Source organism: Helicobacter jaachi (genome assembly GCF_000763135.2).
Classification (GTDB): domain Bacteria; phylum Campylobacterota; class Campylobacteria; order Campylobacterales; family Helicobacteraceae; genus Helicobacter_C; species Helicobacter_C jaachi.
This window is the reverse complement of the sequence record NZ_JRPR02000001.1, coordinates 519045-634387: the sequence shown is the minus strand read 5'-3', so window position 1 is coordinate 634387 and position 115343 is coordinate 519045. Positions and strand designations below refer to the sequence as shown.

At 41.3% G+C, this 115343-nt stretch carries 118 protein-coding genes, 5 tRNA genes and 1 pseudogene (2 of these 124 cut by a window edge); 56 read left to right on the top strand and 68 right to left on the bottom strand.

The genetic code is table 11. From position 1 onward, the window contains the following. The 4 genes from LS71_RS03260 to LS71_RS03245 form a co-directional block, all read right to left on the bottom strand. Nucleotides 1-175 carry the beginning of a sensor histidine kinase gene (locus LS71_RS03260; protein ID WP_034354333.1) on the bottom strand. The gene continues 1007 nt to the left of window position 1, outside the view, so the window shows 175 of its 1182 coding nt (coding positions 1-175); its start codon is at nt 173-175; its stop codon lies off the left edge, out of view. Further along, nucleotides 168-860, bottom strand: coding sequence for a response regulator transcription factor (locus LS71_RS03255; protein WP_034354336.1), 693 nt, complete (start codon nt 858-860; stop codon nt 168-170). The genes LS71_RS03260 and LS71_RS03255 overlap by 8 nt, the downstream gene beginning before the upstream one ends. A gap of 61 nt (nt 861-921) precedes the next feature. Beyond that, nucleotides 922-1362: a DUF1104 domain-containing protein gene (locus LS71_RS03250; RefSeq protein ID WP_052057983.1), complete on the bottom strand. Its 441-nt coding sequence runs from the start codon at nt 1360-1362 to the stop codon at nt 922-924. Nucleotides 1363-1424: 62 nt separating this feature from the next. Continuing rightward, entirely contained in the window at nt 1425-2216 is a 792-nt protein-coding gene (locus tag LS71_RS03245; RefSeq protein WP_052057985.1) for a TSUP family transporter, read from the bottom strand. 93 nt (nt 2217-2309) lie between these two features. On the opposite strand from LS71_RS03245, the gene LS71_RS03240 reads away from it, so the two are divergent. Then, complete coding sequence (locus LS71_RS03240) at nt 2310-2825, top strand: DinB family protein (protein ID WP_034354339.1); 516 nt, start codon at nt 2310-2312, stop codon at nt 2823-2825. A 76-nt stretch (nt 2826-2901) separates the two neighbouring features. After that, nucleotides 2902-3498, top strand: a complete 597-nt coding sequence (locus LS71_RS03235; RefSeq protein WP_034354342.1) for an FAD-dependent oxidoreductase — start codon at nt 2902-2904, stop codon at nt 3496-3498. A gap of 195 nt (nt 3499-3693) precedes the next feature. On the opposite strand, the gene LS71_RS03230 is transcribed toward LS71_RS03235, so the two are convergent. Both LS71_RS03230 and LS71_RS09790 read right to left on the bottom strand, forming a co-directional pair. Then, the gene (locus tag LS71_RS03230; protein ID WP_052057987.1) at nt 3694-5091 is read right to left on the bottom strand and encodes an NTP/NDP exchange transporter; all 1398 of its coding nucleotides are present in this window, start codon (nt 5089-5091) and stop codon (nt 3694-3696) included. 32 nt (nt 5092-5123) lie between these two features. Next, entirely contained in the window at nt 5124-5255 is a 132-nt protein-coding gene (locus LS71_RS09790; protein WP_275050980.1) for a hypothetical protein, read from the bottom strand. 93 nt (nt 5256-5348) lie between these two features. Between LS71_RS09790 and LS71_RS03225 the strand changes: the two genes are divergently transcribed. The 9 genes from LS71_RS03225 to LS71_RS03185 all read left to right on the top strand — a co-directional run bounded on the left by LS71_RS03225 (nt 5349) and on the right by LS71_RS03185 (nt 15337). Beyond that, nucleotides 5349-7430: a TonB-dependent receptor plug domain-containing protein gene (locus LS71_RS03225; RefSeq protein ID WP_034354345.1), complete on the top strand. Its 2082-nt coding sequence runs from the start codon at nt 5349-5351 to the stop codon at nt 7428-7430. 15 nt (nt 7431-7445) lie between these two features. Beyond that, nucleotides 7446-8576, top strand: coding sequence for an ABC transporter substrate-binding protein (locus tag LS71_RS03220; RefSeq protein ID WP_034354348.1), 1131 nt, complete (start codon nt 7446-7448; stop codon nt 8574-8576). Nucleotides 8577-8585: 9 nt separating this feature from the next. Then, on the top strand, nt 8586-9347 hold the full coding sequence (locus LS71_RS03215; RefSeq protein WP_034354350.1) for a class I SAM-dependent methyltransferase: 762 nt from the start codon (nt 8586-8588) through the stop codon (nt 9345-9347). Then, a complete protein-coding gene (locus LS71_RS03210; protein WP_052057990.1) occupies nt 9331-10335 on the top strand; it encodes a FecCD family ABC transporter permease in 1005 nt (334 codons plus the stop codon). Before LS71_RS03215 ends, LS71_RS03210 begins: the two co-directional genes overlap by 17 nt. Continuing rightward, on the top strand, nt 10325-11086 hold the full coding sequence (locus LS71_RS03205; RefSeq protein ID WP_052057992.1) for an ABC transporter ATP-binding protein: 762 nt from the start codon (nt 10325-10327) through the stop codon (nt 11084-11086). The genes LS71_RS03210 and LS71_RS03205 overlap by 11 nt, the downstream gene beginning before the upstream one ends. Further along, complete coding sequence (locus tag LS71_RS03200) at nt 11074-11838, top strand: energy transducer TonB (RefSeq protein ID WP_034354354.1); 765 nt, start codon at nt 11074-11076, stop codon at nt 11836-11838. The genes LS71_RS03205 and LS71_RS03200 overlap by 13 nt, the downstream gene beginning before the upstream one ends. Before the next feature lie 79 nt (nt 11839-11917). Continuing rightward, on the top strand, nt 11918-13354 hold the full coding sequence (locus LS71_RS03195) for a hypothetical protein (protein ID WP_034354356.1): 1437 nt from the start codon (nt 11918-11920) through the stop codon (nt 13352-13354). Then, nucleotides 13354-14292, top strand: coding sequence for a Dam family site-specific DNA-(adenine-N6)-methyltransferase (locus tag LS71_RS03190; protein ID WP_034354359.1), 939 nt, complete (start codon nt 13354-13356; stop codon nt 14290-14292). Before LS71_RS03195 ends, LS71_RS03190 begins: the two co-directional genes overlap by 1 nt. Beyond that, on the top strand, nt 14273-15337 hold the full coding sequence (locus tag LS71_RS03185; protein ID WP_034354361.1) for a DNA adenine methylase: 1065 nt from the start codon (nt 14273-14275) through the stop codon (nt 15335-15337). Before LS71_RS03190 ends, LS71_RS03185 begins: the two co-directional genes overlap by 20 nt. An 86-nt stretch (nt 15338-15423) precedes the next feature. Here LS71_RS03185 and LS71_RS03180 read toward each other — a convergent pair whose 3' ends face one another. From LS71_RS03180 to LS71_RS03170, 3 genes are read right to left on the bottom strand one after another with little or no spacing between them, the layout of a single operon-like run. Then, nucleotides 15424-16164, bottom strand: a complete 741-nt coding sequence (locus LS71_RS03180; protein WP_034354394.1) for an amino acid ABC transporter ATP-binding protein — start codon at nt 16162-16164, stop codon at nt 15424-15426. Next, nucleotides 16161-16817 (bottom strand): amino acid ABC transporter permease, encoded by a 657-nt coding sequence (locus LS71_RS03175; RefSeq protein WP_034354363.1) that lies wholly within the window; start codon nt 16815-16817, stop codon nt 16161-16163. Before LS71_RS03175 ends, LS71_RS03180 begins: the two co-directional genes overlap by 4 nt. Further along, a complete protein-coding gene (locus LS71_RS03170; RefSeq protein ID WP_034354366.1) occupies nt 16817-17476 on the bottom strand; it encodes an amino acid ABC transporter permease in 660 nt (219 codons plus the stop codon). The genes LS71_RS03175 and LS71_RS03170 overlap by 1 nt, the downstream gene beginning before the upstream one ends. Nucleotides 17477-17695: 219 nt before the next feature. Between LS71_RS03170 and neuC (LS71_RS03165) the strand changes: the two genes are divergently transcribed. The 15 genes from neuC (LS71_RS03165) to neuC (LS71_RS03100) all read left to right on the top strand — a co-directional run bounded on the left by neuC (LS71_RS03165) (nt 17696) and on the right by neuC (LS71_RS03100) (nt 30470). Next, nucleotides 17696-18853, top strand: a complete 1158-nt coding sequence (gene neuC / locus LS71_RS03165) for a UDP-N-acetylglucosamine 2-epimerase (protein ID WP_034354369.1) — start codon at nt 17696-17698, stop codon at nt 18851-18853. A 54-nt stretch (nt 18854-18907) separates the two neighbouring features. Beyond that, nucleotides 18908-19915, top strand: a complete 1008-nt coding sequence (locus LS71_RS03160) for a formyltransferase family protein (RefSeq protein WP_138109808.1) — start codon at nt 18908-18910, stop codon at nt 19913-19915. Between the two features lie 73 nt (nt 19916-19988). Then, entirely contained in the window at nt 19989-20720 is a 732-nt protein-coding gene (locus LS71_RS03155) for a TylF/MycF/NovP-related O-methyltransferase (protein ID WP_138109807.1), read from the top strand. Continuing rightward, entirely contained in the window at nt 20710-20841 is a 132-nt protein-coding gene (locus LS71_RS09785) for a hypothetical protein (protein WP_275050979.1), read from the top strand. The genes LS71_RS03155 and LS71_RS09785 overlap by 11 nt, the downstream gene beginning before the upstream one ends. Before the next feature lie 80 nt (nt 20842-20921). Beyond that, nucleotides 20922-21227 (top strand): hypothetical protein, encoded by a 306-nt coding sequence (locus LS71_RS03150; RefSeq protein WP_034353952.1) that lies wholly within the window; start codon nt 20922-20924, stop codon nt 21225-21227. 34 nt (nt 21228-21261) lie between these two features. Then, complete coding sequence (locus LS71_RS03145; RefSeq protein ID WP_081946251.1) at nt 21262-21942, top strand: class I SAM-dependent methyltransferase; 681 nt, start codon at nt 21262-21264, stop codon at nt 21940-21942. After that, nucleotides 21942-22460: an ATP-grasp domain-containing protein gene (locus LS71_RS03140; RefSeq protein WP_034353950.1), complete on the top strand. Its 519-nt coding sequence runs from the start codon at nt 21942-21944 to the stop codon at nt 22458-22460. Before LS71_RS03145 ends, LS71_RS03140 begins: the two co-directional genes overlap by 1 nt. A gap of 58 nt (nt 22461-22518) precedes the next feature. Beyond that, the gene (locus LS71_RS03135; protein WP_052057936.1) at nt 22519-22956 is read left to right on the top strand and encodes an ATP-grasp domain-containing protein; all 438 of its coding nucleotides are present in this window, start codon (nt 22519-22521) and stop codon (nt 22954-22956) included. 27 nt (nt 22957-22983) lie between these two features. After that, nucleotides 22984-24057: an NAD-dependent epimerase/dehydratase family protein gene (locus LS71_RS03130; RefSeq protein WP_034353947.1), complete on the top strand. Its 1074-nt coding sequence runs from the start codon at nt 22984-22986 to the stop codon at nt 24055-24057. After that, nucleotides 24054-25418 carry a DegT/DnrJ/EryC1/StrS family aminotransferase gene (locus LS71_RS03125; RefSeq protein ID WP_052057934.1) on the top strand — a complete coding sequence of 455 codons (1365 nt, stop codon included), beginning with the start codon at nt 24054-24056 and terminating at the stop codon, nt 25416-25418. Before LS71_RS03130 ends, LS71_RS03125 begins: the two co-directional genes overlap by 4 nt. Beyond that, nucleotides 25405-26442, top strand: coding sequence for an ATP-grasp domain-containing protein (locus LS71_RS03120; protein ID WP_034353943.1), 1038 nt, complete (start codon nt 25405-25407; stop codon nt 26440-26442). Before LS71_RS03125 ends, LS71_RS03120 begins: the two co-directional genes overlap by 14 nt. A 40-nt stretch (nt 26443-26482) precedes the next feature. Continuing rightward, nucleotides 26483-27136, top strand: coding sequence for an HAD family hydrolase (locus LS71_RS03115; protein ID WP_034353941.1), 654 nt, complete (start codon nt 26483-26485; stop codon nt 27134-27136). Between the two features lie 37 nt (nt 27137-27173). Continuing rightward, nucleotides 27174-28337, top strand: a complete 1164-nt coding sequence (gene neuC / locus LS71_RS03110) for a UDP-N-acetylglucosamine 2-epimerase (RefSeq protein WP_034353938.1) — start codon at nt 27174-27176, stop codon at nt 28335-28337. Beyond that, the gene (locus LS71_RS03105) at nt 28315-29052 is read left to right on the top strand and encodes a PIG-L deacetylase family protein (RefSeq protein WP_194145648.1); all 738 of its coding nucleotides are present in this window, start codon (nt 28315-28317) and stop codon (nt 29050-29052) included. The genes neuC (LS71_RS03110) and LS71_RS03105 overlap by 23 nt, the downstream gene beginning before the upstream one ends. After that, entirely contained in the window at nt 29049-30470 is a 1422-nt protein-coding gene (gene neuC, locus LS71_RS03100; RefSeq protein WP_081946250.1) for a UDP-N-acetylglucosamine 2-epimerase, read from the top strand. Before LS71_RS03105 ends, neuC (LS71_RS03100) begins: the two co-directional genes overlap by 4 nt. Nucleotides 30471-30493: 23 nt before the next feature. Here the strand turns inward: neuC (LS71_RS03100) and LS71_RS03095 are convergent, their stop codons facing one another. Then, the gene (locus LS71_RS03095) at nt 30494-31156 is read right to left on the bottom strand and encodes a Crp/Fnr family transcriptional regulator (protein WP_034353935.1); all 663 of its coding nucleotides are present in this window, start codon (nt 31154-31156) and stop codon (nt 30494-30496) included. Between the two features lie 142 nt (nt 31157-31298). Here LS71_RS03095 and mnmG point away from each other — a divergent pair, with 142 nt between their 5' ends. From mnmG to LS71_RS03080, 3 genes are all read left to right on the top strand, one after another. Then, a complete protein-coding gene (mnmG, locus tag LS71_RS03090) occupies nt 31299-33203 on the top strand; it encodes a tRNA uridine-5-carboxymethylaminomethyl(34) synthesis enzyme MnmG (RefSeq protein ID WP_194145658.1) in 1905 nt (634 codons plus the stop codon). Nucleotides 33204-33233: 30 nt separating this feature from the next. Then, nucleotides 33234-33845 carry a UPF0323 family lipoprotein gene (locus LS71_RS03085; protein ID WP_034353932.1) on the top strand — a complete coding sequence of 204 codons (612 nt, stop codon included), beginning with the start codon at nt 33234-33236 and terminating at the stop codon, nt 33843-33845. A 72-nt stretch (nt 33846-33917) separates the two neighbouring features. Continuing rightward, on the top strand, nt 33918-35105 hold the full coding sequence (locus LS71_RS03080; protein ID WP_034353929.1) for a glutathionylspermidine synthase family protein: 1188 nt from the start codon (nt 33918-33920) through the stop codon (nt 35103-35105). A 9-nt stretch (nt 35106-35114) separates the two neighbouring features. On the opposite strand, the gene nadB is transcribed toward LS71_RS03080, so the two are convergent. Both nadB and LS71_RS03070 read right to left on the bottom strand, forming a co-directional pair. Next, entirely contained in the window at nt 35115-36557 is a 1443-nt protein-coding gene (nadB, locus tag LS71_RS03075) for an L-aspartate oxidase (RefSeq protein ID WP_034353928.1), read from the bottom strand. A gap of 4 nt (nt 36558-36561) precedes the next feature. Then, nucleotides 36562-36768, bottom strand: a complete 207-nt coding sequence (locus tag LS71_RS03070) for a hypothetical protein (protein ID WP_034353925.1) — start codon at nt 36766-36768, stop codon at nt 36562-36564. On the opposite strand from LS71_RS03070, the gene LS71_RS03065 reads away from it, so the two are divergent. The 10 genes and pseudogenes from LS71_RS03065 (at nt 36760) to LS71_RS03020 (ending at nt 46996) form a co-directional block, all read left to right on the top strand. Continuing rightward, nucleotides 36760-37215 (top strand): hypothetical protein, encoded by a 456-nt coding sequence (locus tag LS71_RS03065; protein ID WP_194145647.1) that lies wholly within the window; start codon nt 36760-36762, stop codon nt 37213-37215. The two genes, LS71_RS03070 and LS71_RS03065, sit on opposite strands and share 9 nt — an antisense overlap. Next, on the top strand, nt 37205-39076 hold the full coding sequence (gene uvrC / locus LS71_RS03060) for an excinuclease ABC subunit UvrC (RefSeq protein ID WP_034353919.1): 1872 nt from the start codon (nt 37205-37207) through the stop codon (nt 39074-39076). Before LS71_RS03065 ends, uvrC begins: the two co-directional genes overlap by 11 nt. Continuing rightward, nucleotides 39076-40530, top strand: a complete 1455-nt coding sequence (locus LS71_RS03055; protein WP_034353917.1) for a hypothetical protein — start codon at nt 39076-39078, stop codon at nt 40528-40530. Before uvrC ends, LS71_RS03055 begins: the two co-directional genes overlap by 1 nt. 53 nt (nt 40531-40583) lie before the next feature. After that, on the top strand, nt 40584-42032 hold the full coding sequence (locus LS71_RS03050; RefSeq protein ID WP_034353915.1) for a sensor histidine kinase: 1449 nt from the start codon (nt 40584-40586) through the stop codon (nt 42030-42032). A 2-nt stretch (nt 42033-42034) separates the two neighbouring features. Beyond that, complete coding sequence (locus LS71_RS03045; RefSeq protein ID WP_034353914.1) at nt 42035-42709, top strand: response regulator; 675 nt, start codon at nt 42035-42037, stop codon at nt 42707-42709. A gap of 166 nt (nt 42710-42875) precedes the next feature. Then, nucleotides 42876-44168 carry a transcription termination factor Rho gene (rho, locus tag LS71_RS03040; protein ID WP_034353911.1) on the top strand — a complete coding sequence of 431 codons (1293 nt, stop codon included), beginning with the start codon at nt 42876-42878 and terminating at the stop codon, nt 44166-44168. 19 nt (nt 44169-44187) lie between these two features. Further along, a complete protein-coding gene (gene murI, locus LS71_RS03035) occupies nt 44188-44940 on the top strand; it encodes a glutamate racemase (RefSeq protein ID WP_034353910.1) in 753 nt (250 codons plus the stop codon). Nucleotides 44941-44950: 10 nt separating this feature from the next. Beyond that, nucleotides 44951-45206: pseudogene (locus LS71_RS09865) on the top strand (glycosyltransferase family 2 protein); the annotation flags it as partial. A gap of 156 nt (nt 45207-45362) precedes the next feature. After that, on the top strand, nt 45363-46385 hold the full coding sequence (locus tag LS71_RS03025) for a glycosyl transferase (RefSeq protein WP_238700284.1): 1023 nt from the start codon (nt 45363-45365) through the stop codon (nt 46383-46385). A 53-nt stretch (nt 46386-46438) separates the two neighbouring features. After that, a complete protein-coding gene (locus LS71_RS03020; RefSeq protein WP_052057930.1) occupies nt 46439-46996 on the top strand; it encodes an ATPase in 558 nt (185 codons plus the stop codon). Between the two features lie 37 nt (nt 46997-47033). On the opposite strand, the gene LS71_RS03015 is transcribed toward LS71_RS03020, so the two are convergent. Genes LS71_RS03015 through pheS form a run of 4 tightly spaced genes read right to left on the bottom strand, consistent with a single transcriptional unit; the run spans nt 47034 to nt 54676 of the window. Then, nucleotides 47034-49301, bottom strand: coding sequence for a PD-(D/E)XK nuclease family protein (locus tag LS71_RS03015; protein ID WP_034353905.1), 2268 nt, complete (start codon nt 49299-49301; stop codon nt 47034-47036). A gap of 15 nt (nt 49302-49316) precedes the next feature. Beyond that, entirely contained in the window at nt 49317-51260 is a 1944-nt protein-coding gene (gene tkt / locus LS71_RS03010; protein ID WP_034353902.1) for a transketolase, read from the bottom strand. A 24-nt stretch (nt 51261-51284) separates the two neighbouring features. Then, complete coding sequence (pheT, locus tag LS71_RS03005) at nt 51285-53687, bottom strand: phenylalanine--tRNA ligase subunit beta (protein WP_034353900.1); 2403 nt, start codon at nt 53685-53687, stop codon at nt 51285-51287. Continuing rightward, nucleotides 53687-54676: a phenylalanine--tRNA ligase subunit alpha gene (pheS, locus tag LS71_RS03000; protein WP_034353970.1), complete on the bottom strand. Its 990-nt coding sequence runs from the start codon at nt 54674-54676 to the stop codon at nt 53687-53689. Before pheS ends, pheT begins: the two co-directional genes overlap by 1 nt. A gap of 142 nt (nt 54677-54818) precedes the next feature. On the opposite strand from pheS, the gene LS71_RS02995 reads away from it, so the two are divergent. From LS71_RS02995 to LS71_RS02965, 7 genes are all read left to right on the top strand, one after another. After that, entirely contained in the window at nt 54819-55160 is a 342-nt protein-coding gene (locus tag LS71_RS02995; RefSeq protein WP_034353967.1) for a histidine triad nucleotide-binding protein, read from the top strand. A 24-nt stretch (nt 55161-55184) separates the two neighbouring features. Beyond that, a complete protein-coding gene (locus tag LS71_RS02990) occupies nt 55185-55865 on the top strand; it encodes a class I SAM-dependent methyltransferase (RefSeq protein WP_034353897.1) in 681 nt (226 codons plus the stop codon). Beyond that, nucleotides 55862-57217 (top strand): MATE family efflux transporter, encoded by a 1356-nt coding sequence (locus LS71_RS02985; RefSeq protein WP_034353894.1) that lies wholly within the window; start codon nt 55862-55864, stop codon nt 57215-57217. Before LS71_RS02990 ends, LS71_RS02985 begins: the two co-directional genes overlap by 4 nt. 215 nt (nt 57218-57432) lie before the next feature. Further along, nucleotides 57433-58239, top strand: a complete 807-nt coding sequence (locus LS71_RS02980) for an oxidoreductase (protein WP_194145657.1) — start codon at nt 57433-57435, stop codon at nt 58237-58239. A gap of 43 nt (nt 58240-58282) precedes the next feature. Further along, entirely contained in the window at nt 58283-59005 is a 723-nt protein-coding gene (locus tag LS71_RS02975) for an FkbM family methyltransferase (RefSeq protein ID WP_034353888.1), read from the top strand. After that, nucleotides 58998-60623: a hypothetical protein gene (locus tag LS71_RS02970; RefSeq protein WP_069723503.1), complete on the top strand. Its 1626-nt coding sequence runs from the start codon at nt 58998-59000 to the stop codon at nt 60621-60623. Before LS71_RS02975 ends, LS71_RS02970 begins: the two co-directional genes overlap by 8 nt. Further along, nucleotides 60620-62002, top strand: a complete 1383-nt coding sequence (locus LS71_RS02965; RefSeq protein WP_034353885.1) for a hypothetical protein — start codon at nt 60620-60622, stop codon at nt 62000-62002. The genes LS71_RS02970 and LS71_RS02965 overlap by 4 nt, the downstream gene beginning before the upstream one ends. A gap of 7 nt (nt 62003-62009) precedes the next feature. Here LS71_RS02965 and LS71_RS02960 read toward each other — a convergent pair whose 3' ends face one another. Then, nucleotides 62010-63053, bottom strand: a complete 1044-nt coding sequence (locus tag LS71_RS02960) for an ABC transporter substrate-binding protein (RefSeq protein WP_052057928.1) — start codon at nt 63051-63053, stop codon at nt 62010-62012. Between the two features lie 139 nt (nt 63054-63192). Continuing rightward, nucleotides 63193-64662 carry a hypothetical protein gene (locus tag LS71_RS02955; protein WP_238700283.1) on the bottom strand — a complete coding sequence of 490 codons (1470 nt, stop codon included), beginning with the start codon at nt 64660-64662 and terminating at the stop codon, nt 63193-63195. A gap of 131 nt (nt 64663-64793) precedes the next feature. Here LS71_RS02955 and LS71_RS09640 point away from each other — a divergent pair, with 131 nt between their 5' ends. The 6 genes from LS71_RS09640 (at nt 64794) to LS71_RS02930 (ending at nt 73354) form a co-directional block, all read left to right on the top strand. Further along, nucleotides 64794-65621 (top strand): TonB-dependent receptor plug domain-containing protein, encoded by an 828-nt coding sequence (locus LS71_RS09640; RefSeq protein WP_238700282.1) that lies wholly within the window; start codon nt 64794-64796, stop codon nt 65619-65621. Beyond that, nucleotides 65618-66991 carry a TonB-dependent receptor domain-containing protein gene (locus tag LS71_RS09635; RefSeq protein ID WP_052058224.1) on the top strand — a complete coding sequence of 458 codons (1374 nt, stop codon included), beginning with the start codon at nt 65618-65620 and terminating at the stop codon, nt 66989-66991. Before LS71_RS09640 ends, LS71_RS09635 begins: the two co-directional genes overlap by 4 nt. A gap of 113 nt (nt 66992-67104) precedes the next feature. Beyond that, the gene (locus tag LS71_RS02945) at nt 67105-69189 is read left to right on the top strand and encodes a TonB-dependent receptor (RefSeq protein WP_034356913.1); all 2085 of its coding nucleotides are present in this window, start codon (nt 67105-67107) and stop codon (nt 69187-69189) included. Nucleotides 69190-69244: 55 nt separating this feature from the next. Then, nucleotides 69245-71473, top strand: coding sequence for a TonB-dependent receptor (locus LS71_RS02940; RefSeq protein ID WP_138109803.1), 2229 nt, complete (start codon nt 69245-69247; stop codon nt 71471-71473). Continuing rightward, a complete protein-coding gene (locus LS71_RS02935) occupies nt 71473-72462 on the top strand; it encodes a FecCD family ABC transporter permease (RefSeq protein ID WP_034356712.1) in 990 nt (329 codons plus the stop codon). The genes LS71_RS02940 and LS71_RS02935 overlap by 1 nt, the downstream gene beginning before the upstream one ends. Nucleotide 72463: 1 nt before the next feature. Then, nucleotides 72464-73354 (top strand): ABC transporter ATP-binding protein, encoded by an 891-nt coding sequence (locus tag LS71_RS02930; protein WP_034356716.1) that lies wholly within the window; start codon nt 72464-72466, stop codon nt 73352-73354. Nucleotides 73355-73426: 72 nt separating this feature from the next. Here the strand turns inward: LS71_RS02930 and rsfS are convergent, their stop codons facing one another. The 3 genes from rsfS to nikR are packed head-to-tail and all read right to left on the bottom strand — an operon-like array spanning nt 73427 to nt 74970. Then, entirely contained in the window at nt 73427-73822 is a 396-nt protein-coding gene (gene rsfS, locus LS71_RS02925) for a ribosome silencing factor (protein ID WP_069723524.1), read from the bottom strand. Nucleotides 73823-73852: 30 nt separating this feature from the next. Further along, nucleotides 73853-74539 (bottom strand): nicotinate-nicotinamide nucleotide adenylyltransferase, encoded by a 687-nt coding sequence (locus LS71_RS02920; RefSeq protein ID WP_034356720.1) that lies wholly within the window; start codon nt 74537-74539, stop codon nt 73853-73855. Then, on the bottom strand, nt 74539-74970 hold the full coding sequence (gene nikR, locus LS71_RS02915) for a nickel-responsive transcriptional regulator NikR (protein ID WP_034356723.1): 432 nt from the start codon (nt 74968-74970) through the stop codon (nt 74539-74541). The genes LS71_RS02920 and nikR overlap by 1 nt, the downstream gene beginning before the upstream one ends. 176 nt (nt 74971-75146) lie before the next feature. Between nikR and exbB the strand changes: the two genes are divergently transcribed. Genes exbB through LS71_RS02900 form a run of 3 tightly spaced genes read left to right on the top strand, consistent with a single transcriptional unit; the run spans nt 75147 to nt 76662 of the window. Continuing rightward, nucleotides 75147-75581 (top strand): TonB-system energizer ExbB, encoded by a 435-nt coding sequence (gene exbB, locus LS71_RS02910; RefSeq protein ID WP_034356726.1) that lies wholly within the window; start codon nt 75147-75149, stop codon nt 75579-75581. 15 nt (nt 75582-75596) lie between these two features. After that, the gene (gene exbD / locus LS71_RS02905; RefSeq protein WP_034356729.1) at nt 75597-75977 is read left to right on the top strand and encodes a TonB system transport protein ExbD; all 381 of its coding nucleotides are present in this window, start codon (nt 75597-75599) and stop codon (nt 75975-75977) included. Beyond that, on the top strand, nt 75943-76662 hold the full coding sequence (locus tag LS71_RS02900; RefSeq protein WP_034356733.1) for an energy transducer TonB: 720 nt from the start codon (nt 75943-75945) through the stop codon (nt 76660-76662). Before exbD ends, LS71_RS02900 begins: the two co-directional genes overlap by 35 nt. Before the next feature lie 211 nt (nt 76663-76873). Here the strand turns inward: LS71_RS02900 and LS71_RS02895 are convergent, their stop codons facing one another. The 25 genes from LS71_RS02895 to LS71_RS02775 form a co-directional block, all read right to left on the bottom strand. Continuing rightward, nucleotides 76874-77269, bottom strand: coding sequence for a c-type cytochrome (locus tag LS71_RS02895; protein WP_081946292.1), 396 nt, complete (start codon nt 77267-77269; stop codon nt 76874-76876). Between the two features lie 312 nt (nt 77270-77581). Continuing rightward, nucleotides 77582-79660, bottom strand: a complete 2079-nt coding sequence (gene fusA, locus LS71_RS02890) for an elongation factor G (protein WP_034356106.1) — start codon at nt 79658-79660, stop codon at nt 77582-77584. Nucleotides 79661-79675: 15 nt separating this feature from the next. Beyond that, complete coding sequence (rpsG, locus tag LS71_RS02885) at nt 79676-80143, bottom strand: 30S ribosomal protein S7 (RefSeq protein WP_034356103.1); 468 nt, start codon at nt 80141-80143, stop codon at nt 79676-79678. A gap of 23 nt (nt 80144-80166) precedes the next feature. Further along, complete coding sequence (gene rpsL / locus LS71_RS02880) at nt 80167-80556, bottom strand: 30S ribosomal protein S12 (RefSeq protein ID WP_034356100.1); 390 nt, start codon at nt 80554-80556, stop codon at nt 80167-80169. 91 nt (nt 80557-80647) lie between these two features. Beyond that, nucleotides 80648-89332 carry a DNA-directed RNA polymerase subunit beta/beta' gene (locus LS71_RS02875; RefSeq protein WP_034356097.1) on the bottom strand — a complete coding sequence of 2895 codons (8685 nt, stop codon included), beginning with the start codon at nt 89330-89332 and terminating at the stop codon, nt 80648-80650. 175 nt (nt 89333-89507) lie between these two features. After that, on the bottom strand, nt 89508-89888 hold the full coding sequence (gene rplL / locus LS71_RS02870) for a 50S ribosomal protein L7/L12 (RefSeq protein ID WP_034356094.1): 381 nt from the start codon (nt 89886-89888) through the stop codon (nt 89508-89510). Between the two features lie 23 nt (nt 89889-89911). Then, nucleotides 89912-90394: a 50S ribosomal protein L10 gene (gene rplJ / locus LS71_RS02865; protein ID WP_034356093.1), complete on the bottom strand. Its 483-nt coding sequence runs from the start codon at nt 90392-90394 to the stop codon at nt 89912-89914. Nucleotides 90395-90484: 90 nt separating this feature from the next. Then, nucleotides 90485-91189 (bottom strand): 50S ribosomal protein L1, encoded by a 705-nt coding sequence (gene rplA, locus LS71_RS02860; protein ID WP_034356091.1) that lies wholly within the window; start codon nt 91187-91189, stop codon nt 90485-90487. Nucleotides 91190-91209: 20 nt separating this feature from the next. Further along, nucleotides 91210-91635, bottom strand: coding sequence for a 50S ribosomal protein L11 (gene rplK / locus LS71_RS02855; protein WP_034356089.1), 426 nt, complete (start codon nt 91633-91635; stop codon nt 91210-91212). A gap of 25 nt (nt 91636-91660) precedes the next feature. Continuing rightward, nucleotides 91661-92176, bottom strand: a complete 516-nt coding sequence (gene nusG, locus LS71_RS02850) for a transcription termination/antitermination protein NusG (RefSeq protein ID WP_034356087.1) — start codon at nt 92174-92176, stop codon at nt 91661-91663. A 21-nt stretch (nt 92177-92197) separates the two neighbouring features. After that, nucleotides 92198-92377, bottom strand: a complete 180-nt coding sequence (secE, locus tag LS71_RS02845; RefSeq protein WP_034356109.1) for a preprotein translocase subunit SecE — start codon at nt 92375-92377, stop codon at nt 92198-92200. A 47-nt stretch (nt 92378-92424) separates the two neighbouring features. Beyond that, a tRNA-Trp gene (locus LS71_RS02840) sits at nt 92425-92500 on the bottom strand. Between the two features lie 17 nt (nt 92501-92517). Continuing rightward, nucleotides 92518-92688: a 50S ribosomal protein L33 gene (gene rpmG / locus LS71_RS02835; protein WP_034356085.1), complete on the bottom strand. Its 171-nt coding sequence runs from the start codon at nt 92686-92688 to the stop codon at nt 92518-92520. 11 nt (nt 92689-92699) lie between these two features. Next, the gene (gene tuf / locus LS71_RS02830; RefSeq protein ID WP_034356082.1) at nt 92700-93899 is read right to left on the bottom strand and encodes an elongation factor Tu; all 1200 of its coding nucleotides are present in this window, start codon (nt 93897-93899) and stop codon (nt 92700-92702) included. A gap of 83 nt (nt 93900-93982) precedes the next feature. Then, nucleotides 93983-94057 (bottom strand) — tRNA-Thr (locus LS71_RS02825). Between the two features lie 74 nt (nt 94058-94131). Continuing rightward, nucleotides 94132-94208: transfer RNA gene (locus LS71_RS02820), tRNA-Gly, on the bottom strand. A gap of 56 nt (nt 94209-94264) precedes the next feature. Next, nucleotides 94265-94349, bottom strand: a tRNA-Tyr gene (locus LS71_RS02815). A 53-nt stretch (nt 94350-94402) separates the two neighbouring features. After that, a tRNA-Thr gene (locus LS71_RS02810) sits at nt 94403-94478 on the bottom strand. A gap of 537 nt (nt 94479-95015) precedes the next feature. Next, complete coding sequence (locus tag LS71_RS02805) at nt 95016-95222, bottom strand: BrnA antitoxin family protein (RefSeq protein WP_034354740.1); 207 nt, start codon at nt 95220-95222, stop codon at nt 95016-95018. Continuing rightward, nucleotides 95219-95503: a BrnT family toxin gene (locus LS71_RS02800; RefSeq protein WP_034354743.1), complete on the bottom strand. Its 285-nt coding sequence runs from the start codon at nt 95501-95503 to the stop codon at nt 95219-95221. Before LS71_RS02800 ends, LS71_RS02805 begins: the two co-directional genes overlap by 4 nt. Before the next feature lie 67 nt (nt 95504-95570). Next, a complete protein-coding gene (locus LS71_RS02795; protein ID WP_034354746.1) occupies nt 95571-96488 on the bottom strand; it encodes a phage late control D family protein in 918 nt (305 codons plus the stop codon). Then, entirely contained in the window at nt 96479-96718 is a 240-nt protein-coding gene (locus LS71_RS02790) for a tail protein X (protein ID WP_034354749.1), read from the bottom strand. The genes LS71_RS02795 and LS71_RS02790 overlap by 10 nt, the downstream gene beginning before the upstream one ends. A 46-nt stretch (nt 96719-96764) precedes the next feature. Next, the gene (locus tag LS71_RS02785) at nt 96765-97316 is read right to left on the bottom strand and encodes a hypothetical protein (RefSeq protein ID WP_034354752.1); all 552 of its coding nucleotides are present in this window, start codon (nt 97314-97316) and stop codon (nt 96765-96767) included. Beyond that, entirely contained in the window at nt 97313-97804 is a 492-nt protein-coding gene (locus tag LS71_RS02780; RefSeq protein ID WP_238700281.1) for a hypothetical protein, read from the bottom strand. Before LS71_RS02780 ends, LS71_RS02785 begins: the two co-directional genes overlap by 4 nt. Nucleotides 97805-97851: 47 nt before the next feature. After that, nucleotides 97852-99885: a phage tail tape measure protein gene (locus LS71_RS02775; protein ID WP_034354755.1), complete on the bottom strand. Its 2034-nt coding sequence runs from the start codon at nt 99883-99885 to the stop codon at nt 97852-97854. Nucleotides 99886-99950: 65 nt separating this feature from the next. Between LS71_RS02775 and LS71_RS02770 the strand changes: the two genes are divergently transcribed. Then, nucleotides 99951-100271, top strand: coding sequence for a hypothetical protein (locus LS71_RS02770; RefSeq protein WP_034354758.1), 321 nt, complete (start codon nt 99951-99953; stop codon nt 100269-100271). 147 nt (nt 100272-100418) lie between these two features. Here the strand turns inward: LS71_RS02770 and LS71_RS02765 are convergent, their stop codons facing one another. The 22 genes from LS71_RS02765 to LS71_RS02660 form a co-directional block, all read right to left on the bottom strand. Continuing rightward, a complete protein-coding gene (locus tag LS71_RS02765) occupies nt 100419-100676 on the bottom strand; it encodes a phage tail assembly protein (protein WP_034354760.1) in 258 nt (85 codons plus the stop codon). Nucleotides 100677-100685: 9 nt separating this feature from the next. Next, on the bottom strand, nt 100686-101189 hold the full coding sequence (locus LS71_RS02760) for a phage major tail tube protein (RefSeq protein ID WP_034354764.1): 504 nt from the start codon (nt 101187-101189) through the stop codon (nt 100686-100688). A gap of 9 nt (nt 101190-101198) precedes the next feature. Beyond that, a complete protein-coding gene (locus LS71_RS02755; RefSeq protein WP_034354766.1) occupies nt 101199-102308 on the bottom strand; it encodes a phage tail sheath protein in 1110 nt (369 codons plus the stop codon). A gap of 47 nt (nt 102309-102355) precedes the next feature. After that, nucleotides 102356-102841 (bottom strand): hypothetical protein, encoded by a 486-nt coding sequence (locus tag LS71_RS02750; RefSeq protein WP_034354770.1) that lies wholly within the window; start codon nt 102839-102841, stop codon nt 102356-102358. Then, a complete protein-coding gene (locus LS71_RS02745) occupies nt 102838-103395 on the bottom strand; it encodes a hypothetical protein (RefSeq protein ID WP_034354773.1) in 558 nt (185 codons plus the stop codon). The genes LS71_RS02750 and LS71_RS02745 overlap by 4 nt, the downstream gene beginning before the upstream one ends. Further along, on the bottom strand, nt 103385-103612 hold the full coding sequence (locus LS71_RS02740; protein ID WP_034354776.1) for a hypothetical protein: 228 nt from the start codon (nt 103610-103612) through the stop codon (nt 103385-103387). Before LS71_RS02740 ends, LS71_RS02745 begins: the two co-directional genes overlap by 11 nt. After that, a complete protein-coding gene (locus LS71_RS02735; RefSeq protein ID WP_034354778.1) occupies nt 103602-103907 on the bottom strand; it encodes a hypothetical protein in 306 nt (101 codons plus the stop codon). Before LS71_RS02735 ends, LS71_RS02740 begins: the two co-directional genes overlap by 11 nt. 9 nt (nt 103908-103916) lie before the next feature. Beyond that, nucleotides 103917-104468, bottom strand: a complete 552-nt coding sequence (locus LS71_RS02730) for a DUF5675 family protein (RefSeq protein WP_052058017.1) — start codon at nt 104466-104468, stop codon at nt 103917-103919. Next, nucleotides 104469-105029 carry a hypothetical protein gene (locus tag LS71_RS02725; RefSeq protein ID WP_034354781.1) on the bottom strand — a complete coding sequence of 187 codons (561 nt, stop codon included), beginning with the start codon at nt 105027-105029 and terminating at the stop codon, nt 104469-104471. Between the two features lie 11 nt (nt 105030-105040). After that, a complete protein-coding gene (locus tag LS71_RS02720; protein WP_034354784.1) occupies nt 105041-106549 on the bottom strand; it encodes an RCC1 domain-containing protein in 1509 nt (502 codons plus the stop codon). A 66-nt stretch (nt 106550-106615) separates the two neighbouring features. After that, nucleotides 106616-107677 (bottom strand): hypothetical protein, encoded by a 1062-nt coding sequence (locus tag LS71_RS02715; protein WP_034354787.1) that lies wholly within the window; start codon nt 107675-107677, stop codon nt 106616-106618. A gap of 16 nt (nt 107678-107693) precedes the next feature. Further along, entirely contained in the window at nt 107694-108281 is a 588-nt protein-coding gene (locus LS71_RS02710; RefSeq protein WP_034354791.1) for a phage tail protein, read from the bottom strand. Further along, nucleotides 108278-109297 (bottom strand): baseplate J/gp47 family protein, encoded by a 1020-nt coding sequence (locus tag LS71_RS02705; RefSeq protein ID WP_034354794.1) that lies wholly within the window; start codon nt 109295-109297, stop codon nt 108278-108280. The genes LS71_RS02710 and LS71_RS02705 overlap by 4 nt, the downstream gene beginning before the upstream one ends. A gap of 9 nt (nt 109298-109306) precedes the next feature. Then, nucleotides 109307-109582 carry a GPW/gp25 family protein gene (locus tag LS71_RS02700; protein ID WP_034354796.1) on the bottom strand — a complete coding sequence of 92 codons (276 nt, stop codon included), beginning with the start codon at nt 109580-109582 and terminating at the stop codon, nt 109307-109309. A 1-nt stretch (nt 109583) separates the two neighbouring features. Further along, nucleotides 109584-109970 carry a hypothetical protein gene (locus tag LS71_RS02695; protein ID WP_034354798.1) on the bottom strand — a complete coding sequence of 129 codons (387 nt, stop codon included), beginning with the start codon at nt 109968-109970 and terminating at the stop codon, nt 109584-109586. Next, a complete protein-coding gene (locus LS71_RS02690; protein WP_034354801.1) occupies nt 109961-110245 on the bottom strand; it encodes a hypothetical protein in 285 nt (94 codons plus the stop codon). The genes LS71_RS02695 and LS71_RS02690 overlap by 10 nt, the downstream gene beginning before the upstream one ends. Then, complete coding sequence (locus LS71_RS02685; RefSeq protein ID WP_034354804.1) at nt 110245-110448, bottom strand: hypothetical protein; 204 nt, start codon at nt 110446-110448, stop codon at nt 110245-110247. Before LS71_RS02685 ends, LS71_RS02690 begins: the two co-directional genes overlap by 1 nt. 11 nt (nt 110449-110459) lie before the next feature. Beyond that, nucleotides 110460-112130, bottom strand: a complete 1671-nt coding sequence (locus tag LS71_RS02680) for a phage major capsid protein (protein WP_034354807.1) — start codon at nt 112128-112130, stop codon at nt 110460-110462. Next, the gene (locus LS71_RS02675) at nt 112127-113515 is read right to left on the bottom strand and encodes a phage portal protein (protein WP_238700280.1); all 1389 of its coding nucleotides are present in this window, start codon (nt 113513-113515) and stop codon (nt 112127-112129) included. Before LS71_RS02675 ends, LS71_RS02680 begins: the two co-directional genes overlap by 4 nt. A gap of 2 nt (nt 113516-113517) precedes the next feature. Beyond that, entirely contained in the window at nt 113518-113733 is a 216-nt protein-coding gene (locus LS71_RS02670; RefSeq protein WP_138109802.1) for a hypothetical protein, read from the bottom strand. 214 nt (nt 113734-113947) lie between these two features. After that, a complete protein-coding gene (locus LS71_RS02665; RefSeq protein WP_034354813.1) occupies nt 113948-114265 on the bottom strand; it encodes a CCDC90 family protein in 318 nt (105 codons plus the stop codon). 376 nt (nt 114266-114641) lie between these two features. After that, nucleotides 114642-115343: the 3' end of a phage terminase large subunit family protein gene (locus LS71_RS02660; RefSeq protein WP_052058019.1), read on the bottom strand. It continues 1014 nt past the right edge of the window; only the last 702 of its 1716 coding nucleotides appear in the window; its start codon lies off the right edge, out of view — the gene reads right to left on this strand; it ends in the stop codon at nt 114642-114644.

Here is a 115343-nt window from a genome sequence, read left to right as displayed (position 1 = left end):
ATAAAATTTCATAAATCTCCACACTCTTTTCGCGCAAGCTATGAAACTGCTGCGAGATGAGATAGCGCTCCTCTTTAGCATAAAGTGAAAAAAATAGCACCGCTAAAAATATGCCCGTCGTGCCAAGATACAAACATAGAATCTGAATAATTGCCCGCTTTGTATTATCACGCATAATCTGTCTTTGTATCCTCGATGTAGCAATACCCACGCCCGCGCTGGTTTAAAATGCTATCTTTACCCAAAATCTTGCGCAGATTTTTCACATACGCGCGCAGGCTCATCTCGCTTGGCTCTTGCTCATACGCCCATAGCGTGCTAAAAATCATCTCTTGAGAGACATAGCTCCCCCTGTGCTGCAGCAAAAGTGACAAAAGCAAAATTTCTTTTTGCGTTAAGGGGATAACCGTGCCATTTTTATCATACAGCAGCTGGCTTACAATCCCAAATCGCAAGCCATTATGCAGCAAAATACAATCATTAGAAGTGTGCGAAAAAGAACGTTTAAGCAGCGTGCTTATGCGATATTGTAATTCTAAAAGCTCAAAGGGTTTTTTGAGATAATCATCACAGCCCGCTTGATAGCCATCTTGCAAATCATCAATCCTATCAAGTGAAGTGATAAAAATCGCAGGCGTTTCCCTGCCATACGCCCTGAGCTGCTTTAATACATCAAATCCGCTGCCTTGCGGCACTTTCACATCTAGCACCCACAAATCAAAATGCTGCTCATACGCGCATTCTAACGCATCTTGTGCATTATCGCAAAGCCGCACGCTATATCCTTGCTCCTGCAAAAATTCTAGCAGGATTTCAGATAGCACGAAGTCATCTTCAAGCAATAAAATTTTTGCCGACATACTTTTCCCCTAGCACAGCTTATGCCTTTAATGTATAGAATCTACTTTTATAGAATCTGCACTATTTTTTGGCATCTTTATGGCTGCCGCATTGGCAAGATTTCTCTTTATCTTTGCCCTCCTTGTCTTTTTTGCAGTCCTTGCAACCTCTAGCATGCAATCCACTCTCTTTTAGCTCTTTAGCGCTCATTTTCTCAATATGCTTTTGCATGGCTTCACGCGTGGCTTTTCTATACTCTCTAAGCTGCTTTACGGTGAGATTTTCTGTCGCTTTTTCAAATTGAGTTTTAAGCTTTTCTTTAAATGCTTGCGCGTCTTTCTCACTCTTTGCTTTTAAGCGCTTTGCTACTTCGAGTTCATAATCCACAAACTCCTCTACTTTTACCACGCCAGAGAGTTTGACCAAATCATCATCACTTTTTTTACTAAAATCCGCTGCATTCACGCCCACGCCACAAAATAACGCCGCTATTACACAAACCTTTACGCCCAAATACTTCATACAAACTCCTTAATCTTGCTTAAAATCTAAAAACTTAAGGATTCTATAATAATAAGGTGAAATCAAAGTGAATTAACATATTCCTTGCATAAGAGATATGCGCACGCAGCAAGCGATACGCACACCACTAATGGCTTAATAACCCTCACCCCATATCCCATAGCCACGCGTGAGCCTAAATGCGCGCCCACAAACTGCCCAAATGCCATAGTTAGCCCTACTCCCCATAGTATTTTTCCCCCATAGGCAAACATAATAACCGATGCGAGATTAGTTGCAAAATTAAATAATTTTGCATAAGCAAGCGCTTCTAACAAGCCAAATCCACCTAGCACCATCATAGCCAGCATAAAAAATGAGCCAGTCCCCGGACCAAAAAACCCATCATAAAAGCCAATACCGCCAAGCACACAGCCTAAAGCAAAACTCCCTATAAGCGCGTGGGAGGCTCTCTCACTCACCTTTGGCGAAAAAAGAAAATAGCAGGCAAAAATGATAAGCAAAAAAGGAATACCCTTGCGCAAGAAATCCGCGCTAAAAGCCTGCACGCAGAGTGTGCCAAGTATAGAGCTAGCAAACACAACTATCACATAAGGTAAATGCGCCCTTAAAGTGATATAGCCTCTTTTATAGAATGTAACGCTCGCGCTAAAGCTCCCAAAAGTGCTTTGCAGCTTATTTGTCCCAAGCGCGTGCAAGGGCGGTATGCCCACAAAAAGCAATGCAGGGATAGTAATCATACCTCCGCCCCCTGCTATAGAATCTATAAAGCCCGCCACAAACGCCGCACACGCCAAAAACACCATAGCCCCAGCGCCTATATCAAAGCCCTCAAACGCTAGTGTAAAATCCATAGTCTCCCCCCTTTAACATTCTTTTGATATTCTTTAAGACAAATCATTTTAGTGCTACAATAATAGCTCAATTTCAACAAAAAAGGAGCGAAAATGAAAGCGTTGTTTGAGCTTATGAGCCATTATAATAAAACAGCAAATGCGCAAATGATAAGCGTGCTTGATAGGTTAGATGAGGATATTTTATTTAAAGATGTAGGCTTGCACGATAAATCTATTGCCGGCACTATCGTGCATTACACCACTGGCGATATTTTGTTTTTCAAAAACTACTTTGCCCCGCTTTGCACTACGCATATTCAAAGTGAAAGTAAAATCGAGGCTATGCTCGAGCAGCCCTTTAAGCTAAAGCCAGAAATAACAGAAAATCTCAACAATCTTTTTTCAGCGCGTGGCGAGCTTGATGAGTATATTATCAATGTAGTGAGTGCTATAGCAGACTTTAGCCCTACTAAAACCTTTGATTTTCCTTGGGCGAGTATGACTAAGCCACTCTATCAATTTGTATGGGCAGCGTTCAATCACGCCACACACCACCGCGGTATGATAGCTGGTGCGCTAGATGCACTCAAAGTCGAAAATGACTTTAATGGCGCACTTGGCATATAAATCTTGAGTTTTTCTTTGATTTATCTATCCTTGCTAGAATCTAATCCATTTTAATTTTGACTTAAAAGGATAAAGTATGAAAAAATCAGTTGTTATCGTAGGTGGTAGTATTGCGGGGCTTACAGCTGCGCTTGTCTTGGCGTCGGCGAAAGGCAGTGAGCTTGACTTTGACATCACAATCATTGATGAGGGCAAGGCGGATTTGAAAAATGTGGCGATTTACAATGTGGCGATGTTCCCGCGTGGCGTGGAGTATAAGGAGATTATCGAGCATACTAAAAAGCAAATTGATTCGCTTTTGCATGTGAAGTATCTTGATGGCGTGGTAGAGGAGATTAGCGGCCAAAAGGGCAGTCTGCATACCAAAGGCAGCGGCATTGATTTTAAGAGTGACTATGTCGTGCTGGCTACTGGCGCTGGGCATTTTAATATCAAGGGCTTTGGCGACATCGTAAAGCCGCATAATCTAATGAATAAGCCAAACAAAATCCGCCTAGAGTGGAGCGGCAGGCAAAAGGTAAAAGATGGCGTGTATGTGGCGGGGCTTGCAAGTGGCGTGACTACGATGGTGGGCGCTGCGATTGGTAGTGCGACAGAGGCGGCGTGTGCGATACTTAGCGATATTAAAGGCGAAGTGACAATCGTGCATGATACGCCCACAACAAGAAAATAAAATTGCTACACAATTATAGAATCTAGCCTCAAAAAACAAGTTGATAGATGCTTTAAGCAGCTATAACTTTATACTTTAGGCGTTGCAGGGCAATTCATTTGCCCGAAAACAAGACCGCGCGGCTTTTTATAAAAAGCAATAGCGCGGAATTATAGAAATCTAGATTCTATAATCTCTCCTTTATAATTATCTCCCTTATTTAAAATCATTTTTATCATATTTTTTGCTTAAATACAATCCTACAAGTCCGAAAAGTAGCGATAATGCCGCGCCACAAAGCAGTGTGACAGATAGGCTTATTTTCATTAGTCCAGATTCTACTTGTGATGAAAGCGAATCACCGCCGCGATAGACCACAGTATCAAGGAAATTTTTGACCTTATATTTAGATTCTGAATCTAGTGGGACAAATAGCATTTCGCGTCCGGGTTTGACTAGTGCGTATTCGCCCACACGCCGTATGCTCATCACTATGGCAATAGGCAAAAGTGCTACGCCTAGGCTATTATGCAGTATCAGAAGTGTGACAAATCCCACGCTTAAGGCAAATCCTAAAAGTGCCAAAAGCCATTTTAGCCCTAAAAATTTAGCGATTTTAGCGGTAAAAAATATTTGAATGACAAAACTTAGAATCTGCACTACCAAGTCAATCTTAGCAAATGCCGCTATGCGCGCCTCTCTAGCGCCCTCCACGCCGCGAGGGTAAAGCTCTGCAATCACTCTTGCTTGCTCCATATAAAGAAAAGTAGAAATGCTAGTAAGCAGCAAAATAAAGCCGGTTAAAGCCAGCAAGAAGCGTGATTTTATAATGATTTTAAAGCCAGAAAAAATATTTTTGCTTTTTAGCGGAGTATTAAAGCGCGCGATGTAGTCTTGCTGCTTTTGCGATAGATTTTTAGAATCTAGATTCTCTAAATTTTTAGAATCTAAAATCCTAAATCCCTCCTTTAATAAAAAAAACTTTATCACTAATGAGAGGGCTAAAAGCAGCATTGAAAGTAGCAAAAAATTCTGCACGGCTAAAATTTTGGCTAATAGGCTAACGCTACTTGCCCCAAGAATGCTGCCTAGACTTGCCCCAGCAGTGATTATCCCAAAAAGGCGAAGGCTTCTTTCTTTATCAAAAATATCTGCTAGCAAACTCCACGCACTAGAGATAATAAACATATTAAACACGCTAACCCACACATAAAAAATGCGCGCTAGCCACACAAATGCGCTGCTTTTTGAGTTAGATTCTATAAAAAATAGGGCGATATAAAATATAAGCAAATTTAGCCCAAAAAATATAAAAATCGCATTCACATACACCTTGCGTTTTACCACGCTGCTAAGCCACATAGATAGACTTGAGACAAAAATGCAGACAATAAAAGTGGCTAAAAATAGCCATTTTAGCTCTTCTGTCCCGCCCTCTAGTCCCAGTGCATCGCGCAAAGGGCGCAAAATCGCATAGCTTGCAAAGATTAGAAAAATAAAAAGTAAGCTTAGAGTTAAGATTAAAACCTCGCTTTTTTGCACGCTAAAAATTTTGGAAAGCACATCACCTGCGCTACTTAAAATACGCCCAAAGCCGCTATTTGCTCTATACATCACAAAATCCTTTATAAAAAATAAGCGCAATGCTACATAAGCAAGGCAAATGAATATCTGCTGCGCAAGGTGCTTGTGGGTTTAGATTCTATAAAATTTATAGAATCTGCTCGATTTTGTTTTCTAGATTCTATAACTTTCACATTATGTAAAAACACACTCACATTTCAGTAAAACTTATATAAATTTAAATATAAGTTTAAGTTTTATCGCTCTACAATGTGCGCTCTATAATTTTAAACATAAGGAGCGAATGTATGCAGCCAAGCAACACACAAAACCACACCGCGCAATCACACAAGGCGCAATCACACAAAGCAAGCTTTAAAAAAAGTATGCTTATGCTCACTTGGGGGGCAATGATAAGCGCGCTTTGCGCTAATGCCCTAGCCGCTCAAGAGGATAAAGATAATAGAATCTACGACTTAGGGCGCATTGAGCAAGTGAGCAAAAGCTCGCCCGGAGCCAATACGACGGTAAGCACTATCACTGAAGCAGATATAAGCAAAACTATGTCAAATGATGTCGCGCAAGCTCTGCGCTACACACCTGGCGTATTTTATGCGCCTGCTGGCTATGGACAAGGCGCGCAAAGAGGCGAGCCGGGCATTCAAATACGCGGCTTTGGGCGCACATCTATCGGATTATTTTTAGATGGCGTGCCTGTGCATTCAATCTATGATAATAACACAGACTTTGCGCAGTTTAATACCTTTGGCATTAGTGAAATTGCTGTATCTAAGGGATATACAAGCCCGCTTTATGGTATGAATACACTAGGGGGCGCAATAAATGTCATCACCTCTAAACCAAAAGATAAGCTAGAAGTTATGGGCAGAGTTGGCTTTGTGAGCAATAATGAAAAGCAAATCGCCCTGAGTGTAGGCTCAAATATGGGCAAATACTATATGCAGGCAAGCTATGCCTTTACTGATAGGGATTCGCTTAATTTCTCACGCAATTTTACAGAAACTATCAATGAACCTGATAGAGATAAAAAGCGCAATAGTTATTACAAAAATCACACTATGCGCGCGAAAGTGGGCTATCAAGCTGATGAAAATAATGAATATTCACTCAATTTTATCTATCAAAAAGGTGAAAAGGGAGGCTTAGTTAATGTTAATAGCGTGGGTCCCGTGTGGGATTGGCCCAACTATGATAAAATCACAGCCTACTATCTAGGGCAGACACAAATAAGTGATAAACTCTCTTTAAACTCCAAAGTGTATTATGATAGTTTCTATAATGATTTGCGTATGGTGCGCCGTGGCAATGGTAGCGCATGGGGCGATAGGAGCGTGTATGATGACTATAGCATAGGTGGTATTTTCACGCTAGGCTATGATTTTGATGCGGATAAGCGCTTTAATATGGGGGTCAATCTACGCAATGACAATCACAAAAATAACGACTATGGCGCTAATAGCGAAGCCGCAGGCAGCACGGACTTAAGTGATTTTAGCACCTCTATCTTTGCTGAATACGCCCAAAGGCTAAATAGTATATTCCGCTTTGCACTCAATGGCAGCTATGATAGAAATGATGTGCTAAGTGTAAGCATTGCTGATGAGCCAAATGCAGGCAAACCTGTGCAGCAAGGCTGGACATTGCAAGGTATTATGTATGCAAATGCAGGGGATTACTCTACTTTCCACCTAACCATTGGCAAAAAAAGCAAGCTTATTAATTTGCGCAACCGCTATTCAACTATATGGGGTAGCACTGTGCGCAATCCAAACTTGCAGCCAGAATCTGGCATTAACTACGAAGTGGGCTATGACCTTGACTATCAAAGCACCAAATTCACACTCGCAGCCTTTTATAATGATATGAATAATATGTTTGGCACAAAGCAAGTAGATGGCTCTTTGTGTAGTAATCCCACCACACAAAATGGCGTAACATACTGCAGCCAATATGTAAATATCGCGCAGGGCTACTCCTATGGTAGCGAAGTGAGCTTCCAACAAGGGCTTTTTGATGAAAGGCTAAGCTTTGGTGCGAACTATACTTTCACTAAAAGAGTGGCTGAAAGTGGCGAAACGCGCGCGCAGTTAGGTTACCCTAGCCATATTGTCAATGGTAATATTACACTTGCACCCCTTAAGCAGTTTGATATAAGCGCGCTTGCTACATACCAAGATAAAATGTGGATTACACAAAGCACGCAGAATAAGGACATTTTCCTAGTGGATATTAAGGCAAATTATCGCCCAATCGATAGCTTGCAGTTAAGCGTAGGAGCGTATAATTTGCTTGATAGAAACTACTACTATTATGCAGGATACTATCAAGCAGGACGCAGAATCTACGCTAGCATCGAGTATAGATTCTAAAAATTAAGGAGAATTATGAAAAAGTATATTTTTGCCTGTGTGTTTATAAGCCTTATATTTGCAGGCTGCGGAGATAAAGAGCAAAATACAGAATCTAGCATAGAATCTAGCGCGCCAGATTCTATACAGCAGAGCCAAAATGCGCCAGATGTTACAAGCGGCGCATTGCCCACTTTAAGCGCTGAAGAGAGGGCAAGCTGCAAGAGGGCTTTAGGCACGGTACCTCCGCTCACAGTGCTTTTAGAGCTGCTCTATCCAGAGGGTATGATAGGGCTAAACTATCAACCCTACCCAGAGGATATACCCTTTATGCCTGAGGGCGTGAGCGAGCTGCCTGTGCTTGGCGTGCTCTCCAAAGGCACGCTCTCTTTTGAGGAGATAGCTAAACATAAGCCTGATGTGGTGTTCTTTGGTGAGGGTACTTTAGAATCTATCACGGAGCCATACCAAAAGGCAGGCATTGAGGTGGTGAAAGTCCCTGCGTTTAGCTATAAAGATTTAAGCAGTGTCGTGCAATCTTACGCCGATGCGCTCTCCCAAAACAATGGCATAAATAATATTTGCGGACAGAAAGTAGCGCAAAAGGCAGAATTACTGCTACAAACGCTTAAAAGTAACCAAGACTTGCTCGCCCAGCTCAATGCGCAGGTGCAAAATCGCCCAAGTGTATATTTCGCAGCGGATATGAATGGGCTAAAGTCGGTGTGCTTAAAAGAAAGTGGAGATTTAGATTCTGTAATCCCTATATCACTTTTTGGCGGCACAAATGCCCTGCCTTGCAGTATGCTAAGCGAAAGTGGGCAGTTTGCGTATATTGATTTTGAGCTATTAGCTAAGATTAATCCGCAAGTGATTTTTGTGCGTGAGCTGCCTTTGTATAAGGAGCTAAAGGAAAATCCTAGCGCTAATTGGGCAAATCTAGATGCGATTAAAAATAAGCGATTTTATTACGCGCCTTCAACGCCTAGCAACTGGCTCACGCTCCCGCCTAGTGTAATGCAAAATATAGGCTTTTTGTGGGCGTTTTCTAAGCTGCACCCCGATTTACTCGATGATGCGCAGGTAAAAAGCATAGCCAAAGCCTTTTTTGCTACATTCTTGCGTGAGTTGAGCGATGAGGACTATGCGAGCCTGCAAGGACTCTAAGGACATACAATGAGGCAGCTATGGAACCAAAAGGCAAAAAGCTTTCCGCGCTTTAAAAAAGACACAGCTGATACGCTAGAGATTTTAGATTTTTTTGCCTCTTGTGGAGTTAGCTTTAAAGATAAAACTATACTTGATATTGGCTGTGGGAATGGGCGATTTACCCTGCAGCTCGCCTTTTTAGCAAAGCGCATATATGGGAGTGATATTTCAGAATCTATGCTAGCAAATTTAGAAAATGACGCTAAGGATTTGGGCTTAGCAAATGTAATCGCCCTGCATAGCGCATGGGATAGCCTAGATTTAAGTAAACTTGAGCCTATTGAGCTTACCTTTGCTTCAATGACGCCCGCACTTAATAATAAAAAAAGCTTTGAAAAAGCACTGCATAGCTATACACAAGGATTTTGCTATGTGGGTTGGGGGCGCAGGAGGGCTAGCTCATTTTTAGAGCCTATTTTTAAGGAGCATAATTTAACATTTTTGCTGCCTGTGGGCTTACCTGATGTCTTAAAATGGCTTAAAGAATTAGGCTATCCTAAGCCAAAACATTGCTACAAGAATGCTAATTATATCTTTGATGCCTCGCGTGAAGAGGCGATTGAACATGTGGTGTGGAATATCCGCGTGCATGATGGTGAGCCTGATATGGAGAAAATCACGCGCTATGTGGATTCTCAACTTATCAATAATCGCATTGTATATGAGCATGAACGCGAAATTGGCGTGTGCTTTATCCCCTTTAGGCAGGAAAATGAGCAACAAAACTAAAATTTTGCTTATTTGTCTAGCGCTCATTGTGCTAGCGCTAGGCTTTATCATAGCTATTGGCATTGGGCGATATGAGATTTCACTCACACATATTTATAGTCTTTTGCGCTCCTATGGGAATGGCGAGTATAGTTTGGAGAGCGTTATTTTATTTGAAAATCGCTTGCCACGCATTTGTGCAGCTATTCTCGTGGGTGCTTCTTTGGCGCTAAGCGGTGGGCTGTATCAGGGCATTATTGCTAATCCTTTAGTTAGCCCTAGTATTTTAGGCGTGATGAGTGGAGCAAGCTTTGGCGCAGCGCTGGCTATGGTGCTTGGATTTGGGCTATTTGGCATTGAAGTAATGTGCTTTTGCTTTGGCATTTTGGCGATGCTTTGCTCTTTACTTTTAGCGCGGCTTTTTAGCAATAGTATGAGTATTTTAATGCTTATTCTTGGCGGTATGATTACTTCGGCGTTTTTTGGCGCGGGAATGAGCATTCTTAAATATGTAGCCGACCCATATAATACGCTGCCAAATATCGTATTTTGGCTTATGGGTTCATTGGCAAGTATTCAGCTTGGACCGCTTGTGCTGCTGGCTGTGGTGTTTGTAGCAGGGCTTATATTTGCTATCATAGGCGCTAGGCATATTGATATTTTAAATCTTGATGAGCAAAGCGCGTATGCGCTAGGCGTGAATGTCAAGGCTTTAAGAGTTGGCTTTGTGATTATGGCGACATTGCTAGCGAGTGCAAGTGTGGCAGTAGGCGGGCTTATTGGCTGGGTGGGCTTAGTGGTGCCACATATCGCGCGGCTTATTATTGGCGCAAATCATCGCTTTATGCTGCCCTTTTGCGCTATTTTTGGCGCTATTTTTTTGCTGCTGTGCGATTGCATAGCACGCGCGAGCTTTGGCGTTGAAATCCCCATAGGCTTGGTGAGTGCGATTATTGGCATACCTATTTTTGTGCTAATCCTTATGCAAAAGGTGCGCTATGAGAGATGAGATTTTAGAAGTGAAGCATTTAAGCCTAAAAATAGGCAAAGCGCACTTATTAGAAGACATAAACTTTAGTATGCAAAGGGGTGAGATTATCTGCATTCTAGGGCGCAATGGTGCGGGCAAAAGCACGCTTTTAAAAAGTATTCTTAATCTTTATTCATATAGTGGCTATATTGGCATTGATGGTATAAATTTACAGAATCTAAGCGCGCGAGAGAGGGCGAATAAAATTGCCTATGTGCCGCAGTCTAGCCATATTATATTCCCTTTTAAGGTCATTGAAGTGGTGATGATGGGGCGCTTTGCCAAACAAGCGTGGTTTTATACTCAAGCAGACAAAAGGCGCGCGTATGAGATGTTAGAGCGCTTTGAAATGGCGCATTTAAGCGAGCGTATTTTTTCTAGCCTTAGCGGTGGGCAGCAGCAGCTCGCACTCATTGCTAGGGCATTTGCGCAAGAATGCGAACTTTTGCTTTTAGATGAGCCGGTGAGCGCGCTTGATTTATCACGCTGCTTTACACTGCTTGAGATTGTGCGCCATTGCGGTAAAAGCGTGCTACTTACCTCGCATCACCCCGAGCAGTGCGGCATTGCACATAAAATCCTTATGATGAAAGATGCTAAAATGCTTGCCTTTGGGGAACGCGCTGCGGTGCTTAACACAGATATGATAGAGCGGCTCTATGATGTGCGCACGGAGGCTGTGCCTCTGCCAAATGGCGGGATTTATTTTGTAGCCAAATGCGCACTCTAAGCTCCCAAACGCTAGGATTTATATGCGCGTGCGTGCTGTATCTTTTGGCGTTTTTGTGCCTGTATTGGCAGTTTGATACTCTCTATGCGCTACTCTCGCGCCCTACGCCTTATGAAGTAACAAGTATCGCGCTTAGCCATTTTGAGGGCGCACAAGAGGCGCCAACACCCACGCAGCAGCCTATTTCTAAGCCTACACCACAAACGCCTTTATCAAAGTCTATTGCGCCACCTAAAAAGCCCAAAAAATCTAAAGCATCTAAAGACACTCCAAAAATGCCGCGCAAAGAAAGGGCGCAAGATTCGCGTATTACAGAATCTGCAAATGATATCAAATCTGCAGAAGCCACAGAATCTACAGAATCTAAGCATACAGATTCTAAGCCTATGAATTCTAAGTTGGCAGATTCTGTAGCGCCCTCCGCGCAGGCAAGCAGCTCATCGCAGGCTATGCAGGCAAATGAGCAAGCAGATATTATCGATGAATACGCGCAAAAAATCTATGAGCTTATCGATAGGGCGTATGTTTATCCGCAATCACTCCAAGCTAAGGGCATTCGCGGCGAGGTAAGGCTAAAATTTGGCATTACTCAAAATGGGGAGTTGCACGATGTGCAGGTGCTAAAAAGTGATAATAAGCAGCTAGAGCAAGCCGCCCTGCGCATTCTTAAGCAAGCTAGCCACAAATTCCCAAAGCCACAAAGAGAGCGCAAAATGCTAGTGATACTAAGCTTTGGCACAAAACGCCCATGAACATAGCGCTGCGCTGTGTTTTATAAATTTTAAAAAACTTAAATGATATAATTTAGATTCTAAAATATAAGGTTTAAAAATGAATTTATGGATATTGACTGAAGAGCGCCCTAAAATAGATGTGCTAGACTTTATCATTAAAAGATTTTTACAAGATAAAAAACTATGTGCTTTTATAAATAATCTTAGAATTTTGCCCATTGTAAAAAACAATAAATTTACTTTTAATTACGAAATTATAGGGATAGAAAATAAGCAATTTGATAAGATTTATCTAAAAATTATAAGCGGAAATAGTAGTTTTGTAGATTATTTAGTGTTTTTCCAAGAAAATGAGCCAAATATTGAAGATTCCCCTATTTATGCGATTGAAGAAACTAAAACAGATGATAAAGAAAGTCGCAACACAGGCGTTTATCAAAGAATTACTAAATTTGTTTATTTAGACTTTTTCTATCCTAGCACTATAAAAATTATGTTTTATAATCTAAAAATTGAACAAAAAGAAACTCCTACGCAAACTTCAATTTTTGGAACAAAAATCTTAAGGACTTTGGGCGTTGAAATTGTGGGCAAGCAATTTGTAGATTCTGATATATTAGAACCCTTTAAAGATGTAGATGATTTGATAGATTTTAAAAATGCTATGAGAAAGCCTCCCAAAAATAATACACCCATTAATATAATAAAAATTTATGATAGCGATACAAGTATTTGTCATAATAAAATGCCATTTTATGATATTAGTAAAATCCAAATTTCAGGCAGACTTTTTAAAAATAACTCACTCTCGCACGACCCAAATATTGGAGCTATTAGTGGTATAGCAGCGGTTTTAAGAAAGCTTAGATTTAATGGTGATATTGAAATCATCTCTCATGGCTTAAATCAAAATCACTTAGGGAAAAATAATAAATTTATACACATTGCAAATAAGCTCAATATATCTTTGCAAGGCTTAACATTGCCACAAACTAAATTGCCTAAAGCATATTGGCACTATGAGATAAAGGGCGAAAAATTAGTGAGCATTTTTATTCACATGGTTATAGAATCTTTTAGCTATGCTAAGGCCATTTTTGAAAATCACGCAGGTTGCGAAAAGAGCTATTTTTTAACAAGTAGCGGCGAACATATCCCTTTGCAAAAATACGAAAATAGAGAAGCCTATAAGGCAGGAGATAAAAATGCTAGATTGTTTATACCAGATTTAATTTTGCTAGATGTGCAGAATCTTGAAATTATTAATATTGAGGGTAAAAAATTTCAAAATAAAGCACAAGGCATAGAGGAGCTAAAAAATTACAATTTTATAGAGCAAGAATATATTAAAAAATATTATCCAGCATATAAAATCATTCGCACACTAGTGCTTTATGGAGGCAATAAAGCAAATATCTTAGAAACAGAAATAGGACTTTTATTAGATGAAAATGGAAATATTATTTTGGGCATTAAGGCTCCAAAAATATTTATTTTAAGCATTACAAATTTAATTAATTTTTGGAAAAAATAATGACACAAAAGCTAGATTCTATAAATAAATACCATAAATCACCGCTTAATTACATAGGCGGAAAATATAAGATTTTGCCTCAAATTCTGCCACTTTTCCCTAAAAAAATAGATACTTTTATAGATTTATTTTGCGGAGGATGCAATGTGGCTATTAATATAGAATCTAAAAAAATTATCTGCAATGATAATCTTAGTTTTTTAATAGAACTTTATAAATATTTGCAACAAAATACTTTGGCTTCTACGCTTAAAAATATAGAATCTATCATTAATTTTTACAAGCTAGATATGCAAAATAAAAATGGCTATCTTGCCCTAAGAAGTGATTACAATGCACAAAAAGAGCCTTTAAAATTACTCGCACTTATAGCATTTTCTTTTAATCATCAAATTCGCTTTAATAATTCGCATAATTTTAATAATCCCTTTGGCAAAAATCGCTCTAACTTTAACGCAAATATGATGGCAAATTTAATACATTTCATTCAAATTTTGCAAAGAAAAAATATGATTTTTTATAGCCTTGATTTTAGAGTATTTTTAGATTCTATGCATTTAGATAAACATTGTTTTATTTATGCTGACCCGCCTTATTTAATTACGCAAGGCGTTTATAATGATGGCAAAAGAGGCTTTAGTGGCTGGAGTGAAAGTTTAGAAATAAGTCTTTTAGAGAATCTAAAGGAGCTAGATTCCAAAGGAGTAAAATTTGCCCTTTCAAATGTTTTAACACACAAAGGAATTGAAAACCATATTTTAAAGCAGTGGATAGAATCTAGAGGCTATTTTATAAGCAATATTTCACATCATTACACCAATGCAAATTATCAAAGCAAATATAAAGATAAAAGTCTAACTAAAGAAGTCCTCATTACAAATTATGCGCCAAAAATGTGCCATCAAGATAAGGATACTTATGCGCTTTATAGGAAATAAAGAAAAATTAGTAGCAAATATTTATGAGATTTTATTAAAGCATGATGTTATAAAAACTTGCGATACTACAAAAAGCTTTTTTGATATGTTTGCAGGCAGCACAAGTGTAGGGCGATTTTTTAAAATGAAGGGCTTTAGTATTACAAGCTGTGATTTATTATATCTTTCATACTGCTTACAAAGGGCATATTTGCAAAATAATAAAGAGCCTAGATTTAGAGGGCTAAAAGATATTGGAGATTCTAAAAGGCACTTAAATCGTCCTTATGAAAAAGTATTGGCTTATCTTAATAGTTTAGAATCTAAAAAAGGCTTTATTTATCAAAATTATGCACCTAGTGGGAGTAAAAATCTAGCCACTCCTCGACAATATTTTAGCGACTATAATGCGTGTAAAATTGATGCTATTCGCTTAGAAATTGAAAAGTGGCATATACAAGATAAAATTAGTGAAAATGAATACTTTATACTACTTGCTACCCTACTTGAATCTATCTCGCTTTTTGCCAATGTCGCAGGTGTGTATGCTGCTTTTTGTAAGATATGGGATAAACGCGCCCTAAAACCTTTTAATTTGAAGCAAATTACGCTTTTAGAGAGTGATAAACAGCATATTTGCCTTTGTGCTAATAGCACAAAAATACTCCAAGATTCTAAGCAAATATATGATTTAATTTATCTTGACCCGCCATATAATCAACGGCAATACGCGCCTAATTATCACTTACTTGAAACTATTGCAAGATATGATAATCCAAGCATTAAAGGCATAGCTGGGCTAAGAGAGTGGCAAGGGCAAAAGTCTAGATTCTGTAATAAACAAAATGCCTTAGCGGAGCTAGAAACAATCATAGCTTGCAAAAACTTTAAAACTGCTATCCTAAGCTACAACAGCGAGGGCTTAATGAAAAAAGACGAAATTAATGAGATTTTAAAGCCACATGGCGCAGTGATTTTTGAAGAAATGTCTTATCCAAGATTTAAGAGTAATCAAAATAAAGGTAAAAAATTTATTAGTGAATATGTGTGGGTGATTACAAAATAAAACATTCGCAAGAATACATTTAGATTCTATCATTCCCACGCTATTGCTTTTTATAAAAAGCCCCATGGTCTTACCAAGCCAAACCCCTACAACTCAAACACACTTAAAAACCTCTGCGCTCTCTTAGTTTTAGGAGCGGTAAAAAACGCTTGCGGCGAGGCTTCCTCGACTAGTTTCCCCTCATCAAAAAAGCAGATTCTATGCGCGACTTTCTGTGCAAAGCGCATCTCATGCGTTACTATAAGCATAGTCATACCCTCCCTTGCTAGCTCCAAAATCACCTCAAGCACCTCCTTTACCATTTCAGGGTCAAGCGAGGCGGTAACCTCATCAAAAAGCATAATTTCAGGATTCATACACAGTGCGCGGATAATGGCTACGCGCTGCTTTTGTCCGCCGCTTAGCTCCTTTGGCATAGCATGTATTTTATGCGATAGCCCTACACGCTTAAGCAGATTCTGTGCTTGGGCTAGCACCTCCTTTTTAGCGCGCTTCTGCACTTTGAGCGGTCCTAGCAAAATATTATCTATCACGCTCATATGCGGAAACAAATCATAGCTTTGAAATACCATTCCTATGCGCTGGCGAATGCTGCTCCACTTAGCGTTTTTAGTATTAATCACCTCTCCATTAAGGCTAATCTCCCCGCTTTGTGTGGATTCTAAGCCATTAATGCAGCGCAAAAATGTGCTTTTCCCGCAGCCGCTAGGTCCTAAAATCACCACTACTTCGCCCTTTTGCACCTGCAAAGAAATATCATCAAGCACATAATGCACGCCATCATAAGTTTTTCTCAACGCAGAAATGCCCAAAAGCGGTGTATTCATTGACATTTTTTCTCCAATACTCTACTAAGATAAGAAAGCGGATAGCACAGCAAAAAATAAGTGCAGAAAATCCCGCCATACACCCAAAAACTCGCCTGTGGATTAGATTTATTCAGCTCAATAATTTGCTGCCCGACTTTGAGCAAATCCACCACGCCAAGCAGTGAAACTAGCGAAGTAGTCTTAATCATACGCGTAAAAAGCGACACAAAAGCGGGTAAAAGCTGCTTTAGCACTTGAGGAAACACAATATAGCGCGTAATTTGCCACTGCCCTAATCCCAAAGCTTTACCGCTCTCACTCTGATGCTTTGGCAAAGCAGTAATCGCGCCCCTCACCAAATCCCCCACTTCAGCCACACCCCATAGGCTAAAGACGATGATAGCGCACATAAACGCGCTTAGCGGCACATTCAAATAAGGCGAGATACCAAAAAACAAAATAAACAACCAAGCCAAAATAGGAATAATGCGCACGCACTCAAGATAGAATCTACACAGCGCGCGCGCAACAATGCTCCTAAAAGTCATCACAAAGCCTAGTATTAAACCAAAAAATATGGCAAAGATAATAGAAATAAGCGCAATTTGCAGCGTTAAAAGCATACCTTGCAGCAGTCGCTCAAAATTTGACCCAATAAAAAAAATCTCCATTACAGCACACGCCTTTTATAGAATCCTTCAAGCAGTGAAAACATCACAGACAAGGGCAATAGCACGATAAGATAGCAAAGAATTAGCATACTAAAAGCCTCACTTGTCTTAGCATACATACTCACAATATCTTTTGCTACAAACATAATATCTGCTAAAGCTATCACGCCAACAAGCGAGCTTTCTTTTAGGAGGAAAATCACATTTGCACCAATGGAGGGCAGCGCCACGCCCAAAGATTGAGGCAAAATAACATAAAACATCATTTGATAGGGCTTTAAACCTATGCTTTGCGCGCTCTCAATTTGTGAATGGCTAATAGATTCTAGCCCCGCGCGAAAGCTTTCACACATATATCCTCCGCCCAAAAAGCCCAAACCCACAATCGCGCAAGTATAGCTGCTTAAATTAAAGCCAATCACGCTACCTAGCCCATAGTAGAGGAAAAAAAGTTGGATAAGCAAAGGCGTATTGCGCGCTAGCTCCACATAAAAGGCAACCAAAAAGCGCAAATAAGGGATTTTAAAATACAAAATCCAAGCGCACACAAAGCCCACCGCCAAACTCCACAAAATCCCAAAAAAAGAAATGTATAAAGTTACATATAAAGCCTTGCTAAAAAGCGGTATGCACTGATACATAAAGGCAAAATCTAGCATATTGCTCCTACTTTTTACTTGCACCTCTTGCGCAAACCTTAAAATTTTAAATACTTAGCATATTTTTAAAAAGCCGTATTTTTGAATAAAAATGCTTGAGATTCTATAAAATTGCATAAATTTATAATAAACAAGCACAGCTCATAGAATCTAGCCTTTAAAGCATTATGTATAAGAACTTTTATTACAATGCTTACAATCAATCCACAAAGGCACAATATGCGTAAAATCTGCATTATCACAGGCACGCGCGCAGAATGGGGACTACTCTCCCCTCTAGCGCATAGAATCTATAATGACAAAGACTTAGAGCTGCAGCTCATCGCTACCGGTATGCACTTAAGCAGCGAGTTTGGCTTAACTTACCGCGAGATTAATTTGCCCATTAGCAAAAAATGCGAAATGCTGCTTAGCTCGGATACACCTCAAGGCATTTGCAAATCTATGGGATTAGCGCAAATCTCTATTTGTGAGGCATATGAAGAGCTAAAGCCCGATATTATCGTGGTTTTAGGCGATAGATATGAGATTTTTGCCTGTGTGGCAAGCGCGATGATATGCCGCATTCCTGTGGCGCATTTGCATGGTGGCGAGGCGACCTTTGGGCTAATTGATGAGGCAATTAGGCATAGTATCACGAAAATGAGTCATTTGCATTTTGTCGCTACAGAGGCGTATAGAAAGCGTGTAATCCAGCTAGGCGAACAGCCAGAGCGGGTATTTAATGTCGGAGGCTTTGGCATTGATAGCATTAAATCCCTGCCCTTGCTTGATAAAGCCGCATTAGAATCTAGCCTTGATTTTACTTTTAAGCCATACAATTTTCTCATCACTTTCCACCCTGTAACGCTTGAACACGCCACCGCACAAAGTCAATTTGCAGCACTCTTACGCGCATTAGAGCATTTTGCAACAACGCACCAAATAGGCTATATCTTTACTAAAGCAAATGCCGATACCGATGGGCGCGTGATTAATGAGATGATTGATACATTTGTGAATACGCATACAAATGCTATCGCTTTTAGCTCCATGGGGCAGCTACGCTATCTTAGCACGATGCAGTTTGTCAATGCCGTAGTGGGCAATAGCTCAAGTGGTTTGGGCGAAGCGCCGAGCTTTAAAATTGCTACCATTAACATAGGCGATAGGCAAAATGGGCGCATTAGGGCAGATTCTGTCATTGATTGCGCGCCAGAAGAGGAGGCGATTTTTAATGCCTTTAATCGCGCATTAAGTAAAGAATTTCAAGCTATAGTAAAAGATGTGAAAAACCCCTATGGCGAGGGCGGAGCGAGTGAGCAGACGCATAAAATTTTAAAAACCTATCCGCTTGAAAATATATTAAAAAAACAATTTTATGATATAGATTTTTAATGTTTGAAAAGATAGAATCTAGCGTTTTTACACATTTTTAAAAGGGATTATCAAGTGAATATCGTATTTATCGGCTGCGTGGCGTTTTCTAAAGCTTGCTTGCAAACGCTTATCGCCCTAAGCCAAAGGCATTCATCGCTGCATATCACAGGCGTGGTAACTAAGCAAAGCTCGCCTTTTAATGCTGATTTTTGCGACATTGCTCCCCTTGCGCGCACGCACAACATCAAAGCCTTTTATACCACCGATATTAATGACGCCTCCACGCGCGAATTTATCATCTCTTGCGCACCTGATATTATCTACTGCTTTGGCTGGAGCGCGCTTATTAAGCAAGCGCTATTAGACCTTTGCCCTATCATTGGCTATCACCCTGCCGCATTGCCGCATAATCGCGGGCGACACCCTATCATTTGGGCGCTAGCTTTGGGGCTTAAAGAGAGCGCATCGAGCTTTTTTGTTATGGATAGTGGTGCAGATTCTGGCGCGATACTCTCTCAAGTGCCTTTTGCTATAGAATCTAGCGACAACGCCGCAAGCCTTTGCGCGCGCGTGGAGAGGATAGCTAAGGAGCAGATTGAAGATTTCACACTTGATATTTTGGAGCGCGCTAATGCTTCTTTAGCAAACACTAAAATCGGAGGCAATACAGAATCTAGCGCGCAAAATGCGCAGTTTTCACAACTAACGGGGGGGGGGGCAGATACAAATCTTGCTCAAATCCTTTCATCGCTCACTATCCCACAAAATCACAGCCTATCCAACCTCTGGCGAAAGCGAGGTGCGCGTGATGGCATAATCGACTTTAGAATGAGCGCGGAGGGCATTTATAACCTTGTCCGCGCATTAAGCAAGCCTTATGTTGGAGCGGAAGTGCTTTATAATGGCGCACATTATAAAGTGTGGGAAGCAAAGATTGTAAGTGTATCGCTAAAAAATATAGAATCTGGCAAGATTTTGCGCGTAGATTCTCAAGGTGTGCTTGTGAAAGCCTATGATGATGCGATTTTACTCACGCACCATGAGCTAAACCCCTTGCCAAAGGAGGGCGAATACTTCTAAACTTTAACCCCACTTCCTAGCACGCGTCTAAAGCCTGAGCGCTCCTTAGAGTTTCACCGCTAAAGGAGCAAGTATGAAAAACGCATTTATCTATGGCGCAGGCACACGTGGCGCGCAAGTCGCCTTACACATCTGCTTAGACTATGATATTTTAGGCTTTATAGATTCTAATCCCACAAAGCAAAACACCACGCTAACCATTGAGGGCAAAGACTATCCCGTATATGCCCCGGAAATCTTGCAAAATACGCCTTTTGATGAAATTTTTGTCGGCACTTATGCGTATAAGAACGTGCTAGAAACACTACAAGCTCTACACATACCACGCGATAAGATTAATACACAGCTTGCAGATACCTATGTGCATGCGCGCATAGCCTTTATTAATAATCTAGCTATGCTCTTTAATAAACGCGGCATTCAAGGCGCATGCGCTGAACTTGGCGTGCATAGAGGCGATACAGCGCGGCATATTAATCGTGTGTTTAGCACTAAAGAGCTGTATTTGCTAGATACCTTTGAGGGCTTTAATGCCAAAGACTGCGAGCTAGATAATCAAAAAGGCTTCTCTACCGCTAAAAAAGGCGAGTTTGGCGATACCTCTTTGGAGCTTGTCAAGTCTAAAATGCCCCATCTCAACAAATGCCACTTTATCAAAGGCTACTTCCCAGAGACCGCCGCGCAAGTCCCAGAAAATGAGCAATTTTGCTTTGTCAATATCGATGTGGATTTGTATCAGCCTATTTTAAGCGGCTGCGAATTTTTTTATCCACGATTAACGGGGGGGGGGGCTAATGCTAATTGATGATTATTTTAACCCCACTTATGAGGGCACAAAGCAAGCCGTTGATGAATTTGCCAAAGCGCATAATCTTACGCCACTCCCGGTGGGGGATAGTTTGAGCGTGTTTTTTATTAAACAATAGTGATTGTTTTTGTGGTGGCTATTTGCGCAGCTTGCTACAGAATCTAGATTCTATAGAAATCTAAAAACAAAAGGAGTTATATGGATTTTCTCAAAATCGACCAATGGAACGCCAGCTACGCGCGTGGCGAAAATGTCATATTTTATCCGCATGAAGAAGTGGTGCGCTTTTTAAATCGCTTTATCCGCAAGAGATTGGGCGAGGAGGAATTTTGCGATGTGATTTATAAAGGGGATTTTTATCAATCCGGCATAGGCGTTACTCACAATTCATCTAAACATTCGCAAGAGAATCATTTGCGTGCGTCCTTAGAGAATCTAGATTCTATACGAAATATAGAATCTAGTGCGCAAAATGCTTTACAACTAACGGGGGGGGGGGCATAATGAAGAAATGGCAAAATCCCAAAGGTTGCATGAGATGAGCGCGCAACCAGTTTTTACAAACATTACCCAGCACGCACAGGGCGCAGCACTCCCTGAAAATTACCAAAAAGAGCAATCCTTAAAAGCACTTGATTTTGGCTGTGGGATTGGTAGGCAGAGTATCCTCGTGGGCGAATTTGGTATAAAAGCCTATGGCATTGATATTTCACAAAACGCCCTTTCCATGGCAGAGCTACAAGCGCAAAGCCATAGAAAATCTAAGCATTTTATCCGCCCGCAGTTTTGCCTCTATGATGGGCAGCATATCCCTTTTAGCGATAATTTTTTTGATTTTTCCATAAGCTATGGCGTGCTTGACTCCCTGCCCTTTGCACTAGCCTTAAACCTTGTCCAAGAAATCGCGCGCGTAAGCAAAGAATATATCTTTGTCTCACTCATTGGCGCAGAATCCACCCATGGCTTTAGCAATCTTAACACGTCCTACTTTACTGATGAAATCCAAGTCCAAGAAGCACATGAAAAAGGCACGATTCAAAGCTTTTTTGATAGAGCAAAGATTGAGCGGCTCTTTGCTAGCACAGGCTTTTCTATCATTTGGCTGCATAAGCGCATAAGCACCAATGAGCTTGATAGCACCATAGAGGAGAGTCGCTACTATGTGGTGCTAAAGCGCGATAAAGCGCATAAAAAAGCGCGCACGCAAGGGGGCGCGTAGTGAAAGCCCTAAATATCCTTATCGAAGCAAGCGGCAGCCTCACAAGCACGGCTATGATTAGCGCCATTAAAGCAGCCGGACATAGAGTGTGTGGCAGTGATATTAGTGATTTTAACGCCGCAGCACACTTGTGCGATGATTTTATCATCATGCCCCGCGCAAATGATGCGCATTTATGGGAGCACACGCAAGAGTTGCTTATAAAACATCATATCGATGTGGTTATCCCCACCCTTGATGAAAGCCTGCTAGGCTGGAGTATGCGCCGCACAAAGCTTGCAAGAGAGGGTATAGCAGTTTTTATCTCACCACCCCGCACCATACAAACTTTCCTTGATAAATGGAAAACATATCGCTTTTTCCGCGCGCATAATATCCCCACACCAAAAACCGCGCTTTTTACCCACCATGGCGTGCTAAAGCCCCGCTTTGGTCGCGGTGGTGCGGGTATTACAATACTTTCAAAAACACAACTAGAGCAATACTATACAGATTTAACGGGGGGGGGGGCAAAGTGAAAAAAGTAACGCAAGTGATACAAAGCATAAATCAAACCATGCGCCAAATCAAAAGCATGTGCAAAAGCAAGCCCAAAGCCTCTACATTACGCAATATCTCGTTACCGGGCAAGAATATACCATTGATTGCCTCTTTGATGCACAGGGGCAGCCGCTTTATATTATCCCGCGCAAGCGCATTGATGTGCGGGAGGGTAAATCCACTAAAGGCGAGGTGTGTGATGTCAAGTCCTTAGAATCTTATATTCGTGCAATGGCGACAAAGACGCACTTTGTGGGCGCGATAAATGTGCAAGCCTTTATCACAGCTCAAAATGAGCCTATATTCATCGAGGTAAATCCTCGTTTAGGCGGTGGGAGTGCGCTTAGTTTTGCTGCGAGTGAAAACTGGGTAGAAGCGATGATAGAGATGTTTATTTATAAACGCCTTATCACGCCAAAGCCCGTGCATTATGGCTTAAAAATGGCAAGGAGCTACATAGAAACCTATTTCTAACCTCCTTGCCCGCAAGGGAGGAGTGTTATGGATAGATATATTTTAGTAACGGGTGCGAGCGGGTTTCTAGGCTCGTGGCTTTGTGCGGCACTATGTGCAAGCGGGGCTAAGGTGCTTGGCATTGGGCGTAGGCGCAATGGCGGGTTTTTATCCCGCACGCTTTTAGCGCGTAATAACAATGATAGGCATACAAACTTCGCACATGAAAATTTTATCTATGAGTGTCTTGAGCTAAAGAATCTTAATGAAAACTCACTCAAAAAATATGAGTTTTCACTTGCTTTTCATCTGGCATCTATGGTAGAATACGCTAGCCATGATTACCATGATTACCATGATTACACCATTACGCCAACGCTGCGCCTCATAGACTTCGCCACCACGCGAAATATCCCAAAGATTATTTTTACCTCTACCGCCTCTGTCTTTGCCCACCCACCAAGCCCAGAATCTAGCCCCACATCAAGCCTAGATTCTATTGCTATAGAATCTAGTGCTACGCTAAAGCTAGATTCTAGCAATTTTAAATCGCCCTATCACGTCACACAAGAGCCTATCATCACAGAATCTTCTCCCATAGCCCCTTTAAGCAACTACGCGCTTGCCAAATACATTTGTGAGAGCCTGCTCCTACTTGCTACGCGCAAAAATCCTCATCTGCAGGTTATCACCCTGCGCTTTCCTGCGATTTTTGGCTTACATCATTTAGGCGGCGTGGTGTATGAATTCGCCAAAAGCGCGCTAGAGGGTAAAGACATCGAGCTTTTTAGCAATGGCGCGGTGTATCGCAATATCCTATATGTCCAAGACGCCATAAACGCGCTTAAGTCTGCAAGCCGCGTGCAAGGGCTTAAACCCTATGAGCTATTTCTTATCGGTAGCCTAGATTCTAAGCCTACAAGCTTTATCGCGCGCACGCTTATAGACGCGCTTGGCTCAACTTCCCAGCTTATCCTAAGCCCAAAACCCTCGCCAAATCCATTTAACTCGCGGCTTGATATTAGCAAAGCACAACAACTCTTAGGCTTTGCTCCTATGAGCGTTGAAGTAGGCTTGCAAGCGTATGTGCGCGATATTTTGCAAAATGGAGGCTTGCAATGAAAAAGCAGAGAAATAATCTATCTTTAGAGAATCTAGATTCTATAACAGAATCTAAAGCCTATTTCAGTGCCTTCCCCCACTTCTCCCATGCCCAAATTAAGCGCATTCTAAGCAAAACGCGCGCCATGCTTGAGGGTAAATCCATGCTTACCATGGGGAAAGCCGTGCAGGAGTTTGAGCAATCTTTTGCGCGCTATTGTGGGCTGCGACATGGCATTGCTACAAATTCTTGCACTTCTGCGCTTAATGTAGTATTTCGCGCGCTAGGGCTTGGGCGCAGCAGTGATAGCACGCGCCACGCAGCACAAGCACATAGCATTACAAATAAAGCCGTGCTTGTGCCTACGCAGACATTTTTTGCTAATGCAAGTAGCGTGCTTAATTGTGGTGCGGATTTGGTGCTTGTGGAGTGCGATAAGGATTTTATGCTCTCTCTTGATATCTTGCAAGAAGCACTTAAGACTACAGAATCTAGACGCATTAAAGCCGTAGTTCTTGTGCATTTTGCCGGGCTTATAAGCAAGGATATTTTTGCCATTAAATCCTTATGCAAAAAGCGGGGCATTACACTTATTGAGGACTGCTCGCACGCGCATGGCGCGCAGGCTATGGATAAACAAGGGAAGATACATCGCGCAGGGAGTATTGGCGATATTGGCGTGTTTAGCTTTTTTAGCACTAAGATTCTGCCCTGTGGTGAAGGGGGCATGATAGTGTGCAATGATGAGGCTTTAGCGCGCAAATGCAGGGCATTAGCAAATCGCGGGCTAGATGCTAGCGCGCCAAAGGAGGCAGGAGAATCTTTCATAGCACTTGGGGAAAACTACCGCTTAGGCGAGTTTAATGCGATTTTAGGGTGTGAGGGCTTAGAGGCACTAGAATCTAATCTTACCTATCGCAATAAATTAGCCGCTGCTTATAAACGCGCGCTTGCTCCATTATATAAACGCGGCATAGTGAGCTTTCAAGAAATACCGCTGGGCTTTTACCATAGCTATTGGCGCTTTATTGTATTTCTACATAAGCATGATGTAAGTGCTGTTTTAGCCTACTTAAAGGCGCGTAATATCTATGCCGATGCACCCTATAAGCCACTGCTACACAAGCAGCCGCTACTAGAATCCCTACAATCTCGCGCGCCAGATTCTACTATGTCAAAACCAGATGCTCGTGCCTTGCATTCTAGATTAGATTCTAGGCTAGATGCCACGCTAGATTCTAATGCGCGTGTGCATTTTATCCCCCACACGCCACAAACACCCCAAAACCACATCTCCCTGCCCCTACACTGCGCGCTAAAGCTAAAAGACATTACCTACATCACACATATCTTAAAGGAGGCACTCCATGAAAAAGCTTAGAATCTTAGTTACCACTATTGGCGGGCTTACAAGCCCTGATGGACTGCTAGCACTAAGGCATAATGGCGAACGCGAAGTATTTTTAGTAGGCTGTGATGCCTTTAGCGGTGCGTGTGGGCGGCATTTTGTGGATAGATTTTTCATTAGCCCAGATAGCGCGCAAAGCGAGGAAAGCTATATCGAGGCATTGCTAAAAGCCACGCAGGAGTATGGCATTGATATTATCGTGCCTTGTGGGAATGAGGATAATCTAGCCCTTGCAAAGCATAAGTCGCGCTTTAGTGTGCCTATTATGGTTGGCGAGTATGCGGACTTGATACAAGCCTATGATAAAGGCGCGGTGTATGAGATACTCTTGCAAAAAATGCCAAAGCATGCGCCAAAGTATCGCTTAGCAAGCGATTATGAGACTTTTTTAGAAGCAATTTATACGCTTGGCTATCCGGATAAATTGCTAGTGGTAAAGCCGCGCTTTGGTCGCGGGGGGCGTGGCGTGTATGTGCTAAGCGAGCATTTACGCACAGATATTTTTAGTAATAAACCCGATGGCGCAGTAACGCTCTCATTTTTTGAAGCAGCATTGAAAGGCGATAATGAACTTATCATTATGGAGCATTTACGCGCACCTTTCATATCTGCCTACTCGCTTTGTAGCAAAGGGCGCAATCTTTTCACCATGCGCCACATACGCGAATGGGGAAATGCAAGCCAAACATATCGGGGAAGTGTGGATTATGATAAGGAGTTAGAGGAGCTTTGCAGTGGTGTGATTAGCGCATTTAGGCTAGATTTTACTAACAATATGGAGCTAGCCTATAATGAAAGTGGCGATTTAGTGCTATTTGACTTAAACCCGCGTCTTGGCGCAAGCAGCGGCATTGATACGCATTTAGGGCTAAACTTCCCCTATCTAGCACTTAAACTCGCCCTAGGTGAAGAAATAGCACTTGATAGAGCATATCTTATGCAGCAAAAAGCGCGATTTTATCGATATTTTACGCAGTGGTGGGAAAATGGGGTATAATTAAGGAGTTTTTGCATGCGAGAGCTTAAAAAGGAGATATATGCAGGCTATTATCTGCGATTTGGACAACACCCTTTATGATGAAAATATTTTTGTAGAATCTGTCTGCTATGCGTTTTGCACACGCTATGGGCTAGATTCTAGCCTTGTTGCGCCTATCCTTGCAGATGACTTTCGCCTAAGCTCAAAGGATATTTTTGGCGATTGGCTAAAGAGCTTTGATTTTTATACAAAAAGCCGGCAAGAAGAGCTTTTTAACCTCTATCAAAGCCACCCTGCAAAACTTCATCTCTATGAAGATGCGCACGCATTTTTGGCATACGCAAAGGAAAGGGGGCTAAAAATTGGCATTCTCACTAATGGTAGCCTGCAAGCCCAAGCGCATAAAGTTAAGCTCCTAGGGCTAGATAAAAGCGCGCATATTGCTATAGAGTATGCAAGAGCAGAGGGAGCAGCGTATGAAAAGCCTCATATTAATGCCTATAAGCGGATTCTCCAAAAGCTTGGTGTAGAATCTAGCGCGTGTGCATTTATCGGCGATAATCCGCGCACAGATATACTTGGCGCAAATAATGCAGGGCTCTATAGCATATGGCTTAAGCGCGGCTATGCACGGCTCATGCCTTGTGATTTTGCGCATGTTGAGATTGAGCATTTTGCACAAGCGCAGGCATTTATAGAATCTAGATTCTAAATAACATATGTTTTATAAATATTCTTAAGGAGGTGCTATGAAAATCTTAGCAGTAAGCGGCATACGCAGTGAATATGATATTTTGTATCCCATTTTAAAAGCCTTTGAAAAAGCGGGCTTTGAGGTGTGTATCGCCGTAGCAAATGCACATCTAAGCGATATTCATGGCAATACTTATAAAAGAATAGAATCTGATGGCTTTAGGATTGCGGATAAAATCGATTGCCTCTTAAGCACCGATAGGCTAACACAGCGCGCTAAAGGCGTGGGGCTACTCATTGCCGCGCTTACCCAAACTGCAGAGCGCGAAAAGCCTGATTTCTTGCTGGTGCTAGGCGATAGGGAGGAGAGTATCGCTACTTGTGTGGTGGGAAATTATATGGATATTTTGACCATTCATTGCGGCGGGGGCGACCCTGTGTATGGCAATGCTGATGACCCTATCCGCTTTGCTTGCTCAAAGTTAGCGCATATCCACTGCACCACTGCGCAAGTGTATGCGGATAATCTTGCAAAAATTGGCGAGGATAGATGGCGTATCTGCTTTAGCGGGAATTCTTCGTATGCTAATATCGCACATGTTGAGCATAAATCGCGCAAGATTTTAAGCGAGTTTTTGGATTTGGATATAGAATCTAGCGATTATTTTGTGCTTTTAAAGCACCCGCTAAGCTCTGAAGTAGAGCAAGCCTATCATCAAATGCATGTTGCTATAGAATCTTGTGCTGCATTTGCTACTAAGCATAATCTTAAGATTGTGGGCATTTACCCAAACACCGACCCGGGAAGTTATAAGATTTTAGAGGCTATCACACAAGGCGAGGCAAAATATCCATTTATGAGATTTTATAAAACCCTGCCGCGCGAGATTTTTATTAACCTTATGCGCCATAGTTTAGCTCTAGCAGGGAATTCAAGCATGGGGATTTTAGAAGCACCATTTTATAAGCTGCCCGTAGTCAATATCGGTAATCGCCAAAAAGGACGGCTCAATGCGGGAAATGTGCGCTTTGTAGAGCATGAAGAGGGCGAGATTATACAAGCCTTAGAGCAAGCCTGCTTTGATACAACCTATCGCGCGCATATTCAAAGCCTTGTAAATCCTTATGGCGATGAGAGGGCGGCGCAAAACATCGTCGATTTTGTAAAGAGTATTGATACAAAAGAAAGGAAATGGTATGTCAAAACAACACTTTGTTAGCCTTGATGAAAAGCAGATAAAAGATATTGTAGTTATCGCCACGCACCCTGATGATGAGACTTTAGGCGCTGGCGGCACGCTACTAAAGCATAAAGCCCAAGGGCATAGAATCCACTGCATTTTCTGCACTGATATCTTTGAAACATTTGGCTTTGACAAAGCAGTAATTGCAAAAAGGGAGCAAGAAATAGAGGCAGTAAGCCTAGCGTATGGCTTTGATAGTGTCCATAGGCTAGGATTTCCCACTATGCAGCTAGATACACTGCCGCGTGGGGAGATTATTGGCGCATTTAGCGCGATTTTTAAAGCCATAGAGCCACATATCGTGTATCTGCCATTTTGTTATGATGTGCATAGCGACCATCGTGTGATTTTTGAATGCGCCTTTGCTTGCACAAAGTCGTTTCGCTACCCTAGCATCGAGCGCGTGCTAATGATGGAGGTGCTAAGTGAGAGCGAATTTGCCCCAAGCCTTAGCGTGCAGAGCTTTATGCCCAATGTGTTTGTGGATATTAGCCCTTATTTTGCTAAAAAATGCGAGATTATGAGCTTGTATGAAAGCGAAGTAGCACCCCTGCCATTCCCGCGCGCGCTCAAAAACATAGAATCTTTGGCTTTGCTTAGAGGTTCTACCCGCGGAGCGGACGCGGTATCTAAGGTTAATTTAAGCTTAGATGCTCACAATTCAGCGGGGGGGGGGGGCAATACTAAATGACTCCCCAATCTACGCCGAAGCCTTCATGCTCCTCAAAGAAAAATGCTAAATCTGCGCATGCTCGCGCACGCTATCACACCTCAAACGCCCATACAACCGAGTCTCCACAGAATCTAGCCTCGCAGCAGACAGCTCCATATCATCATACCACCCCACAAAGCCCTATCTTACATAACTCGCAAAACCCGCATAATCGCACATATTCTCTAGCTATCGTTACTGGCACACGCGCGGAGTGGGGTCTGCTCTATCCACTTGCACGCAAGATAAAAGCAAATACACATTTTTCCTTGCGTATCATCGCTACAGGCGCGCATTTGCAACCTCGCCACGGCAGCACTTACAAAGAGATAGAATCTGATGGCTTTACTATCGCGGCAAAAATCCCTATTTTAAGCCGTAATTCAAACACGCGCCAAGATATTGCAAACGCCATTGCAAAGGGTATTACACGCTTTAGTGCGTATTTTTTGGCAAATCCTTGCGATATGCTTATTCTCCTAGGCGATAGGTATGAGGCATTTGCCGCAGCTATTGCGTGCGCAAATGCAAATATCCCCATAGCCCACATAGCAGGGGGTGAAAGCACGCAGGGTGCGAATGATGAGTATATGCGGCATTGCATCTCTAAGATGAGTTATTTGCATTTTCCAGCCACTGCGCTTTATGCTAAAAGGCTTATACAGCTTGGTGAAGCACCAGAGCGGGTGTTTAATGTGGGGTCTTTGGCGGTAGAAAATATTGCTAATACAGTGCTGTTAGATTCTATGCAGCTCTCTCAAAGACTGCATATTTCACAAGATTTTCTCTCCAACTTTTGCCTACTTACCTTTCATTCAAGCACTTTAGAATCTAGCAATCCAGCAGATGAAATTATACTACTCTTGCAAGCCCTGCTAAAAACACCCTATAACATCATCGCCACAAAGGCAAATGCCGATGCGCTAGGGGCAAATATTAATGCGGTGCTAGAAACATTTGCGCGCAAATATCCACATAGAATCTTACTCTGTGCCTCTCTTGGGCGTGTAGGCTATCTCTCTGCGCTAAAGCTTGCGCGCTTTGTCATTGGTAATAGCTCAAGTGGGCTTAGTGAAGCACCTATCTTACAAGTGCCGACCATTAATATCGGGCATAGGCAGCAGGGGCGATTTATGCCAGATTCTGTGCTTTCGCCAAATCCTGCTGCGATAGAATCTAGCACATCAAAGGCTACATCAAATCCTGCTTGCAAAAAGGCTTATAGAGATGCCATTTTGCAAGCTATTAGCACCATAGAATCTAAGAGCTTTCAAGCTAGGCTAGATTCTATATCTCACCCCTTTGGGCTAGGTGATACAAGCGCGCGTATTGTGGAGATTATAGAATCTAGCCTGCAAAAGGGCATTAATCTTAAAAAAGCCTTTTTTATGCTTTAAGATTGCCTTATGCTATACACGCACTAAATGGCAAAAGTAGCGACAAAAGCCTGCATATCGCTAATGTAAATATCACCATGTGCGTTTTTAGCGATGAGATTTTGCTGGAGCATTTTTTGCAAAATGCGGCTTAGGGTCTCAAGCTTAATGTTTAGCTCTCTAGCAATGACCTGCCTTTGTGTTTGATTAAAATATTTAGGCTGCGTGAATAGCAAATGCGCCACGCGCGCGCTACTATCATACATCTCCTTAGAATTAATAAACTGCTTAAAGACATTGCCTTTGTCGATTATGGCATAAAGCAAGGCGTTACTTACCTCAAGATTATGGTGGATAAGCTCCTGAAGTTGGGTTAAATCAAACAAAACAAGCTCGCTATCAAGCAAAGCATGCACGCTCGCAGAAGCCTCATATGGCTTAAATGCGCTAAAAGAATTAATAAGCCTATTATGCTCATTCTTACTATCTACATAGCATAAGAATAATTCATTATCATTCTTATCCATTTTGTAAAGCTCTACAAGCCCATTTATAAGAAAATATGCCGAATAGAGCAGCTCTCCCTCATAATACACAATCTCATCTTTGCTAATACACTGAAACCTTGCAATATGCGCAAGCGACTCTAAACTCTGCTCACTCATTTTAGAAAACACGCCAATATGGCGTAAAGATGCCTTTTTCATCTCCTAATCCTTAACCTCTTTTTGCGTTTGTATTTAGCCCTTTATCCCAAAGCCAAGATTTGAGCGTGAGAATATCAAAAAATAACCAAAGATAGAGTAAAATGCGCCGCGTTTTTATAAGAATTATACTTTTCTCTCAAGGATATATATGGAATATGATGTGTTGGTGGTTGGCGGCGGGCATGCGGGGCTTGAGGCGAGCATTGCTAGTGCGAAAATGGGCGCTAAGACGCATCTTGTAACAATCCTTATTCAAAATATCGCGCTAGCAAGCTGTAATCCTGCTGTTGGTGGGCTGGGCAAAGGGCATTTAGTCAAAGAGATTGACGCGCTGGGGGGCGTTATGGGTGAAATCACTGATAAATGCGGCATTCAATTTAGAATCTTAAACTCCTCAAAAGGTCCTGCTGTGCGTGGCACAAGGGCGCAGATTGATATGGATAGATACAGCATTATTGCCAAAACTATAGCCTTAAATACTAAAAATCTCACTATCTCACAAGAAAGCGTAGAATCTTTACTCTATGAGCGCGATACGCAAGGCAGGTATGTGGCGCGTGGCATTCGCACAAATCTTGGCAATACCTACTATGCTAAAAAAATTATTCTCACCACAGGCACATTTTTAAGAGGCTTAGTGCATATTGGCGAAACAAAGCTACATAATGGGCGATTTGGCGAGCCTGCTCCACAGAATCTAAGCCACTCGCTTTTAGATATGGGCTTAAAAGTAGGTCGGCTAAAAACAGGCACTTGCCCGCGCATTGATGGGCGCAGCATTGATTTTACTTGCCTTGAGGTGCATAATGGCGATGAAATCCCTCCGCACTTTAGCTTTAAAACAAAAGATTTTTCGCCTACACAGCTCCCCTGCTTTGTTACTTACACAAATGAAACAACTCATAACATCATTCGCCAAAACTTCCACCGCGCGCCGCTTTTTACAGGACAAATTGAGGGTGTGGGACCAAGATACTGCCCAAGCATTGAGGATAAAATCAATCGCTTTGCGGATAAATCTCGTCATCAGCTTTTCTTAGAGCCACAAACCAAAGAAGCGACAGAATATTACATTAATGGGCTTTCAACCTCGCTGCCAATTGATGTGCAAGAAGCAGTAATTCATAGCATACAGGGCCTAGAAAATGCACATATTACGCGCTATGGCTATGCTATTGAGTATGATTATGTAGAGCCTACAGAGCTTTATCACACGCTTGAGGTAAAAAAATGTGCAAATTTATTTCTAGCGGGGCAAATAAATGGCACAACAGGCTATGAGGAAGCCGCGGCACAGGGTATTATGGCAGGTATTAATGCTGTGTTATCACTGCAGGGCAAAAGCTTTAGCTTATCGCGCAATGAAGGCTATATCGGCGTTATGATTGATGATTTAGTGACTAAAGGCACAAAAGAGCCTTATCGTGTTTTTACCTCACGCGCGGAATATAGGCTTTTACTGCGTGAGGATAATGCGTATTTGCGCCTCTCTCCTTATGGGTATGAATTTGGTTTAATTGACAAGGCGCGCTATGAGGAAGTTATGCGCGATAGAGAGCAAATCCAAAGCATTATGCATACCTTGCAAAATCGCTACCTTACGCCCTCAAGTGAGAATCTAGCCCTTTTAGATTCTATAAATCTTGCACCCATTAGCGATAAAACGCTGCTTATTCACATTATTGGGCGCGAGGAGATAGACAATGCACATTTGCGCGCGCTTCTTGTGGCGTGTGGCATTACAGAGGCGCAAGATATAAGCGAGTGCGCACTCAAACAAATTTTTATAGAATCTAAGTATTTTGATTATATGCAAAAGCAAAAGATGCAAATTGCGCAAATGGAGCAAATGCTGCAAGTAGAAATTCCTAGAGACTTTGTTTTTGAGGGCATACCCGGACTTAGCCTTGAAGTGATTGAAAAGCTTAAAACCTTTAATCCAAAAAGCCTTTTTGAAGCGAGCGAGATTAGTGGGATTACGCCTGCTAGCCTTGATGTGCTGCATTTATATATCCATTTACATCATAAAAAAGTAGCTTTGATATAATGATATTTATTTTTTCACAAAGGAGCGATGATGAAGCATATTCGCACGATTAAAAATTATGCTATGGTGGGGGGACTTGGCGTTATGGCGATATTTGCCCTTAATGGCTGCGAGCAGGGCAAGAATAATAATGAACTCAATGCCGCACTGCAAAATAGCCAAAAAAATGGAGCATTTGTGATCATAGAGGAGCAAGCAGATGGCAGCTATAAAGTGCTTGAGGAGTATCCAAGCGAGCAAACACGCGTAGTGCTTAAAGACAAAAATGGCCAAGAGCGTATGCTCACGCAAGAGGAAGTTGATGAACTCATTAAGCAAGAGGAAGTAAAAATTGATAATGGCACAAGTGAGCTTACAAACCCTAGTGGCGGTGGTTTAGGACTTGGTGGAGCGATTTTAGCAAGTGCAGCCGGAGCGATTTTAGGTAGCTATATTGGCAATAAACTCTTTAATAATCCTAACTATCAAGCCAACGCGCAGCGCAACTACAAATCCCCTCAAGCCTATGAGCGAAGCAAAAATAGCTTTAATAATACCAAATCAACCACGAGCAGCGCAAAATCTAGTAGCGGCAAAAGCGGCTTTTTTGGTGGGAATAACACAAGCAGTGCGGGCAAGACAAATCAAAGCTATGGCGGCTAGATTCTATCCTCTTGCGTAGTTGCATACAAATTGAATGCCTGCTTTTATTTTTAGAAGACAAAAGGAGCAAATATGAAACTCTCAACACTTTCAGTCCCAAATAACGCCGCTTTAGAATCTATGGGCTTGCAATGGCACACAGATAGCGACAATAGCGCGTATGTGAGTGATGAACTTATCCACATCACACAAGATGAAGCAGAAGCATTCTATGAGGCTGGCAATACGCTCTATGATATGTATGTGGAGGCTGGAGAGTATGTGATAGAGCATGATTTATTTTTTGAGCTAGATATTCCTCCTAGCCTTATTGGCGCGATTAAACAAAGTTGGGAGGAGGATATACACTGGCATTTGTATGGGCGATTTGACTTAGCAGGCGGGCTTAATGGTAAGCCTATAAAACTACTTGAATTTAACGCTGATACGCCCACTATGCTTTATGAAAGCGCACTTTTGCAATGGGCAATCCTCAAATACAATCACCTTGATGAAAGCGCGCAATTTAATAATATCCACAATGCTTTGAGCGATAATTTTAAGCGATTAATTACTTTGAGCGAAGATGTCTCGCGCTTTGATGAGCTGTATGAGGGCTGGGGGATTTTATTTTCAAGTATGACAGATTCTATAGAGGATATTACCACCACGCGTTTTTTAGAATATATCGCTAGAGAATCTGGCTTTAGAAGCGAGTTTGCACCTATTGATAAAGTGAGCTTTTCAGCAAGTGAGGGGGTAAGCTTTGAGGGGGTGAATTATGAATTTTTATTTAAGCTTATCCCGTGGGAGAATGTCGCTATTGATGAGCCTGAACTCGCGCTTTTAATGAGTGAAATGATGCAAAATCACAATACGATTTTTCTAAATCCTGCTTATACGCTTTTATTTCAAAGCAAAAGAATGCTAAAGATTCTATGGGATTTATTCCCTAATCACCCGCTCTTGCTCCCTGCGAGCTTTGAGCCACTAGCAGATTCTATGCTGCCCTTTCATAAACAAGTGTGCAAACCCGCCTTTGGTAGAGAAGGCGCAAATGTCGCTATTAGCGATGTGCAGGGTAATATTATAGAATCTAAAGAGGGCATATACACTAATCACAAACCCCTTTATCAAGCCTTTTATGAGCTTAATGGCCACAATGGCGCATTTTATCAACCTAATGTGTTTTTTGCCTATGAATCTTGCGGGCTAGGCTTTCGCAAAGGTGGCTTAATTATTGATAATTTCTCAAAATTTGTAAGCCACTGCATTGATTAAATTTAGATTCTAATCAATGCGGAAATGCGCACCTAGACTACTTTTACGCGCAAGGGCGGATTGAATAATCTTTCTTGCTACAAGCAGGCGCAAACGCAGCATACGCCCGATATTAGATTCTAACATCACTTCAATCCCACCCAATGCAGAATCTAGCCCACTTTGTGAGCGGATAATGCCTACCTTATCCCACATAATATCGCGCAGCACATTCTTAAGCCGCACATCGCCTTCTTTTTCTAACACCTCATCGCATAGCGGAAAATGCCTAATAGGCGTATGCGTGGGATTATTTGCGATATGATTAGCTACAATTTTACCAAAGACAAGCCCTTCTAGCAGAGAATTAGACGCGAGGCGATTTGCCCCATGCACGCCATTGCAGGCACATTCACCTATGGCATAGAGGTTACTCATAGTTTTTACAAGCCCTTTTTCATCTACAGCAATGCCGCCCATTGAGTAGTGAAACGCCGGTGAAAATGGGATTTTTTCATAAGGAATATTAAGTTTAAAGGTGCTTAAATCACGATAAATATTAGGAAAGCGCCGCCTAAACCCCTCTAAATCAAAAGCGCTTAAATCTAAAAATGCTTCTTGCTTATTTTTCAAGCAATAATCCATAATCCCACGCGCCACAATATCGCGTGGGGCTAGCTCACCGCGCTTGTCATAATCAAATAAAAATCGCTTGCCATCTCTATCTACGATAATGCCACCCTCTCCGCGCACAGCCTCAGAGATAAGGTATTTTCTCGCTTGTGGATTGCTCACATAGGCTGTGGGGTGAAACTGCAGCATTTCCATATCTTGCAAAGCAAGATTATGCTCCAAAATAATGCCATGCAAATCGCTGCTTATGGTGTTAGCATTAGTGTGATACTTAAATAATCCCCCCACACCTCCGCTAGCAATAACAATATGATGAGCATATAAATTATGCAAACCTAGCTTTGTCTGCACACAAACGCCAAAGCACTTATCCTCTTCAATAAGCAAATCCACCACTTCGGCGTTTTTCCACAATGTGGCACGGAGATTGCCAATTAAGTGCGTGTGTAGATTGCGCCCTGTGGCATCGCCGCCAGCATGCACAATTCTAGCCTTTGAATGCCCGCCCTCTTTGGCATAGAGCAGCTTGCCTTGCTCATCTCTATCAAGCAAAAAGCCATTTTTGATAAGCTCACTAAGAATAGGAGCGCTCTGCTCTATAAGCATCTCTACGCATTTTGGGTTATTTAACTGCGCGCCTGCTAGGAGCGTATCTTGTATATGCAGGGGAATGTCTTTGTTATCTTTTGCGATACTAATGCCCCCTTGTGCGTAAAAAGTATTGCACTCCCATGGCTGTGATTTACATAAAATAAGCACTTTTAAATGCGGCGGTAAGGCTTGCGCGCAGTAAAGTCCAGCTACTCCTGCGCCTATAATGATTACATCATATTGTCCCATTATGCTACTCCTGTGTTTCTTGCGTGGGTGAGGGTGTAGAATCTATCCCTTGAAAAAGTATCTTTTTTTGGGTTGGATTATCCTGTGTTATTACCTCTTGAGATTGGCTTGGCGCTTGTTTGTAAAATGGCGGAGCTTTGTATCCGCAGCCGCTAAAAATAAATACTAAATATGCTAAAATCACGCTATGAAAACAAAAACTATGCAACATATATTCTCCCATCTTAAGCAGGATTATCCGCTCCTTGCCCATAAACTTTTAGAGCAAGATGAGCTAGCACGCTTTAAAAATATGTGTCTTACTCCCCTTGAAAAAGAGCAGATTCTCTTTCTTACTATAAAAAATGAGCAGCTCCTCTTTGCTTTTAAGCATCAAGCCTTGTGCGCGGAATTTAATCATTATAAACATAAACACATAATAGAGACTTTAAGGCAGCATAAACAGACTTTCCCCACACTCTCTAGCATACAAAAAATACGCGCCTATGTGCCAAGCCACATTCTAAAGCCTAAAATAGAGCTAAAAAGCATACAAAGATATTATGAGCATTCTAATGGAGAGTTTATAAATCTTGCCACAGATTCTATAATATTTGATAAAATAGAAGCCCTGCGTGTAAGCATTAAACGCCAGTGGGATAGCCAAAATGAGCAATAATGCCTACAATCTCCTAGAGCATATACGCAACTTGCCTAGCAGTGCAGGCATTTATCAATATTTTGATAAATTTGAGAATCTGCTCTATGTGGGCAAGGCAAAAAATCTCAAAAATCGCATAAAAAGCTACTTTAGCCTAACTCATAACACCATCGCTCCAAAGGCAAATTTAAGCCAGCGCATAAGCCTTATGGTGTCCCAAATTGCGCGCATTCACACGCTGCTTACTAGTAATGAGCAAGATGCGCTTATACTTGAAAATTCACTCATTAAAAGCTTAAAACCCAAATACAATATCCTCCTGCGCGATGATAAAACCTATCCATATATTTATGTCGATAAATCCCTACCCTACCCACGCTTTGAACTCACGCGCCAAGTGCTTAAATCAAATGAGATTGAGTATTTTGGTCCCTTTGTGAGCGGGGCTAGAGAGCTGCTTGAAAGCTTATATGAGACTTTGCCTCTTGTGCAGAAAAAATCTTGCCTGCATGGGAAGAAGGCTTGCATCTTTCATCAAATCAATAAATGCCCAGCTCCTTGCGAAAATAAAATTTCACCACAAGCATATGCCAAAACTATTGCTAAAGGCATTGCACTTATTGAGGATAAAAGAGAGCTTATAGATATTTTAGATTCTAAAATGCAAGCCCTTGCACAGAATCTGCAATTTGAAGAAGCCGCTAAAATGCGCGATAGAATCCACAAGATTACGCAGATGAAAAATCAATCTATAGTTGATATGCGAAGTGGCGATTATGATGTGTTTATACTCGCTGGCGTGCATTTAGATTCTATAGAATCTAAAAATACAGAATCTAACCATAAATCTGCTCAGCATTCACATATTTTAATGACGCTTTTTGTGCGCAATGGACGCATTGTCTCTAGTGATTTTGCGCTACTTCACCAAGATATACAAACCCATAATCTCCCAGAGCTTTACACACAAGCACTACTTAATCGCTACAAAATGCCCCTGCCCTTGCCTCCGCAAGAAATTTTAATCCCTTTTTTTGCATTTGATGATTTGCCCTCTTTACAAGCGCTACTCCAAAAACAAACGCAAAGTCGCCTAAAAATTATCCAACCCCAAAAGGGCAAGAAAAAAGATTTATTACTTTTAGCGCATAAAAATGCTCTTGAAATCCTACGCCTACACGCACAGCAGCATAATGAGGAGCTAAAGGCATTGCTTAATCTAAAAGAGCTTTTAGCCCTAAATCAAATTCCTTATAGTATTGAAGTATTTGATACCTCTCATCACAGCGGCGCGCACAATGTAGGCGGTATGGTGGTGTATGAAAATAATAATTTTATCCGCGCAAAATACCGCCGATATGAGCTTTGTGGTAGTGATGAATACACCCAAATGCAAGAAATGCTCTCCCGCCGCGCAAAAAGCTTTGAATCTAATCCTCCACCTGATTTGTGGCTGCTTGATGGAGGCAGGGCGCAGATAAATATAGCGCTTGATATTTTAAAAAGTGTGGGCGCAAATGTAGATGTGGTGGCCATTGCAAAAATGAAGCATAATGCTAGGGCATATCGCGCTAAGGGCAGTGCGCTTGATATATTACGCACACAAAAGGGAGAATTTAAACTAAAAGCAAATGATAAAAGATTACAATTCTGCCAAAAACTCCGCGATGAAGTGCATAGATATGCTATTAGCTATCATCGCCACAAAAAGCAAAAAGACATACAAAAGGCACAAACTATGAATGATACATCATACACCAAAGCCCAAATAAAAAGACTATTAGATTATTTTGGCACATTTAAGGCTATACAAGAAGCCTCACAAGAGCAAATTGCGCAGATTCTATCGCGCAAGCAAAATAAACCAAAAGCACAATAATGAATCGCTCTATTTATGATGAGACTTTGCGTATTTTGCATGAAAGCTTTGCGCAGCATATTAATGTGACAGAGGCTAAGCTTGCTAGTCAAAAGGCGCTATTTGAGCTATTAGAATCTAATCCGCAAATGGAAAATGACATTCGTATGGGCATTTTGCATTTTTATAATCAATGTGGGCTAGGCTGCTTTGTGCATTATGATAAACACCAATTGCAAGTTATTACGCGCATTAAAAATCCTACACACAATCTGTATGTGCAGCGCATTTATAATTTTTTAAAAGATAAAATGCCCCATTTTAATCCTAAAGCACCTGCAGATGAGGACTTTAAAGCGCTTTGTAATTTTGCAGATTCTATGCTTGATTTACAAACAAGCGCAAAAAGAGATGCGCTCAAGGCTGCATTAAGGCAGGTCTTTGGCATACAGCCGCGCGATGCGCTGTTTTTTAAAGATGGTCATCTTAAAGTTTCTCAATTTGATTATGAGATTGTAAAAATTAATAGCGAAATTCGCAAAATCAATTCTAGCTCGCATATTAATGTGCTAAATAATGATGATAAAAAAGCCCTTGATAACGCGCTTTTAACCACCAATATCCAATCACTTATCGTGCAAAATACACTTAATATTTTGCATAATGATATTGATTTAACTAGTATTGATAATTTAAGCTTTAATGAGCGCTTTAGCTTTTTTGCCATTCAAAAACTGCGCGTGTATCTTGAAAGTCTGCATATTAGTGAGGTAGATTCTCTAGCAAAGAGTATTTATTGTATGGGATTAGTGCAGAAATACGCGTGGGTGATGTTTGAAGTGGTAGCAAAGGAGCTTTTAGAACTATGCGCTAAAGATAATGCAAATGCCACAGCATTCATTGAGTTTTATAATGGCGCGCCCATTACACTACACCATGATACTTTCAAAAAGCCAAGCATTATTGATAGTAATGGTAATACCTGGACTATGCCGCGCATTAAAGAAGTGCTAAAAAATAAAATGAATGTGGAATTTGACATCGAGCGTATGCAAAAGCAAGCTGATACATTAAGCGAGCAAATCCATAGCATCACCACACAAATTGCCCAAAATGAAGCAGAGAAAAAAGAGTGTATGACAAAAGATAGCTCCTATCAAGATTTGCTAGAATCTCAAAATAGGCAGCTGCGCACTTTGGTGGATAAAAAATCGCCCAAAGAGCATATTGATGAGCTAACAAATGACATAAATGCGCTTATTCTTAATAAATCTAATGTGCTTAATCATTTAGAGCAGATACAAAGCACACTAGCAGATTTAAATAACCAACATCTTAAGCTGCTAAACTCCCAAGAGACGCTCCAAGAGCAGATTAGCTATTCACTTAAGAAAAATAAAGAGCGATTTTTGCAATATGACTTGCTCACACGCGCGCTAAGTGAGGCTTTAGCCAATGGCAGAGAGCTTGTGTAGGGCTTTAAGGGCTTAAAATTAGAGGTTAAAAATTTAAAACTAAAGGTTAGCCTATGAGAAATGTCCTTTTGCATTTTATCAATAAAACTTCCTTTCAAGCCCAAACTACTATCCTTGTATGGATTATTGTCGTGGGGTTTGCACTTGTGGCAAGTGTGGGGTTACTCGCGCTTATGGGGCTAAAAAGTGAGTTTGATATTAACGCGCCGCAAAATTACAATATGCATACGCTTAATTTACTTAATAAAACGCATAATATCTCACCAGAAAGCCTCCCTGAACTCCTTGCGATGTGGGAGCAGTATAAAATGTATAATCTTACTAAAAAACAAGATATGCCCATTAGTCAATTACGCAAATGGTATGCTAAGACCTTTAAGCCCCAAGATTATGAGCATATCCAACATCTTTTAGCCAAAGAGCAGATGATTATAGAATCTATTGATGAGGCTTTTATTAGCTTTAATGTGGAGAATATCACTGGCCTGCTTGAAGAGCAGATTCTAAACTCCTTTGATATTGCATATTTTGATAAAGATATTACCGATTCTTTATATGCTAATACCTTTATCGTGCTAGCTATTTTTATGTTTATTGTTATCGCCACAATTATTATTCTAGCGCTCTCCATTCGGCAGTCTATTAATACTAATCATTTGCTTTTAAAGCAGCTTGTAGATTCTAAAACTAAAGAGCTGCAAACACTTAATGCTAATTTGCAAAAATCTATCGAATATGAGGTGGAACAAAATCGCCAAAAAGATTTGATTATGTATCAGCAAGCGCGCCTTGCGTCTATGGGGGAGATGATACAAAATATCGCACACCAATGGCGCCAGCCGCTCAACTCACTTATGGTGCTTATTCAAAGCTTTAAAAGCAAAGTGTTGCAAAAAAAGCTTGATGATGATTTTGTGCTACAGCAAACCCAATATGGTATGAAAATTGCCACAGAAATGTCAAATACCATTGAAAATTTCCGCAATTTCTTTCGCCCTGATACAAATACAGAGCCATTTGAGCTAGCCCAAAGCATTGCAGATTCTATCGAGCTGCTTAAAGAACAGTTGAAAGAATATGCTATTAGGGTTGATGTGCAAATTAAAGCCCCACATATTAAAATTAATGGCTATCAAAACTCCTTCACACAAGTGATTTTAATCCTTATCAATAACGCCATTGACGCGCTAACACTCCAAATGCAGCAGGATAGCAATTTCAAGCACCCCCTTATAGAAATTTCGTTAGATAAGCTAGGATATAATACCACCCTTTGCGTCCGGGATAACGCTGGAGGCATTCATCTAGCAGATAAAACAAAAGTATTTGAGCCTTATTTCACCACCAAACACAAATCCGTAGGCACGGGCGTGGGATTATATATGGCAAAGCAGATTATTGAGCGGCAGCTTAATGGCAGTATTGATGTATCAAATCAACAATGGGGAAATGGATACTTTGGAGCGGCATTTATTATCCAAATACCAACACAAAAGGATTAATTATGAATCTAGAAGCACTCAATAAACTTACGATTTTATATGCTGAAGATGACGCAGATACCGCCCATCTCACAAGTATGCTACTTGAAGATTATGTAGGGCGTTTATTTGTAGCAAAAAATGGGCAAGAAGCGCTCAATCTCTTTAGGCTGCACAAAATTGATTTAGTGCTAACCGATATTCTTATGCCAAAAATGAGCGGCATTGAGCTTATTAATGCTATCCGCAGCTCAAGCACGCACCCTGATGTGCCTGTGGTGATTACCACCGCACATACAGAGACAAAATATCTCCTTGATGCCATTAGATTACGCGTAGATGGGTATATTTTAAAGCCCATTAATGTCGAGGAGCTACTCCACGCGCTTAATAAGGCTATCTTGCCATTTTTACAAGCCGATGAGCTTGCGTCTAAAAATCTGCTCATTAACGCCATTTCCACCTTTGTGGGCGGCAAAAAAATTGCCATTATTCAATTTTTACTGAATAATTGTGATGAGGATAATATTTTTTATGGCTCTTATGAGGATATTATCGCGCATTTAAATGTAAGTAAGCCTACTATTGTAAAAACTTTTAAGCAGCTCATCGACACAGGCATTTTAATTAAGATTAAAAATAAAGTGTATAAAATCCACCCCGATTTAGACCAAAATATTAAAAATAATACGCTCTAAAAGGTTAGCTCTTGACTTAAGGGCTAGTTTTGAATAAAATCCAGCTTTTTATTTCACTTTTTTAAGCTTTTTAGGGCTTTAAAAAGTTGGCTTCTATCTTAGATTCTGTAAAAAGCTTAGATTGGCTTCTTAAACTTATTAATCTTCTTTTTAACTAAGGACATTCATGGCAGATAATAAACGAACTCATACACCTGTAGAGGGCTACCAGCTAGAAGAATTGCGCACCAAAAGCATTAAGCACCTAATCAACATCGCCGAGGAAGTGGGCGTTGAAAACCCAAGCGACTACCGCCGACAGGATTTGATTTTTGAGATTCTAAAAGCTCAAGTTAATCAAGGCGGCTATATTCTCTTTTCAGGCATTTTAGAAATCACAAATGAGGGCTATGGCTTCTTGCGCGCTTTGACAGAAAGTCTAGCAGATAGTCAAAATGACACCTATGTATCCCAATCACAAATCCGCCGCTTTGCCCTTCGTAATGGCGATATTGTAACCGGACAAGTGCGCGCGCCAAAAGACCAAGAGCGATATTATGCACTGCTTAAAATCGAGGCGATTAATTATATGTCGCTTGAAGAGAATAAAAATCGCCCCCTTTTTGATAATCTAACTCCCCTATTTCCTAACCACCAGCTAAAACTCGAATATGAAAAAGACAAAGTTACAGGGCGTATGCTTGATTTATTTAGCCCTATTGGCAAAGGACAGCGCGCGCTTATAGTCGCCCCGCCGCGCACAGGCAAAACAGAGCTTATGAAAGAGCTAGCCCATGGCATTGCTAAAAATCACCCCGAAGTCGAACTTATGGTGCTGCTTGTTGATGAGCGACCAGAGGAAGTAACAGATATGGAGCGCAGCGTAAAAGGGCAGGTGTTTAGCTCCACATTTGATATGCCAGCGACTAATCATATTCGCGTAGCCGATTTAGTTATAGAATCTGCAAAGCGCAAAGTTGAAATGGGCAAAGATGTGGTGATCTTGCTAGATTCTATCACGCGTTTAGCGCGCGCTTATAATGCCGCCACGCCATCAAGCGGCAAGGTGTTAAGCGGGGGCGTTGATGCTAATGCGCTCCATAAGCCTAAGAGATTTTTTGGCGCAGCGCGTAATATCGAGCAGGGCGGCAGTCTTACTATCATCGCCACAGCGCTTATTGAGACAGGCTCAAGAATGGACGAAGTGATTTTTGAGGAATTTAAAGGCACAGGCAATAGCGAAATTGTGCTAGCGCGCAGTATCGCCGACCGCAGAATCTACCCTGCATTTGATGTGCTAAAAAGCGGCACGCGCAAAGATGATTTGCTCTTAGGCAAAGAAAATCTCACAAAAATATGGATGCTGCGCAATGTAATGCACACTATGGACGATGTGGAGGCGCTTACTTTTATTTATTCTAAAATGAAGCAAACCCAAAATAATGAAGAATTTCTAAATATGATGAACGCACAAGAGTAGCCCCAAACTAAGAGAAATAATGAAAGCAGGTGTATTTGATAGCGGTGTGGGGGGTTTAAGCGTGCTTAAAAGCCTTATAAATGCCAAACTTTTTGAGGAAATTATCTACTATGGAGATACCGCGCGCGTGCCTTATGGCGTGAAAGATAAGCAGACTATTATTCAATTTTCACTCCAAGCGCTAGAGTTTTTCGCTCCTCATCATATTGATATTCTCATCGTAGCGTGCAACACTGTGAGTGCGTATGCGCTAAAAGAAATGCAAAAGCACACTAAAATCCCAATTGTTGGAGTGATTGAGCCCGGAGTATTAGCCGTGCAGAAAAAAGTTGCCGATACAGATTCTGAAATCTTAATCATAGCCACGCGCGCTACGATTAGTTCTGGTGAGTATGAAACACGATTAAGAAAAATTGGCTTTTGGAATCTAAAAAGCCTTGCCACTGGGCTTTTTGTGCCTATAGTGGAGGAGGGATTATTTGAGGGAGAAGTGCTTGAGAGTGCTTTTAGATATTACTTTGGCGAGCTTGGTGCTGCGCCTAAGGCTATTATTCTAGGCTGCACGCATTTCCCTTTAATCGCGCCCGCACTTGATGCGTATTTCAAGCACCAAAGTATCCTTATCCACTCTGGTGAAGCAATAGTTGAATATTTAGAAAATGTTATGCACCTTACATCGCGCTATCCGCTTAAATCCTTGCAGTTTTTTGCAAGCGATAATGTCGCGCAGCTCACAAAAACAGCCAATTTGTGGCTTAATACCTCAATATAAAGGAGCATTTATGCAAGCCAAAAATCATACGCCCAAAGTCGCCATCATCGTGCCATTTTATAATGTGCAAAAATACTTAGCACAATGCTTAGATTCTATCATTAATCAAAGCTATAAGCATTTAGAGATTATTTTAGTAGATGATGGCAGTAGTGATGAGAGTGTGGCTATTGCTAGAGAATATTTTTTAAAAGATAAGCGTATTAGTCTTATTTGTAAAAGTAATGGTGGGCAAGGTAGTGCTAGAAATATAGCATTAGAATATATTGATAATGGACTAGATACAACTTTGCTTTTGCAAGAGAATAATCATTATGTATTTAAGGCTAATCTTAAAGCCAATGCATTAAGTGCTAATCATTATGCTTACACTACACAAGAAGTAATGTATTATACGGGGGGGGGGGCAGAACGAAGATTTAGTGCCTAAGCACAAGTTTAGAGAATGTGTGTCTATAGAATCTAAGTCTGTAGATTCTATAGATGTGAAACAAAATGCTAAAGATAGCAAAGATTTTATAGAATCTAAGGTTACTCAATCTACTAAGCCTATATGTTTTAAACCGCTTGATTATTCTATTAATACTTGTATGATTTTTACTCACTCCCCTACTCCTCCTTGTGATATAGATTATGTGCATTTTGTAGATTCTGATGATATGTTGAGTATAGATTGTATAGAGCAATGTATAGAATCTATAGGGGATAATGATATTGTGTGGCATGATGTGGAGTATCTGTATGAGGAGGGGATAGAAATTCAAAGCTATCCTAGTCTTTTACAATCCCTATCTATCACACAAGAGGAGGCAAATGCTAAGAGCTTTACGCCGTTAGAATTATGGAAAAATATGGATAGCTTTTCTTTTGTGCATCAAGGATTATTTGCCTTTTCTCTTACAGAAAATCTACGCTTCTCTACGCCACTAATGAATGAAGACGCACTTTTTGGCATGATACTTTTTGCCCACGCCAAAGCTATCAAAGTGGCTTCATTTTATGGATTAATCTACCGACATCACACCAATTCTGTATCCACGCATGGTGAGGCGCAAAATTTGTATCGTAAATCCTATCCTAGCTTTATGCTCCCTATGATTGTGGCATTTAATAATGATGGCTACAGCATCAAGCACTATTATTTTGGCTATTCTTGCACATTTGTGTGCTTAGGGCTTTTAAGATATATACAAAGCCCACATTTTGCACACAATAACAATGCTGCCTTACGCAAAAAACTCATTGCTTTTATGAAAGTGCGTGCCATATATGCCTTTAATACAATGATATTTGATAAAGACCCTATGCACACCAGAGAACTCCTAAAACCCCTAGAGCCATATATGCAAAAAGTGAGCCTGCCCACAAAGCTTGCCTACTTCACGCCTAGATTTTATAAACTTATGCGCACTTTGAAACGCACCCTAAAGGCTATCACATCATAAGTTTTATGAAAGTAAAATAATCTATCCTATAATGCTCTAAAAAAAGGATAATTATGCACGCAAATCTCACATCGCCCATACTAAGCGCACCCACAGCCACATTTTTTGGCGGTGTGAATGGCGCGGGAAAAACGACATTTTATTACAATGCCCTAGAGAGGGGGGAAAGCTTTGGGCATAGGATTAATGTTGATGAGATTGTAAGTGCCATAGGCAGCTACCGCAATCCAATAGACCAAATCCGCGCAGGCAAAATCGCGCTTATCCTGCGCAATGCCTGCATTACACAAAGGCAGGATTTTAATCAAGAAAGCACGCTTTGCAGTCGGGGGATATTTAGGCTTTTTAGACATTTGAGGGCAAATAATTATCGCATTCATCTTATTTTTATTCGCCTAGATTCTATCCAAACTGCCATAGAGCGCGTAAAAATACGCACAGATAAAGGCGGGCATAGCGTAGATAGCGCACTTATAGAATCTAGATTCTATAAATCACAAGCACATTTTGCAAAACTTCTCCCCTACTGCCACAGCGCCCAGATTTTTGATAATAGCACATTTGATATACACGCACGCAGCTTTACTAGGCTTCCTTTAAGCACTATTTGAGACTAAGGCTAGCCGAGCTAAATTTAATTTATAGAATCTACCTATCACACAACTCTCTAAACTCACAATAACGACATACATCGCGCCTTTCACACTGCGTAAAATATACCTCACCCTTGAATGCGCTAAGTTTTTGCAAAAGCCAATCTTGCCTCTCATACACTTCCTCATGCATCTGCCCCATTTTAATATCCCAATACCACGCGCTTATGGGATATGCAGCATATTGCGGATAATGCTCTCTAAAAGCTTGCATATACAAAATAAGTGCAAAATCAGTTGCCGTTTCTGCCTTTTGCTGCTTGGCTAGGCTTTGCTTAAAATCCTTGCGATATTTATAATCTATAATCCTAATGCCCTCATTATGTTTTTCTATCCTATCAGGGCGACCAAAGAATGTGAAACCCCCATACGCTAGCTCCATATTTTCGCCCTCAAGGCGCAAAATCTCCACTTCCGCGCCATTTTCGCGCTCAAACATACGCTTTAGCTCATATTTTAATATCTCAATTTCTGCCCTCTCATACGCGCTTACCTGCAGGCTTTCAAAAAATGCATTAGCGCGCGTAAATAGCTCATCTGCATTGAGCTGCACGCTTTGTTGCACATAAGGGCGATAGACAGATTCTAAACACGCATGGAGCAGATTGCCCATACTCGCGCTACTATTTTCACTGGGCAAATTTCTCATATATTCTTTATATTGATAAAAATATTTGCGCGGACATTCTAGAAGTGTCTTTAGCTTGCTTGGCGTTAAAGTAGGCGCTACCTCGCCTTTAGGATTATCCTCCACATATTCTAGCTTTATCCCCTGCGGCAAAAGTGCAAATAGCTCATCGCCATTTTTATGCATCTCACTTTTTATACCTAATTCCTCAAGCATAAGGCTAGGCTGGCTCTCCTCATTTTCCACATACGCCACTGCCACCTCATTAGCCGTCCTAAAAATGCCATAGTAATAATGCCTTTGTAACTGCTTTTTGTCCTGAATAGTTGGCATATTGAGCTTTTTTCTTAAGTGAGAGTTTAAAAATAAATCACTTTTTGCGCCAATGTGGGCTATTACATCTTCATTAAAATCCACTATCACCGCTTTTTTATACATAAATCCGCGAGATTCTAGCACGCCCATTACGCGTATTTTACCCCCCAAAACATCATCAATGCGGTAATGTTTCAATTCCTCAAGCAATAACTCCACCACATCACCCACTTTACACGAGCCAAAATGCGCATATTCCCACACAAAAAGCACTTCATTAGCCCGCTCCCGCACCTTTTTGCTCTCTCTATCATCAAATGCAGCAAGCAAGCTTTGTATATGCTCACATACCTGCGCATAGGGCAGCTCTACTTTAGAATCTAGGCTAGATTCTAAAGCCTTATAAGCCAATGTGTGCGTGATATCTTTCCCCATAGCAAAATTCAAATTCCGCGCCCTATCAAGCAAACTAAGATAGCTGCTAAAGCCCTCATCTGGCACAATCACCACAATATCTTGCTCACTCACGCCCTGCTTTGTCCATTCATCAATTTTTGCAAAAACTAAAGCCACTTGCGAAATGTTTAGAGCAAACTTATACACACTTATATCCGCTAAAGGTGCTAAAGGCTGCCCATACAGCTTACGCGCGCTTTTAAAATCAACGCCATAGCGATAAAAGGGCTTGCAATCTTTTAGAATCTGCGCTGGCAAAAATGGCAAAGACGCATTAAAATTATCAAGCCAAAAATGCACTTGCAGCGGCGTTATATCCGCTACTTTGGCAAGCAAACTTTGATGAATGGGATTAATAAAACCCTCAACAAATATGCAAATCTTGTCAAAATGTGCTACAAATGCTTCATTAATGCGCATTTTCGCACCTTGTGGCAAAATAAAATTATCATAATATTTCAAATCCTCTAAAGTCTGCTTGTAGCGATTTTCTAGCCACATAAGCACATGCAAATGGTCTTCATAATCTGCATAAGTATCAAGTAGTGGAATGTCTTTAATAGCCACTTGCGCTTGAGCTAGCTCATCAAAAAAGGCAAACAAAAATTGCGAAGATTCTAAAAATCCCAAAAAACTCTGCTCAAATAAAAACTTTGCCCTCTCCAACTCAAGCGCGCAATCTTTTAGAATCTGCATACTCAAAGGCAGGCGCAGCTCTTGAGGCAGCGCGCGATAATCATCAATAATCACCAATTGTGAGAAAAATTCGCCAATAAGCATACTCGGGGCTAGCAGCTCGCCCTCGTGTAGATTCTGTAATAAAGCGCGGTTAGAGCTATAAACTTGAAGCGTGGGTTTGTGCATTATAGAATCTACGCTTTAGCTTTGTTTGATAAGCTCATGTGCCACTTGCACGATATGCTCAACATTAAAGCCAAAATGCGCAAAAAGTCCCTCTCCCTGCCCTGATGCGCCAAAGCTATCCATACCAATCACCCTATCAGCCACAGCATACCATTCTAAGCCTCTTGAAGCCTCAATAGCAAGCACCGCGCTCCCTTTGCATAAATCCTGCACATAACTTCTAGGCTGCTGCAATAATAAATCAAGGCAAGGCACGCTCACCACACGCGCTTTGATATTAGATTCTATAAGCTTTTCACATGCTTTTAATGCAAGGCTTACTTCGCTCCCGCTTGCCATAAGCGTAATAAGTGCATCTTTAGTATCTTTTAAAATATACGCACCCCTTTGCACTTGATTTTTAAGAGTGGGCGTGTATGGCATAAGAATAGGCAGATTCTGTCGGCTAAGCACAAATGCGCAAGGCAGTTTAGAATCTAGCGCTACCTCCCAACACGCCACATTTTCATTAGCATCTGCTGGGCGAAATACAAGCAAATTAGGCATAGCTCTAAAATGACTAAGCTGCTCAATGGGCTGATGTGTAGCGCCATCTTCGCCCACACCAATGCTATCATGCGTCCAAATATAATACACGCACGCTCTCATAAGGCTAGAAAGCCGCACGCTAGGACTCATATAATCGCTAAAGACAAAAAATGTCGCGCAAAATGGCAAAAATAGCCCATAATTTGCCACACCATTGCAAATTGCCGCCATAGCATGCTCTCTAATGCCAAAATGCCAATTTTTCCCAAAAGGAAAATCGCGCTCATCGTGGATATGTGTGTTATTTGATGGGGCTAAATCCGCGCTCCCGCCCAAAAAGCCCTCTAATGCTTGTGAAATAGCATTTAAAATCTTGCCATTACTCACGCGCGTAGCCATACTCTCGCCCACTTCAAAAGTAGGATAAGTGATATGTTCAAATGAAGGATTGCGCATAGAATCTAGCCGCTCTTTGGCAATTTGTGGGAGATTTTCATATTGCTTATGCCATTGTTTAAAACTTAGCTCCCCGCGCTCTTTTAATAGCCCAAAGGCAAAAGCCACTTCACTAGGCACATAAAAAGATTCTGGCGGTAAGCCAAGCTTTTGCTTTGCCTGCTTAATAATCTCCTCGCCCAAAGGCGTGCCATGCGCTTTATGACTGCCCTCAAGGCTTAGAGCGTGCTTAGCAATAGTGGTGTGAGCGATAATAAGCACTGGCTTTATAGCATCTTTAGCCCTACTTAGCGCGCTATCAATCTCTAGCACATTATGCCCATCACAACTTATCACCTCAAAGCCCTGCGCCTCAAAGCGTTTGGCAACATTCTCACTCATAGCAATATTAGTCTGCCCCTCAATAGTAATGTGATTGCTATCATAAATAAGAATAAGATTTGATAACTGATGATGCCCAGCTATTGAGGCCGCCTCATAGCTTATGCCCTCTTGCAAATCCCCATCTCCGCAGAGGCAATATACATTGTGCGAGATTATCTCACGCCCAAATAGATTCTGTGCGTATTTGCCCGCCATTGCCATACCTACAGCATTTGCCACGCCCTGCCCTAGCGGACCTGTAGTGATTTCAACGCCCTGTGTGTGTCCATATTCTGGGTGTCCGGGCGTTTTAGAGCCTAGCTGCCTAAAATGCTGCAAATCCTCCATACTCACATCAAATCCCCACAAATGCAAGAGAGCATACACTAGCGCGCTAGCATGCCCACCGCTAAAAATAAGCCTATCGCGATTGAGCCAATCCACATTTGTAGGCGCTAAATTAAGATGAAAGCTTAGCACGCTTGCAATATCTGCCAATCCCATAGGCGCGCCCGGGTGTCCGCTATTTGCTTTCTGCACCATATCTGCGCACAAAAAGCCAAGTGTGTGCGACATTTTTTGCAGTAATGGCAAATCCTCTTGTGTTATCATATTTCCCTCCTTAGATTCTATAAATTAGGCGCGCAAACTCGCGCCAAAGGCACTTTCAAGTTGATTGAGTATAGCTTGCATAGCGCTACTTAGCTGCGCTTCTTGCAAAGTGGATTCAAAAGATTGCAACACTACACGTATGCTTAGAGCCATTTGGGATTTTAGCTTTTCATCATAATACACATCAATGGGATAAACATTCTGCACATACGCTATTTGCGCGCGTGCAATGGCTTCCCTTATGCGATAAAAAGGTATATTTTTATCAATTAAAATCGTTAAATCCCGCATAGATTTTTGATATTTTGAAAATTCTTGCGCCTTTTTCAGCCCAAAATCACGCATATCAAGGGCAATTTCGCATATAAAAGTCTCGCCTAGCTCCATATCCAAAGCAATTTGTGGGTGTAATTTGGCAATAATGCCCACAGGCTTATCTTTGAGATACACAAACGCACTTTGATAAGGGTGCAAGATTCTATCATCGCATAATCCATATGTGTGTAAAAGCTTTTTAGAATCTATCTCATCGCGTATATTTTGCAGCCGCACTTCCCCTATACATCGCTCAAGCACATTGGCAAAAGTGAAAAAATCCCATGCCACGCCCTTTGTATGTGGATAACACTCATCTTTATACAATCCGCTTGCCACAAAAGCGAGCTTATTTTGCTCCTCTCGATTGGCGGTATAAACGCTGCCTATCTCAAAAAGTGCGATATTTTTAAAGCCTAGATTCTCATTGCGTTTTACAGAATCTAAGAGGCTAGGGAGCATACTTGTGCGCAATGTGTTAAGCTCGCTCGTGATAGGATTGGCAATATCAAGCTCCTCTTTTAAGCACACAAAGCCAAGATTATTAAGCCTTTGAGATGAGGCAAAAACATAATGAATGCATTCTACAAAGTCATTTGCCAAAAAAGCAGCGGCTAATTTTCTTGTATTTTTATAGATGAAATATGCCTCATTAATGTTATGCGACTGCAGGCAAAGCAGCGGCGTGGAGGGGATATTATCAATGCCATAGATTCTAAGCACCTCTTCTGCGACATCTTGAATGCTTTGAATATCATGCCGATACTGCGGCACAGAAATCATAAAAAAGTTTTCATCACAAGTCGCATCAAGCTTAAAATCAAGCTTTTTTAAAATCATAGCTATTTCTTCGCGCTCAAGCTCTATGCCTATGATTTGATTAATCGCGCCAAAGGTAGTCTTAATCACCACTTCTTCGGTATTTTGCGCGATATTGTGCGAGCCAGAATATACTAGCACATCAGAGGTATTCACCATTTTTTTACATAAAAAATCAATGCCTTGCTCTAAATTAGGATTGCTCCCGCGTGTAGTGCGATAGGTAAGCTGCGCATCGCCCTTAATGCCGCGCTCATAAAGTGATTGGGCAATAAAAGTGGGACTAATGTAGCTTGCCTCAATGATAAGGATTTCAGAGCGCGTGCCAAAATAACGCTCGCCATAAGATACGCCAATTATGGAAAGCTTTTGATTGGCAAACACCGCCTCCAAGCCATTTTCATCTTTTTTAATCCTTAATTGCGCTGCTAAGCCATTATCAAGGAGAATATCCTTACTCTCGCAATCACGCAATTTGTAAGCATTTAAAATAACGCCCGTCATATAAGTGCCATATTCTAAAAAATTGCACACAATATCATCAATCAAAGTGCCATTGCGCGCTAGAGTTAGGGCAATATCAAGGGGGAGATATGCCTGCTTTACCTCTATCACGCGATAAAGCAAATGTGCTTGTATTTTTTCATCAGTGAGAATCTGCAGCACGCGCCCAAGCCCTAGCGTAATGACATTATCCATATCAATTTCATGCCGCACATGCAAATCATAACTTGTAGCAATCTCTCTTGCAATGCCTAGCACGCTTAAGCAGTCTCCGCGATTTGGCGTTACGCTCACTTCAATCACATAATCATCAAATAATGGCAAGCTCCCAAGCTCAACGCCTAGTTCCAAACGCCCAGCCGTGCTATCAAGCACCATAATGCCATCATTAATCTTTGGCAATCCTAGCTCCACGCTTGAGCAAAGCATACCGCAGCTATCCACGCCTCTAAGCTTTGTTTGCTTGATAATGAGTTCGCCATTTTTTGTATGGGGAATAACTGCGCCTTCTAGCGCTACAGCAACATATTGGTCGGCTTTTACATTACTTGCCCCGCATACAATTTGCAATGTTTGCGCACCAATGCTCACTTGACACACGCTCAACTTATCGGCATTTGGGTGCTGCGCGATAGAAATAATCTTACCCACAACGACATTTTTGGGGACACTTAGGGCATATGCAGATTCTACCTCTAGCCCGATACTGCTTAACTTCACGCATACTTCTTGCATATCAAGCGTGCTTACATTAATAAATTGCGATAAAAGATGTCTTGTAAAAATCATTAAAACTGCTCCAATACTCGTAAATCTGTCTCAAAAAAGCTGCGCAAATCATTCACTTGATGTAAAAGCATTGCAAATCGCTCTATGCCAAGCCCAAAGGCATATCCGCTCACATCTTTATATCCTACTGCGTCAAAGACTTTTTGATTTACAATCCCACAGCCTAGCACTTCAAGCCAGCCTGTGTGCGAGCATACGCGGCAACCACTTGCATGACAAAATACACAACTTATATCCACCTCCGCGCTAGGCTCTGTGAAAGGGAAAAAGCTTGAGCGAAAGCGAATACGCACATCACCAAACATATAATGCAAGAAATCCTCTAAGATATATTTAAGATTAGCAAAACTAATTCTATTTTTTTCATCAACCACTAAGCCTTCTAACTGATGAAACATAGGAGAGTGCGTCACATCATAATCCCTCCTAAAAACGCTGCCCGGGGCTATCATACGAATGGGCAATTTGCTAGCAGCCATGGTGCGCACTTGCACAGGCGAAGTGTGCGTGCGCAGTAGCATAGAATCTTTAAAGTAAAAAGTATCTTGCATATCGCGTGCAGGGTGAAATTGCGGGATATTAAGCGCCTCAAAATTATGAAAATCATCTTCTACAAGCGGTCCTGTGCTGATTGAAAAATCCATATTTACAAAAAAATCAATAATTCTATCCATAGTTTGATGCACGGGGTGTCCCTTGCTCTTTTTATGCAGCGCGGTAAAAAGGCTTGCGTCTATGGATTGTTGGATAAGATTTTCACTCATCTCTTGTTTTAGAATCTGCTCTCTTTTTGTATTTAAAGCATGCTCAAACTGCTCTTTATAGGCATTAATCTTAGTGGCAAGCGTTCTTTTTTCATCGCCCTCAAGGCTTTTAAGTAAAATAAATTGCTCTGTTAAAATGCCCTTTTTCCCCATAACCTCCACACGCAGCTCATCAAGTGCTTTTAGATTCTGTATCTGTGCTAATCTTTGTAGAATATCTTGTATCTCTAACACCGCTCCTCCCTTTCAATCAAGCTTATCCAGCCAAAATAAAAAGCGGTATTGTAGCATATTTAAAGATTATTATTGAAATAATAAGGATATAATGCGGGTTTTAAAATTTTTTAAACTTACAAAGGGGATACAAATGGCAAAAAAAAATATTTTTGAACAAATTGTTTTGGGTGAAATTCCATGCAAAAAAGTGCTTGAAAATGACCATTTCTTAGCCTTTTATGATATTAATCCTAAAGCACCTACGCACATTCTAGCTATCCCAAAAGTATGCGTAAAAGACTTCTCAAGCGCTAGCCCAAAGCTTTTGGGGGATTTATGCGCATTTGCTCAAGAAGTGGTAGAGGTTGCTGGACTTAAAAAAGATGGATATAGAATTATCACTAATTGTGGCGTAAATGGTGGGCAGGAAGTCCCACATTTACACCTACACATACTTGGCGGAGCAAAGCTAAGCTTCCCTAAACTTGCCTAGATTCTATAAATACTGCATTAATTTATGCAAGAAGACGCTATAAAATGGAACACACGCTATAAACAACATTTTATGCCACATAAGCCCAGCAGCTTTGTATTAGAGGCGTGCAAGCTTTTACAAGATACATTTTTTTCACACCCCACGCCCAACGCACCGCTAGCAGTTGATATAGCCTGCGGGAATGGGCGAAATGCTAAGATTCTATCCCAACTTGGCTTTGAAGTGGAGGCGATTGATATTTCCTCTGTGGCTTTAGAATCTCTAGCAAATATCTCGCGTATCACGCCTATTTTGGCTGATTTGGATAATTTTAGCCTAGCACAAAAGCGCTATGATGTGCTGCTAAATAGCCTTTTTCTAGATAGAAGGCTATTTGCACCTATGATTGCTTCGCTAAAGCCCAATGCTATCGTGCTTTTTGAGACCTACATCATACCAGATTCTAAGTTTAAAGATTATGTGCAAGATTCTCATTATGCACACACAAGCGCGCAAGATAGAATCTCACCCTACAAAACTCTGTCGCACAAGACCCTGCCAAATAAAGCCCTATGTGTGGGCGAGCTAGAATATATTTTTAGTGAAAAAAATGGCTTTACCACCCTATACACGCATATTTACAAAACTAGCAGGAAAAATGCGCCTTTCCCCCACCTTATGCAATTTATAGCCCATTACAAGCCAAATAATGAGATAAAATGACCTATACTTTTAAGCAAAGAGTTAAAAAAATTCTAAGCATCGCCCTCCCCTCTGGGGGCAACTCCTTTCTTGATATTGCCAATGTTACCATAGGCATGTATTTTGTAGCCCATATCTCAACTAATCCTGAAATTGTGAAGCATAATATTGTCGCGCTAGGGCTAGGCGGGGGATATTGGATGTTTTTATTCGCGCTTACTTCTATTTTTTATGTCGGCACAAATGCACAAGTATCCCGCGCTTTTGGTGAGCGCAACCGCGATAAAGCAAATAAGATTCTAAGCACTATGGGCATAGGGGCGCTCTTAAGCGCAATTCCTGTCTATATACTTGCACACATGAGCAATGGTGCGTATTTTGACTGGATGGGGGTGAGTGGAGAAACAAAAAGGCTAGGTATGCTGTATTTAAGCTTTATTTTTTATAGCATTCCTGCTTTTTTGCTTAAAATTGTGTTTATTTCCGCACTGGCTGGAGTTGGAGACACAAAAAGCGTATTTTTTATAAAAATCATTACCACTGCTTTAAGCATCGCGCTTAATTATGTCCTTATCCTTGGGCTAGATTCTATCCATATCCCACCGCTTGGCATTCTAGGAGCTGGGATAACACATGTGATGATTAGCTATTTTGAAACCATTATTTTATTTATAATCCTCTGCGGATTGCATAAACATCTAAAACTCCGCCTTATTTGCAAATGGCAGATTCTGTCATCTGGCTTGCGCGTAGGGCTGCCTACAGGGCTTGAGCGTGGGCTAAGCATTTTATCGCTCGTGCTTATTGCAAGATTTATGACAGATTATGGCTTGGAGGTGATTGCTGGATTTCAGGTAGGCTCAAGGGTGGAGGGCTTTATTTTTATGCCCGGTTTTGGCTTTCAAGTAGCGGCAATGGCTTTAATTGGGCAGATGATTGGAGCAAAAAGACTTGATTTAGCAGAATCTTTTTTGCGCACGATTTTATTTATTTCTTGCATTGTTATGGGCATTTTGGGCTTAGGCTTATGTGTGCTAGGCAGGGAGCTATCGGCTATTTTTAGCACAGAATCTGCAGTGATTAATTATTCATTTTCTTATATTTTAGCCGTTGGATTATCGCAAGTCCCGCTTGTGTGTATCTTTGTGCTTGATGGGGCGCTGCGAGGCAGCGGAGTTACAAAATTTTCACTATGGATTAATACGGGCAGCATTTGGATAGGGCGGATTGTGCCTATGTGGCTTTGCGTGCATTATGGCGTGCGCGTGGAATATATCTTTGCTATTATCTGCTGTGAAACCTATGTGCGCGCGGCTATCTTTGGCTTTGTGTTTTATAAAGGCATTTGGAAGCGCCACATTGTGCGCCTCTAGGGCTTATGCGTTTTGTTTATGTGGCATTTATAGGAGTGTCTGCATGGCGGGTAGATTCTGTGTAGGATTCTGTAGCTAGATTCTATGCAAGATTTTATAAATTGGGCTTTAAGCTACATATTAGTTTAACTCCATTACAATGCCAAGCTTTGTTTGTCGCGCATTTGTCGCTCATATGAAAGATTGAGAGAGATTATTTTTAAGGATAATAGGTGATTTTAAAGGATAAGGTGGTAGTTGTAAGCGGTGGAGCTGGGCTTATCGGCAAGGGCTTTATTAAAGCTATAGTCGAGCATGGCGGCAGTGGTATCATCGCAGATATTAATATGCAAGCCGCACAAGAAGCCAAAGCACACATTATTCAAGCCATTTGTGAAGACACGCACAAGCCCCCTATCCAAAATATAGAATCTAAAATCCTCTGCATAAGCCTTGATATAACTTCAAAGCAAAGTATAACACAAGCGCTGCAAGCCATACATGAGCAGTATGGCAAAATTGATGCCCTTGTGAATAATGCCTATCCGCGCACAACGATGTGGGGGAAAAAGAATTTCTTTGAAGTGGAATATGAGGATTTCTGCGCTAATATGAATCTCCAAATGGGCGGCTATCTGCTCTGCTCGCAGCAATTTGCTAAATATTTTAAAACGCAAGGATTTGGCAATATCATATCTATAAGCAGCATTCAGGGCGTTTATGCGCCTAAATTTGATACTTACATCGGCACGCAAATGGATAGCCCTATTGAGTATAGTATTATCAAAGCTGGTGTGTGCCATATGACGCGCTATATGGCAAAATACCTCGCAAATACGGGCATTAGAGCTAATGCTATCGCTCCTGGAGGTATTCTAAATGACCAACCTCAAAGCTTTTTGGAGCGCTACAGAGGACATTGCACGAGTAAGGGAATGCTTGACCCGGAGGATTTGAGTGGCACACTTGTGTTTTTGCTTAGTGATGCGAGCAAATACATTAACGGACAAGTTATTGTCGTTGATGACGGCTGGGGGCTGTGAGTGAAAGCTATGCTTACAATTCACATATTTACGAGGTTATGTGATGTTTAAGACTATATTAAAAAAAATTTTGCCCCGCAGACTTTGGCTGCTTCTTGTCAATTTAAAAGACCTCTATATTACTCGTTTTCGTGTCGAGTCCTATGCACTCAATGGCGAAGATTTGATATTGCGAGAAATGCTAGGGCATAAAATGGGATTCTATGTCGATGTGGGAGCGCACCACCCATTTAGATTCTCAAATACATACTTTTTTTATAAGCAAGGTTGGAGGGGAATAAATATCGATGCTATGCCAAACTCCATGAAATTATTTGAGCGTTTCCGTCCGCGAGATATTAATATTGAATGTGGTATAACTTTTAACGGGGGGGGGGGCAATATGATTTACTATAGTTTTAATGAACCAGCCCTCAATGGCTTTACCCCTATTTTGGAGCATAAGTATGACTCCCACCCATTATATAAACTTGTCGAAAAAATCTCTATCCCCACATATACACTAGAAGCCACTCTTGATAAATATCTGCCTCCTCACACCTCTATTGATTTTTTAAGTGTAGATGTTGAGGGGCTTGATTTGGAAGTTTTGCAATCTAATAATTGGGATAAATATCGCCCTAGGATTATCCTTATTGAATGTTGGGATAGTGATTTAGAAAATGTCTATCAAAGCGAAATATACACCTTTTTAGCTCAAAGAAAATATAAACTCTTTGCAAAAACAATGAATACTTTAATTTTTGAGAGTTCATTGCATGAATAATATTGTTCTAATTGATAGAGGATTAGAGTATATAGATACATTTTTAAACCGCTCATATAATATTATCGTGCTGGTCGTAGATTCTGATGTAATTGCACAAAAAACAAAACTAAAATATAAAAACTGCAAACAGATTACACATATCATATCGATACAAGATATAGACTCTCTAGATGGAACACCATACCTCACCTATGACTTGCTCAACAAGTTTAGAGATGCTCAATGCAAAATTGAATTTGTTGCACACAGATGGCTAGATGATGGCATGCTCTCAAGTAATAAGTTTATTAACGCGCTCTCGTGGTGGAATCACATTTTTGATACATTTTCTTTAGATTTCGTATTTACAAGTGGATTAGAGCATGGATGCACTTATGATATTCCAATATACATTGCACATCACAGGAATATTCCGGCATTTCTCACGCCTCCAACGCTCGCTTTTCATCAATCCATTCTGCACTATGGAAAAAATATATATTTACCCCTTTTAACTGGACACCTTTCAGAATCTGAGCTTGCAGATAGCCTTTTTTACCCATTTAACCCCCAGTTGCTAGCTGATAGTAAGACACAAATATCACTATGGAGTAAACTGAAAGCTTTTATATATAAGTTTTTATTCAAAATTGGGGGGCAACTTCTTATAGATTTTATCATTTGCCTCAAACATAGAAATTTCACTATTTCACAGCATATGGGTAATTTTCCTGTTTCTTTTTGGCATAGATTATCATGTTTTATTTCGCTCAAAAAACAGTTCAGCTACTACAATCATATTGCCTGTATGCCAAATTATGACGATAAGTTTATATTCTATGCTATTCATTTTGAACCAGAAGGAGGCACATCTGTATGCGTGCCACTACAAAACCAGCTTACAATACTTCAAATGCTTCACAATGCTCTTCCTAGAGGTTATAAGCTTTATGTAAAAGAACACCCCCATCAGTTTATGCTTAACAACCCTGAAATGGGATATTTTCTTTATAATATACAATGGTTTAAGTCAATTAGTTTTTATAAAGAATTACAAAAGTTAGCCAATATCAAATTTATTAATTTCAACACACCCTCACATGAACTTATTAAAAATGCGCAGGCTCTGGCTACGATTAATGGCACTATTCATCTTGAAGCCACATTTCATAATAAACCCTGTATTGTTTTTGCTGGCAAAACTATCCTACTTCAACACGCAAAAAATATTATTTATGTTGATAGTTTCAAAAGCTTGCTAGATGGGTTAAAAAAACTTGTTAAAAATCCGGCAATATTTGACAATACAAGTTTTATAGAGGAATATAAGGCATTTCTTGCCTCGCATGCTACTCACTATCAATCCGCCGACAAAGCCCAAAATTTTATCTCAAGTATTGAAGCATATCTCAACAATAAAATAGAAGAATTAACTGGGGGGGGGGCATACTTAAGATTTTTATACTCCAATATCCACCCCCTATATGTGTTTTTTCACCCATCTCTTACCTCACGTGCTTCAGTTAAAAAAACCTTATCCCACTTAGATATCGCACAAACATCATACCCACTACAAATGCCTTTGTATTCCAGTATTTTTGTTAAAGCTAAAATCAATACTAGGAATGCTTCATGAACAATATTATTTTACTTGATAGAGATGGAAAATTCTTGCGTTACATACTCGAATACCAGCCAAATATCGATGTTTGTGTCTTGGTATGCGAATATCACTATCCGCAAGTATCCTCACTTATCAAACAGCATAAATCGCGTATTACACATGTGCTTGACTATATGAATCTTCCTGCATTAAAAGATGTAGAATCTATTGACTATGCCCTCATCGCTAAAATGAAGCATATTCAAATAGACATAGAAACCATGCTGCATCGTATAATGCTTAATAATCCTTTGGCAAAGGATATCTATCATCAACATTTATCATTTTTCTCACATATATTTTCGACCCAAAAGATAGATTGCGTTATTTGTGCCGAAATGCTTTTAGGAACGCCCAATCATCTTGTCCCATTTGGTCTAGCTAAAATGCTCAATATTCCTTCATATACACTATTAGGCATTAATGATATTATCTTTACACATAATTATAATACAGATATTTTTTTATCACACAAAAAGTGCAATGTCTCTATCCTTGAGAGAAATCTTTTTTACGACTATATCACTTATGGAGATACATCATCTACTTTAAAATCAAGAATTAGACATTTTGTGAGAAAAATAGGCGGACAGATTCTTGTCGAATTTATTGTGCATTTAAAAAAATTTAATTTTACATCTGATAAACTAGGTATTCCCTATAATTTCTTTACAAAATTCGCTTCGTTTTTAAAATATAAAAAAATGTTAGCCTACTATAAAAAACACTCTACCATAGCTAGTTTTGAAGAAAAATTCATATATTATAGCCTGCATCTTGAGCCAGAAGCAGCTATCATTGGACGCACAGTTTTTGAATCTCAACTCACCGCAATAAGAATGCTCTCCAAAGCTCTACCAAAGGGCTGGAAACTTTATGTTAAGGAACACCCACATCAATTTATGCTCAATGATGAACTCACAACTTATTTTATGCACAATATTGAATTTTTTAAAAATATTGAATTTTACAAGCAGATTCAGAACGTCCCTAATACAGTGTTGCTTAGCCTAGAACTTCCATCAAAATCAATTCTCCCAAAATGTCAAGCTGTCGCAAGCTTTGATGGAACAATTACTCTAGAATCTATTAATTTCAAAAAGCCAGCTATATTATTTAATCCCAATCCATCACCCTACAAATACCTAGCCAATACCCTACCCATACAATCCTACAAAGATGTGCAAATTGCTGTGCAAAAGATACAGGAAGGGTATGGCACGCATATCGAACCAAAAGCCGAAATGGAAAAGCTCGCGCGCTATGTGTTGGACAGCACACAGCCAAGTTTCTATCAAGATACTTTTCTAGCCATGAAAGAACATGCATTATCGTTTGCAAAAGATAAATGACAGCAAATCACTTCAACAACCCAGCGGCTTTTTGTGGGGTGAAAATGCGCTCTACCTGCTTTTTACTAAGCTTCACGCCAAAGTATTCCTCATAAAATGCTTGCGTATGCGCTAAAAACTTCTCTTTATCCTCATATTGTGGATAATTGTGATAATAAATCCATTCCATAAAAATAGGCAAATCCACACTCGGCGCAAAAGGACGATACGCACCTAGCGGAAATTTATACACTCGCTTATTTTTGACCGCATTTATGGGCTGCCATAGCTTAGATTCTATCAAATCCTCCGGCACAAGCGTGTTAAAATTATTAATGTAAATAATATCAGGATTTAGCCTATACGCCTCTTCTAGCGTGATTCGAGGCATACTCTCACCGCTTATGACATTTATCGCGCCTGTTTTTTCTAGCAAATAATCAGCAAAAATTCCACCTAATGAAAAAGACTTCTCACTATCAAATGCGTGAATAACCATAGCTCTAGGCTTATTTTTCTCCTTGCTCGCCTTAGCACTCACTTCCTTTTCAACCTGCTTAGTGTAAGCCAAAAGCTTCTCGCCCCGCTCACGCGCATCTAAAATAGGCGCTAAAATGTCAATCCAACCCTTAAGCGTCTCATACGAATTATAATGCCACTTATTCACACTTATTTCAATCGTCGGCACATTTGCCGCGCGCATTGCTTCACAGACTTTCACATTTGCACCATAGCACATAAATAAATCAGGCTTCAACGCCAGCAGCTCCTCAATATTCTCATTCTCACCATCTTTAATATGCTTTAATTCGGGGTATATTTCACTAATAAAAGAATATTTAATCGCATTTTTAGTCGCTCGCGGCATATACACGATATTTTTTGCATGACCTTGCAGCATCGCAATAAGCGGCGGGAGCGGCCACATACCGCCGGCTATAATAATGCGCGATGGCTTTTTGGGGATTACTACGCTATATCCTTTTTCGCCCTTGTATGTGTAGGGGAATTCCCCCGCCTGCGCGCAAACTAGCAATGCACAAAAACACAAAAAATACAGAATCTGTCTCATCATCACTCCTTAAACTTAGTAAAATAAAGCTCCAACATAAAGCATTTGAAGTAGCGCAAGCTAGTTTGCCACCATATAAAGCTGCGATAAAGCCACAGCCCAAAGCCTTGATAGCCGCACTATTTCGTAAAAATCGCAACTATTTTGTAGCCAAAATATCCTCCTCCACCCACGCCATAAAGGTATCAAAAAATGGCTCCGTAGTAGGCATAAAGCCCTGCCCTAAATGGAAATCTGGGTCAAGCGAAGTCACATACAAATGCCCCTTAAAGCTCGTATCTTTGTAAATAATGCTCTCCCCTAGCTCATTGACTAAAATATTTTGCGCATTTTTAGGCGGATAAAAAGCCCCGTGATAATGCCACTTAGCGACATTTACTTGCATTTTGCTAAATAAGCCCTCCTTTGTCCCCACCGCGTTTTTGCTGCCATCAGATTCTATAGCATACAGCGGCATACTCGCGCCCGGTATAAGCCACCACCAAAAATTCACAGGATAATTGCGCCATAAAATATTTGGCAAATAATCCTCCGTAACCTCGCCAAAAGACACAATATGCCCGCCAGATTCTAAATAATCTACAAATTTTTGCCTATATTTTGTCAAATACTCCACGCTTAGGCGCGAGGCAATCACCACATAATCAAAATCCGCCAAATTTATAGAATCTAAATCCAAGAAATGACATCTTTTACTAAAAAAATGCGCATACTTATCATTTTTGTTAGTGAAAAAATACCGATTATGCGCCGCGCCGCCGGTGATGATGAGATTTTTTAAACGTGGGCTTGATAGATTCTGTAATGTCTTATCTACCACAAAGTCAAAATAAGTCTCACCAAAATAAGGCGCTTCCTTAAAGGGCTTTGCATTCTCGCGCAGTGCCTTAAGCTCGCTCTTAGCGTGCAGCTCGTGTGAAAGCCACTTAAGCAGATTGATACCCATACGCCTAGCTGTGGTATTATCCATAAGCCCAAAGCTAAATAAATCCGCATTCGCCGCAGATAAAATAATGCCTTTAGTGGATTTTCTATCCACATAGCCCACGCAGCGCCCATCGCTGTCTGTAAGGATAGATTCTATCTCATGCGGAAAAGCACTCACATCAAAATATCCGCGGTTAAAAAACCCTTTCACGCCGCGCCTGTGGTTAATGTCATACTCCAGCACGCCATCAAAAATCATACGCGCAGAATCTGAATTAGCAATTTTTACTTCACGCGTTCTAATAGGCGTAGGACTAGCGATATACTCGCTGCTAAAGGGCAAAATGCGCGTATAGTTGCTCATAAATGAAAGCACCACGCCCCCTGATTGCAAATAATGCAAAATCTTATCCCTAAATTGCGATAAATAATGCTCATCAATCCCCCAAGGCAGCACAAGCGCGCAAAAATCCTCAAGCCTTAAATCCTTAAAATCCGCATATAAATCCACATAATGCAAAATATGTTTATACAAAAAATACGCCGCCGTGCTTCCCTGCTCGGACGCGCCCACATCGATATAAGCAATTTTCCCAAAGTCTGCCAAATCTTTATACTGATAAAGATTCTCTAATTTAGTATCTTCCTTCGTGCTTTCCACTATCATCATATTTTTGCTCATCTTTTTCTCCTTGACTTATTGTGTAGTTTTGTGCGATTTCTTTAGAAAATCATTGAAAGTATATTGCATTTTTTCATTTTTTGCAATATGATTTCGACTTTTATTTTTAATCAATTCAAAAAGGATTACTTATGAAACATAAATCCCACCTTTGTCGCTTTTATACGATGATTTTAAGCATTTTAGGTATCACAACGCAAGTGCTTGCAGATGAGCCAAAGTCTGTAACGCTACAAAAATCCGTTGTGAGAGAAAATATCAATAGTCAAGTGTTAATGAGCAGCACGCCTTTAGAGCTGCAGTCAAAGTCTGTATCTATCGTGCCAAAAGAAGAATTATTAGAAAAATCTCAAGGCAATATGCAAAGCGTGCTAGAAGCTGTACCGGGCGTGCTATACTCGCGCAGTGGCGGGATAAATGGGCAGCTAAGCGTGCGCGGGCAGAATACCAATAACGGCTACACTATCCTTGCCATTGATGGCGTGCCGCTCTCTGGGCGCAGCACGCTTGATTTTAATGTGCTTAATCCTTACGCGTTTGAATCTGTAGAGGTTTTACGCGGCTCATCTAGCTCACTGTATGGGAGTAGCGCGATTAATGGTGTGATTAATTTCCGCTCCCGCAGGAGTAATTACAACATCGGTGGAGAGACCTTTAAAGCCACAGCAAGAATCCGCGCATTAGAATATGGCAGCGTGAATAATCTCTTTGGCGGGCGCGCTGAAGTGCTAGGTGGAGGTAATGGCTGGGATATGCTCATTGGCTTTAATGCCAAAACCGCTAGCGATTACACCACGCCTATTAAAGAAAATGGCTCATACAAGGCAAAAAATTCAAATTTTAATGCCTATGGCATCGACTTTAACATCGGCTACACGACGCAAAATGCCACTCGTTATTATATTCAAGGGCGCTGGAGCAGAGTAGAATCTCACCGCGCAGGGGGGGGGCAGGCGTGAGTGCAGCTCCTGGTTCAAGCTATGGAATCTTGGTTACCGAAGACCCTTTGAGCGAATACTACTTGCGCGCTGGGCTTACCAAACAAGAGCTTAGCTTTGCAGATTCTATGGAAGCGTATGTGTATTATCGCCACTGGGATACGGACATTTGGAATAACCGCAGCGGCTACACCTACACTCCTCGCAACTACATACATATGCAGGTGTATCATAATAACTATGTGGGCGGGCGGCTTATTTTCTATGGCAATTATGGCAAGCATAGTTTAGCCTATGGCGCAGATGTGGAAAGCTCTATCGCGCTCACAGGCACAAGACAAAATTTCCTTGTAGCACCTGCAGCCTTGCAAGGCACTAGCAGGACAGGCTCGCGCCCATCGACTACGACAGATTTTGCGCTATTTGTGAAAGATGACTATAAGGCAAGTGATTCATGGCATTTGCAAGGCTCTGCAAGAGGGGATTATATCTTAATGACTTATGGTAAAACTCCCTCCGGTGCAGAACTTGCTGGATTAACAGGCAATCCACTTCGTGAGGATATTTTAAAAACTATCAATGATAATTCTACTATGCATGAGGGCGCGCTCACAGGTATGCTAGGCTCGGTGTATTTTTTCAATGATTACATTAGCAATGTGATAAACATTAGCCATAACTACAAAGCCACAGGCGCAAGCACCCGTTTAGGCGCACCTGCTGCTAATGGTAACGCAGGCAGTATGGTTAATCCAAACTTAAAGCCTGAATATTCCCAAACAGCCGAATTTGGCTTTAGAATCCAAAGCGATAATCACTTTATGTCGCTCATTGGATTCTATACGCGCTACACAAATAAAATTGCGCTAGCAAGTGTGCAGTCCGGTGTGCCAAGCTTTTATACAAACATCGGCAAAGCCTATATCACTGGTGCTGAGCTAGAGGGCAAGCATAACTTTTTTGATGATTTGCTCACTATCAACTATGTAGGCTCATATAACTACGCCCAAGATGAGACAAGGAATAAGCCAATTATGTATGTCGCGCCACTTTATGGGCAAATCACTTTCCGTCTTAATTTCCGCCCGATGTATATCTCACTCACAGAGCGCGGCTATGGGAGAAAAGACCGCATTGATGTGCAAGAGGAGATTAAACTCCCCGGCTATGTGATGACAGATTTAATCGCAGGGGTAAATCTAGGCTATTTTTCTAGCAATATGGAGGATATGCAATTTATTTTAGGCGTAAATAATCTCTTTAATGAAGTGGGCAGAAATCCAGTAACACAGCTTGCCGCAACTGTAGCAAACCGCGATGGTATGAGGCTTACAAATCCCCTTGTAGAGCCGGGCAGAAATATTTTTGTTAAATATGTGTGGAATTATTAAATTAATCTTAAAGGAGCAAATATGAAAATTACTCAAGTATTAGTTGTCTCGCTTGTGCTTTCAAGCGAACTTTTTGCTAATGAAAATGTAACGGGGGGGGGGCAATAGATAATATGCCTGCGGATAAAGTCTCCTCTGTCAAACTCAACCAAGCCACCATAAAGGCTGAAGTTACTATGAGTGAAACGCCAATTGAGCTACAGCCTCAATCTATAGATATTATAGAATCTAAAGAGCTATTGCAAAAAGGCACGCAAGGCAGTATCCAAAGTCTTATTGAATACGCCGCGCCGGGCATTTTGTATTCGCGCAGTGGCGGTGTAAATGGACAAATCTCATTCCGCGGGCAAAATTCTGATGATGAGCGCTCTATTGTAACCATTGATGGCGTGAAATACAGCGGGCGCAACACATTAGAGTTTAATATGCTAGACCCCTATGCCTTTGAAGCCATTGAAATTATGCGCGGACCGGCTAGCTCGCTTTATGGGAGTAATGCTATGACTGGTGTGGTAAATTTCCGCTCGCGTAAAAGCACTTACAACATCGGTGGAGAAACTTTTAAAGCCACAGCAAGAATCCGCGCATTAGAATATGGCAGCGTGAATAATCTCTTTAGCGGGCGCGCTGAAGTGCTAGGCGGAGGCAATGGCTGGGATATGCTCATTGGCTTTAGCGGTAAAAGCGCGGAGGATTACACCACGCCTATTAAAGAAAATGGCTCAAGGAAAGCAAAAAACTCTAGCTTTAATTATATAGGCGTGGATTTTAACATCGGCTACACTAACCAAAACGCCACAAGATACTATCTGCAAGGACGCTACGCGAGGGTAGAATCTCACCGCGCAGGCGGGCTTGGCGTAGCGCCGGGCAGCAGCTATGGCATATATTTTAAAGAAGACCCTTTGGTAGAGTATTATTTACGCGCAGGGCTAAAAAAACATAATCTTAGCTTTGCAGATTCTATGGAGGCGTATCTCTACTATCGCCACTGGGATACAGATATTTGGAATAACCGCCTCCTAGCTGGTGGTGGCAGCATGCACAACAAAGTCTATAATAACAACTACTTTGGCGGGCGCTTAATCTTTAACACCCTAGCAGGCAAACATAATCTCACCTATGGCGCAGAGGTGGAGAGCACCATTTCCCCCACACAAGTGCGCGTTGAGAATCTAGTAGCAAATTCTGTGATTAAAAATAATCGCCCATCACACACCACAGATATTGCTATATTTGCTAAAGATGACTTTAAAGCCACGCAATCATGGAATCTCTCTGCTTCTGCAAGGGGGGATTATGTCATCACTACCATTTCTAAAACACGCTCTGATATAGAAATTAACAACCAAAATAATGCACTCTTTCAAGAAGCCACGAGGCTCTTTGATGAAAATAGTATGATTAATCAAGGCGCGCTCACAGGCGCACTAGGCTCGGTGTATTTTTTCAATGACTATATTAGCAATGTGATAAACATAAGCCATAATTTCAAAGCCCCCGCAGCATGGCGGCGTATGGCTGGCTCACCTAGCGGTGGCTCGGAAAATTCACTGCCAAATCCACTACTAAAGCCTGAATACTCCCAAACTGCAGAATTTGGCTTTAGAATCCAAAGCGATAATCACTTTATTTCGCTCATTGGATTCTATACGCGCTACACAGATATGATTGCTATGACCACTTATCAAGACCCGAGTTTTAATCGGATTCAAACTTACAACAACATTGGCAAGGCTTATATCACAGGCGCGGAGCTAGAGGGACGACATAGCTTTTTAAATGATATGCTCTATATCTCCTATATGGGCGCGTATAATTATGGGCAGAACACTACTGATAATAAGCCTATCCCCTATCTTGCGCCATTTTATGGGCGCGTGTCTATGCAGCTAAACTTTAATGCATGGTATTTCAATCTCACGCAAAGGGCTTATGGCGCAAAAACGCGCATAGATTCTGAGCAGGAGAGAGAAACAACCGCCTACACCATGACAGATATTATGCTAGGCTTAAAGCTTGGGGCGTTTGCTAAGGGTATGCAGGATATGGAGCTAATCATAGGAGCAAATAACCTCTTTGATGTGGTAGGGCGTAACCCCGCCACTGTGCAAAATATCAGCAATAACATCGCCCTAACAAACCCCCTTGTAGAGCCGGGCAGAAATATCTTTGTTAAATATGTGTGGAATTATTAAATTAATCTTAAAGGAGTAACCATGAAGATTTATACTTTACCTAAAGGAGCAAAAAATGAGTAAAATAAACATTAGTCGTGTGCTAGCAGTCTCGCTGGCATTATCCTGCGTGCTTACAGCTAATGAGAATGCAACTGGGGGGGGGGCAGTAGATAAAATGTCTTCTGTCAAACTCAACCAAGCCACCATAAAAGCCGAAGTAACGCTAAGCGATACGCCAATTGAGCTACAGCCCAAACAAGTGAGTATTATAGAATCTAAAGACATTCTGCAAAAGTCTAACGCAGGCAATGTCCAAAGCCTCCTAGAAGCCGCACCGGGAATTATCTATTCTCGCTCTGGTGGTATCAATGGGCAAATCACTTTCCGCGGGCAAAACTCCAATGACCAACGCTCTATCATTACTATCGATGGTGTGAAATACACAGGGCGCAGCACACTAGAGTTTAATATGCTAGACCCCTATGCCTTTGAAGCCATTGAAATCATACGCGGACCGGCTGGCTCACTCTATGGAAGTGATGCTATGACAGGGGTGGTAAATTTCCGCTCGCGTAAAAGCACTTATAACATCGGTGGAGAGACCTTTAAAGCCACAGCAAGAATCCGCGCATTAGAATATGGCAGCGTGAATAATCTCTTTGGCGGGCGCGCTGAAGTGCTAGGCGGAGGCAATGGCTGGGATATGCTCATTGGCTTCACAGGCAAGACTGCAGGCGATTACACCACACCTATTAAAGAAAATGGCTCATATAAAGCAAAAAATTCTAAATTTAACTCATATGGTGTGGATTTTAACATCGGCTACACTAACCAAAATGCCACAAGATACTTTCTACAAGGGCGCTGGACTAGGGTAGAATCTCACCGCGCTGGTGGGCTTGCCGCAGCTCCGGGCAGCAGCTATGGTATTTTTATGACTGAAAATCCTATTAGCGAATATTATTTACGCGCAGGGCTTAAGAAAAGTAATCTTAGCTTTGCAGATTCTATGGAGACTTATCTCTACTATCGCCACTGGGATACAGATATTTGGACTGACCGTCGCGGCTATGTGGGCGTGCCAAAACCATATGTGCATCAACAAGTCTATAATAATAACTATGTGGGCGGGCGACTTATCTTTAATACCCTAACAGGCAAGCATAATCTCAGCTATGGCGCAGAGTTTGAAAGTGCGATTTGGCCTACCCCCATTAAACAAATTTTCCGTGCAGATAATAGCTCAAGGACTACCAACCGCGCCTCTACAACGACTAATATCGCTGTATTTGCTAAAGATGACTTTAAAGCCACGCAATCATGGAATCTCTCTGCTTCTGTAAGAGGGGATTATATTTTAACCACCATTTCTAAAAAACGCTCTGATGCTGAAAATGTTACTGGAACAGGAGCAGCAGCCAACCTTTCACGCGAGGCTACAGAGCTACTTGATAAAAATGGCACCATCCATCAGGGCGCACTCACAGGCGCGCTAGGCTCGGTATTTTTCTTAAATGATTATATTAGTAATGTAATTAATATAAGCCATAACTTTAAAGCCCCTACTGCTTTTCAACGTATGCAGGCAACCCCTAGCGGGAATGCAACGCTTACAGGTGCAAATCCACTCATTAAACCTGAATACTCTCAAACTGCAGAATTTGGCTTTAGAATCCAAAGCGATAATCACTTTATTTCACTCATTGGATTCTATACGCGCTACACAAATATGATTGCGCTTAGCACATATCAAAGCGCTGCTGTTAGTCAAGGAGCTTGGCGCTTTGAAAATGTCGGCAAAGCACATATTACCGGCGCAGAGCTAGAGGGACGACATAGCTTTTTTGATAATATGCTCACTTTCTCCTATGTAGGTGCGTATAATTATTCAGAAAATGAAGTAGCCAATAAGCCACTTCCCTATGTCGCGCCACTCTATGGACAGGCTACACTGGGACTAAACTTTAGACCGGTGTATTTTAACCTCACTCAAAGAGCCTATGGTGCAAAAACGCGCATAGATACTACACAAGAGCGCAAAACTACTGCCTATACAATGACAGATATTCTTATGGGCTTAAGACTTGGCGCATTTGCCTCTAGTATGGAAAATATGGAGCTTCTGCTAGGAGTGAATAATGTCTTTGATGTGGTAGGGCGTAATCCTGTGACAGCAGAAGCGATTAATTATGCGCTTAGCCAAGAGGCTAATGCTCCAAAATATCCACTAGATAGAGCGCTCACAAACCCCCTTGTAGAGCCGGGTAGAAATATATTTGTTAAATATGTGTGGAATTATTAATGCGCCTGCTCACTTCGCTTAGTATGTATATCTTAGGTATAGCCGCCATCATAGTATGCGCGTGCGTGTGCCTCACGCTTGGGCGCTATGCCCTGCCGCTAAGCGATGTGATTGCCGTGATATGCGGCAATGGCGATGAAACGCAAAGAAATATCATTTTCACCTTTCGCCTCCCGCGCATTATCCTAGCTATCATCGTAGGAGCTGGGCTAAGTGCTGCTGGAGCGGCTTTCCAAAGCCTCTTTCGTAATCCTTTGGCTACACCTGATATTTTAGGGGTTACTAATGGGGCTAGCTTTGGCGCGGTGCTAGGCTTGCTACTAGGCTTAAATATTAGCTATATAGGCATAGCGGGCTTTGTATTTGGTATCCTATCACTCATGCTCGTGCTGTTAGTGGGCTATAATCGCAATAATCCTTATGAAATGTCAAGCATGATTTTAAGCGGAATTATTATTAGCGCGCTCTTTCAAAGTCTAATTGGCATTGTAAAATATGTCGCCGACCCACAGGATACACTGCCTACGATTACTTACTGGCTGTTAGGCTCGCTGGATATAAGCCTTGATATACATGTGTTTTATAGCCTTTGTGGGATTGTGCTAGGCAGTGGCATTATATTTATTCTGCGCTGGAAGCTTAATCTGCTCATGCTGCAAGATGATGAAGCCAAAAGCCTTGGGGTTAATCTCACGCTTTTGCGCCTTATAGTGATTTTTGCTAGCACGATGATTGTGGCGTGCGCGGTGAGTGTGTGCGGCGTGATAGGCTGGGTGGGGCTACTCGTGCCACACATCGCGCGCCTGCTTATTGGCAATAATAACACCACGCTAATCCCGCTAAGCTTATTTATCGGCGCGCTCTTTTTAATGATAATCGACACACTCTCCCGCACGCTTTCAAGCGAGCAAATCCCTATTTCTATCCTTACTTCGCTTATTGGCACGCCATTTTTTATCTATATCCTGCGCAAAAGCAAAAGGGGCTAATATGCTTAAGCTGCAAGGAGCAAACTTCTCACGCAAGGGCGAGCAGATTCTAAAAAACATAAGTCTAGCGCTTAGGCAAGGCGAAGTGCTAAGCATTCTAGGCTGCAATGGCGCGGGGAAAACCACACTGCTTAAATGCCTTATGGGATTTCTCAAATGGGATAGCGGAGAGTGCTGGCTGTGGGATAAGCCGCTCCACACATACACGCAAAAGCAAATATGGCAGATGATTTCTTATGTGCCACAAGCCAAAATGCAAGTCTTTGATGCTAATGTGCTGGATATGGTAGCGCTTGGCTGCAATCCTTTTGTGTTATTTAAGCCAAAGCCCGAGCATTTAAGGCTTGCGCAATCTGTGCTAGAGCAGCTTAATCTCACGCATTTAATGCATAAAACCTGCCTTAATCTTAGCGGTGGTGAATTGCAAATGGTCATTTTTGCGCGCGCGCTGGTGAAAAAACCGCAGATTCTAATCCTTGATGAGCCTGAATCGAATTTGGACTTTCACAATCAAAAAACTATATTAGAAACGCTAAAAACCCTCAACAATCAAGGCTGCGCCATTATTTTAAATACGCACTTCCCTGCACATGCGCGCTTTCTTTCACACAAAGCACTTTTGCTTTATAAAATGGGCGAGGAGCAAGGGACAATAGGAGAGATAGGAGAGAATCTAGCGCGCGTGGATTGCGCAAATTTAGCGTGTGAGGATTTGGCGCGTGCAGATTCGCCCAATGCGAATTTAGATTGCGCTAATGTAACTTGCGCGAGCAATGCTATCTTTGGCAAGGCGCAGGATTTGCTCACTTCTGCGCATTTAAGTGATTTATACAAAGTGCCGCTGCTCATTGAAAGCCCATATATGCAAGAAGAGTATGTGCTTAGGATTTGAGGGTATAAAATCGCGGCACGCATTTAATGCGCTATAGAATCTACTTATTTTTACTTTTGTAGATTCTATAAACTACGCCTCTTTTTTAGCTTCCACCTTAGCATAAGGCTGCATAGAATCTGCGCTTTTTTGCGCAATGAGCGAGCTTAGAAACTCCTCTAAATTAAATTTCTTGCGATGATTTGGCGTAAAAATATGTATCATAATATCCCCCAAATCTGCAATAATCCAATCTTCATTATCCTCCTCTGTGGCGTAAAACACCTCCCCCTTTGGCTTTAGCTCACTTTTTAAATAATCAAGCAAAGCAAACGCGTGCTTGCCCACCATTGCGCTCACAATGACCACCCTATCCACGATGTAGTCTCGCTCTTGCAGATTAAACACTTCAATGTCCTCGCCCTTTTTATCCTCTAAAAGCGCCCTGATGCGCGCAATCCTACTATCAATATGCTTATCTTGTTGCAACGATACTCCTTTCAAGCAAAATAAATGTGATTATAGCCTAAAATGCGCTTTGATAAAAGTATGCAAGCTCGCAGGTATCATCTCTAAAGCCTGCTCAAACTGCCCATTTTGCAGCAAAGCGCGCACCTGTGTGGAGGAAAGCTCGCCATATTGGCTAAGATGTATGCGCTCTAAAATGCGTGCTTTGGGCTTATGAGCTGGCTTTTTAGGCTTAATTGTATGAATGCTTGCACAAGATTTAATATCGCGCCCAATCACCACAAACGCCGCTATTTCACAGAGCTTATCTATCTTATGCCATACATGCAAATGCGCGAAATTATCCTCGCCCACAACTATCGCAAGAGGCGTGCGCGGGTATGTGTGCTGCAGCATTTTGATAGTGTGAATGCTAAAAGTGGGCTTATTTTGCATAATTTCATAATCACTCACCTCTAATGTCCCAAAGCCCGGCATTGCCTTAGAATCTAGCACTTTTGTATCATTTGACATATCTGTATTTAGCACATCTGCGGCAAGTATTTTGCACATCTCAAATCGCTCAAGCGGGCTAAATAACGCACTTTCTTTTAGTGGATTAAGATAATTTGGCATACATATCACATGATGAAAAAGAGGGCTTTTATACAAAGTTTTTAGAATCTGCCTATGCGCGTAGTGCGGAGGGTCAAAACTCCCACCATAAAGCGCTATATAAGATTCTCTAAAATGGCGCATTACGCAAAAAAGCTTGCGCGTGTGAGCTTTGAGAATTTCACTCCCTTTAAGCCGCCAATTTCAATGCTAAGATTTTCAATCGCCATAGCCTCGCCCTGCAGGATAATGGTCTCAAGGCAGTTGTGATGGTCTAAATGCACATGCGTGGTGCATAAAATCTCGATTTTATTCTCATCAATTGCTGTGTGCTGAATGTCAATCATACGCCTATTAAGTTCGCGCTGGTGGTGGTCATACACAATCGTTAGCACTGCCACGCCCTGCGCCTTTGTGTTCCTCTCGCTCCACACTTCTTCATTAAGTTTTTCGCGTATCATATCGCGCACAAGCTCGGAGCGTGAGGAATACCCCCTGTGGGTTAGCCTTTTATCAAGCGTTTGGAGTAGATTCTGTGGTAGAGATACGCTAAAGCGGATAATATTGGGTTTCATACTAGTCCTTTAAACCTAAAATTCGCGCGATTGTAGCGCAAAAAAGCTTAATGTGAAAACTTACGCTTGCGTGGAAAATGTGAATTTTAAGTGAATTTAAGCCAAGTATAAAGTTGTCTTAAGAATGATTTTTATAATATGCCAGACTTCAAAGAAATAAAGAATGGAGCATTGTTATGGAGTTTATTAAAGATTATATCGACCATATTATTTTTGCTATTTTGGGCTTGATGAGCTTTTTGGCGCTATGGTTTAGTTGCGAGAGAATTATTTTTTATGCGCGCGTGAATATAGAGGATTATAAAAATGAAGAGGCATTAGAAGAGGCGCTAAGCAAAAATCTCACCGGGCTTTATATTATTTATTCTAACGCTCCTTATGTGGGGCTTTTAGGCACGGTGGTGGGCATTATGATTACTTTTTATGATATGGGTATGAGTGGGGGAATGGACGCGCAAAGCATTATGGTTGGGCTATCTACCGCGCTTAAGGCTACCGCGCTTGGCTTAGTGGTGGCAATCCCTACGCTTATTGTCTATAACTGCTTTATACGCAAAATGGACATTGTGCTTAACCGCTATAAGCTCGCACATAAGCATGCTAGCGAGTAGTTTGAGGGCAATACTATGAGAATCCCTAAAAAAGATGGCTTAAATATCGTTCCTTTTATTGATGTGATGCTTGTTTTGCTCGCCATTGTGCTAAGCGTCTCTACTTTCATCGCACAGGGGCAAATTAAAGTAGAGCTACCCTATGCAAGTCAAAATGAGATTAACAAAGATGAAAAGCCAGTGACTATCACTATTGATGAGCAAAATATCATTTATTTTGATGATAAGCCTGTGGATACGCAATCCCTCAAGGCTGAAATTGCTAAAATTGATAATAAAACGCTTATCCAGCTTAAAAGCGATAAAGAATCTAAGTTTGAAACTTTTATTCAAATAGTGGATATTTTGAAGGAGAAAGGACATGAAAACTTTGGAATCTCAACCAAACAACAATAACGCGCCTTCATATAATATGATTTCACAATCCAAATCGCCCTTTTTCACGCCTAATCGCATTGGCTTTAGCCTAAGTTTGATAGCGCATTTAGCCTTTGCGCTTATGTTTTATGACTATTTTCACAATATCGATGTGCAGCAAAATGGCGATGAAATCACAAGCATCGCCCTTGCGACATTTCAAACCCCATCAAACGAACCAGTGGTAGAGCCACCAAAGCCTCAACCCATTGTGAAGCCTAAAAAGAAACATCATCGCAAAGAAATTGTAAAAGAGCATGGCAAGCTTGCCAAAAAAGAGGAGGAGGTAGTCCCCCCAACTCCCACGCCTCAAGCAAAGCCAGATGAGAAAGTGGAGGAAGGCGAGATGATTCAGACGCTCTCTTATCGCAATGGCGAGGAAGATGAGGTGTTTGCAAAGATTAAGCGCGCCATTGAGCGCAGGAATAAATATCCCAATATGGCTAAAAAGCGCGGACTAGAGGGCGAAGTGATAGTGGAGTTTATCATTTACAAAGATGGCAAAGTGTCTAATATACGCATTGTGAAGCCCTGCCCACATGAGTCGTTTAATACTGCTGCGATAAATGCTGTGAGAAAGGCTCAAGGGGATTTTCCAAGCCTTGATGTTACGACAAAAATTGAGCTGCCTATTGTGTATGAACTTAAGATGAGCAAGCTATAGAATCTACGCATTTTTTGCTTTTCTAAGGCTTTTTATTTGTCTAGATTCTATAATTCCGCGCTATTGCTTTTTTAACAAAAAGCCGCGCGCATCTTACAAATGTAAGCAAAGCTCACATTTGCGCCCTCAAAGTATAAAGTTATGCTGCTTAAAGCATCTATCAACTTGTTTTTTAAGGCTAGATTCTATAATTTTACAGAATCTAGAAAGACTACAGGGCGTCAATATACGCTGCTAGTGCCTCAATATCATCATCACTTAAATTTTTTGCCTGCATATACATAATCACAGAATTACCTCCACGACTCAAAGTGCGCGCACGAAAGCCTTTGAGCGATTCTATTACCTGCTGCTTATTGAGCGAGGCGAGCAGCACATTGCCCACACTGCCCGGCGCAATGCTCTTGCCATCTTTGCCATGACACGAGGCGCACTTACTATACAGCACAGAGGCATCAGGCAATGCCGAATTTGACGCGCTCTGCGTGGATTGGCTATCTTGATTTTGAATGCTTACTTTTTTGGGAGATGTCTTTTGCGTATCCTGCTCATTAGAGCAAGCGACTAAACACAAAGCAACTATGCAAATACATATATTTCTTGTCATAAACCCTCCTTATTGCGTTTGAGTGGCATCGCCTCTATGTGGGCGTTTAAGATACCTGCTAAAGTCCTATAAAATTTGAGTAGAGTTAGATTCTATAAATTTCCACGCTATTGCTTTTTATAAAAAGCCGCAAAGCCCATTTGTGCGCCCTCAAAGCATAAAGTTATAGCTTAGCCAAAGCTAATCTATCAACTTGTTTTTTTGAGGTAGATTCTATAAATTATAGAATCTAACCTTTTAAAAATATGAAATAGAGAAAATAGCCGCCATAAACGCGGCAAGATGATTTGTAAGTAAGCGATTTTATAGAATCTAGCCTTTGCGCTTTTCCATAATCTCTTTGGCAATGTTGTTTGGCACTTCGCCATAATGGTCAAACTCCATTGTATATGTGCCTCTGCCTTGTGTAGCCGAACGCAAGTCGGTAGAATAGCCAAACATTTCAGCCAACGGAACAAACGCATTGACGATTTTTAATCCCATTCTATCGTCCATGGAGTTAATCTGCCCGCGCCTGCGGTTTAAATCGCCAATCACATCGCCCATATACTCTTCAGGCACTTCTACTTCTACTTTCATCATCGGCTCTAAAAGCACTGCATTTGCTTTTCTGCAAGCGTCCTTAAACGCCATAGACCCAGCAATCTTAAACGCCATTTCACTAGAATCCACCTCGTGATAGCTTCCATCATAGAGTGTAACTTTAAAATCTACCACAGGATAGCCCGCAAGCACGCCATTTTGCATGGCTTCTTGAATCCCTTTATCCACTGCGGGAATATACTCTTTAGGAATCACGCCACCGCTTATGTCATTGACAAATTCATATCCGCTGCCCGGCTCTTTAGGCTCTAGCTTGATATACACATGCCCATACTGCCCGCGCCCACCGGATTGTTTAGCGTATTTGCACTCTTGCTCCACAGCGCTGCGGATAGTCTCTCTAAACGCAACTTGCGGCTCACCTACTTCAGCTTCAACTTTGAATTCGCGTTTGAGCCTATCCACAATAATTTCTAGGTGCAGCTCACCCATACCGCCAATAAGTGTTTGCCCCGTCTCCTCATGCGTGCTTACTCTAAAGCTTGGGTCTTCCTCTGCAAGCTTGCCTAGTGCGATTGACATTTTTTCTTGGTCTGCCTTTGTCTTTGGCTCAACAGCAATTTGAATAACAGGCTCTGGGAAATCCATACGCTCTAAAATCACAGGCACTTTTTCATCACAAAGCGTATCGCCCGTAATAGTATCTTTTAAGCCTACAAATGCGCAAATCTCACCCGCATAAATTTCCTTAATATCTTCTCTTTTGTTAGAGTGCATTTTAAGCAATCGCCCGACACGCTCTTTTTTGCCTTTTGTAGAGTTAAGCACATAGCTGCCAGATTCTAATTTGCCGCGGTATGCACGCACAAAAGTGAGCTGCCCTACAAATGGGTCGGTCATAATCTTAAAGGCTAATCCCGCAAATGCACCATCATCGCTAGATTCTACACTTAGTTCAGAATCATCTTTAGGATTAATGCCCTTAATTTCAGCCACTTCTGTAGGCGCAGGGAGGTAATCCACCACCGCATCAAGGAGCGTTTGCACGCCTTTATTTTTAAAGCTAGACCCACATAGCATAGGAATAAGACTCATATTTAAGCAGCCTATTTTAATGCCTTTTTTAATCTCCTCAATGCTTAATTCCTCGCCATTAAGGTATTTTTCCATTAACGCTTCATCTTGCTCGGCTGCAGATTCTAAAAGCTTTTCTCGATACTCATTTGCCTTATCTACTAGCTCGGCTGGTATTTCCTCTATGTCATACTTCGCGCCCATTGACTCATCATTCCACACAATGGCCTTCATCTGCACTAAGTCAATTACACCTTTAAAATTTTCCTCCGCGCCAATAGGAATATTAATAGGCACAGGATTAGCCTTAAGCCGCTGCTTGATTTGGCTTTCTACATTATAGAAATTTGCACCGATTCTATCCATTTTATTCACAAACACCATACGAGGCACGCCATATTTATTCGCCTGTCGCCAAACGGTCTCACTTTGAGGCTGCACACCGCCCACAGAGCAAAATACAGCCACCGCGCCATCTAACACACGCATTGAACGCTCTACCTCGATAGTAAAATCCACATGCCCGGGTGTGTCGATAAGATTAATTTGATAATCTCTCCAAAAACAAGTCGTAGTTGCGGAAGTAATGGTAATGCCGCGCTCCTTTTCTTGCTCCATCCAGTCCATTGTCGCCGCGCCATCATGCACTTCACCAATTTTGTGGCTCACACCTGTGTAGAATAAAATCCGCTCCGAAGTAGTGGTCTTACCCGCATCAATATGCGCCGCAATACCGATATTTCTAATCCTTGATAAAGGGGTTTTCCTTGCCATTATTTGTCCTTTATATTACCAGCGATAATGCGCAAATGCTTTGTTTGCTTCAGCCATTTTATGAACATCTTCTTTCTTTTTAAAGGCTGCTCCCCTGTCATTTGCTGCGTCCATAAGCTCGCCTGCCAAACGCTCCACCATAGTGCGCTCATTTCTTTTGCGAGTGGCTTCAAGGAGCCAGCGAATAGATAATGACTGCTGTCTAGCAGGTCTCACCTCAACAGGCACTTGGTAGGTAGCCCCACCTACACGACGACTTCTTACCTCCACAAGGGGCTTTACTCGCTCAAGCGCCTTTTCAAATATATCTATGCCTTTTTCTCCGCTTTTTTCCTCGATTCTATTAAATGCGGCATAAATAATCTTCTCACTTACGCTTTTTTTACCATCAAACATCATTTTGTTGATGAACTTAGTAACTACTTTATTGTTATAAATGGGGTCCCCTAGAATTTCCCTCACGGTGGCTTTTCTTCTTCTCATATTACATATCCTTACAAACTAAATTATTTTTTATCGCCGCCAGCTTTGGCTTTTTTAGCACCATATTTACTGCGTGAAACATTACGCTTAGCTACACCCGCTGTATCTAGCGCACCGCGTATAATGTGATACTTCACACCCGGTAAGTCTTTCACACGCCCGCCACGCACAAGCACGATAGAGTGCTCCTGAAGATTATGCCCTTCACCCGGAATATAGCTAATCACCTCTACTTTAGAAGTGAGCTTTACTTTGGCAACTTTTCTTAAAGCTGAGTTTGGTTTTTTAGGCGTTGTCGTATAAACGCGTGTGCATACTCCCCGCCTTTGGGGACACTCTAGCAAAGCCGGAGACTTTGTTTTACGGGTAATCTTTTTCCTCTCTTTTCTAATCAACTGATTTATGGTTGGCACTGATGTTTCCTTTGTGTAAAATTTAAAAATAAAAAGTGTGGGATTCTATCCAACAAAAACTTTTATTTCTCTTAGAGAATAGGCAAAGTGCCTATTCCTCCTCATATTCTGCCTGTCCGTCTCGCTCCTCGCACTTATAGCGGAATTTCTTATTTTTATATAGACCCGTTCCAACAGGTATCATACGCCCTAGCACAACATTTTCTTTTAAGTCATCAAGCGTATCTTTCTTTGCCGCTATGCTAGCTTCTGTAAGCACTTTGGTAGTTTCTTGGAAAGATGCTGCTGAAATGATAGAATCACTCCCAATAGCCGCACGCGTAATCCCAAGCAACACAGGCTCTGCGATAGCTGGCTCTCCACCCATACGCAAGATTCTCTCATTTTCTTCTCTAAAATGTCGCTTACTCACTAAATCGCCCTCGATGAATTTCGTATTGCCACTATCGACAATTTTTACTTGGCGGAGCATTTGTGAAACAATAATTTCAATATGCTTATCTGCGATACTCACACCTTGCCGGCGATATACCTGCTGCACTTCGCTCACAATATATTTATGCAACTCTTTTTCACCGCTAATACGTAAAATATCATGGCTTGATACCACGCCATCTGTCATCGCTTCTCCTGCGTGGATAAACTCCTGCTCATGCACGAGAATCTTTTTATTTTTATCCACAGTGTATTCGGCTACTCGCCCATCTGCTGCTGTAATGATAATGCGCTCTTTTCCGCGTATGGGCTTACCAAAGCTCACCGTGCCATCAAGCTCGGAGAGAATGGCTGTATCTTTTGGCTTCCTTGCCTCAAAGAGTTCTGTAACGCGTGGGAGACCGCCTGTAATATCCTTAGATTTTGCCAATGCCTTAGGCACTTTGGCAATAATATCTGCCATCTCCACCTTATCGCCATCATTTACAGCAATAGAGGTGCGAGATTCTAAACGATATGTGAGCTCCTTGCCATCTTTTGTGGTGATAACAAGCATGGGCTTGTAACCAGCAGGCATATACTCATTAATTACAAAATTCTTTTGATGTGTATTTTCATCTTCTTGCTCGCTCACAGTTAAACCAGCAATAATATCTCTAAATGACACTACACCCGCTTGGTCAGCGATAATTGGCTCACTATAAGCGTCCCATTCAGCTACAACAATTTGTTCATTTGAGGTAGGTTCAGAAATCAATGTATCAATATCCACTTCACTATTATCATCAACGAGCACCTTAGAAGTGCGCGCCACATAATGCCTAATAGCCTCTCTATCATTTTGGTCCGCAATAACAGCAAACATACCTTTTTCAGATATCACATCGCCTGCTTTGACTTTGTGATTACGCTCTAGGGTATCAGCGCGCAATGTATAAAACTTCACAATACCCTTTTCTTTGGCTGTGATTTTCTGCGCGATAGGGGCATTGTCCTCTACTTTTAACTCACTTCCGTATGGAATCCGCGTAGGCACATTCCAACTATCCATGATAGTATCCACTATGCTACCACCAGCCTTAACCTTATAACCACTTTCATGCGGCACAAGGAGCTTGCCCTCAATCTTACCCGCCACACCTGCGAGTTCATTTTGTTTTGCTACATCATCTTTGCGAAGGCGATAGGTTTCAGAACGTTTTTTATCGCCCACAATAGTAATATGCACCTCATCATGCACATTTTCTACTTGCAATTCTCCGTCAAATTCTGCCTTAATGCGTGGCTCAACAACCAAAATAGCGGCATTTCTACGATTTGCGACAATCTTTTGCCCCTTACTATTTGTATAAGTGCGAATGTTGTGATAACGTATAAAGCCCTCTTTCTTAGCGACAATTTGCCTTTCTTCCGTGCTTCTGCTCGCCGTCCCACCTACGTGGAAAGTTCTAAGTGTGAGCTGCGTGCCGGGCTCGCCGATACTTTGAGCAGCAAGCACACCCACTGCCTCGCCGGGCTTCACCATTTTAGATTCACCAAGATTTAAGCCATAGCATTTTGCACACACACCTTTAGGGGCTTTACACGTTACAGGTGTGCGTATCATTACAGATTTGACATTTGCTTCCTTAATACGCCTTGCCATAGCACTATCAATAAGCACGCCTTCGCTTAATAAAATCTCATTAGCAATAGGGTCAATAATATCACGAGCTAAAACACGTCCTATTACGCGCTCTTCAAGCGGCTCAATCATATCGCTCCCCACTGTAATATCCGTAATCTCTACACCCTCGTGCGTATCACAATCCTCAATAGTTACTTTCATATTTTGGCTTACATCAATGAGCTTTCTTGTGAGGTATCCCGCATTGGCTGTCTTAAGCGCGGTATCTGCCAAACCTTTTCTCGCACCATGCGTAGAATTAAAATACTCAAGCACATTCAAGCCCTCTTTAAAGTTAGAGGTAATAGGCGTTTCAATAATCGTGCCATCAGGCTTTGCCATAAGCCCTCTCATCGCAGAAAGTTGGCGGATTTGCGCTTCACTACCTCTCGCTCCAGAATCTGCCATCATATAGATAGAGTTAAAGCCCTCTTTATCATTTTTGACTTTTTCCATCATCACTTTGCCCATTTTTTCGCTTGTCTCTGTCCAAATATCAATACTTTTATTGTATCGCTCTTGTCCAGTGAGCAATCCTTGCTCAAACTCGCCTTGGATTCTCTTAATCTCTTTTTTAGCCTCATCAATCATCTTAGCCTTATCTTGTGGGATAATAATATCCGCAGCAGAAATAGAAATGCCCGCTTTTGTGGCGTATTTAAAGCCTAGATTCTTAAGATTATCCAAAAAAGTAGCTGTAATACCTAAGCCTCCCTCTCTATACACATAATCAATTAAAGTGCCAATATCTTTCTTTTTCATAGTTTGATTCCACAAATTTAGTGGTACAAAACTTGGCAAAATAGAGCCTAAAATCATACGCCCAGCGGTTGTATCAATCACACGACGCTCATAAACAGTCTTAATACGCGCATTAATATCAAGCTCACCCATTTCAATAGCCATTACAATTTCATCAATGCTTGCAAAAATCTTATGCTCGCCTTTTACGCCCTTTTTTTCCAAAGAAAGATAATATAAGCCCAAAACCATATCTTGACTAGGCACAGCCACAGCCTTGCCGCTCGCAGGGAGCAGGATATTCATAGAGCTTAGCATAAGCACTTTGCATTCTGCTATGGCTTCTTGTGAAAGCGGCACATGCACCGCCATTTGGTCGCCATCAAAGTCGGCATTAAATGCAGAACACACAAGCGGGTGCAATTGTATTGCTTTGCCATCTATCAATTTTGGGTGAAAGGCTTGAATAGACTGCTTATGTAATGTTGGTGCGCGGTTAAGCAACACAGGATAGCCATCGACAATTTCTTGAAGGCATTCCCATACCTCATTTGTCTTTTGATTAACCATTTTAACAGCTTGCTTAAGCGTAGTTGCGTAGCCTTTCTCCTCTAACTTGGCAAATAAATGCGGCTTAAATAATTCTAATGCCATATTTTTAGGCAATCCGCATTGGTCCATTTTGAGATTTGGTCCTACGACAATAACGCTTCTTCCGGAGAAATCCACACGCTTACCCAATAGATTCTGCCTGAATCTGCCTTGCTTACCTTTAATTATCTCGCTTAAAGATTTAAGCGGTCGCTTGTTTGCGCCCTTTACGGCATTAGCATTTCTGCCATTATCAAAGAGCGCATCAACTGCCTCTTGCAGCATTCTTTTTTCATTTCTTACAATAATTTCAGGAGAATCTAGCTCAATGAGCCTTTTTAGACGCTGATTACGGTTAATTACACGACGATACAAGTCATTCACATCACTCACCGCAAACTTTCCGCCATCAAGCGCTACCAAAGGACGCAAATCCGGTGGTAGCACAGGCAATATTGTAAGCATCATCCACTCTGGGCGATTACCAGAATTGATAAAACTTTCAACTACCTTAAGTCGCTTCACAATAGTCTTTTTCTTGGCTTCTGAATTGGTTGAGCGTATTTCCTCGCGCAAAGCATTCAAAAGCACCATTAAATCAAGCTCCTCAAGCAGCTCTTTTATAGCCTCACCACCCATTTGAGCCACAAAGCCTGTATGCTCAAAGCGTTGATTTATACTTTGGAATTGTTCCTCATTAAGCACATCATATTTTAGAATAGGCTTTGAGCCTTCATTATCGTAAAAAGCCTCGCCGGGCGCTTTAACGATATATGCCTCATAATACAGCACACGCTCTAAATCTTTCATTTTTACACCGAGCAAAGTGCCTATACGACTTGGCAGTGAGCTCACATACCATATATGCGCCACAGGTGCGACAAGCTCGATATGCCCCATTCGTGAGCGGCGCACTTTTGCCTTTGTAACCTCAACGCCGCATTTTTCGCACACAATACCCTTATAGCGCATTTTTTTATACTTTCCGCACAAACATTCATAATCACGCACAGGACCAAAAATCTTTGTGCAGAATAATCCATCGCGCTCGGGCTTAAGCGTGCGGTAGTTAATTGTTTCAGGCTTTTTAACCTCACCATGACTCCAAGATAGAATCTTCTCTGGGCTTGCTAAAACAAGTTGGAATGAGCCAAAGTCCTTAGGGCGCTCATCTTCTTTAATGGCAATAGGCACAGGCGCGCCATTTTCATCTTTCTCCTCACCATAAATATTTACATCAAGCGCTAAAGATTGCAATTCTTTTGTCAAAACATAAAATGTCTCTGGGATTTCAGATTCTCCAACATTATCACCCCTTGTAATAGCCTTATATGCGCCTCTCCTACCTTCTGTATCATCAGATTTAATAGTGAGCATTTCTTTCAAAGTATGCGCTGCGCCATAAGCCTCCAAAGCCCACACTTCCATTTCACCAAATCTCTGTCCGCCAAATAACGCCTTTCCACCCACTGGCTGCTGCGTGACAAGTGAGTAAGGTCCTGTGCTTCTTGCATGCACTTTCTCATCAACTAAGTGGTGCAGTTTAAGCATATACATATAGCCTACATTCACGCGCTCACGCATTTTCTCACCTGTTTTGCCATCATAAAGCTCTGTCTTGCCGTCCATATCGACTTTTGCAAGTGAGAAAAGCTTGTCAAATTTCTCTTGCGTAATACCCTCAAATACGGGAATAGCAAATTTCACGCCATTCGTCCAATCCCGCGCGTATGCAATCAAAGTTTCATCGTCTATAGATTCTAAAAATTTCACCATTGACTTATCCACTGAATTAACCACTTGCGCAATTTCAATCATTTTCGCACGCAGTTGGCTTACCCACTGTTTTGAATGAGAAGCAAAAATCTCCTGAATCTGGCGACCAAGATTCTTACCCACAAGCCCCAAATGCACCTCCAGAATCTGCCCGATATTCATACGACTAGGCACACCCAAAGGATTTAGCACAATATCTACAGGCTCGCCATCGGCAGTATAGGGCATATCAACCATTGGCACGATATTAGAAACTATGCCCTTATTCCCATGTCGTCCTGCCATTTTATCACCTACTTTAAGCTTCCGCTTTGTGGCAATATAAATTTTTACAAGTTTAACTACGCCGCTTGGGAGAATATCATCTTTTTCTAAGATGGAGAGTTTTTCCTCATGCTCCTCGCCAAGCGTTTTTTTCTGCTCTAAAAAGTTAGTTTTAATTTGCTCATAGCGTGATTGCACCTCTTTAGAATAACTCTTAATCAAAGTGCTTAGAGCAAATGGATTAAGCGAGCCTAGCTCCTCTTTTGAGATTTGCGCACCTTTCTTAAACACCCTATCAGCGACCTTTGCTTCGCTTGAGAGTTTTTCTTTTGAAAGCATAAGCGAGATTCTCAAAGTCTCTTCTTGCTGTATCATTGTCAATCTATCATGATGCTCAATATCAAGCACGCGCTTTTCTTCCTCATAGGCGCTAATAGCACGCGCATCTTTTTCATAGCCTTTTTTGGTAAAAATCTTTACATCTACCACTGTGCCTTCAAGTGAAGGCGGACAATACAAAGATTTATTTACCACATGCCCAGCCTTTTCACCAAAAATAGCGCGTAAAAGACGCTCTTCAGGAGTAGGCTTTACCTCGCCCTTAGGCGAGACTTTACCCACAAGTATCATACCCGCACTCACATAAGTCCCTATACGCACAATCCCACTCTCATCAAGATGAGCTGTCTCTGCTTCTTTTGTGCCGGGAATATCAGCTGTAATCTCCTCAAGTCCGTGCTTAAGCTCACGCGCCTCAATTTCTTTTTCATAAATATGAATAGAAGTAAAGGCGTCCTCTTTGATGAGTTTTTCACTCACTACAATGGCATCTTCAAAGTTATAGCCATTCCATGGCATAAAGGCAACGCGGATATTTTTACCTAATGCAAGCTCACCATTATCCATACTCGGACCATCAGCGATAATTTGCCCCTGCTCGACCCTATCACCTTGCTTTACAATGGGCTGCTGTGAAAAGCAGGTATTTTGGTTAGTGCGTAGATTCTTACCCAAATAGTAGTGATTAATATACGCGCCATTCTCATCTTCACCAAGTATATAGATATTTTTAGAATCTACTCGCTCCACAACACCGCTGCGTGTAGCCTTTATAGCCTCCCAAGAATCACGCGCAATAATTTGCTCAATCCCCGTGCCTACAACAGGCGCATCAGGATTAAGCAATGGCACTGCTTGACGCTGCATATTTGAACCCATAAGCGCGCGGTTGGCATCATCATGCTCAAGGAATGGAATAAGTGAAGCTGCCACACCTACAAGCATTCGCGGACTTAAGTCAATAAGCTGCACGCGTGATTTTTCATTTAAAATAATCTCGCCATCTTTACGCGTCTCAATTAAATCTTCAATAATACGCCCATTTTTATCCACAGCCGTGCTTGCAGGAGCGATTACCATACCTTCTTCTTGAGCAGCTGTGAGATAGACTATTTCTTGAGAAACTACACCATTTTCTACCACTTTATAAGGAGCTTCAATAAAACCTAAGTCATTCACGCGCGTATAGGTAGAGAGTGTATTAATTAGACCAATATTTTGCCCTTCTGGCGTTTCAATGGGACAGATTCTGCCATAATGCGTGGGGTGCACATCTCTTGCCTCAAAACCTACTCTATCTTTTACAAGCCCTCCCTCACCTAATGCAGAAAGCCTGCGCTTATGCGTTACTTCTGACAAAGGATTAGTTTGGTCCATAAATTGCGAGAGCTGTCCGCCTGTGAAAAATTCCATAATTGTGCTTGTAATCATCTTGCCATTGACTAAATCATGCGGCATAATCGTATCAAACGCGCCACTAAGCGAAGTGAGCTTGTCACGGATAGCCTTTTGCATTTTTACAAGCCCAGCATGCAACTCATTTGCCAAAAGCTCACCGATGGCACGGATTCTACGATTACCAAGATGGTCTCTATCATCAATCTTACCTAAGCCATTTTTCACCTTTAAAAGATACTGAATAGTTTTAATGATATCCTCATGCGTAAGGATAGTCACATAATCAGGCACATTAATTTGTAATTTATGATTCATTTTCATGCGCCCAACACGCGTTAAATCATACCTTTCAGAATCAAAGAATAACTGCCTTACAAAACTCTTTGCAACCTCTTTAGTTACAGGCTCACCCGGGCGCATAACCTTGTAGATTCTAATCGCGGCCAACTCATTTTCATCATCAATTTTTTCGCTTTGGCGAAGCATCTTGAGAGATTCCGTATCGGCAATAAACGAATTGATAATAGAATTATCCACGCCCGCTGCGCTATCATTGGCGATGGTAAATTCATTAATTTTAAGCTCAAGGAGCTTTTTAAGCTTTGTCTCATCAAGCTGCGTGAGTGTGTCAAAAATCACCTCACCTTGTGCGTTAAGGACAGGCTGGGCAAGAAACTTATTGGTTAGATTCTCAAGCGGATATTCAATTAAATCAATATTTGCTTCTTTAAGCTCTTTAATTTTCTTTGCAGAAAGTCGCTTACCAGAGGCTACAAGCAATTGTCCCTTAGCGTCTTTAATATCAAACTCCGCGCGATTACCAATGCTATCCACATCAAAGGGAATGAGATATTTACCTTTTTGATATTTTACCTTTTGTAATGGATAAAAGATTTTAATAATATCTTGCTTACTATAGCCCATAGCGCGCAGAATGATAGTTACAGGGACTTTGCGGCGTTTATTAATCCGTGCATATAGCACATCTTTAGAATCATACTCAAAATAAAGCCAAGAACCCCTATCTGGGATAATCTGCCCTGTGTAGATGAGTTTATTTGATGAAGTATTTGACTCTTCTTCTTTAAAAATGACACCCGGGCTGCGATGGAGCTGATTAACAACAACCCGCTCAACGCCATTAATGATAAAGCTCGTCCTATCAGTCATAAGCGGAATATCCCGCACAAAAATATTTTGCTCTTTCACATCTTTGACGCCTAGTCTTTCACCTGTTTTCTCATCTTTTTCCCAAAGCACAAGGCGAATTTTAATTTGTAATGATATAGCATAGGTTACACCGCGCACCATGGCTTCATTGGTAGTATATTTAGGTTTGCCAAATTTACAGCCCGCATATTCAAGTGTAATGCGATTTTGATTATCTTGAATAGGAAAAACAGACTTAAAAACGCGCTCTATGCCCGATTCCTTTTTGCCATCAATGCAAAGAAAATCATCATAGCTATTTCTTTGGAGAAGCAAGAGATTGGGGACATCTATATTTTGAGGATTTTTTGTAAAGTCGGCTCGAAGTCTATTTTTAAGTTTTGTGAAGTTTGCCATAATATTATATCCTTCTCATTGTGTGGATTTAAAGAGCTGAATACTCTAAAGAAGTCTGCAAAGCAAGACATCTCTACAATATTCTATCAAACACAAAAGCCAAACCCTAGATTCTATAAATTTGAGTTTCTAAGATTTGGCGACTCTTAATTGTTTATGGTGCTTTAAGTGGTAATTACTTAACCTCTACCTTTGCGCCAGCCTCTTCAAGCTTTTTCTTGAAGTTCTCCGCATCTTCTTTATTTACACCTTCTTTAAGCGTGCTTGGAGTTTTTTCTGTGGCATCTTTAGCCTCTTTTAGACCAAGTCCAGTGATTTCGCGCACAGCTTTAATGACATTAATCTTATTAGCTCCCGCATCAACTAAAATAACATTAAAATCTGTCTTTTCTTCAGCAGCAGCTGCCGCTCCACCACCACCTGCACCAGCACCTGCAACAACTGTTGGTGCTGCACTCACGCCAAATTTTTCCTCAAAAGCCTTCACAAGCTCTGAAAGTTCCAACACAGAAAGGTTTCCGATGTATTCCAACACTTCTTCTTTAGAAATTGCCATTTTTTACTCCTTAAAAGGTATTTTTAATTTTCTTCTTTTTGTTTTCTTAAATTATCAAGCCCTGTGACAAAGTAGCGAGCCGGAGCCGTCCATACAGACAATAGCATACCAATAAGCTCTTCTTTGCTTGGCAATTTAGAAACAGACACAATATGATGAGTATCAACTACTTGCCCATCAAATACGCCAGTTTTGAGCTTAAAATGCTCACTATGCGCATCAGCAAACTTACACACAACCTTTGATAGCGCGATTTGGTCATCTGCCCAAAGAAAGATATTAGTATCCTTAAGCTCTAAGTTAGGATATTCCGCCGCTTTAGTCGCGATACTAGCTAGAGTATTTTTAATCACTTGAACCTTTATGCCAGCTGCTCTTGAATTATGCCGCAACTGCTCGAGGTGGGTTACCTGCAAGCCTTTATAATCGCACACAATCAGCGCAGAAGCATTCTTAAATTCAGAGCTTAAATACTCTACAATTTGAATCTTCTCTTGCTTAGTCATTTCTCCTCCTTTCAGACACAACCTCACATGGGGTAAATTTTAAGCCTAGGCCCCTCATGCTCTTGGGTCTAAGATAAAGCTTTGCTTTAATTATTTTGTATCCATAAGCTCTTGAGAATCTAGCCGAATTGATGGGCTCATTGTAAGCGACAAACTGCTACTACGGATATATTTACCCTTTGCAGAAGTAGGCTTTAAGCGATTAATCGCGCGCACGAGCTCAAGCATATTGTCTCTAATCTTATCCTCTTGAAAAGATGCTTTACCAATGGGAGCGTGAATGATGCCTTTCTTATCAACTCTAAAATTCACTTGCCCACTTTTAGCATTAGATACAGCCTTAGCGATATCCATAGTTACTGTGCCCGTTTTTGGGTTTGGCATTAAACCCTTTGGTCCTAAGATTCGCCCTACTTTACCCACAAGAGCCATCATATCAGGTGTAGCAATTACCATATCAAAGTTAATGTTGCCATTTTTAATCTCATCTGCCAAGTCATCAGCCCCCACTATATCCGCACCGGCATTCTTTGCCTCATCGGCTTTAACACCTTTTGCAAATACTGCAACACGCACTTTTTTACCTGTCCCATGTGGTAAAACAACCGCTCCACGCACCATTTGGTCGGCATGTCTTGGGTCAACCCCTAAACGCAATGCCACTTCCACAGTTTCATCAAACTTCGCCGATGCCAAAGACTTCACTGCATTAACACCACTTTGAATATCATATATTTTTTCAGAATCTACCTTTGCTTGCAGAGCCTGCAATCTTTTTGCTATCTTTTTGCCCATCTCTCAACTCCATACAAAAATTAATCTTTGATTTCAATGCCCATACTTCTGGCACTTCCTGCTACAATTTTCTTTGCCGCCTCAATATCAAACGCATTAAGGTCTTCCATTTTAGTTTTGGCAATCTCCTCAAGCTGCGCACTTGTAAGCTGCCCAATCTTATTTTTTAATGGATTATCCGAACCTTTAGCAATTTTTGCCGCTTTTTTGATAAGGTCAGTTACCGGCGGCTTTTTGGTAATAAATGTAAAACTTTTATCCTGATAAACGGTGATAACAACAGGTATGTTAAAATCACCCATATCCTTTGTTTTTTCATTAAAAGCTTTACAAAACTCCATAATATTCACGCCCCTCTGCCCTAATGCCGGACCCACTGGTGGAGATGGATTTGCCTTGCCTGCTGGAATCTGCAACTTTAATTCGCCAACAACTTTCTTGCCCATTGTGTAACCCTTCCTTTTTATGAACTTAAATAATTTTTTCTACTTGTGAATACAGAATCTCAACTGGAGTGTTTCGCCCAAAAATTGATACATTGAGCTTAAGTTTTTTATGCTCTAAATCATATTCCTCCACAGTACCTGTAAAATTCACAAAAGGACCATCAATAATACGCACAACCTCGCCCTGTTCAAACGAAATTTTAGGTTTAGGCGCACTTGGATTTCTTACCTTCTCTAGAATCTTAGTAATATCAGCCTCGCTTAAAGGTGTAGGCTTTTTACTCTCACCAATGAAACGTCCCACTTTTGGCAAAGATTGAATCATATGCCAAAGCTTTGTATCCAAATCAACTTGAATAAAAACATAACCAGGATACAAACTCCTATCTACAATCTTCTTTTTTGCCTCAATGATAGATTCTGTAGGGACAACTACCTCACCAAATCTATCTTGCATGTGATTTTGCACAATAAGATTACGAATTGCCTCACCTACTGATTTTTCACTGCCAGAATATGTCTGTATCGCATACCACTCCACGCTTCACCTCTGCTAAGTAAATTATAAAATGCTCGATACAGAATGAAACAAAATCCAATCAACCAACGCTAGGAATAAAGTAATTACACTTACTACAATCAGCACGGACACATAGGCATTTCGTCTCTGTTCTTTTGTAGGAAATATAACTTTCAAGCGCTCTTCATTCGCGTTTTGAAAATAGGTTTTTATCTTTTTAATCATTTTGTATCTCTTTCTAATTGGAAAATATTCATTTACAGCTTTCGTGGCAGGCCAGGAGGGACTCGAACCCCCAACAGTCGGTTTTGGAGACCGATGCTCTACCATTGGAGCTACTGACCTACAAGCTAGGGGCAACCCTAGCTTTTAAGTTTTACTTCCTTGTGAATAGTGTGCTTATTCAAACGAGGAGAAAACTTTTTGAGCTCCAGTTTTTCTGTATTTGTCTTTGCATTTTTAGTGGTGCTGTAATTAATATCACCACATTCCGAACACTTAAGTCCTATTTTAATAGTATTACCCTTTGCCATTTGAGCCTCTACTACTCAATGATTTTCGTAACAACGCCCGAACCAACAGTCCTACCACCCTCACGAATCGCAAAGCGTGTCCCTTCTTCAAGCGCTACAGGTGCAATAAGCTCAACTGTAATTTTAACATTATCACCGGGCATAACCATTTCTACGCCGCTTGGAAGCTCAATAGAACCTGTAACATCTGTGGTGCGCACATAAAATTGTGGGCGATAACCCTTAAAGAATGGTGTGTGTCGTCCGCCTTCCTCTTTTGAAAGGACATAGATTTCTCCCTCAAATTTTTTGTGTGGAGTAATTGAGCCGGGCTTGCAAAGCACCATACCCCTTTCAACCTCTTCTTTTTTAGTACCTCTAAGAAGGATACCCACATTGTCACCAGCCTCACCTTTATCAAGCTCTTTTCTAAACATTTCAACGCCTGTAACAGTCGTTTTTTGAGTATCACGAAGTCCTACGATTTCAACTTCATCACCCACAGCAACAACACCTCTTTCAACCCGTCCTGTTACCACTGTTCCACGACCTGCGATAGAAAACACATCTTCTACTGGCATAAGGAAAGTTTTTTCAGTATCGCGCTGTGGAGTAGGGATAAATCTATCAACTTCAGCCATAAGCTGCAATACCTTTTGTCCCCACTCACCTACATTTCCTGCCTTCGCCTCTTCAAGCGCTTTCAATGCAGAGCCTGCCACGATAGGGGTATCATCGCCGGGGAAATCATACGCGCTTAAAAGCTCTCTTACTTCCATTTCTACAAGCTCAAGCAATTCAGCATCATCAACCATATCTTGCTTATTCAAAAACACAACGATATAATGAACGCCCACTTGGCGAGAAAGCAGAATATGCTCACGAGTTTGTGGCATAGGACCGTCCGCAGCAGACACAACGAGGATAGCTCCGTCCATTTGAGCCGCACCTGTAATCATATTTTTTACATAGTCCGCGTGCCCTGGGCAATCCACATGCGCATAGTGGCGATTTTCTGTCTCATACTCAATGTGAGAAGTCGCAATAGTAATACCTCTCTCTTTTTCCTCTGGTGCATTGTCGATATTGTCATAATCCTTTAGCTCTGCTAGACCTTTAGTTGCCAATACAGCAGATATAGCCGCACTCAAAGTCGTCTTGCCATGGTCCACATGCCCGATTGTTCCCACATTCACATGGGGTTTGTTTTTCACAAACTTTTCTTTTGCCATTTTGTTCTCCTAACTCAAAGATTTATTTTAGAATCTTTCAAAATCAAAACTGCAAAAATTTAAAAGATTCTATACATAGAAACTGGAGCCCATAAGCGGGATTGAACCGCCGACCTCTTCCTTACCAAGGAAGTGCTCTGCCACTGAGCTATATGGGCAACTTAAAACTTTTTAATTTAAAAATGGAGAAAATCTTAACTTGATATAAAGTCGAAGATTCAGCTCCCAGTCATGGAGCGGGAGACGGGGCTCGAACCCGCGACCCTCAGCTTGGAAGGCTGATGCTCTAGCCAACTGAGCTACTCCCGCAATTTACAAAATAACTATTTTGACTACCACCCAAACATAAATATTTACTTTTATGGTGGTGGTGAGTCGTGGATTCGAACCACGGAAGACATAGTCAGCAGATTTACAGTCTGCCCTCGTTGGCCACTTGAGTAACTCACCAAAAATAATCTCAAAAACTGGTTAAACACTGAAAGCAATAGCTAGAGTGTGAATGGAGCTGGTTAAGGGACTTGAACCCCCGACCCTCTGCTTACAAGGCAGATGCTCTACCAACTGAGCTAAACCAGCAAACTTGAACTACAACCTTTGAGTAAATAAAAAAGCTATGATTATATAGATTTTATGGCTCTTTGTCAAGGGAGCAGCCCTTAAATTTCAAGTGATAAGCGTAAAGCAATCTGCTTTTCATAGCTCTATCTTCACCCAATTTATTCCCTCAAAAACAAAACTCCAAAAAAAAGTGAGTGGCCGGGAGAGAGGGACTTATAATAATGCCACTCAAATGCCCTAATTTGTGAAAACTATAAAAATCTGTCCCCACTCTGTCCCCAAAAAGAGCCATTTTTGACCCCTTTTTTTAGAGCAAAAAAACCGCTTAAAACCCATATTTTTTTATGCGTTTTTTACATAATGTAACACAATTTTTTGCGCAAACTTTGGACGCGCAAGTGTATTATATTTTGCAATATTTTGTCAATATTTTTAGTTTTTAAGTTAATCTGCGCCTTAAGTCTTTCACAGGCAATAAAAGCAAAACAGAGCATTTACGAAAGGTATATGTTAAACATACCTCCTTTGCAAATTCCCTCTCTAGCGCATTCTAGCCTAATGCTTTATCTCAAGCATAAGATTTTCACTCGCGCAGCGGTTCAAAAAGAGATTAATAAGATTTTGGTAAGGCACGCCCTCTTGTGCGCCCATTTTTTTGAAATAGTCTAAAGTTTCAACACTCACATTGATAGAAATTTGCTTTTTAGCCTGTTTAGTGTATGGATTGCGTACAGAATGTGAAAAATCATATTCTTTTTTCATTTTCTTAGCTCCTTATATTGTTTTTGCTCATTTTGCGTAGCTTTACGCGCCGAAATGATACGAATAGTGCTATTCCCGGACCTGAAACAATGCACTACGACCAAAATTCTAAGCCTTTGGCTCAATCCCAAGATGACAAATCTTGCCTCATCATTTGAATGCGATTCATCAAAAATCACGCGCGCAAACTCATCGCTAAACACGCTTTGCGCCTCCTCAAAGCTTACATTGTGTTTGGCTTTGTTTGCTTTAGCCTTTTGTGCGTCCCATTCAAACTTCATAATTATATTGTATATATATAACTATTAAAGCACACTTAAGTTTTTGAGTTAAAAAGCACAAGTAAAATCACTCAAAATTAAGCTCCATATTCCACGCGCTAGAATCTAAGCTGTGCGTTACTTGCGTGATAGTGTGGCGCGATATTTTACCTTTAAATGTAAGGTTTAAATATCCTCCTGCAAAAAGCACCCTCCCCACCGCACTCAAACTGCCCTTGATGTGCTTAGAATTAAGCGTTTCTAGCTTTGTGGTAGCCATTTGTAGCGCGTGTGTATCATCTTTGGCAAATCTATGCAATTTATAGAGCGGCTCGCCACTGCCCACCTTAACACTGCGCGCGTTTCCCTCGCTGTCTGTGTAGGTAAGCTCAATGCTCTTATATCGCGTAGCCGCAAATGTTTCAATATCCAAACTAATGCACTCATCGGCGTTTATAGCATAAGTGCGCCTATCAAACTCCTTGCCCTTATCCAAAAAAATGAGCGTATCATTGCTCACTTTGCAAGTGCAGAAAAGCTCATCGGCCAGCCTATGCAAAAGCGCACTATCGCTCTCATCAACTTGCTCAATCACCTCAATAGATTGCGCATAGCGAAAATCTAGCTTTGTTTTAAGGTTATTTTCACGCGCGATACTTCTTATGCAATCAGCGATACTGCCCTCAAATGTGCGCGATTTTTTCACCTTAAAGCCCTTTGTGTAATCAATGCTTGTGCAGTCAATGCTAAAACCGCGCTTATATTGCTCTTTTATCGCGCTTACATAGAATGCACCAAAGAAATATAGCGCATTTCTGCCCATAAAAAGCTCAATTCTATCCCCAAAGTTTGGTGGCGTGGCATTTGGTGCTAGCTCAAGGCAAAGCGTGTCAATATTATCTTTTTCAAAATCGCTATAGCGCACCTGCGTGATATTAAGATTATGGCTTTTTTTGCCATTTAGGCTTACGCGCCACAGCGGCGCGATGTATTGCTCTAAGCCCATAGCCCTAATTCCTCGCTAGATTCTGTATTGTCGCTAAAAATAGGGCATTTCACCACCTCGCCTCCGCTCAAAATGGGCGTGTGAATTAAATCGATATTAGCTAAAATAAAGGCGTTATAGCCGCTTTCATAGCTATTTTGATATAAATCTCCATAGATTTTTACAAATATCATATCTAATCGCTCGCCTTGTGTGGCGATGTAGGTTTGCTCTTGTGTATCTTGGCTCATTTAAACCCCTTTTATTTAAACTTTTACTTGCGCACTTAGAGCAAAACTACTCTTTGCTAAGCTCTTTGGAAAATATTTCGCTTGCAATTTGAGCTAAACGCGGCGTTTTAGAAAGCACAATTTGCGAAAAAGGCTTAGTTTTTAGATAAAAAAGTCCGCTTTCCCTCCTCGCCTCCTTGCGCCCTTTATATGAGGCGACATTTGCCGCACTTGTTTCAAAGCCATGATTGCCACTTATGGAGCGCGTCATCACAAAGCCATTTTTTACATCACTCTTTTTTTGCCCGCGCCGCACAGCAATAAAAGCACCTTTAAAAAATAAATTTTTATCTTTAGCCACTCTCACTTGCACGCCCGCGCGTGTGGCCTTGCGCTTAAAATTATTAATAGAAAGTTTGGTGGTAGATGATTTAATGCTAGATTCTAATTTATCTTTTGCGCGCGTGATTTTGGTGAGCGCGCGAATTTTTTTATGGCTTAAATTTAAATCCTCTTGCACAAGCCGCCTTTGCTCCTTTGCCACTTTGGTGATACTGCGATTTAGTGCATTACGCACACATCTTTGTATATCTTTTTGCGCCTTTGCTATGTCATTCATAGCACCACTCCGCTTATATTAAACACTTTTGTGTGATAAGTGAGATTGCGCATAGAATCTAGCTGCCAAGATTGCGTTTTGCTACTAAAAGTGTCGATTAAAATATGGCGCATTTGTGTGGATTCTAGTGTGGAGAGGCTAAGAGGTTTGCACGCTTTGATTTTATCTATTAGCCCATTAAAATGCTCCAAATGCTCTATAAAAATAGTCGCCTCAAAGCTTATACGCTCCTCATTAGCGCCAATTTTTAAATAATAATTCTTTGAAATACACGCGATTTTGCTCACGCCAAGTTCTAAAATCGTATCTAGTGAGGCGATATTAGTAAAAGTAGTGAAAATATATTTATCAATTTTAATAATTTTCTCATTCTCACGCGGTGAAATGCTGCTTAGAGGCGCATTAAGCGCTTCTTTTTCTAATTTTATTAAATCATCATATCTTTTTTGATTTTTCCTTGCGTTGCTTAAGGCGCGGATATTTATCATGTTTTACCCCTAAAAGTGATGTCAAAGTGTAGCGCGTTTTAGAATCCTTAATCTGCATAAGCGTATGAATTTTGCGTAATGGCTTGAACTACATCATTTGCGTTGGCGCCTGTGGTGATGTTTATGACTTTATTGTCGTTAATTTGGCTTGTTTTGTGCTGCTCATAAAAGGCTTGCGTGTTTGCTTTCTGCGTGTTTATCACCTCATCGCTTAAGCCTTTTGTGCTATAATTTTGGCTCTGCTCCTCTTTATCTGTAATGCCCAAAAAGTCTGTAACAGCGCGCGCGCCATTTATTACTTTATCAATGCCTTTGGAGACAAAGCTAAAAGCTTGAGAAAACCATTCAATAACAGGATTTATCTGCTCTTTTATCCATTCCCACACTGCTACTAATCGCGGCGCGATACTTTCCCAATTTTCCACCACATAGCCAATTGCAATGCCAATAGCAACTATTAAAGCGCCAATGCCTGTGCTTATAAGCGCAGCTTTCACACTAAGCATACTTAGCTTAAACACCCGCGCAAATGTAACGCTTGCCACTCCCCATGCTTTTGTCGCTAGCGCTGCACCTTTGGACACAACAATATAAGCTTTTGTGCTTATGGCGGCAAGCATTGTTTGCATTCGCACCGCAAACAGGGCAATTTTTAGCGGATAAGTGGCTACAGCCCATAGCGCTGTGGCTGCTTTAGCAGCTACCATTATGACCTTTAGCGCAAAAATTGCACTCGCTGCGATGATGATAGTTTTAGTAAGCCACTGGTTTTGTTGTAAAAAGCCTGAAAGCGCATTGCCCATTTTTGCCAAAACCTTAAACATACTTGCCAATGGAGGCAAAAACACATCACCTATAGTTTTTGCAATCTGCGCTATGGAGTTTTCTAGAATCTGCATAGCATTGGCTGTAGTTTTGCTCACCTCATCAAATTCAGCTTGCATAGAGCCGCTGTAGTTATCTTTGCTAGAAACCAAAGCTAGGATTTTCTCAAACTCTTGCATATTTGATGTGATTTGCGCGATTTTTGGCGCGGCTTCTTCGCCAAACATATCTTTTAGAATGCCTATTTTTTCATCTTTATCCGCGCCCTCTATGGATTTTAGCACCTTGAGTATGCCCTCCATAGGATTATTGCTCATAGTGTTTTTAAGCTCACCTGCATTTATGCCTATCTTTTTGAGCGCACCTTGAAAGCGTGCTGTGCCTCCCTCTGCGTTTCCTAAGACATTAAGCATTTTGTTTATTGCTGTGCCTGCTTGCTCGGAGGGGATTTTCATATTTGCAAATGCGCCCGCTAGCCCTGCGGTTTGCTCGCTGGTTAGCCCAATAGTCTTTGCCATACCACCTATGCGCCCAAGTATATCTACCACCTCGCGCGGGCTGCCTGCGCTTTTTGCGCCAATGTAGTTAATCGCATCGCCCAAATCGCGCACAGATTCTATACCTATGCCCATTTTTTTCATTAATCCTGCAATCGTATCGCCTGCCTCTGCAGTGCTCATATCAAAAGCTGTGCTCATTTTTGCCACCACATCTGTGAAAGGGATTAAAATATTTTTATCTAGCCCTAATTGCCCGCCACTTGCGACAATAGCGGTTAAATCTTTTGCCGCTAGCGGTATAGTTTTAGTGAGATTCCAAATTTGATTTTCAAAGCCCTTAAGCTCCTCTTTGCTCTCAAAATCCACCACCTTTTTAACATCTGCCATTGAGCTTTCAAACTCCATAGCCACAGAAATAGGCTTTTGAAACAATCCCTTAAACACGCCATAAATGCCAAGTATTTGATAGCGCATAGAATCTATTTTGGCATTTGCCTCTTTTAAGTCTAAATCTAGCTTTACGCGTGTAGCTTGCGCGAGCTGAGCTTTAATGTGGCTAAGTGTCTCTTGGGGGAGTTTTGGTCCTTGAAGTGCTTTGCCAATTAGATTTTCACTCCTTAAAGCCTGTGTGATGCTTTTAATGCTCGTATCAAGTGCCTTACTTATGCCCTCCCCTGTATCTTTGCTGATTTTATTTATGGCTTGGGTAAGATTATCAAGCTGCGGCGTGAGTTTAATGGTGAGCTGGGTTTGCATAATATCTCCTTTTAAAGTATAATGAATTTTATATCTTTTAAGATTCATATATCAAAGGCTTAAAAATGCATGGAATTTTGGCTACTTTTTTAATCATTATGGCTTTGGGTGTGCTTATGTATGCAGGTGTGGAGGGCGTGCGTGTGTGTGTGGGCATTGTGCGCAACACTTTTAAAGCACTCAAAACTGGAATTGTAACGGGCAGAAATGAAGTAAAATCATACAAAAACACGCCATTTAGTGCGTTTAGTGCATGGCTAGCGCGTGTATGCTTAGGTGCGCTATTAGCTTTGGCTGTAGGAGTGGTGCTGCAAAATATTCATGTATGCGCTGTAGCGTTTGTGTGCTTTATGTGGAGCTTTATTGCGCTAGTGCGCGCGGAGTAGATTGCAGGTTAGTTTCACGCTAGATTCTAGGCATTTGGGCAAATTTTTGCGCAATTTGCACATATTCTTTAAACTCACTCACCCCCATTTGCTCAATATCGCTTTTGCTAAAATGTAGGGCATAGCCAATGAGCGCTATGCCCTCTGCTAGTTTTTTACATCAATCCCCATAAATGCGCTCACTTCGTTAGAGAGCCTCACCCACTCACCTAGCGGCAAGGAATCTAAAAACTCACTTGTAAGCTCGCCCTCACTCATATCAATAAGCAATGCTTTAGCCTGCTCCACCTCATCATTTTTAGCACGTGCGGATTTGAGCTGTAAGAGTGTAGGCTCTTTTAATAGCACAGCTTGCCCATCTCTAAAGGTGAAAGTTTTTTGGCTTTTTTCAAATGTTTTTAGCATACTAGCTCCTTATGTGATATTTTTGCGAATGCTCGCAAACTGGTCGACACCATCTATCATGAAGATAGAATTTTCCACATCATACACAATAAGAGGCATTTTATTCACTTGATAGCTGAAAGTATAAACTGCCATTTCAAAGCTATATTCGACTTCTTTTATCATCTCATAGCTTGGTAGCTCGCCCACTTTTACCACACCACCCATAGTAGCGATAATTTGGGTATCTTTTTGTGTGATGCCCACTGAAGTCATATTCTTTTTGACATACACAACTTTTGGCAGTAGCGTGGAGAGCGGCGCGATAAGCGCGGCATTTATATCGCTAAGCGTGATTTTAGCGCTCATAGGCTTTAGGGAGGGCAACACTTTCTCATATTTGCCTATGCTCGCAGTGGCTTCAATCGTATCATAATCAAGCTTGGGCGGCTCAAAGCTCTTTAAAATCCCTAGACAGCCTATGCCATCTATAAAAACATTCCCGCCTGTAAAGGCTTGCGGTGTGAAAGTCATAAATCCTCCTTAAAGTTCTTTTACTAGCTCTTGGCTGTATTTGGTTACGCGATAGATTTTATTATGCACGCTTGAGATGAGCGGCATTTCTTGCATTTCCTGCTTGATGTAGATTTCACCTTCTGCGATAGCTTCATTAGTGTTTAAATCGCTAGGCAGGGAGATTTCATAGCCCACAAGCACATTATTGGCAATAAGCTTGCGATAGAAAGTATCTAAATCATCTTGGAGCTGCTTAATCATATCTGCTACTTGCTTGTCTATGGCTTCTTTTTGACTTTCAAAGAGTGTATCAATGATAGTGTCAAAAATCACAATAGAGTGCAAAGATTCTAAGCCCAAAGCAGTATCACGCGTATGCCTACCCCACGCGCGTATGCCATTATCGATAAAAATACAGGTAACGCCTATTGCACGCAGTCTGTCTGCCTCGCAATCCTCGCCCTGTAAGTATTCAATCGTATCAATAATGCCTATCACGCCATCGATAACGCGATTTGAATAAGTTTGCGCAAAGCCATAATCGCTGCTTGCCATAATTTTGGCATACAGGGCAATCAAAAACACGCTCGCACCGCGCGTAACTTTATCAATACGCTGCACTTTTTGAAAGCTAATGATAGCTCGGTGCGTTTGGATAGATTCTAATTCCTTTTTGATACCCACCTCATCACTGCTGGTAAGCTCAATAGCATAAATGGCGCGCAAAGATGTGGCAATTTGCTTAAGCTTTTCCCACACGCCGCTTGTGTTATATTCAGGGCAAAGCAAGAATTTAGGCTTTAAGCTTAGCTCCTGCTCGCTTTTTTTAAGCGCAGTGATTGCCGCTATGGCTTTATTTGCATTTTGTGTCTCAATCACTTCTCCCTCTCCTGCATCTTTGCCAAAAGCAGAAATGATGATTTGCGTCTTTAAATTAGTAGCCTGCAGGTCTAAAAGCGCGTTTTTCACGCTCCCCTCACCTACTGCGCCTAAAGCTAGCTCCACATCATTATACACGCTTAAGCCGTTTAGCTTAGTATCATCGCCGATTATGGCGATTGGACGTGAATTATCTATATCATAACTCGTTGGTGAGCTGTTTATAAGCTCGACATTTATTCCATATTTGCTAGGCATTGTTACTCCTTTTAAAAATTTTGTGTGATAAGAAAGCTTTTTTAGCCTTATGGGCTGTTATTTACTTTATAAATCACATCAGGCGGTAATTCTTTGGCGCTATCAAGCAGCTCTTTGGTGTATAAAGAATCTAGCCGCACTTTTAATTCACTATCCGTAATGGAGTTTTTGTCGCGGGTAGCACGCGGAGAGAAAAGCGGCATTCCCTTATTTTGCGTATGTGGTGTGCCTAAACGTACAATTAAAATCGCCTCACTCACGCTTCTTTTATAAATTGGCAGTGCGGTTTCAATAGAGTTATGACAATACGCGCACGCTGTGCCCTGCCATACATCATTGTTTTTTTGCATTTTATAGAGCATAGAGGCTTCTTTAGAATCTGCATTAACTTTCTCAATAATCACGCTTGTATTTGCCATAATCTGCCGCAGCTCATCTTGTGTCTTTTCGATTTTGTGATTTGTGCGCTCAAACATATTGTAAAAAAAATACAAAGCTAACGCAAAAAATGCATACATAAGCCAACTTTTCATTTTTGCTCCTTATGCTGCCCACATGTTTGACAGATGTGCGGCTCTTGTTCTTGTGTTTTTGTGGATTCTTGTATATCAGCAGGTGTTGTGGGCGCAAAAGGCGCGGTTTCTTGTATATTTTGGGTAAAATCTTGCACAGAATCTTGTGTTTGCTCTTTGGCGTATTGTTTATGCAGCGCGCCTATGCTTTTTGGCATTTGCACTTCTTTGTCGCCATAGCGCTCTTGTAGCCATTTATTGACTTCTTTTGAATAGATAATTAAAAGCGTCATAATAACCACCTGCGGCACAGAGGAGAGTAAAAATGCCACAGATAAAGCCGAGTAATCATCATTTGGCACTTTTTCAGGGAGCAGTTCGCTATTAAAAAAGAGCATGATGAGTAAAAAAATCCCCCAGCTTAAAATAAGCTGCACCGCAGTGCTAAGCACGATAAGCCACTTTGGCACAAACACGACTTTGATATGCTGCACAGAAATGGCAATGGCTACGCCAAAAATCCCAGCGCAAAGGGCGATTAATAACTTTTGAAAAAAACTCACGCTATTTTCCATATTCGCCCTTGCAGTATGCCAAATCCTGCTCTAGCCCTTGTGTGTAGATGAGAATTTCTTTTAAAAAGAGCGCGCTTGAGCCTTTATTCACAGGCTTTACTCGCGCTTTTACATCACAATTTGTGGGCAAATAGACTTCTTTATATACCACACTTCTGCTACAGCCGCTAAGGGCAAGAGACAAAATGCACAATATACACACAAAACTAACCCTCATCATACACCCCTAAAGCTTTCTCAAGCTCTTTTAGCTTTGCTTCACAGGTGGGCAGTGTGCGCTCATCGGCAATATGATTAAACTTTGAGCGGATATATTCATTTATAGAATCTAAATCGCAGTGATATGTCTCACTTTGCAAAGCCATATCTTTAATCTGCGCATTTTGCAGCTCTATGGCAGATTGTGCAATTTGATTTTGCAATTCTATGCGCGATTTTTGCGCGTATAAAAGCATATTGGCATACAAAGAGCTTAAAAGCAAAAGGCTTAAAGTAGCAATCACATAAGGCATACTCACTCCTTACTCTGCTAGCTCATTGATGCAGATTTCCACATTTTCTACGCCGACTTTAAGCACAAACTCATAAAATTCCCTCACAGCCTCTGTAGAATTTGTAATGCCCATTTCACTCACGCCCTTGCCTAAAAGTAAGCACGCTTGCGTATCTTTGCCACTATTGCCAATATGCACATAAATAGTGCGATTTTCAAAAGAGGGCAATTCAGGCGTGTAAAGTAAAAGCCCTGCATTTTTAAACCCCCATTTTGTGTAGCGCTCGTGGTATTTAGATTCTACTTTATCACTCCACGCCTCAAATGGGACATTTCTAAAACGCTCGCTTTTTGGCACTGCCACTTTGGTAAAACACCACTTAAGCTTATAGGTGCGCGGCATAATGCGATAGTCTTTGAGCGCTTCATCGCTGCTTTTTGTGCCATTTTCTGCACTATATCCGCTAAAAATGACATTGCCTTGCGCATCTTTAAGCTCGTATGTGCCAATGGTCGTAAGCTCACCCGCGCTGTCTTTTTGGCTAGAAATATGTGTGCGCTTAATGATTAATTGATACATTTATGCTCCTTTTTGCGTATTTTTAGCTTTAATGCCCTCATAATGGGCAAAATCCACTTCGCCCACTGCCTTTATGTCCTCAAGGCTTAAGATGTAATCTTTTAGCGTTCTAAACTGCTCTAAAAGTGCATCTTTTTGCGCGATACGCTCGAGGTTGAGCTGCTTTATTTGCTCTTTTGTATGGAGCTTTTGGCTTTTTTGCTCCTCATTTTCAGCCCGACAGCGAATCTCTACGCTCACACCGCTTAGCTGCGCGTCATTAAGGTTTATTTGGTCGCTTAGCTCGTTGTCATAAAAATGCTTTACTCCTAGCACTTCACTATAAAAATACGCCATTTTGTCGCTAAAAACACGCTCTAAAGCAGCGATTTGCGCACTTTGTGCTGCTTTCAACTGCTGCGCTTGCTTATCGAGCAAATCTTTTGGCAGCACAGCTTTCACAAAGGGTTTTTTGAGATTTTCGCCCTCTATGTAGATATGCTCCAAATCCTCGCCGATATAGGTGTATTCGCCCTGCACGCTTAGAATCTCGCTCTTTTTTAATGTATAAATCTCTCTCATAAAAGCTCCTTTTAAATTTGTGGTTGAAGTGTGTTTGTGGTGATGTTTATGCTGCCATCTAGTGCGCTCCCGCATGCATAAATGCTGTCATTACACAAGATGACAAGATGAGATTCTGCGCCTAGTGTGTAAAGTGCGTAATCTTGCAGCTCATTTGGCAGCACTATTGGCATAAATTCGCGCGTGTTTGTGACATTACCTATGCCTAGTGCTGAATCTGTGTTGTATCCAAAGGCTGTGAGATTGCCGCTTATGAGTTTAACAACTGCGCGCGTGTAGGCATTATCTGCATATTTAAGGCTTTCTACGCCCTCACACGCAATGCTTGCCATAGCATTATTGCCAGCCCTCCCATCGCCATAGCCATAACCACCATAACCAAAGCTCCATAGGCATTTATTACTATCAAGCGCAAAGCAAGTCCCAGCATAACTTGCAGGATAAATATGCGTAATTTTGCTCAAATCATCACCATTTTGCTTTAAGATTCTGATAAAAACGCTTGAATTGGTGGTGTTGGCTTGAGAGAGTTGATTATGCCCATTGTAGCCCGCACCTCTAATGCTCCCGTCCTCTAAAAGGATAAAGCTTGTAGCGTTTGTGCTGTTGATTGAGCCTGCTACTTGCGTGACTTTGGCATTAAAGGTGATTTTGTAGGGAATTTGCAAATTAGTAGTGGAATTATTGCCCAAATTACCGCTTGCATTATGCCCAAACACCCACAAGCTGCCCTCTTTATCAAAGGCAAGCGCATAACCATAGCTACCATTGCTTACAAGCTCAATATCTACAATATCTTTTAAATATGGGCTTTGTGTAAAGGTAGAAGCATTTATGGTGTTCCCTATGCCTAGCTGCCCTTGAGCGTTAGTGCCTGCACCATACACGCGCCCATCTTCGCTTAAAATAAGTGTGCTTTGCACGCCTGTGCTTTGAGATTTGCCGCACACTATCTTTTTTACGCGAAAATCAAGCGAAATTTTAATAGGCACTGGGATATTGTTTGTATCTCCACTGCCCGCGCAACCACTAGTATTTACACCCCATACATAAATAAAATTGCCCTCTTTGGGTAGCGCATAAAAGACATTATGCCCGCCATAGACTTCTATAAACTCAATCTCTTTAGGCAGTGCCACGCGCGTAAAACCGCTAAAATGCGTCCTCCCCGCGCCTGTATTTACATTACTCAAACTATGTCCGCGCATAAGCACATCGCCATATCTTGCGATATTCCCCTCTTTGTCGCGTAAGACCTCCTGCACCATAATGGCGCGATAAAGATGCACATTTTGCAATAATCGATAGGATTTTTTGTATAGATTTGGCGCAGCTTGCTGAATATTTTTAATAAGCTCGCTAGCTTTTGTCTCTAGCACCTGCGTAGTTTGCGCAGTGATAACACTAGAATCTGGCATACTTTCTAAAATGCGCTTTAAATTATCAAGCCGCGCATACAGCTCTTGTGAATCTGTAGCGGGCGTTTGTGTGTCTTGTGTTTGTGTGTCTTGTGTGGGCATTTGCACTCCTTTTGTATGATTTAGGAGTGATTGTAGTGTTTTTAAGAATCATATTTTTAGACTAATTTAATGCCCCCCCCCCACATAATATCCCTCTAGCAAGTGATTGCGATTGACCTCCACGCTTGAAGTGCGCCCATAAATGTTATTATATGAGGCAAGGTTTAGACTTACTGTATCTCTAATGGTTATAATATCAGAATCCGGACCGCTTCTATGCGCTGCACCTGTATTGCGGCTTGCAATTCCCATATAAACATTAGGCAAGCCCTCTTGGAAAAATCCGCCCACTTCTGCAAGATTTTGCGTGCCTTTGAGATATACGCTAGGTTTTGGCAGCCTAAAGTGTCCCTCTGGACAGTCTGCTTGTAAGTTGTGATTAGTGTTTTTAAAATATTTATAAGCAAGCGGATATTTGAGAATACTTAAAATCGCGTGTGGAGGCTTGTAGCCTTGTGGTAATTCATTTCTAAAAAAGAAAGCGTGATGCCCGATTCTCTCCTCCTCTGCTTTATTTTTGTCATATTCGCGCCACCTTTGTGTGTGCAAAAACTGCGCGCGCGCAATCATTGAATCTAACTGCCTTATGGCATAGTTTTCAAAATCTTTTCTACTTTGAATGAGCGGGGTGACTTTCTCCACAAGCGCTGGAATATCCACTTGTGGCGGCTTAATGCTGGCTTTAAAGGCATTAAACTCCTCACGACTTACATAATCGCTACTCACAAAGACCACTTCGCTCACATCGCCTTTTATGGGGAGTTTTATGGTGATTATGCCGCCCACACCCTCGATAAGCACGATTTTTGGTGTAGGAAGTGCGGCGATGACTTCGCTTTGTGTATCTAGCAGTAAAATACCATACATATATCTGTCTGTGTTGATTTGCGTGAGATTAATCTCATAAGTGAGTATGCCCACCTCATCAAAATAGCCCACACTAATAAAATCTGTGTGATACACAAAATCCTTAAACGCACCAAAATCTATATCCTCTGTGTCTAAAAGCTTCTCTAAATCCTCATTTGCTGGATTTTCTAAGCCTACAAGCGCATATTTTTGCACACTTTGGCGCATTTGTGAATTTAAAATCTCAATGCCATGCGTAGTTGGAATGCCCTTTATCATATCTTCTCCTTTAATTTTAGATGTGCAAGTCCCACTTTGCTATGGGATTGCAGTGAATTGTAGCTGCACGCGTGGCTTTTAGGCGCTTTGTGGCGCTAAGAGTAGTGCGCAAATGCGAATGTGCACTGGTATAAATATCAATATATCCTGTTGGCATCTCCACCACGATGCCATTATTGCTATCACGCAAGGGCTTATATTGATTGATAAGCTTTTGAGCTTTTTTGAGATTAACAATACTTGTGCTGTTCGGCTTTACGCGTATTTCAAAGCTGTAAGGCTCGATATTTTCCTGTGTGGCGTGCGTTTGTATTTCTACTTTGCCAAAAATAGGCTCAATCACCTCGCTTATACCTTGATATGTGCCAAGCTTTGATTTTTTTAAAATCGGCTTTTGCAGGAGCTTTAGCGCCATATACGCTGGCTCATCTTTAATGTTTATATCAAATGTGTTAGCAATGAGCTGCATTTGTGTATCGCTGGCGTTTTTGGGATTGTAAAAATAGTGATTTTCCAGCTTAAAATGCGGCTCAATCACATGCGCAAATGCCACATCTAGCGCGTTTAAAAGCGGGCTTATCTGATTATTTAGGCAGCTTTTCATACGCTAGCCTTTGAAATATGTATAGATTCTAGCTCATAGATAGAATCTTGTGCGATTGCCTTAAACGCACTTACTTGCGCATCTAAAATATTGTCATCAATGAAACATAGTGAGATGATTTTATTATGGCTTACTTCCTCGCCAATTTGCACCTGCGCAAAAAAATCACTTATATTTTTGGCAATGCCCTCTTGCAAAAGTGAAAAATTTGCCTCTTTTTCAAGGGTGAGTGTAATATCTAAATTGATTTTGGTGGATTCTATCTTTTGAATGATGATTTTATCTGTGAGCGGCACATTACCTGCTAAATTATCTTTTATAAGCTCGCTTGCACCCTCATTCTCGCCAAAATACACAATTTTTACCACGCCTTTTTCAGGGCTAAAGGCTTTTACTTTGCCCACACCGCTTACTTTTGCATAATGCGTATAGCTCTCCTCACTTCCTGCAGTTGAAAAGCTAGCTAGCGCGTTTTTGAAGCGTGTGCGCAAGGAGCTATCGTCCTCACTAGGCTCATAGATGACAAACTTTGAGAGCATACTTACTTCCTCTATGAGCGGATTTTTTATCTCTAAAATGGTGGTTTGCCACTGGCCCTCCTTATCACCCTGCACAATTACTTCATTTTCACCCGCAGCCAAAGCGTAATCCATAAGCACATACGCGCTTGCACCATCGCTGCTTTTTAGCTTAGTGCCTTTGCTTAAAAATGTGCTATCTTTGCATTTTATTTTAATCTTTGCTTGCGGTAGGCTGCCTTTTGAGCGCGTAAGCCCTAAAAGCGCCACAAGCTCATCTAAATACACGCCGCTTGAGTATTCTAGGTAATTTTGCGCGATAATATAATTTATCTCATCAATCTTAAGCCCTAAGCGATACAAGATGCAAGAAATTAAAATATTATAATCATCGCTCAAAGTAAATTCCACATCATCAATTTGTGTCTTAATATCCTCCAAAATAGCTGCTCGCTCTTTTTCAAAGTCAAGCGGGGTTAAAAATTGAGGCATAATCATTGACAATCCTTAAAGTGCGTTAATTTGCAAGAGAGTATCTTGCGTGGTGATAAAAATATTTAAAATACCCTCCCTTGCCTCTATGCTTATGTCTTTGGCATTTATACGCGGCTCATAGAGTGCGATTTGCTCTAAAATCTCATCTTTGAGCTGCAAAAGCGTGGCTTGGGTTAAGGGTTTATCAATAAAATCTTGGCTTAAGCCCAAATTTGGACACAGCGGCACAGTGTGCTTAGTGGTTTGCAAAATGCGCTTAATATTCTCCTCTATGCTTAGCTGATACATCTTAAGCCCTAAAACTTGGGGTAAAATAGATAAATTCCATTGAAATAACGCTTGAAAACGCTAAAGCGGAGGCGATTTCGCATTTTTGCATAGATATGGTATTTACACTTTTTACGCCGCCTAATTTTTCTAAACTCGCAAGGGCTTTTTCTACAAGCTCGTTGTGGGCTTCGCGCGAAGTGCTAATGAGTTCTATTTCAATTTCTAGCGCGTGCTTCCATGCTTGGCTGCTGGCATGTGAAATCTGCGCATCTTTGGTTTTAACTATCACCACGGGTGCATTTTGTATGTCAATGGTGAAAATATCCTCTAAAAATACCTTTACCTTTGGCAAATCATTTTTAAGATTCTGCAGGATTTTTTGGCTAATTTCCTCTCTTATAAGCATGGGCACTCCTTTAAAAATATTCTTATCATCACGCGGGATTCCATTTGGATTTGATAAATTTGATAGTGCTTTTTATTAAAAATTATCATATCTCCGCTGCTTAAATCCATATTTTGTGCCTTAAGCGCAAGCAGGCTTAGCTCCACTTGCGCAATGGCTTCATCATAAATCACCTTTGTAGAGGTGTTTGAAAGGCACGCACGGGGTCTTTCAAAAGCAATAAATCTTTGTGGCAAAATGCTTAAAATATCCCGCTCAAAGCCCGCAAAAAACATTACTTCACCGCTTTTGCTTTTCTAGCTTTGGCTGCATTCTCTGTGCTTTGGCTAGATTCTGTATTTTCTACGCTTTGTATGGCTCGCATAGCTAAAAGACGCTGAATATAGCCCTCATCTGTGCCTTGTGGCATATCAATAATGCTGCCTTGCGTGCAATGCACCTTGTTAATTTGACAATCATAAAGCACTTTATATTTCATCTTGCACCTCCTTAAGATTTAGCGATGACAAAACCATTAGGGCGCTTAAGCTCTATGCCAATATCATAAAAGCCTGTGAAAACTAAATCTCCCTCATCATCTTTTAGCGCCTGCACTTGTAAATTACCCCAAGTGCCTACAAGCGCATTTTTGAAATCGCCAAAAATAGCGTGATTGTCTTTTATGAGATTATTCATAAAATACTTATAACCCGCAAGGTATGTGGCGCGCTCATTGAGCAGATATTTATCACTATCAGCATCATAGTGCGTGGCTTGCAAATGCACCATTCCTTTGGAATTTGTCGCAAAATGCGTATCGGCAATGGAATAATTTGCCGCACTTAGCTTGCCGCCAAACTCAAGCGTTTTTTTATAGTTGGTATCTGTGAAATAATTCTCAATGCTCTGCACGCCGCTTGTGTTAAAAATACCAGTGATTGGGTCGCTATCGCCACTTCCACCACCATAGAGCAAATCCTCCTCAAGCTTTAAGCGTATGGCAAGCTTTAGCCGCTCGATGATAAAAGACTCTAGTGCAAAAGGCGACATATTAAGCATTTGGCGCGTGATGAGAATCTTAGCCTTAAGCGTGCGCGGGCTTAGTGTGATAGAATCTGCGCTAAGCTTTGAAGTGGTGGTTTTTTCACCCTCTTTTACCCAATACGCCTTTACATCGCTTGTATCGCGCGGGATTCTAAGCGTGCCATTAAGCCCAGTGAGCTTATCGCACAAGCTTAAAATGCTGCTTTGGGCAAAGACTTGCTCTATAAATTTATCCTCTCTGTAATATTCAGGGATAAAGCCAGTGCTTGTGGTATCAATGCTTTTTGTCGCCTCAAAGCGATTTAAAAACGCATTATCAATCACATAGCCATTTACGCCGCTTTGCAGCTCAATTTCTCGGGCATTATCGCCACTTGCCACATTGTGCGCGTAATTTGAAAGGCTAAAGCATAATTGGCGCTCTTTTGGCTCTTTTGACATGCTATTTTGCGTAAAGCTCCCCTCTTGCAACAGTGATTTTGAAAACTCAAAATAACTCATATTTTGCGCAATGGCGCTTAAACCCTTTTCATACTGCTTGCAAGCAAGCGCTAGCTCAATAATGCGCGCAGATTCTTGTGTATCTTGCGCTTGAGACCCTTGTGCGTGTGTGATGTTTTGTTCTTGTGTTGGCATAAAAACTCCTTGTGTGTGTTGTTGTGCAAATTCTTTTATAATGGCATTTGGGTCAGCGCCCTGCCACACCGCCGAAAGCTCCACCACCTCGCCGCTTTTTATAAAATAATGCGGGCAATCATTAAATGGCTCTAGCTCCTCTATGTGAGTTTCGCCAAAGCCCACAGAAACAGAATTGCTAAGCCCTTTTTTATATTTTATAAAGGCGTTTTTAGATTCTTCTATATCTTTATGAAACTGCACTTTTACTTTGATGTCTCCACCCTCTCTTTTAACCTCAATGATGTTGCCTATGGCATTTGCAAAGCTCACATTGTGGTCAAGATAGAAAGTTTTGGCATTAAAAATAACATTGCGCGTATCAATGCTGATATAAAAATCCCCCAAAACTCCAGTGCGCCGAATAAGTGGTTTTTCACTCAAAGCTACAAATGAAATAGTGTAATCACTCTCATTTATGGCTTTTTTGTGCAAATCTATACTAAAGTTTTTAAGATTCATTTTTTCACTCCTTGCAAGGTTTGATTAATGGCTACTTGTTTATACACCTCCTCCTCTTTTTTTAGTTCCTCTAAGTGCGTATCAAGCTCTTTGCCTTTCTCGCGCAGGATTTCCATAAGCGTTTTTTGCCCAGTTTGGAGCGCAATTTTATTGGCACTCATCTCCTTTGCAGGGTCGATATACTCCCAGCCCTGCGCTTTAAAGGTGTAATTATGTAGCGCAGTTTCATATTCTTTTGTATTAATTTGCCCTCTCTTAAGCTCGTTTATAAGCCATTTTTCAAAGATTTTGTTATGCAATTTGCGGATAATAAAATGCTGCATTTTCCTAAACACGCGCCTTTGCTCACTGCCACCATGTCGTATAGAGCTATAATTCACATCACTCAAATCACCAGTAAGCGTAGAATAGCTTATGCCTAAGGATTTTGCCACTTCTCTATCGGTTTGTTTAATGAAAAACTCCATATTTGTGGCATTATGAGCCTCTGTAAATTGCAGCTTTACATTATCATCAAGGTAGTTTATTTTGCCCACCTGCGCTTCTTGTATGATGTGCTTATCTTGTGGCTCTTCATCATTGCCAAACATCTTGCCAGAATCTATGCTAAAGCTCTCCTCCTCCCTTGTAGCAATGGCAGTAATCTCACTTTTTAGGCGTGCGAGCTTTAGCTCTGCGGATTTAAATTTGTCTTTTTGGTAGCAAGGATAAATCACCGCGCTTAAGTGCGTAAGCCCGCGCACTTGGCTTTGAGCGTGTGGCTTAAAGATGTGCAAAATATGCTCCGCGCTTACTTTTTCTACTTTTTTGTCGCTATTTTCTATAAAATAAAAAATGGGCGTGCCTTTTGCATCAAATTGTATACCCTGCTTAATATTTTTGACCTCATCATTAATATTTGTGTCGATATTTTCAGGCTCAATAAGCGTGAGTTTTAGCCCTGCCTCACTCTCACTCACATATAAAAAGCACTCGCCATCGCGCACAAGATAAAGCAGGCTTAAAGATTCTATATTCCAAAAGTCCAGATTCTGTGCTTGGCTCTGCTCACGCCACAATGTCCATAGCGTTTCTATTTTTTTATTTAACGCCGCATTTGGGCTATGTAAATCCAAAATAATCCCATTATCACCAAAAATCTCCGCTTCTAGCGTTTGAAAATATCCATTGATAATGGGATTGCTCACACTAAGCGCACGGGCTTGATTGCGCAGCTGTGCAATGTGTGTGTCAAAAGATGAGCTAAGAGCTAAATTTAGTAGCTCGCTTCGCTCTAAAAGGCTAGGGTTAAGGCTTGGAGCGGCATAATAACGCTTTGTTTGTCGCTCTGTGCCTTTTTTGAAAAAAGGAGCAAAGATAATAAAAGGATTGAGCTTTTTAAGCACGCCTAGCCTCCAAAGACGAATTGCACACTTTTTGGTTTGGTCTTTGCAACTAAAGATTGCTTAATCTTGCCTAACTCCTCTAAAAGCTCAAAAGAGGATTTGCGCTTGATTTTAATGCCGTCCATTTCCCATTCTGTAATGTCATTTCCATTGCGAATTTGGGCTAAGACTTCATTTATCGCCTCATCAATTAGCGTAATTTGCTCTCTTGCGTTCAAAGATACTCCTTTAAAAAGCGTGTATGGCATTCTAGCTTTTATAAGAATCACTTTTTGCGCTACTTTTTTTGCGGGAGTTATGAAAATGTTCAAATGGTGCGGCGAGAGATGCGTGCCTATGCAAAAGCGCACTAAAAATGCTTTAAAAACATGTAGTGTTAGGGGTTTGGCAAAATGGTGGGAATAAAAGGGGACAGAGTAAGAGCGTGACTTTTTATAGCAGCTTTATTAACGCCACGATAAGCCCTGCGCAAGCAAACTGCACACCAATAAGCCATTTTATAATCTCGGTCTTATTTTTGTGTATTTCAACCTTTAAACTAAGCTCGCTCTCGCGGATAGCATAGCTTACAAAATCTTTGGTAGCAAGCTTAGTTTCTAGATGCTGCTCTATATTTGCTTCAGCTTCTTGGAGTGCAGCCTCAACGAGATTTAAAAACTCCTCTTTCTCAATTTTGTGTTTATGCTCAATTTTATCCCATAGAGAGAAAATAGCTAGCTCAAAGGATTTACTAAAATGCATTGCACTCATAACCTGCTCCTTTCGCACCATTTAAGCAAAAAGTGGCTTAATATCTGCTAATTTTATCTTTTGCCTTTAAAAATGCAAAGCGTAGCTAAGTGTTTAAAAAAGGGGGAGGGGTAAATATGATAGAATATATGTGAGGTTGCACTTAAAAGAGGTGGCAGCCTCCTTTAAGTTGCGCCTCCAATCCAAAAGAAAGGAGGTTGCTTTATGATAAGACTTGCGATGTGCATTATACTACTTTGTATCATTGTAGTCAAGTGTAGCTAAAACCACGCCTAGCACTCTAACAAGCGGTGCTAGGCAGTCTTATCAAACCTCTCTAGCTTGTTTTTTATATTTACTTTAAATTGCACAAAATAGCGCGCATTACCGCGGTACCTTATCTTTGCGTAATCTTTTGAATATCTAGCCTATCAAGCTTTAAAAGCTTTGCGCCAGCAAGACAAAGCACAGATAAGTCCAATCCCTCATTACGCTCGCGTATCTTTTCCCACCTGTGTGTGAGATAGCCACTTGCTGTTTTAACTTTTACAAGCTTTTCTGCGGTAAGCTGTGAGAAATACTCTAGCGTATAGCTCTGCGCGTAATGGCAATACCCTGCGCCTTTATCTTTAATGCGCAAAAGCCTAAAAATCTCGCTCTTTCCCTCATAAGTGCCTATGCTAAAAAGCCTAACTCCCGCTTCTACTTTCTTACTTGCGCCTATAAATTCTTTTTTGCGCTCGCTCTCGCTTGCTCCCTTAGTCGCAAAAAACCTCGAATCAAGCCGCACAAGAGAATAAACGCGCTCTTTATTATAACCGCTATCAATAAGACAGATGCTGCTTCTTAATTTGCGCCCACTTGTGGTATAAAATACATTTTTTAGCTCCTTATACGCACGCTGCCACACATCGCTTTGCTGCGTGTTACCCATAAGCATAATGTGCGCAATCCCCCAGTTTTCAAAGCCAAGCCCCCACCCTTTAAACTCAATTTCTATCCTATCGCCTTGAATATCCACCCCCGCTGTGATAAAAATAATATCATCAGGCAGTGTTGTTGGCGTGTAATCCTCTCTGCGATTATACAGCTCACTATC

Excerpts from the sequence above, each read along its gene's own strand:
- LS71_RS03255 (WP_034354336.1), bottom strand. The coding sequence starts at position 860 with ATGTCGGCAAAAATTTTATTGCTTGAAGATGACTTCGTGCTATCTGAA.
- LS71_RS03250 (WP_052057983.1), bottom strand. The coding sequence starts at position 1,362 with ATGAAGTATTTGGGCGTAAAGGTTTGTGTAATAGCGGCGTTATTTTGT.
- LS71_RS03245 (WP_052057985.1), bottom strand. The coding sequence starts at position 2,216 with ATGGATTTTACACTAGCGTTTGAGGGCTTTGATATAGGCGCTGGGGCT.
- LS71_RS03240 (WP_034354339.1), top strand. The coding sequence starts at position 2,310 with ATGAAAGCGTTGTTTGAGCTTATGAGCCATTATAATAAAACAGCAAAT.
- LS71_RS03235 (WP_034354342.1), top strand. The coding sequence starts at position 2,902 with ATGAAAAAATCAGTTGTTATCGTAGGTGGTAGTATTGCGGGGCTTACA.
- LS71_RS03230 (WP_052057987.1), bottom strand. The coding sequence starts at position 5,091 with ATGTATAGAGCAAATAGCGGCTTTGGGCGTATTTTAAGTAGCGCAGGT.
- LS71_RS03225 (WP_034354345.1), top strand. The coding sequence starts at position 5,349 with ATGCAGCCAAGCAACACACAAAACCACACCGCGCAATCACACAAGGCG.
- LS71_RS03220 (WP_034354348.1), top strand. The coding sequence starts at position 7,446 with ATGAAAAAGTATATTTTTGCCTGTGTGTTTATAAGCCTTATATTTGCA.
- LS71_RS03215 (WP_034354350.1), top strand. The coding sequence starts at position 8,586 with ATGAGGCAGCTATGGAACCAAAAGGCAAAAAGCTTTCCGCGCTTTAAA.
- LS71_RS03210 (WP_052057990.1), top strand. The coding sequence starts at position 9,331 with ATGAGCAACAAAACTAAAATTTTGCTTATTTGTCTAGCGCTCATTGTG.
- LS71_RS03205 (WP_052057992.1), top strand. The coding sequence starts at position 10,325 with ATGAGAGATGAGATTTTAGAAGTGAAGCATTTAAGCCTAAAAATAGGC.
- LS71_RS03200 (WP_034354354.1), top strand. The coding sequence starts at position 11,074 with ATGCGCACTCTAAGCTCCCAAACGCTAGGATTTATATGCGCGTGCGTG.
- LS71_RS03195 (WP_034354356.1), top strand. The coding sequence starts at position 11,918 with ATGAATTTATGGATATTGACTGAAGAGCGCCCTAAAATAGATGTGCTA.
- LS71_RS03190 (WP_034354359.1), top strand. The coding sequence starts at position 13,354 with ATGACACAAAAGCTAGATTCTATAAATAAATACCATAAATCACCGCTT.
- LS71_RS03185 (WP_034354361.1), top strand. The coding sequence starts at position 14,273 with ATGCGCTTTATAGGAAATAAAGAAAAATTAGTAGCAAATATTTATGAG.
- LS71_RS03180 (WP_034354394.1), bottom strand. The coding sequence starts at position 16,164 with ATGAATACACCGCTTTTGGGCATTTCTGCGTTGAGAAAAACTTATGAT.
- LS71_RS03175 (WP_034354363.1), bottom strand. The coding sequence starts at position 16,817 with ATGGAGATTTTTTTTATTGGGTCAAATTTTGAGCGACTGCTGCAAGGT.
- LS71_RS03170 (WP_034354366.1), bottom strand. The coding sequence starts at position 17,476 with ATGCTAGATTTTGCCTTTATGTATCAGTGCATACCGCTTTTTAGCAAG.
- neuC (WP_034354369.1), top strand. The coding sequence starts at position 17,696 with ATGCGTAAAATCTGCATTATCACAGGCACGCGCGCAGAATGGGGACTA.
- LS71_RS03155 (WP_138109807.1), top strand. The coding sequence starts at position 19,989 with ATGAAAAACGCATTTATCTATGGCGCAGGCACACGTGGCGCGCAAGTC.
- LS71_RS09785 (WP_275050979.1), top strand. The coding sequence starts at position 20,710 with ATGCTAATTGATGATTATTTTAACCCCACTTATGAGGGCACAAAGCAA.
- LS71_RS03150 (WP_034353952.1), top strand. The coding sequence starts at position 20,922 with ATGGATTTTCTCAAAATCGACCAATGGAACGCCAGCTACGCGCGTGGC.
- LS71_RS03145 (WP_081946251.1), top strand. The coding sequence starts at position 21,262 with ATGAGCGCGCAACCAGTTTTTACAAACATTACCCAGCACGCACAGGGC.
- LS71_RS03130 (WP_034353947.1), top strand. The coding sequence starts at position 22,984 with ATGGATAGATATATTTTAGTAACGGGTGCGAGCGGGTTTCTAGGCTCG.
- LS71_RS03125 (WP_052057934.1), top strand. The coding sequence starts at position 24,054 with ATGAAAAAGCAGAGAAATAATCTATCTTTAGAGAATCTAGATTCTATA.
- LS71_RS03120 (WP_034353943.1), top strand. The coding sequence starts at position 25,405 with ATGAAAAAGCTTAGAATCTTAGTTACCACTATTGGCGGGCTTACAAGC.
- LS71_RS03115 (WP_034353941.1), top strand. The coding sequence starts at position 26,483 with ATGCAGGCTATTATCTGCGATTTGGACAACACCCTTTATGATGAAAAT.
- neuC (WP_034353938.1), top strand. The coding sequence starts at position 27,174 with ATGAAAATCTTAGCAGTAAGCGGCATACGCAGTGAATATGATATTTTG.
- LS71_RS03105 (WP_194145648.1), top strand. The coding sequence starts at position 28,315 with ATGTCAAAACAACACTTTGTTAGCCTTGATGAAAAGCAGATAAAAGAT.
- neuC (WP_081946250.1), top strand. The coding sequence starts at position 29,049 with ATGACTCCCCAATCTACGCCGAAGCCTTCATGCTCCTCAAAGAAAAAT.
- LS71_RS03095 (WP_034353935.1), bottom strand. The coding sequence starts at position 31,156 with ATGAAAAAGGCATCTTTACGCCATATTGGCGTGTTTTCTAAAATGAGT.
- LS71_RS03085 (WP_034353932.1), top strand. The coding sequence starts at position 33,234 with ATGAAGCATATTCGCACGATTAAAAATTATGCTATGGTGGGGGGACTT.
- LS71_RS03080 (WP_034353929.1), top strand. The coding sequence starts at position 33,918 with ATGAAACTCTCAACACTTTCAGTCCCAAATAACGCCGCTTTAGAATCT.
- nadB (WP_034353928.1), bottom strand. The coding sequence starts at position 36,557 with ATGGGACAATATGATGTAATCATTATAGGCGCAGGAGTAGCTGGACTT.
- LS71_RS03065 (WP_194145647.1), top strand. The coding sequence starts at position 36,760 with ATGCAACATATATTCTCCCATCTTAAGCAGGATTATCCGCTCCTTGCC.
- LS71_RS03070 (WP_034353925.1), bottom strand. The coding sequence starts at position 36,768 with ATGTTGCATAGTTTTTGTTTTCATAGCGTGATTTTAGCATATTTAGTA.
- uvrC (WP_034353919.1), top strand. The coding sequence starts at position 37,205 with ATGAGCAATAATGCCTACAATCTCCTAGAGCATATACGCAACTTGCCT.
- LS71_RS03055 (WP_034353917.1), top strand. The coding sequence starts at position 39,076 with ATGAATCGCTCTATTTATGATGAGACTTTGCGTATTTTGCATGAAAGC.
- LS71_RS03050 (WP_034353915.1), top strand. The coding sequence starts at position 40,584 with ATGAGAAATGTCCTTTTGCATTTTATCAATAAAACTTCCTTTCAAGCC.
- LS71_RS03045 (WP_034353914.1), top strand. The coding sequence starts at position 42,035 with ATGAATCTAGAAGCACTCAATAAACTTACGATTTTATATGCTGAAGAT.
- rho (WP_034353911.1), top strand. The coding sequence starts at position 42,876 with ATGGCAGATAATAAACGAACTCATACACCTGTAGAGGGCTACCAGCTA.
- murI (WP_034353910.1), top strand. The coding sequence starts at position 44,188 with ATGAAAGCAGGTGTATTTGATAGCGGTGTGGGGGGTTTAAGCGTGCTT.
- LS71_RS03020 (WP_052057930.1), top strand. The coding sequence starts at position 46,439 with ATGCACGCAAATCTCACATCGCCCATACTAAGCGCACCCACAGCCACA.
- LS71_RS03015 (WP_034353905.1), bottom strand. The coding sequence starts at position 49,301 with ATGCACAAACCCACGCTTCAAGTTTATAGCTCTAACCGCGCTTTATTA.
- tkt (WP_034353902.1), bottom strand. The coding sequence starts at position 51,260 with ATGATAACACAAGAGGATTTGCCATTACTGCAAAAAATGTCGCACACA.
- pheT (WP_034353900.1), bottom strand. The coding sequence starts at position 53,687 with ATGATTTTTACAAGACATCTTTTATCGCAATTTATTAATGTAAGCACG.
- LS71_RS02995 (WP_034353967.1), top strand. The coding sequence starts at position 54,819 with ATGGCAAAAAAAAATATTTTTGAACAAATTGTTTTGGGTGAAATTCCA.
- LS71_RS02990 (WP_034353897.1), top strand. The coding sequence starts at position 55,185 with ATGCAAGAAGACGCTATAAAATGGAACACACGCTATAAACAACATTTT.
- LS71_RS02985 (WP_034353894.1), top strand. The coding sequence starts at position 55,862 with ATGACCTATACTTTTAAGCAAAGAGTTAAAAAAATTCTAAGCATCGCC.
- LS71_RS02975 (WP_034353888.1), top strand. The coding sequence starts at position 58,283 with ATGTTTAAGACTATATTAAAAAAAATTTTGCCCCGCAGACTTTGGCTG.
- LS71_RS02970 (WP_069723503.1), top strand. The coding sequence starts at position 58,998 with ATGAATAATATTGTTCTAATTGATAGAGGATTAGAGTATATAGATACA.
- LS71_RS02965 (WP_034353885.1), top strand. The coding sequence starts at position 60,620 with ATGAACAATATTATTTTACTTGATAGAGATGGAAAATTCTTGCGTTAC.
- LS71_RS02960 (WP_052057928.1), bottom strand. The coding sequence starts at position 63,053 with ATGAGACAGATTCTGTATTTTTTGTGTTTTTGTGCATTGCTAGTTTGC.
- LS71_RS02955 (WP_238700283.1), bottom strand. The coding sequence starts at position 64,662 with ATGAGCAAAAATATGATGATAGTGGAAAGCACGAAGGAAGATACTAAA.
- LS71_RS09640 (WP_238700282.1), top strand. The coding sequence starts at position 64,794 with ATGAAACATAAATCCCACCTTTGTCGCTTTTATACGATGATTTTAAGC.
- LS71_RS02945 (WP_034356913.1), top strand. The coding sequence starts at position 67,105 with ATGCCTGCGGATAAAGTCTCCTCTGTCAAACTCAACCAAGCCACCATA.
- LS71_RS02940 (WP_138109803.1), top strand. The coding sequence starts at position 69,245 with ATGAGTAAAATAAACATTAGTCGTGTGCTAGCAGTCTCGCTGGCATTA.
- LS71_RS02935 (WP_034356712.1), top strand. The coding sequence starts at position 71,473 with ATGCGCCTGCTCACTTCGCTTAGTATGTATATCTTAGGTATAGCCGCC.
- LS71_RS02930 (WP_034356716.1), top strand. The coding sequence starts at position 72,464 with ATGCTTAAGCTGCAAGGAGCAAACTTCTCACGCAAGGGCGAGCAGATT.
- LS71_RS02920 (WP_034356720.1), bottom strand. The coding sequence starts at position 74,539 with ATGCGCCATTTTAGAGAATCTTATATAGCGCTTTATGGTGGGAGTTTT.
- nikR (WP_034356723.1), bottom strand. The coding sequence starts at position 74,970 with ATGAAACCCAATATTATCCGCTTTAGCGTATCTCTACCACAGAATCTA.
- exbB (WP_034356726.1), top strand. The coding sequence starts at position 75,147 with ATGGAGTTTATTAAAGATTATATCGACCATATTATTTTTGCTATTTTG.
- exbD (WP_034356729.1), top strand. The coding sequence starts at position 75,597 with ATGAGAATCCCTAAAAAAGATGGCTTAAATATCGTTCCTTTTATTGAT.
- LS71_RS02900 (WP_034356733.1), top strand. The coding sequence starts at position 75,943 with ATGAAAACTTTGGAATCTCAACCAAACAACAATAACGCGCCTTCATAT.
- LS71_RS02895 (WP_081946292.1), bottom strand. The coding sequence starts at position 77,269 with ATGACAAGAAATATATGTATTTGCATAGTTGCTTTGTGTTTAGTCGCT.
- fusA (WP_034356106.1), bottom strand. The coding sequence starts at position 79,660 with ATGGCAAGGAAAACCCCTTTATCAAGGATTAGAAATATCGGTATTGCG.
- rpsG (WP_034356103.1), bottom strand. The coding sequence starts at position 80,143 with ATGAGAAGAAGAAAAGCCACCGTGAGGGAAATTCTAGGGGACCCCATT.
- LS71_RS02875 (WP_034356097.1), bottom strand. The coding sequence starts at position 89,332 with ATGGCAAACTTCACAAAACTTAAAAATAGACTTCGAGCCGACTTTACA.
- rplL (WP_034356094.1), bottom strand. The coding sequence starts at position 89,888 with ATGGCAATTTCTAAAGAAGAAGTGTTGGAATACATCGGAAACCTTTCT.
- rplJ (WP_034356093.1), bottom strand. The coding sequence starts at position 90,394 with ATGACTAAGCAAGAGAAGATTCAAATTGTAGAGTATTTAAGCTCTGAA.
- rplA (WP_034356091.1), bottom strand. The coding sequence starts at position 91,189 with ATGGGCAAAAAGATAGCAAAAAGATTGCAGGCTCTGCAAGCAAAGGTA.
- rplK (WP_034356089.1), bottom strand. The coding sequence starts at position 91,635 with ATGGGCAAGAAAGTTGTTGGCGAATTAAAGTTGCAGATTCCAGCAGGC.
- rpmG (WP_034356085.1), bottom strand. The coding sequence starts at position 92,688 with ATGGCAAAGGGTAATACTATTAAAATAGGACTTAAGTGTTCGGAATGT.
- tuf (WP_034356082.1), bottom strand. The coding sequence starts at position 93,899 with ATGGCAAAAGAAAAGTTTGTGAAAAACAAACCCCATGTGAATGTGGGA.
- LS71_RS02805 (WP_034354740.1), bottom strand. The coding sequence starts at position 95,222 with ATGAAAAAAGAATATGATTTTTCACATTCTGTACGCAATCCATACACT.
- LS71_RS02800 (WP_034354743.1), bottom strand. The coding sequence starts at position 95,503 with ATGAAGTTTGAATGGGACGCACAAAAGGCTAAAGCAAACAAAGCCAAA.
- LS71_RS02795 (WP_034354746.1), bottom strand. The coding sequence starts at position 96,488 with ATGGGCTTAGAGCAATACATCGCGCCGCTGTGGCGCGTAAGCCTAAAT.
- LS71_RS02790 (WP_034354749.1), bottom strand. The coding sequence starts at position 96,718 with ATGAGCCAAGATACACAAGAGCAAACCTACATCGCCACACAAGGCGAG.
- LS71_RS02785 (WP_034354752.1), bottom strand. The coding sequence starts at position 97,316 with ATGAATGACATAGCAAAGGCGCAAAAAGATATACAAAGATGTGTGCGT.
- LS71_RS02780 (WP_238700281.1), bottom strand. The coding sequence starts at position 97,804 with ATGATAAATATCCGCGCCTTAAGCAACGCAAGGAAAAATCAAAAAAGA.
- LS71_RS02775 (WP_034354755.1), bottom strand. The coding sequence starts at position 99,885 with ATGCAAACCCAGCTCACCATTAAACTCACGCCGCAGCTTGATAATCTT.
- LS71_RS02770 (WP_034354758.1), top strand. The coding sequence starts at position 99,951 with ATGCATGGAATTTTGGCTACTTTTTTAATCATTATGGCTTTGGGTGTG.
- LS71_RS02765 (WP_034354760.1), bottom strand. The coding sequence starts at position 100,676 with ATGCTAAAAACATTTGAAAAAAGCCAAAAAACTTTCACCTTTAGAGAT.
- LS71_RS02760 (WP_034354764.1), bottom strand. The coding sequence starts at position 101,189 with ATGACTTTCACACCGCAAGCCTTTACAGGCGGGAATGTTTTTATAGAT.
- LS71_RS02755 (WP_034354766.1), bottom strand. The coding sequence starts at position 102,308 with ATGCCTAGCAAATATGGAATAAATGTCGAGCTTATAAACAGCTCACCA.
- LS71_RS02750 (WP_034354770.1), bottom strand. The coding sequence starts at position 102,841 with ATGAAAAGTTGGCTTATGTATGCATTTTTTGCGTTAGCTTTGTATTTT.
- LS71_RS02745 (WP_034354773.1), bottom strand. The coding sequence starts at position 103,395 with ATGGAAAATAGCGTGAGTTTTTTTCAAAAGTTATTAATCGCCCTTTGC.
- LS71_RS02740 (WP_034354776.1), bottom strand. The coding sequence starts at position 103,612 with ATGAGGGTTAGTTTTGTGTGTATATTGTGCATTTTGTCTCTTGCCCTT.
- LS71_RS02735 (WP_034354778.1), bottom strand. The coding sequence starts at position 103,907 with ATGCCTTATGTGATTGCTACTTTAAGCCTTTTGCTTTTAAGCTCTTTG.
- LS71_RS02730 (WP_052058017.1), bottom strand. The coding sequence starts at position 104,468 with ATGTATCAATTAATCATTAAGCGCACACATATTTCTAGCCAAAAAGAC.
- LS71_RS02725 (WP_034354781.1), bottom strand. The coding sequence starts at position 105,029 with ATGAGAGAGATTTATACATTAAAAAAGAGCGAGATTCTAAGCGTGCAG.
- LS71_RS02720 (WP_034354784.1), bottom strand. The coding sequence starts at position 106,549 with ATGCCCACACAAGACACACAAACACAAGACACACAAACGCCCGCTACA.
- LS71_RS02715 (WP_034354787.1), bottom strand. The coding sequence starts at position 107,677 with ATGATAAAGGGCATTCCAACTACGCATGGCATTGAGATTTTAAATTCA.
- LS71_RS02710 (WP_034354791.1), bottom strand. The coding sequence starts at position 108,281 with ATGAAAAGCTGCCTAAATAATCAGATAAGCCCGCTTTTAAACGCGCTA.
- LS71_RS02705 (WP_034354794.1), bottom strand. The coding sequence starts at position 109,297 with ATGATTATGCCTCAATTTTTAACCCCGCTTGACTTTGAAAAAGAGCGA.
- LS71_RS02700 (WP_034354796.1), bottom strand. The coding sequence starts at position 109,582 with ATGTATCAGCTAAGCATAGAGGAGAATATTAAGCGCATTTTGCAAACC.
- LS71_RS02695 (WP_034354798.1), bottom strand. The coding sequence starts at position 109,970 with ATGCTTATAAGAGAGGAAATTAGCCAAAAAATCCTGCAGAATCTTAAA.
- LS71_RS02690 (WP_034354801.1), bottom strand. The coding sequence starts at position 110,245 with ATGTTTTTTGCGGGCTTTGAGCGGGATATTTTAAGCATTTTGCCACAA.
- LS71_RS02685 (WP_034354804.1), bottom strand. The coding sequence starts at position 110,448 with ATGAAATATAAAGTGCTTTATGATTGTCAAATTAACAAGGTGCATTGC.
- LS71_RS02680 (WP_034354807.1), bottom strand. The coding sequence starts at position 112,130 with ATGAATCTTAAAAACTTTAGTATAGATTTGCACAAAAAAGCCATAAAT.
- LS71_RS02665 (WP_034354813.1), bottom strand. The coding sequence starts at position 114,265 with ATGAGTGCAATGCATTTTAGTAAATCCTTTGAGCTAGCTATTTTCTCT.